This window comes from Streptomyces sp. NPDC004788, assembly GCF_053601115.1.
This window is the reverse complement of record NZ_JBSGBF010000014.1, coordinates 1-103,379: the sequence shown is the minus strand read 5'-3', so window position 1 is coordinate 103,379 and position 103,379 is coordinate 1. Positions and strand designations below refer to the sequence as shown.

Below are 103,379 nucleotides of genomic sequence, written 5' to 3'. Positions count from 1 at the left end.
GTCAGGGGCCTTCCGGCTGGTGTCCGAGGGGGGACTTGAACCCCCACGCCCGATAAAGGGCACTAGCACCTCAAGCTAGCGCGTCTGCCATTCCGCCACCCGGACCGGGTGTTTGTCGTCCCGGGTGTTCCCCGCGGCGACATGGATAACTCTACCAGGGGTTCGAGGCGGCTTTCACCAGCGTTTTCCGTGGTCAGTGGGGTGAGGTCGCCTTGTTGTCCTTGATCCAGTCCTGATCGTCCTGCCAGGCGTACGGGGTGTGGCCGACGGCGTACGCGGAGTGGAGGCCGCAGCGGCGCTAGGTCAGCACCGAGGTCAGCCGGGCCGAGACGACCACGTTGCCCGTGTAGCCGCCGTCCTCCGCGTACGGGCCGCCGCAGGTGATCAGGCGCAGTTCAGGGCTGCCCGTGGAGCCGTAGACGCGCTTGGCCGGGAAGCCCTCCTTGGGGACGACCTCGATGCCGTACACCGTGAAGACCGCCGTCCGCCCGTCGGCGCGCGCGATCTCGACGCGCTGTCCGCGGGCGAGCGCGCCGAGGTCGTAGAAGACGGCACGGCCGCCGGGGGTGTCGACGTGGCCGACGACGACCGCGGTGCCGCGTTCGCCGGGGGTGACGGCGCCGGTGAACCAGCCGGCGAGAGCGCGGTCGTACGGGGACGGGGCCTCGATCCAGCCGTCGGCGTCCAGGCCCACCCGGACCACGGGCGCGTCGACGCGGAGGGCCGGCACCCGGACCCGTACGGGCGGGGACGCGGGCAGCGGGCCGGGGGCGGCCGTGGCGCCGGCCGGGGCCTGGCCCGGGGCGGCGGCGGGCGGCGGCTGCGGGGGCCCTTCGGCGTGCCACTCCCCCGCGCCGCCGCGGACGAGGTGCACGCCCACCAGGAGGACGACGGCGACGACGCCCCACGCGCCGCGCCGACCCGGCCCGTTCGACCCCTGCACGTGTGTCCCGCCCTCTCCTCGTGAACGGCGCTCCTCCGCCCCGGTCCTCGTCACACCAGGGGCGGAGGAGCTGTCTGATCGGCGCGTCGCCTAGGCCCCGCTGTTCTCTCGGCGGCGCATCAGGACCACCGCGGCGCCGAGCGCGCCGACGATGAGCACGCCGCCCGTGACCATCTCGGCGGTGCCGACGCCGGCGGCGCCGAAGCCGGCCTTCACGCCCTTGCGGGCGCCGGTCTCGTGGGCGCCGGTCTCGTGGGCGCCGTCCTGGTGGCCGTCGGCGGCGATGGTGAGGGTGGTGGTGCCGCGCTCGCCCTTGCAGTCGAAGGTGATCTCGTACTGGGTGCCGGCCTTGGCGTCGAGGTCGACGGTGGCGGTGCCCTCGTGACCCTCGTTGAGGGTGACGGTGTCGAAGACGCCGGAGGTGACGGTGACCGTCGGCACCTCGCAGCCGTCGGACTTGAGCGTGACGGTGCCGCCGGGAGCGACCGTCCGGGGGGCCACGGAGAAGCCGAAGGACGTGATGTTGTGCCCCGAGCCGCCGCCGTCGTTCCGCGGAAGGCCGCCGTCGTTCTGGGGAAGGCCGCCCCCGTTCTCCGGGAAACCGCCGTCGTTCTCCGGGAATCCGCCGCCGGGACCGCCGACCGGGCCGAGACCCGGACCTCCGTCCTCCGCCAGGGCGAGGGGCGCCGCCAGGGCGACGAGGGCCACGGGGGCGAGCAGGGCTGCGGAGACGGCGGCACGTATCGCGCGCATGGCGGTCCTCCAGATCACGCGAGGGCGGGCGCGGAGCGTTTCCGCTGAGGGGCCGGGACACGACCCTCGCCGCGATCGAAGCTAGGCGCGCCCGGGTCGCCCCGCCACCGCTCTCCGCCGAACGGGGCACGGCGCGCCGGAGGAGCCGCGGCGGCTACGGAACGCGGACGACCTGGCCCGCGTACGAGAGGTTGCCACCGAAGCCGAAGAGGAGGACCGGGCCGCCGGAGGGGAGTTCGCCGCGCTCGACCAGCTTGGCCAGGGCGAGCGGTACGGAGGCGGCGGAGGTGTTGCCGGACTCGACGACGTCGCGGGCGACGACGGCGTTGACCGCGCCGATCTTCGCGGCGAGCGGCTCGACGATCCGCAGGTTGGCCTGGTGGAGGACGACGCCGGTCAGCTCCTCGGGGGCGATGCCGGAGCGCTCGCAGACCTGGCGGGCGAGGGCCGGGAGCCTGTGGGTGGCCCAGCGGTAGACGGCCTGGCCCTCCTGGGCGAAGCGCGGCGGAGTGCCCTCGATGCGGACGGCGTGGCCCATCTCGGGGACCGAGCCCCACAGGACGGGGCCGATCGCGCCCGTGTCGGTCTCCGTGGCCTCGACGACCGCCGCACCGGCGCCGTCGCCGGTGAGGACGCACGTGGTGCGGTCGGTCCAGTCGGTGACGTCGGTCATCTTGTCGGCGCCGATGACGAGGGCGCGGCGGGCGGCGCCGGCGCGGATCGCGTGGTCGGCGGTGGCGAGGGCATGGGTGAAGCCGGCGCAGACCACGTTGAGGTCCATGGTCGCGGGCGAGGCCATGCCGAGGCGGGCGGCGACGCGGGCGGCGGTGTTCGGCGAGCGGTCGATCGCGGTGGAGGTGGCGACGAGCACCAGGTCGATGTCGGAGGCGCCGAGCCCGGCGGTGGCGAGGGCCTTGCCGGCGGCGTGCGCGGCGAGTTCGTCGACGGGCTCCTCGGGCCCGGCGACGTGCCGGGTGCGGATGCCGACCCGGCTGGTGATCCACTCGTCGCTGGTGTCGACGAGGGCGGCCAGGTCGTCGTTGGTGAGTACCTTCGCGGGCTGATAGTGCCCGAGCGCGGCGATTCGTGTGCCCGTCATGCCCGGGGCCCCCTTGCTGGTTCGTTTCTTCGTTCCCCGCCGGGTCACGCCTGGCAGGACCACCCAGTCTTGCCAGCGACTGATGGGTAACAGGTGACGTAAACCACCAAGATTCGCCCGGACTGCCTGTCCGACCGTGACAAGAGGAGAATGGGCCGGTCAGACCACCGGCGAGAGAAACGAGTGCGGTCACATGGGACGGGTCACCGAGCGACGGCGTGTCGTGCGCATCCGCGGCGGGGCGGTGAGCTCCCGGCCGGACACGCTGGTGGCGGAGGAGCCGCTGGAGATCCGGCTGAACGGCAGGCCGATCGCCATCACCATGCGCACGCCCGGCGACGACTTCGCGCTCGCGGCCGGGTTCCTGGTGAGCGAGGGCGTGCTCGCGGCCGCCTCGGACGTGCGGAACATCGTGTACTGCGCGGGCGCCAAGGACGACGGCACCAACACGTACAACGTGGTGGACGTCAAACTCGCTCCGGAGGTCGTCGTCCCCGACATCACGCTGGAGCGGAACGTCTACACGACGTCCTCCTGCGGCCTGTGCGGCAAGGCGAGCCTGGACGCGGTGCGCACGACGGCCCGCTTCCCGATCGCCGACACTCCCCCGCTGCGGCTGACGCCCGGGCTGCTCGCCGGGCTGCCGGACCGGCTGCGGGCGGCGCAGCGGGTGTTCGACCGGACCGGCGGCCTGCACGCGGCGGCGCTGTTCTCGGAGGACGGCGAACTGCTCGACGTACGCGAGGACGTGGGCCGGCACAACGCCGTCGACAAGCTGGTCGGACGGGCGCTGCGGGAGGGGCTGCTGCCGCTGGAGCGGGCGGTGCTGCTCGTGTCGGGGCGGGCCTCGTTCGAGCTGGCCCAGAAGGCGGTGATGGCGGGCGTTCCGGTGCTCGCGGCGGTGTCGGCGCCGTCGTCGCTGGCGGTGGACCTGGCGGCGGAGACGGGTCTGACGCTGGTCGGTTTCCTGCGCGGGCACGACATGAACGTGTACGCGGGCGAGCACCGGATCGATCTGGAGGCGGAAGGGATCCGCTAGTTCTTCGGCGGGTCGATCATCTGGAGTTCGAGGGTGGCCGGGGGCGGGGCGATGCCGGGGCCGCCGGCCTCGGTCCAGGCGAGGACCTCGTCGAGGCAGTCCGCGTCGGCGCTCCAGCCTATCCAGGCGGCCCGGCCGCCCCTGCGCCGTCCCTCGGTGGACGGCTGCACGACCAGGACGTTCGCCTGGGCGCAGGGTCCGAGGCAGTCGCTGGTACGGACGATCAGCCGGCCGCCGGAGGCCGCGGCGGCCGCGCGGAGCCTGGCCAGCTGGCCGTCGTGGTCCTGGCCGGGGTTCTTGCGGGCGTCGCCGCAGCAGCAGCCGCGGCAGACGACGAGGGAGCAGGGGCGGGCCCCGTACCGTATCGGCACTCGGGTCACGCGGCGCCGTCCCTGGCGTCGTCCGGGGTGCCGTCCAGGGTGATCGCGTCAGCGGCGGTGACGGTGCCGAGGCGCGGGAAGTCGAGCTGGACGGACGCCTGGTGCTCGTCGGCGGTGAGGGCGGTCATGGCGTCCTCGGCGAAGACGAGGTCGTAGCCGTGGTCGGCGGCGGCGCGGGCGGTGGACTCGACGCCGAGGTTGGTGGCGATGCCGCCGAACACGACCGTCGTGGCCCCGTGCTTCTGGAGCAGCTCGTGGAGACCGGTGCCCCGGAAGCCTCCGATGGTGCGCTTGACGACGACGTCGTCGCCGTCGTGGACGAGCTCGGCGACGAGGTCGCTGCCGGGCGGCTGGGTGTCGACGCCCGGCCGTTCGACCCGGATGTGGACGACGGGCGCGCCGGCGGCGCGGAAGGTGCCGGCGAGCCGGCCGGCGGCGGCGAGGACGTCGGTGCCGGGGCGGGGGGCGAGGGGCAGCGCGACGATGCGTTCCATCAGGTCGACGAGGACGAGCGCGGTGCGGCCGGGATCGAGTGAGGGCATGGGAGCACCGTATCGGCCCGGATGATCATCACGGGCCGGGCGGGGATGTGATCCCGCCAACGGGGTCAGGCGCCGGGGTGGGGGCCGGGGTCGGCGGCGAGGCTGGTGCCGGGGCCCTTGTCCGCTTCCTGCGGTTCTTCCGGCTCGAAGGCGATACGGCGGAGCAGCGCGAGGAACCGGGTGCGCTCGTCCTCCGCGAGCGGGGCGAGGAGTTCCTCGTTGGCGCGGGCGGCGAGGCTTCGGCAGCGGTCGAGGAGGACGAGTCCGTCGGGTGTGACAGTGATGGCGTTCTTGCGCCGGTCCTTGGGATCGGGGGCGCGGCTGACCAGCTCGTCGGCCTGGAGGTCGTTGAGGATGCCGACCATGTCCTTGGGGTCGATGGCGAGGCTGCGGCCGAGGGCGGCCTGGGCGACGGGGCCGCGTTCGGCGACGGCGGCGAGCACGGCGTGGTGCCACATGCGCAGGCCCTCGTCGGCGAGTGCGGCGGCGACCAGGCCGCGGCCGCGGGCGGCGGCGCGGCCGAGGAGCCAGCTGGGGAGGTCGGCGATGGCGCGGGGGGCGGGAGGGGTGTCGGCGGCCATGGCCGGAAGTCTACGCCGGATCGAAGAGAAACATTGGACATCCCAACGATCCATGCCTAGAGTGACGATCGTTGGGAACCCCAATGAATCACTTTCCCATGAATCACATCTGATGAATTCCCTGCGTGGAGGTGTCGCCCGTGCGGCGAGTCGTTCATTCCGTCAACGGTGGTCCCGAGGTCCTGTTCGTCGAGGAGGCGCCCGCCCCCCGGCCCGGCAGCGGTGAGCTCCTCGTCCGGGTCGAGGCGATCGGCGTGAGCCTGCCCGGGGTGCGCCGGGTCCGCGCCGGTGGCGAGCCCCAGCCGCTCGGCGGCGAGGTGGCCGGCACGATCGAGGCGCTCGGCCCGGACACCGCCGGGTCCGGGTTCGCCGTCGGCGACCGGATCACCGGCATCTGCTTCGGCCACGGCTACGCCGACCTCGCTCTCGTCCACACCGCGATGGCCTCCCGCGTCCCGGCCGGAGCGACCGCCGTCGACGCCGTCTCCCTGGTGCGCAGCGGCCTCGTCGCCCGAGGCGCCCTGGACGCGGCCCGCATCCGGCCCGGCGAGTCCGTCCTGGTCACCGCCGCGGCCAGCGGCGTCGGCCAGCTCGCCGTCCCGCTCGCCCGGCTGCTCGGCGCGGGCCGGGTCGTCGCGGCGGCCGGCTCGCCCGGGAAGGCCGCGTTCCTGCGCGGACTCGGCGCCGACGAGGTCGTCGCCTACGACCAGGAGTCCTGGGGCGAGCCGGTGGACGTCGTACTCGACGCCGTCGGCGGCGACCTCCTCTCCCGCGCCGTCGCCGCGCTCGCGCCGGGCGGCCGGCTCGTCGCGTACAGCTCGGGCGGCGGCACGGTCCAGGCGTACGACCTGCTCGCCGGCGCCAAGTCGGTCATCGGCTTCCAGATGGCCCACCTGGTCCGCAGCCGCCCGACCGACTACGCCGCCTGGCGCGACGAACTGTGGGCGCTGCACGCCGCCGGACGCCTGAAGCCCGCCGTCCACGCGACCGTGCCGCTGGAACGGGCGGGCGACGCGCACGCGATCATCGAGCGCCGCGAGAACCTGGGCAAGGTCGTCCTGGTGCCGTGAACGGCGCGGCTCCGGCAACCCCGGGCGCGCTCAGGCCCCGTACACCCGCACATGCACATGCCCGTCGCGCGGATACGCGGGCGGGGACGCGGGCAGGACCGCGCTCAGCTCGTATCCGCCCTTCCGCGCGACGCGGCAGGACGCCGCGTTGTCCACCTGGTGCAGGAGCTCCAGGCGCGTCAGCCCGTCGTCGGCGAAGGTCGCGAAGGCCCAGTCGGTCAGGGCCCGCAGGGCCCGGGGCGCCACGCCCCGGCCGCGGGCGTGGGCGGCGGTCCAGTAGCCGACCGTGGCGGACGAGGCGCCGGGGGCGACGCCGCCGAGGACCACGTGTCCCACCACCCGCGCCGTCCCGCCCGGCTCCCCGGGCTCCAGGACGGCGAACGCGAAGCGATCACCCGCCTCCCAGCCCCGCTGCTGCCTGCGGACCCAGTCGGCGGCCCCGGCCTCGTCGTCCACGGCCATGCTCGTCCAGCGGCGCAGGTCCGCGTCCCGGGCCAGCTCGACCAGGCCGGGGGCGTCCGCCTGTTCCCAGGGACGCAGCGAGAGGGCGGGGGACGAGGGCAGGGCGTCCGTCGTCAGCGGTGTGGTGATCTTGTCCATCGGGCGAGCCTACGCAGTCGAGGCCGCCCCCGCCGACGGTTCGGCCACGACCGGCTCGGCGACCACGGTCGCCGCCTCCTCCGTCGCCTCGGGATCGCACGCCCGGCGCCGTGCGATCACCGCGCAGACCATGAGCTGCATCTGGTGGAAGAGCATCAGCGGGAGCACGGCCAGCGAGGCCTGGGGGCCGAAGAGGATGCTGGCCATGGGGAGGCCGGCGCCCAGGCTCTTCTTGGAGCCGGCGAACTGGATGGCGATCCGGTCCTCGCGGCCGAAGCCGAGGCGGCGAGCGCCGTACCAGGTCAGGGCCAGCATCACGGCGAGCAGCACCGCCTCGGCGACGAGCAGCAGCCCGAGCCGGGCCGGGGTCACCAGGTGCCAGACGCCGCGGGTCATGCCCTCGCTGAAGGCGGTGTAGACGACGAGCAGGATGGACCCCCGGTCGACGCGACCGAGAACCTTCTTGTGCCGCGTGACGAACCCCCCGATCCAGCGGCGCGTGAGCTGCCCGGCGAGGAACGGCGCGAGGAGCTGGAGCACGATCTTCAGCATCGAGTCGGCCGAGAAGCCGCCCGCGCCGTGCCCGAGGAGCAGGCCGGCGAGCAGCGGCGTGAGGACGATGCCGGCGAGCGAGGAGAACGAGCCGGCGCAGATCGCGGCGGGCACGTTGCCGCGGGCGATCGAGGTGAAGGCGATCGAGGACTGGATGGTCGACGGCACCAGGCAGAGGAAGAGGAAGCCGTGGTAGAGGTCCGGCGTCAGGACCGTCGGCACCAGCCCGCGCGCCGCGAGCCCGAGCACCGGGAAGAGCAGGAAGGTGCAGGCCAGGACGGTGACGTGGAGCCGCCAGTGCCGCAGGCCGTCGAGCGCCTCGCGGGTCGAGAGCCGTACCCCGTAGAGGAAGAAGAGCAGCGCGACCGCACCCGTCGAGGCGCCGCTCGCGACCGTCGCCGCCGCCCCGGAGGCCGGCAGGAGCGCGGCGACACCGACCGTGGCGAGCAGCGCCAGGATGTACGGGTCGATCGGCAGCCAGGACGGCAGCGGGGACCGGCGCGGGCGGGCGGACGTACGGGAGCTCATGCGTCCATCGTGGTGGACGGCCCGGCGATCGGGAATCCCGTACAGCGCACTGACTGTCATCACGAATCGCGATAACGGCTCGGTGCGGCGCTATCGTCGGGGTGTGTACGAGCCGACCCAGCTGCGCACCTTCCTGGCCGTCGCGCAGACGCTGAGCTTCACGCAGGCCGCCCGGCGGCTCGGCCTGCGCCAGTCGACCGTCAGCCAGCATGTGCGGCGCCTGGAGGAGGCGACCGGTCGGCCCCTGTTCGTCCGCGACACGCACGGCGTGGAGCTGACCGAGGACGGCGAGGCGATGCTCGGCTTCGCCCGCTCGATCCTGGAGGCGCACGAGCGGGCGGCGGCCTTCTTCACGGGGACGCGGCTGCGCGGCCGGCTGCGGTTCGGGGCGTCGGAGGACTTCGTGGCGACCCGGCTGCCGGAGATCCTGGAAGGCTTCCGGCGCGAGCACCCCGAGGTCGACCTGGAGCTGACGGTCGAGCTGTCGGGCACGCTGCAGGCCCGGCTCGAAGCGGGCCGGCTCGACCTCATCCTGGCCAAGCGGCGCGGCGACCAGCCGGAGCTGGGCGGCGAGGAGCTGGTCTGGCAGGACACGCTGGTGTGGATCGGCGCGCCCCGGCTGCGGCTCGACCCGGACCGCCCGGTACCGCTGATCGTCTTCCCGCCGCCCGGCATCAGCCGCGCCCGCGCCTTCGAGGCGCTGGAGGCGCAGGGCCGGCCGTGGCGGATCGCGTGCACGAGCACGAGCCTGAGCGCCAACGTGGCGGCGGCCCGCGCCGGGCTCGGCGTGATGGCCCACACCCGGGGCCTGATGCCGCCCGGCCTCGTCGAACTGCCGGCCCGGGCGGGGCTCCCGGAGCTGGGCGCGGTCGACTTCGTGCTGCGCAAGGGACGGCGGCGCGGGCCGACCCAGGACGCGGCGGACGCGCTGGCCGCGGCGATCCTGGCGGGCGGCGACCGCCTCCAGCGCCCGCGCGGCGGACCACGGCACGACACGTAGCCGCCGTGCGGCGGGCTCGACCCCGCGTCGTCCCGTGATCAGCCCGTACAGATTCCGTGGAGATTCCCTCCCACCAGGGCTTACCGGCGGTCACACAACGGGCCCCGGGAGGCCCCTCCTGCCCGGCCTTCGGGCCCTGACCTGCCGCGACGCGCAATGTCGCGGGCTTGGTGAAGCCCCTCCCGTCCGGCTGCGGCGTGGGGTAGGTTCACCCGCGCCGTACGGAGCGCGAGATCGAGCGGGGCGAGGAGCAGGCCAGTGCGCGAGTTCACCGTGCCGCCCGTCGAGGCGGCGCCACAGGTCGGCGGTCTTGCGGACGTGGTGTTCGACCGCGCAGAGCTCCAGCCGGATCGGGCCGTACTCGGGCGCAAGGACGCCGAGGGGCAGTGGCGGGACGTGACGGCGGCCGGGTTCCGCGACGAGGTCCTGGCACTGGCGAAGGGGCTGATCGCGCAGGGAGTGCGGTTCGGCGACCGGGTCGCGATCATGTCGCGCACCCGCTACGAGTGGACGCTGTTCGACTTCGCGCTGTGGACGCTCGGGGCCCAGCCGGTGCCGGTCTATCCGACGTCGTCCGCCGAGCAGGTGCTGTGGATGCTGCACGACGCCGAGGTGACGGCGTGCGTGGTGGAGCACGAGGACCACGCGATGACGATCGGTTCGGTGATCGACCGGCTGCCCCGGCTGCAGCGGCTCTGGCAGCTGGACTCGGGCGACGGCGCGGTCGCCGAGCTGACCGCGGCGGGCGCGGAGATCGACGAGGACGTGGTGCACCGGCACCGGCGGGCGGTGACGCCCGAGTCGGTGGCGACGATCATCTACACCTCGGGGACCACGGGCCGCCCCAAGGGCTGTGTGATCACGCACGCGAACCTGATGTTCGAGTCGGACATGGTGATCGGCCGCTGGGAGCCGGTCTTCCGCTCCAGGCCCGGTGACGAGGCGTCCACCCTGCTCTTCCTGCCGCTCGCCCACGTCTTCGGGCGGATGGTGGAGGTGGCGGCGATCCGGGGCGGGGTGAAGCTGGCGCATCAGCCGGTGCTCGCCGCGGCCGAGCTGCTGCCGGACCTGCAGGCGTTCCGCCCGAGCTTCGTGCTCGCCGTGCCGTACATCTTCGAGAAGGTCTTCCACGCCGCCCGCCGCAAGGCCGAGGGCGACGGCAAGCGGGGCGCGTTCGACAAGGCCGTGGACGTGGCGGTGCGCTACGCGGAGGCGATGGAGCACAAGGCGTTCGGGATCGGCCCGGGGCCGTCGGCCGGGCTCCGGATGCAGCACCAGTTCTTCGAGAAGACGGTGTACGTGAAGGTCCGCGAGGCGCTCGGCGGCCGCGTGCGGCACGCGATGTCGGGCGGCTCGGGGATGGACCGGCGGCTCGGTCTGTTCTTCGAGGGCGCGGGCGTCACGATCTACGAGGGGTACGGCCTGACGGAGTCGTCCGCGGCGGCGACGGCGAACCCGCCCGAGCGCACCAAGTACGGGACGGTCGGCCAGCCCGTGCCGGGCACGACCGTGCACATCGCGGAGGACGGCGAGGTGTGGCTGCACGGCGGTCACATCTTCTCCAACTACCTGAACAACGCGCAGGCCACCCAGGCCGTCCTGAACGACGGCTGGCTGGCGACCGGCGACCTGGGCGTGCTCGACGAGGACGGCTATCTGACGATCACCGGGCGGAAGAAGGAGATCCTGGTGACCTCGGGCGGCAAGAGCGTCTCGCCGGCCGGCCTGGAGGAGCGGGTGCGGGCGCATCCGCTGGTGGCGCAGTGCATCGTGGTCGGCAACGACCGGCCTTATGTCGCCGCCCTGGTGACACTCGATCAGGAGGCCGTGGAGCACTGGCTGTCGATGCAGAACCGGCCGCCGCTGCCACCGGCGGACCTGGTGCACGACGCGGCCCTGGAGACGGAGATCCGGCGGGCGGTGGTGGCGGCGAACACCCGGGTGTCGCAGGCGGAGTCGATCCGCACGTTCCGGATCCTGGCGCATCCGTTCAGCGAGGAGCACGGGCTGCTCACGCCCTCCCTCAAGCTGAAGCGGAAGGCGATCGAGCAGGCGTACGCGGCGGAGGTCGAGGCGCTGTACCGCTGATCCGCGTACCGCTGATCCGTCCGCATCGTCGCCGCCGCGGAATGCGATCACCGCGGTGATCGTTGACGCTGGCAGGAGTACCCCTGACCCCTGACGACCCCGACGACGTAAGGATCCGCCTCTCGTGAGCACGGACAACAAGGTGCCCTTCCTCAAGCTCAACAACGGCGTGCAGATGCCGCAGCTCGGCTTCGGTGTCTGGCAGGTCGCGGACGACGAGGCCGAGCGGGCCGTCGCCACGGCCCTGGAGGCCGGCTACCGCTCCATCGACACGGCAGCGGCGTACGAGAACGAGACGGGCACCGGCAAGGCGCTGGCCGCCTCGGGCCTGCCCCGCGAGGAACTGTTCGTCACCACCAAGCTGTGGAACAGCCAGCAGGGCTACGACTCGACGCTGCGCTCCTTCGACGCCTCCCTCGCCCGGCTCGGCCTCGAGTACGTGGACCTGTACCTGATCCACTGGCCGGTGCCGGCGAAGGACGCGTACGTGGACACGTACAAGGCGTTCGAGAAGATCCTGGCCGACGGCCGGGCGAAGGCCATCGGCGTGTCCAACTTCCTGCCCGAGCACCTGGAGCGGCTGATCGGCGAGACCGAGGTCGTGCCCGCCGTCAACCAGATCGAGCTGCACCCGCAGCTCCAGCAGGCCGACGCCCGCGCGGTGCACGCCCGGCTCGGCATCGCGACCGAGGCGTGGTCGCCGCTCGGCTCGGGCCGGGGCCTCCTGGAGGTGCCGGCGATCGTGGCGATCGCGCAGAAGCACGACCGCACCCCGGCCCAGGTGGTGCTGCGCTGGCACCTCCAGACCGGGAACGTGGTGATCCCGAAGTCGGTGACGCCGTCCCGGATCCGGGAGAACATCGACGTCTTCGACTTCGAGCTCGACGCCGAGGACCTGGCCGGGATCGCCGCGCTCGACGAGGGCCGCCGCCTCGGCCCGAACCCGGCCGAGTTCAACATGGGTGCCTGACCGTCGCGCCCGAGTGCCGGACCGGACCTGGCCGGGATCGCCGCGCCCGAGTGCCGGACCGGACCTGGCCGGGATCGCCGCGCCCGAGTGCCGGACCGGACCTAGCCGGCCCGCCGCGCCGTGTGGACCGTCCGGGCCGTCAGCAGGAAGACGTCCGGGCGGCGGTGCAGGGAGAGCGGGTCGGCCGGGTCGAGCAGCCGGTCGAGGGCGGCGCGGTCGTCGTCCGCCACGCGCTCGGCCAGGCCCTCCCGCAGGCGCGTGTAGTGGGCGACGACCTGGGCGCGCACGGCGTCGGGCAGCGGCGCGGGCACGTCGGCGAGGAAGCTGCGCGTGCCGCTGGGCGTCAGCCCGGCGGCGGTCAGCAGGGCGGCCCAGTCGTCGATCTCCTCCTTGCTGTCGGGCAGCGCGGCCCGCATCTCGCCGAACCAGTCGGCGTGCGCGGCGTCGATCCGGGCCTCCAGGCCAGGGCGGCCGACGCCCACGTTCCACGGCAGGTGACGGGCGGGCAGGCCGCCCTCGGCGAGGGCGATGACACCGCCGGGGTTCAGCACCTCGGCGAAGGAGACGAGGGCCGCCCGCTGGTCGCCGATGTGGTGCAGCGAGTGGCTGGCCCAGATCAGGTCGGCGGTGCCGAGCGTGCCGAAGTCCTCGGGGAGTTCCGCGCGCAGGGTGACGACCCGGTCGCCGAGACCGCGGGCGTCGGCGCGCTCGCGGGCGAGGGCGAGGAGTTCCGGGGTGGCGTCGACGGCGACGACCTCGGCCTCGGGGAACGCCTCGGCGAGCAGCGCGGTGACGACGCCGGGGCCACTGCCGACGTCGAGGACCCGGCGGACCCCGCCGGCCGGGGTGAGGGAGGCGAGCCAGGCGGCGGCCTCCGTGTAGAGGGGGCTCTGGGTCTCGGCCTGCTGGGTGAGCAGCGGGGCCAGCTCGGCCCAGTCGAGGTCGGTGTGGTCGTGGCCCCGGCCGGAGCCGTGTCCGTGCCCGTGCCCGTGGCCCTGCTGGTGGCCCTGTCCGTGCTTGTGCCCGTCGTGGGCCCCGTGGTGTGCGCTCATGGGGAAAGCGTGCGCCGCCCGTGCCGGGAACGCGAGGAAACTTGCCGTTCCGGCAAACGCACCGGCCGACTGTCCCCTCTCCTCAGCGGCACCCGCGGTGCTCCCGCGGGCTGATCCCGTGCACCCGCTTGAAGGCGGCGCCTACGCGGCCCGCGCGGTCGCTCAGGAGTAGCGGGCGGCCAGGGTCCGCACGGTGGCGGCGATCCGTTCGCGGAGGTCCTCGGGCGCGAGGACGTCCACCTCCGTGCCGAGCGCGAGCAGGCTGTCGTGGGCGTGCTCGGGGCCCTCGACGGGCAGCGTGCACCGGGTCCAGCCGTCGGGCTCGGGCGTGCCGTTCTCGGCGAGCGCGCGGGCGGCGGCGCCGGTGAGGCGTGCCGCGCCGCGCGGCGAGATCCGGACGACGACCTCGCCCCGGTGGAGCCGGGCGTGGAAATCGGCCTGGCTGTCGCGCCAGTGGGCGGCCAGGTCGAAGTCCTCGGGAACGACGGCCTCTTCGTCGGTGACGGTGAGGTCGAGGATCTGGTCGACGCGATAGGTGCGCGGCCCGGACGCACTCCCGGGCACACCCCCGGACCCGCTCCCGCGCTCGGGTCCCGGCGCGCTCCCGGCGACCAGGTACCAGCGGCCGGCCTTGAGCACCAGGCCGTACGGGGCGAGCCGCCGGTCGACGTCGGTGGGCTCCTTCCAGCGCCGGTAGCGCACGGCGAGCACCCTCCCCGTGCGGACGGCGTCGGCGAGTTGCGGCAGGAACGGCATCTCGCTCTCCTCCTCGTACCAGCCGGGGGCGTCGATGTGGAAGCGGGTGCGCAGCCGGTCCACGTGCTCGCGCAACGGCGCCGGCAGGGCGGCCCGCAGCTTGAGCTGGGCGTCGGCGAAGTGCCCGCCGAGACCGAGCGCCTGGGCGGCGACAGGCAGCCCGGCGAGCACGAGCGCCTCGGCCTCGCCCGTGCACAGATCGGTGAGCAGCGAGCGGCGGCCGGCGAGCAGCTGATAGCCGCCGCGGTGCCCGGCGTCCCCGTACAGCGGCACTCCCGCGGCGTGCAGCGCCTCCACGTCCCGGTAGACGGTGCGGACGGAGACCTCCAGCTCCGCGGCGAGCTGGGCGGCGGTCATCCGGCCGCGGGTCTGGAGCAGCAGCAGGATCGTCAGAAGACGGCTGGACTTCACTGACACAAGATGTCAGTGAAGCGTTCCTACAGTCCAGGCATGGCTTTCCACGAGAAGAACCTGCTCGTCCTGCCGCCGGTCGAGATCGCGGGCCGGCACGTCAAGCGCTACCACGTCCCCGCCCTCGGCTCGGCGGGCATCGAACCCGAGGTGGAGAAGGCGGCGTACGCCGTGCTGCCCGAGCTGTTCCCGGAGCCGGACGACACCCCGCCGGCGAGCTTCGTGGTGCTGCACCGGGGCGGCGACACCGGAGCGTACCTCAACGTCTACAGCTGGACGTGGGACAACGTACTGCACTTCGCGGGCGCGGCCGCGGGCCAACCGGCCCTGGACTGCCCGGACCTGGATCCGACCCACTTCGTCCGCAGCGACCCGTCCGTCCGCAACTGGATCGGGTGCGTCTGGGAGTTGGGGCCGCTCGGCCACGAACGGGACGCCTGGGTACGGCACATGCTCGCTCCCGAGATCCCCGACCTGGCGGGCTACCTCGGCGACGCCCTGACCACCGGCACGACGGGCGCCGGCGCGGGGGCGAGCGCGTGAGCGGCGGCGGCTTCGACTTCCTCGACGGCGGGTGGACCGTCCGCAACCGCCGGCTCGCCGACTTCCTCGATCCGACAAGCGGCTGGGAGGAGTTCGACGGACACACGACCGGCCGGCTCTTCTGGGACGGGCGGGCGCACGTCGACGAGATCGTGTTCCCCACGAAGGGCTTCAGCGGGCTGACCCTGCGGCTGTACGAGCCGGAGAGCGACGAGTGGACGCTCAACTGGTCGAACAGCCGCACCGGGCGGCTTGAGCCGCCCGTGCGCGGGCGGTTCGGCGCCGACGGCGCCGGCGAGTTCTTCGGCGACGACCACTACGCGGGGCGGCCGGTGCGGGTGCGCTTCCGCTGGTCGGGGATCAGTGCGGAGACGGCCCGCTGGGAGCAGGCGTTCGCGTCGGCCGGGAGCGAGGCGTGGGTGGTGAACTGGGTGATGGAGTTCAGCCGCGCCTGACGTAGCAGGCCAGCCGGTATGCGGGGTCGGCGCGGGGGCGGTCCTGGTCCGGGAGGCCGGCGAGGGCGGCGCACAGGGCGTCGACGTCGTCCGGGGTGCCGCGGAACCAGGAGGCGTAGTAGCCGCTGCGCAGCTTCTCGGCGGTGCGGCGCGGCGTCGTGCCCTGGCCGTGGCCGGTGAAGGTGGTGCCGGACGCCGGTCCCGGCGCGGGGGCCAGGCCGTGGGCGGCGGCGTACGCGGTGATGCGGTCGGCGCGGTCCGAGCCCGCGTCGGGCGCGCGGTGCGGGCGGAGCACGGCGTCGATGTCGCTGCCGACGTCGTGGGCGGCGTCCTTGTCGACGGTGGTCACGAACACTCCGCGGGGGCGCAGCACCCGGGCCGCCTCGGCGACGATCTCCGCCGCGAAGGGCACGAGGTGGAGCAGCCAGACGGCGCTGACGGCGTCGAGCGTCCCGTCCGGCAGCGGCAGCCTGCGGGCGTCGGCGCGCACCGCCCGGCCGGGCAGGCGCCCCGTGGCGGTGCGCACCATCGCGTGGGCGGCGTCGGCGCCGTACACGGCGAGTCCGGGCCGGGCGAGACGCTCGGTGACGAGGCCGGTGCCGCAGGCGAGGTCGAGCAGGGTGCGGGTGCCGGGCGGCAGCAGCCGCAGCACGGCGTCGGCCGCGGCGGCGGCCCGCGGCACCCCGCCGCGGGTCTCGTCGTAGTGCGCGGCCTCGGCCTCGTAGTCGAGAATCGTCGTCTCCCCCATGCGGGGATCGTACGTCGGGCCGGTCAGCTCGCGCCGTGGCCGGGCGCCACCGCCTCGATGCGCTCGGCGAGTTCGAAGTCCTTCTCGGTGACCCCGCCGGCCGTGTGGGTGTTCACGGACACGGCGACCGTGTTGTAACCGAGCGTCAGATCGCTGTGGTGATTGAGCTCCTGCTGGATCTGGGCGACGTGGACGACGAGCGCGGTCGCGGCGAAGTGGTCGGCGAGCTCGTAGCCGCGGGTGATGCGGTCGCCGTCGAGGGACCAGCCGGGGAGCTCCCGCAGGCGGTCCTCGATCTCCTTCTGCGACAGGGGCTGAGTGGGCACGTGTGCTCCCTCCGTGAGGTGCGCCGACAGGCGCGCTGGGCGTTGCGGGGCGGGCTGGATGGTGTCGGAGCGGTCCCCGGGGAGAACGTACCCGGGTCCCCCTCTGGGATACCGTCTGCCCATGACGACTGTCGCGACCGACACGGGTGTGGGCCCCCTGCTGCGCGGCTGGCGGGAGCAGCGGCGGCTCAGCCAGCTGGAGCTGGCACTGCGCGCGGACTCCTCCGCACGGCACATCTCCTTCATCGAGACCGGCCGCTCGCGGCCGAGCGAGGAGATGATCCTCAGGCTGGCGGAGCACCTGGACGTGCCGGTGCGGGAGCGCAACGCCCTTCTCCTCGCGGCCGGTTACGCCCCGCGCTACACCGAGTCGGCGCTCGACGCCCCGCAGCTGGAGACGCTGCGCGAGGGCATCGAGCAGCTGCTGCAGGGCTACGAGCCGTATCCGGCGCTCGTCGTGGACGGCTCGTACACGGTGGTGGCGGCCAACCGGGGCATCCAGCTGCTGCTCGCGGGCCTGCCGGAGCATCTGCTGACGCCGCCGCTGAACGCCATGCGGATCACCCTGCATCCGGAGGGTCTCGCGCCGCGGATCCGGAACCTGCGCGAGTGGCGCGGGCATCTGCTCGCCCAGATGGAGCGTCAGATCGGGCTGGCCCGTTCGGAGGCGCTGCGCGCGCTGTACGAGGAGGTGGCGGCGTATCCGCTGCCGGAGGGGACCACGGACCCGGGCGACCGGGAGGATCCGGAGCCGTACCCGTACTTCGCGCTGCCGCTGCGGATCGAGCACGACGGGCACGTGCTGTCGTTCGTGTCGTCGATCTCGACGTTCAACACGCCGATGGACGTGACGGTCGCCGAGCTGGCCATCGAGACCATGCTCCCGGCCGACCCGGCGACGGTCGCGTACCTGCAGTCGCTCGCTCAGGTCACCGAGTAGCCGCCGCCCGCAGCGCGGACCACTGGAGCCCGGCGAAGCCGGCGACGGTGACCGCCTGGAGGAGCGTCCACACGGTGCCGGCCGTGGTGGGCGCCAGCCAGTCGACGAGCGCGACGACGCTGAGCACCGCCCACAGCAGGTTGGCGTCGACGACGATCTTCACGCCGAGGGCCGGCGGCTGCGGACGGCTCGCGAGCCACGCCACGCCGGCCGCGAACACGGTGAGGAAGACGCCCAGTTCGAGCAGGAGTCCGCGGTCGACGCCGAGGAGCTCGCCGAGCGGGCCGGAGACGGCGAGGTAGGCGAGGCCGTTGCCGCCGGTGACGACGGCGTCGAGGGCGAGGAAGCGGCGCACCATGGACCGCGGCTGGGTGGTGCGGGAGAGACCGGCGAGCAGGGCCTGGGACATGGCGGATCACCCTCCTGGGAGGCGCTGTGGTGACGGGTTCGGGGCCGGGGCCCGGACGGAGTGCGCCGCCCGGGACCCGGTGCTGATGAGCATGCCGGGGGCCGCCGCACCGGTCGATTACGTTGGAGGTAATGGCTGGGCCTGGCGGCCCGGGGCGGCGGTAGGGTTCGCGCCTGACCGGCCGGATCACCCCGGCCTCGGCACACAGGCGCATGCAGGGGGAATCACCGTGGCGGGCAAGGGAAGATCGCATCGGTCGCACATGGTCGCGACGGAGGAGGAACACAAGGTCACCCCGGCCGAGCTGTTCTTCGACCTCGTCTTCGTGTACGCGATCACGCAGGTCACGGCGCTGATGGCGAGCGCGCCGTCGCCCGTGCGGGTGGTCGGCGGCATGACGGTGCTCGCGCTGCTGTGGTGGTGCTGGTGCTGCTTCTCCTGGCTGGGCAACGTGGTGCGGGCCGACTCGGGCGGGCTGCTGGCGGTGCTCGTCACGGTGATGGCCGTGGTGTTCGTGGTGTCGCTCGCGGTGCCCGAGGTCTTCGCGGACGCGACGGGCGGCCTGCCCGCGCCGCTGGTGTTCGTGCTCAGCTACGGCGCCGTGCGGGTGCTGCACCTCGTCTCGTACTGGATCGCCAGTCCCGGCGACACGGCCCTGCACCGCACCCTGCGGCGGACGGCGCTGCTGTCCGTGGCCCCGCCGTTCGCGCTGCTGCTCCTGGGCTGCACGTACCACGGGACGCCCCGGCTGCTGCTGTGGCTGGGGGCGGTCGTCATCGACTACGGCGGGATCTACGTGACGGGCTCGTCCGGCTGGCGGATCAACTCCCCAGGTCACTTCTCCGAGCGCTACGGCCTGATCGTGATCATCGCGCTCGGCGAGTCGATCGTGGCGATGGGCGTCGGCATGGCCGGTTTCCCGCTGACCGTGGCGGTGCTCGGCGCGTGCGCGGCGGGTCTGCTGCTGTCGGCCGGGCTGTGGGCGCTGTACTTCCGGCGCTTCGGGGAGCCGGCCGAGCACCGGCTCGCCGCTCTGGACGGCGACGCGCGGACCCGGTTCGGCCGGGACGTGTACACCTTCCTCCATCTGCCGCTGGTCGCCGGCGTGGTGCTGGTCGCGCTCGGCATGAAGAAGGTGCTCACGCAGGTCGCGGACACCGCCGACTACGGGCTCGCCGAGCCGCTGCACGGCACGGTGGCCTGGTCGCTGACGGGCGGGGTCGGGGTGTTCCTGCTGGGCGCGGCGGCGATCGTGCTGCGCTCGTCGGGGCCGCGGCCGACCGCGCTGCTCGTGGCCGGGGTGTGCTGTCTGTTCGCCGGGCCGCTGGTCGCCCGCGTCCCGGCGCTCCTCGCGCTCGCGCTGCTCGCGCTGGCGGTGCTCGGTCTCGTCGCGGTGCAGGGCCGCCGGATGCGTACGGCTGACGTGGCCTGAGCCTGACGGGCTGACGGGCTGACGGGCTGACGCGAGGCCGGCGCCTGACCGGCTGACCGGCATGTCGCGAGGAGCCGGACGCGGGGCGGGCCGCAGGCCGCCGGGCATCGCCGGGGCGAGGTGACCCGGGCCCCAGGCCGAGGCCAGGCCAGGTCCGGGTTCCGGTCCGGGCCGCATCCGGGCCCGGACCCCGGGCCGAGGCCAGGCCAGGTCCGGTCCCGGTCCGGGCCGCATCCGGGCCCGGGCCCCGGGCTGAGGCCACGCCACGTCCGGGTCCGGGCCCGCCCGGGCCGGGCGCGGGCGCGACGACACCCCGGGTGCAGGCCCGGGCCCCGGCCGGTCCGGGCCGGGGCCGTCGGATCAGTGCGTGCGGCCCTCCGGCTCGGTGCGGGTGGGCCGTGCCGAGGCGGCGGTTCCGGTCGCGCGCTCCGGTTCCGGTTCCGTACGGGCTTCGGTACGGGGTTCCGTACGGCGGTCGTGGCGCGCGGCCTCCGCGCGCAGCAGGGCGTTGAGCACGGCGAAGGGGTCGGCGGGCATGGCGAAGCTCCTTGCGGTGGAGGGGTGAAGGGGGTGCTGGGGAGGCCGGGGCCTCTCAGCACCGCATCACCGTCGACCGGGGAGCTTCGGCTCGCGGACTGGGCGCGGACGGTACGGGAAGGGGCGCGGGGGACGTGCCGGGCGCCGCGCTCCCGGTCCGCTGGGGCGGCGCGGGACGCCGTACCGCTCGTACGGGAGCGGTCGCCTCGTGCTGTTCGGCGGCGCCGTGGGTCTCCGCGCCCGGGTCGGCGGCCGCGCTGACGCCGCGCGTCTCGGCCTCGGCGGCCGTGGTCGCCGCTCCGGCGCCGGCGCCCGCGCCGAGCAGCGCGGCGAGCACGAGCAGCACCGCGAGCGCGCACCGGACGAGGGGCCTCACGGTGATCCGTACTGCCCCGCGCGACGGCCGGGCCTACCTCGCCGGCCCGGATTTCACCCCATCCGGGGTCATCCCTCCGGGATCTCCGGGGTTCCGGGCGCCTCCCCGGTCTCCGCCGGCCGCGAGGTCGCGCCGCCCGCGCGGGCCTTGCGGGCGGCCATCACCGCGTACACGAGGACGCCGACGAAGAGGAAGAGCACGCCCTGGTAGACGGCCGCGTAGCCGGATCCCGCGACCAGCCACAGCGAGAAGCCGAAGGCGGCGAGGGCGAGGACGCCGTCGCGGGCGAGACGGGCGCGGGAGACCTTCTCGCGCTGCCCGGAGAGCAGGAAGTGGATCTGCGCGGCGGTGGAGAGCAGGTAGGGCACGGTGGCCGTGAAGGTGGTGACGAGGACAAGGATCTCGAAGACGCCCTTGGTGCCGGCCGTGTAGTTGTAGACCGTCAGGAGCGAGGCGAGGACGACGGTGACGACGACGCCGACCGTGGGGACGCCGCGCCGCTTGACGGTGAAGACGTTCGGGAACAGGCCGTCGCGGGCGGCCGCGTAGGGCGCCTGGGCACTGAGCAGGGTCCAGCCGTTGAGCGCGCCGAGGATGCTGACCATGGCCATGCAGGCGACGGCGGCGCCGCCCCAGGACCCGCCGAACATGATGTTCGTGGCGTCGGAGAACGGCGCGGCGGAGTGGACCAGCTTGTCGTGGGCGACGGTGCCGAAGACGGAGAGCGTGCCGAGCAGGTAGACGGCGGCGGCGCCGAGGGTGCCGAGGACGGTGGCGCGGCCGACGTTGCGGCGCGGGTCGCGGACCTCGCCGGCGCTGACGGCGGCGGACTCGACGCCCAGGTAGCTGAAGAGCAGGATCGCGGCGGAGGCGGAGACCGCGCCGAGCGGGCTGCCCCCGCTCGCCTGGAACGGGCCGAGATTGGCCGGATCGAAGAAGAAGAGCCCGCCGACGGCCACGACGAGCAGCGGCACGAACTTCAGCACGGTCGCGACGACCTGCACCGCGCCCACGTACCGGGTGCCGGCCAGGTTGGCGAGGCCGGGCAGCCACTGGAAGGCGAGCGCGGCGGCGATGGTGGCGAGCTTGGACTCGTGGACGGGCACGAGCACGTCGAGGTAGCCCACGGCGGCGACGGCGAGGGCCGCGTTGGAGACCCAGGCCGTGATCCAGTACGACCAGGCCGCCAGGAAACCGGCGAAGTCACCGAAGGCGGCGCGGGCGTACACGTACGGGCCGCCGGTCTGCGGGAGTCGGCGGGCGAGCCGGCCGAAGACGAGCGCGAGGGCGATGGCGCCCAGGGTGAGCACGCCGAAGGCGACCAGGCTGATGGTGCCGAAGGGCGCGACGGAGGCGGGGAGCAGGAAGATGCCGCCACCGATGATGTTGCCCATGACCAGGGCGGTCGCGACGGGGAGTCCGAAGCGGCGGGCGTGGTTGCGGGGCTGCGGGTCCCGTTCCAGGTGGGGAGTGGGGGGTGCGGTCGTGGCCGTGCTCATGGGGGGTGGTGCGCCTCTCGTCGTACAAACGCCACCATGGTCCGGATGGCGGGACGACGCTCCAAATCACCCGTTTTTGTCCCGTACGGCGGGCCCCTCGACCGGAAGAAATGCTTCCGCGTCCGCGCTCGACGGGGAAATCTCCAGCGGCACCTGAGGGCCCTGGCTCTCCCGCAGCCAGCCCCGCAGCACCTGGTGCACCCGCTCCGCACCCACCAGATCCGCCGGCGGCGGTGTCAGCTCGCGCGGCCAGAGCAGGAAGGGCTGCGTCTGCTCGCCGCCCAGGCCGCCGTGCGAGCCGATCTGCTCCTCGAAGGCGTGCACGGTGCCGGCCTCGGGGTCGTACGTCGAGTTGACCATGATGTCCGCGACGTGCGGGAAGCCGTCGGTGCGCCGCACCGCGTCAGCGGCGCCCGGGCCGAGGCCGGCGAGCGGTCCCTCGTCGTCGGCGAGGTGCGAGAGCGGCACCTCGACGAGTTCGCCGCCGTCGCGGCCCAGCACCACCGAGCCGTGCGCCTCGCTCGCCACCAGCAGGAAGCCGATCCCCGGATGCTCGGCGAGGGCGCGCAGCAGCGCCGGGTGGAGCCGGTCGATCTCCTCGCGGGTCATCCGGTGCGGCACGCCGGGGAAGGAGACCAGGCCGAGGTTGCCGGAGGCGAGGACGACCGGTGCGGGCGCCCGGGCCGCGGCCACCGCCGCCGCCTCCTGCCCTTCCGCGCCGGCCTCGTCCGCCTCGTCCACCGGCCGGTGCAGGGCGCTGCGCAGCGCGTCACGGGCCGCGTCCCGGGCCTCCGAACCGCCCCCCGACTCCGTCCCCGGGCGCCCCCGACGCGGACGGCGCGGCCGGCGGCGCGGCCGGCGCGGCACGGGCAGCCCGCAGCCGGCCCGGACGAGCTCCTTCAGCGTCAGCCCGTAGGCGGCCTCGAAGGTCTCCCCCGGGCTCTGCCCGTGGTCGGAGAGGAGCACGATCCGGTACGGGCGGGGCGCGTGCTCGGCGACCTTGGCGATCAGCGCGAGCGCCCGGTCGAGCCGGCCGAGGACCTGGTCGGTGTCGCGGCCGCGTGGCCCGGAGTGGTGGGCGACCTCGTCGTAGGCGACCAGGTCGGCGTAGACGGCGGTGCGCCCGGCGAGCATGTCGCCCATCACGGCCGCGACCACGACGTCCCGCTCGACGACGGTGGCGAAGGCCCGTACGAAGGGGTAGAGCCCGCCGCGCGAGACCCGCGGCGACTCGCGGCGCAGCCGCGCGCGGACCGCCTGGCCCATCTCCCGGGCGGCCTCGGCGACGAAGGAGCCGGCGGTGCGGACGGCGTTGGCGGCGTCGGAGAAGTACGCGAAGTAGCCGGCGCGCGAGCGGTTGCGGCGGCCCCGGCGGGCGGCCATCGACAGGACGAGCGCGAGCTGGTCGGCGCCGCCGCTGAAGAGGTTGCCGCGGGAGGCCCCGTCGAAGGTGAGCAGCCCGCCGTCGCCGGTGCGCGCGACGGCGCGGCGCTGGAGCTCGACGGCGCTCGCCGGCCGGTTGGAGACCATGAGCCGGCCGGTGTCCTTCTCGTACCAGCGGAAGGCGGGCACGTCCTCGTTGGAGCCGTGCAGGATGCCGAGCTGGCTGGCGCCGGTCTGGCTGGACCAGTCGGTGCGCCACGGGGTGAGGGTGTGGCTGCGGGCGAGCCAGTCGGCGACCGTGGGCATCCGGCCGGCGGCGACGGCGTCGGTGAGCACCCGGTGGCCGACGCCGTCGAGTTGGAGGAAGACGGTGCCGGGCACGGTCTCGGCGCCCTCGCCGGCGATCCGGGGGCGTTTGCGGTCGGTGAGCCGGTAGAGCCGGCGCCGGTAGGCCTCGTCGTCGCGGACGGCCAGCCCGGTGGAGGTCGCCGAGGCGACGGCGGACATCACGGCGGCCACCACGACGGCGGTCTCGGGGGTGGCGGCGCCGCCCCCGTCGGGGATCAGCCGGAGCGCGAGGAGCAGCAGCGAACCGTTGAGGAAGAACGCCAACAGGCCGAGCACCAGGGCCGGTACGAGCAGCAGGGCGCGCACGATCAGCGGCCAGACGAGCGCGGAGAGCAGACCGAAGGCGCCCGCGCCCAAGGCGGCGGTGAGCGCGATCCGGGTGACGCTGTCGCCGTCGGCGGACTGCAGCTGGAAGTCGGGCAGCAGTCCGGCCAGGACGAGCATGGTGAGGGTGGACACCGCCCACACCGTGACGACCCGCAGCAGCGCGCTCCCCGCGCTCCGCCAGCGGCCGGGACCCCCGCGCCTGTCACCCACGCCGCTCACCCACGCCGTTCACCCATGCCGCTCGCCCACGCCCGTTCGCCTTTCACCCGTTTCCTGCTTCAAGCGTGGCACAACGGGCCCGTACTTCCGCCGCGATGGGGACGTTGTGACGAGGGGGATGAGGGGGATGAGGGGGATGAGGGGGATGAGGGGGATGAGGGGGATGAGGGGGATGAGGGGGATGAGGGGCATGAGAGGGACGACGGGGACAACGGGCAGGGAGGCGAGCGCCGCCTCAGGAGCCGTCGTACCCGGCGGTGGGCATCGACAGCCTGCGGTGCACCCCCGCCTTCATCGGTGCGTCGTACGCGGGTTCGTCGAAGCCCGCGGTCTCCAGGCGCACCCCACGCCGCGCGCACTCGTCGAAGAAGCGCGGCACGTCCGTCAACGCGCGGGCGAGCACCCGCTCGTTCGGCGCGACGAAAAGGTTCACGGCACCCTCGTCGACGTCCGACCAGAGTGCCTCGTGGTCGGGCCTGATGCCGTAGCAGAACAGCTTTCGCGTCACCGTGTAGCCCTTGTCACCGGCCCAGCGGTCGCACATGGCGTGCTGGGTGCGGGTGTCGACCAGAAAGGGGTCGTCGTCGAGCTCTTCGAGCGGGGTGAGGCTGGCGATCGCCGCCACCCGAACGTCGTCCATGGAGCGACCCTACTGCGTTACCGGGTCCCCGAGGAGGGGTCCGGTATACCAACTGGGGTCGGTCCGGTGAAGACCGGCCACACCGGCGGCTCCGGACATTTACCCTCGTTACGGAAGGGTCCTGACCGGGAAGCCCCGGCCGGGGCCGGCGGGCGGCGACGGAAGAGGGCGGCGTGCCGGTGGAGGTCACCTGGTGGGGTCATGCCACGTGCACGGTCGAGGACTCCGGGGTCCGCTTCCTCACCGACCCGCTCTTCGCGCGCCGCCTCGCCCATCTGCGGCGCAGGCGCGGCGCGCCACCGCCGCCCGAGGCCGCCCGCGCCGAGGCCGTCCTCGTCTCCCATCTGCACGCCGACCACCTGCATCTGCCCTCCCTGGCCCGGCTCGCCCCGGGCACCCGGCTGATCGTGCCGGGCGGCGCCCCGCGTGCCGTCCCGGCGCTGCGCCGGCTGCTCCGCGAGCGGGGCCTGCGGATGACCGAGATCGTGCCCGGCGAGGAGGTGACCGTCGAGGGCGTGACCGTACGGGCCGTGCCCGCGCGGCACGACGGGCGCCGGCTCCCGGTCGGCCCGCACCGCTCGCCCGCGCTCGGCTACGTGGTGGAGGGCGAGGCCCGCACCTACTTCGCCGGGGACACCGGGCTGTTCGACGACATGGCGGAGGCGGTCGGCCCGGTCGACGTGGCCCTGCTCCCGGTCGGCGGCTGGGGCCCGTACCTCGGACCGGGCCACCTCGACGCGGGCCGGGCCGCCGTGGCGCTCGCCGCGCTGTCCCCGGCGGCCGCGGTGCCCGTGCACTACGGCACGTACTGGCCGATCGGCATGGACGCGGTCCGGCCGCACGAGTTCCACTCCCCCGGCGACGAGTTCGCCCGCCACGCGGCCCGGCTCGCCCCGAAGGTCGCGGTGCACCTGCTCGGCCACGGGGAGCGGGTCCGGCCGGAGGTGGCGCGATGAGGCGGGACGGAAGCCGGCTCGGAGGACCGAGCGGGCCGGGGCGCGGCCGCGGGCGGACGGGGGCGGGCGACGGCGGGGCGGGGGCGGGCGACGACAGGCCGACGGGGTGGGCGCGGTGGGGTCGCGGGAGGCCGACGCCGTCGAGTGGGCGCGGGCCGACGAGCCCGGCGACGCGGCCGGGTCGCGGGAGGCCGACGCCGTCGAGTGGGCGCGGGCCGACGTGGCCCGGGGGCCACGGGCCGACACCCTGGAGCGGCATCAGGGCGGCGTGGCCCGGTGGCCGCGGGCCGACACCGCCGAGTTGCCACAGGCCGGCCCGGTCGGGTGGCGTCCTGTGATCGACCGTCTCGTGGCGGCGGTGCGGGAGCTGCCGCCCGAGTCGACGCAGCAGGCCGTCGGCTATCCGTCCCTCTTCCTCCTGGTCGCGCTCGGCGCGCTGCTGCCGGTCGTGCCGACCGGCGCGATCGTGAGCTCGGCCGCGGTGGTGGCCTTCCACCAGACGGAGCCGCTCTCGCTCCTCTTCGTGTTCCTGGTGGCGTCCTGCGCCGCGTTCCTGGGCGATCTCGCGCTGTACTGGCTGGGCCAGCGCGGGGTGCGGTCCCGGGGCGGCTCGCGGTGGCTGGCGTCGCTGCGCGGCCGGGTCACGCCGGAGCGCCTCGCGCACGCGCAGGAGCGGCTGGAGAGCCATCAGGTGTCGGTGCTCGTGCTCTCCCGGCTCGTGCCCGCCGGGCGGATCCCGGTGATGCTGGCGTGTCTCCTCGCCGGCATGCCGCTGCGGCGGTTCGCGCGGGGCGATCTGCCGGCGTGTCTGGCGTGGGCGGCGACGTACCAGCTCATCGGCATCCTGGGCGGTTCGCTCTTCCCCGAGCCCTGGGAGGGCGTGGTGGCGGCGGTGGGGCTGACGCTGCTGATCAGCGCGGTGCCGCCGCTGTGGCGGCGGCTGCGCCGGCAGCGCGCCGAGACGCCCGCAGCGTCACGCGACGAGCACCCGTGAGGCCCCGACGCCCAGGTCCCACAGGTCCTCGCGGGCCAGTCCGGCCTTCTCCCAGGCGGCTCGGACACGGGTGAGGGGTTCGAGGACGGGCTCGGCGGAGAGCACGAAGGTGGCCCAGTGCATGGGGGCCATCCGACGCGCACCGAGGTCCTGGAAGGCCCGGACGGCCTCCTCCGGGTCGGTGTGGACGTCGCCGAGCCACCAGCGCGGGTCGTAGGCGCCGATGGGCAGGAGCGCGAGGTCGATGCCGGGATGGCGGCGGCCGATCTCGCCGAACCAGTGGCCGTAGCCGGTGTCGCCCGCGAAGTAGACCCGGCGGCCGGCCCGCAGGTCGCGGAGCACCCAGCCGCCCCACAGCGAGCGGCAGGTGTCGCGCAGGGTGCGCTTGGACCAGTGGTGCGCCGGGACGAAGTCGAAGCGCACGCCGTCGAGTTCGGCCGCCTCCCACCAGTCGAGCTCGGTGACCCGGCTGAACCGGCGCCGGGTGAACCAGCGGCCGAGCCCGGCGGGGACGAAGACGGGGGTGCGGCGTGGCAGCCGCTTCAGGGTGGGCGCGTCGAGGTGGTCGAAGTGGTTGTGGCTGATGACGACCGCGTCGACCGGCGGCAGGTCCTCCCAGCGGACGCCGACAGGAGTGAGCCGGGCCGGCGTGCCGAGGATGCGGCGCGACCAGACGGGGTCGGTGAGCACGGTGAGACCGCCGATCCGGACGACCCAGCTGGCGTGTCCGGCCCAGGTGACGGCGAGCGTGTCCGGCCCGGCCTCGGGCAGCGGGCCGGGCTCGAAGGGCAGCCGCTGGATGTCCCGGAGCCCTTCGGGCGTGGGGCGGACGGCGCCCTCGCGGGCGAACCGGGCCATGGCGCGGACGCCGGGCAGCGGTGCGGTGAGCCGGTCGGCGAAGCTGCGCGGCCAGTCGAGGCGCAGCCGGCCGACGGGCTGGAGCACGGACGAGGGCGGCGGAGCGGGAGCGACGGGGTCCGGGGCGTGGGGAGCAGCGCGGTCCGGGACATGGGGACCGCCGCGGTCCGGGGCGTGGGGACCGCCGCGGTCCGGGGCGTGGGGAGCGGGGGCGGTGTGCGGGGTGCGGGCGGAGTGCGGGGCCCGGGGCGGCCGGGCCGTCTGTTCCGTCATCTCTGCTGCCTCCGTCTGAATGCTGCTGAATGCTGCGGTTCTTTCACGTGGCTTTGCTACCGGGAGAGTCGGGAGAGTTCGTCGAGGGTGGCTCCGAAGCGGCCCAATGCCGCCGCCACGTGCGGCAGTTCCTCGGGGGCCGGGGCGGTGAGGGCCTCCGTCCGTTCCTCTTCGGTGGTTCCCAGGAAGGCGGCGGTGTCGAACCTGACGCGCAGCGCGCCGAGTTCGTCGCCGAAGCGGTGGCCGCCGGGCACCGGGGTGTCCAGCCGGGCGGTGAGGTGGTTCTCGAGTTCGAGGGAGTCGGCGACGCCGTGGGTGGCGAGTCCGGCGCGCAGCGGACCGAGGTCGGCGTAGAGGTGGCGGCCGGCCTGCGGGGGCCGGGCGAGGGCGCCCGCGCCGAGCACGGCCCGGTGGGCGGCGGCGGCCACCCGTCCGTGCAGGCGGGCGGTGAGCCGGGCCCGTACGGTCACGTCCTCGGGTTCGTCGAGGGCGTGCGCGGCGGCGGGCGCGAAGGGGCCGGGCACGAGGGCGCCGAGCGCGGTGAGGATGTCGAGGGTACGGGCCCGGGGGTCGCCGTAGCCGTCGGCGCGGGCGACGGCGGTCGGCGGGAAGCGGGCGACGGCGCAGGGCCAGGCGGCGGGGGTGAGGGCACCGGCCAGGTCGGTGAGGACGGTGACGTCGTCGGGGCACATCTCGGCGGGGCTGAGCAGCACGGTGTCCTGGGGCCGGTGCAGGGTGTCGCGCCAGGTCTCGTCGCTGATGATGTGCAGCCCCTCGGCGACGGCCGCCTCGCACGCCTCGCGGAGGATCTCGGGCGGGGCGACGGTGGCGGTGGGGTCGTCGGCGACGGAGAGCAGCAGCAGGCGGGGGTGACCGCCCTCGGCGCGGATCCGGCGGACGGTCTCCAGGAGGGCGTACGGGTCGGGCACGCCGCCGCATTCGGCGGGGGTGGGCACGTGGTAGGCGGGGCGGCCGAGGAGCCGGGCCTGTGGGGTCCACCAGGCGGGGCAGGGCCGGGGCAGCAGCAGGTCGCCGCCGTGGGCGGCGATCAGGGCGAAGAGCAGGGGCGGGGCGCCGGGCGCGGCGACGACGTCCTCGGCGTGGGTGCGCAGGCCGCGCCGCCACCAGTAGCCGGCGGCGGCCTCGCGGAGGACGGGCCCGCCGCCGGGCGGTTCGGGCGCGGTGCGGTCCGCGGCGGCGGCGAGCACGGCGGTGAGGCGGGGCAGCACGGGGAGTCCCGGCTCCGGCGCGGGCGGCCCGTAACGCACCGGGCCGCGGCCCTCCGGGGCGGTCTGCCGCATGTCCCGAACCTCCCGAACCTCCGCACGTCCGTACCGGCACAGTTGCCCGCTACAGAGCCCTTTATACGGAGGTTTGGGACGGTTCGCTCCTCAGGCGAGGGTGAGGGGGTGCCGGACGATCGCGTTGAAGAGGTATCCCTGGGTGTTGTGCACGGCCCGCTCGGGCTGGGTGTTCCCGGCGGCGTCCGTCACCCGGGAGAGCAGGGTGGCGGGTCCGGTGCGGTGCGGGTGCCAGGGCGCGGTCCAGCGGACCCAGCCGCCCAGGCGCGGGGCGTCGAGCAGCCGGGCGGGTCGCCAGTGGGCGCCGCCGTCGACGGAGACGTCGACCTGGCGCACGGGCGCGAGGGCGGACCAGGCGCGGCCGGTGAGCCGGTGCGTGCGGCCGGTCTCCAGGGTGGCGCCGAAGGGCAGCTCGTACGCGCTCTTGAGGGTCTGCCGGGTGAGCGGGGCGCTGCCGCCGGGCGGATACGCCTTGCCGAACATCCGGTAGTACTCGGTGGTCCACGGCGAGGCGAGCGGGGCGCGGGACACCTCGATGTCGCCGAGCCACTTGATGGAGGCGATGCCGACCCAGGACGGGACGACGAGCCGGACCGGGTGCCCGTGGTCGTACGGGAGCGGCTCGCCGTTCATCTCGTACGCGAGGATCACGTCGTCGAGCGCCTTGGCGACGGGCAGCGGGCGGCGCACCCGGCCGAGGCTGACGCCGCCGGTGACGTACTCGTCGTCGAGGCCGCGCGGCATCACGTCGACGGCGTCGGCGGCGATCCCGGCGAGCCGCAGCACGTCCGAGAGCCGCGCGCCGCGCCAGCGGGCGGCGCCGATGGCGCCGAGCGTCCAGGGGGTGCCGGTGACCGTCTCGCCCTGCTGGGTGGCGTAGAGGCTGCGACCGTTCCCCGCGCACTCGATGACGGCCGTCCGGGTGACGGCGGGCAGGTCGCGCAGCTGTCCGTAGCCGAAGTGCACGGGACTGCGGCCGTGCAGTCCGTCGCCCCAGACGGTGAGGCGCCAGTCGGCGGCGTCGAGGACGGGGGTGGAGGTGTGGTTGCGGACGAAGAAGCGGGCGTTGGACGTGAGCGGGCCGGTGTCGGCGAAGGACTCGTAACGGGCCTCGGCGTTGGTGCCGCGGATCGTGAAGTACTCGGCCGGCAGCGGCTTGACGATGCCGGAGGCTGCGGCGGCCGGGACGGTTCCGAGCGCGGACAGGGCGGGCGCGGCGGCTAGCGCCTTGAGGAGGGTGCGGCGGGCGGGGGCGGTCATGGGGGCCAGGGTAGGGGCGGGGCGGGGGCGCGGGAGGTCCGTTCACGGGCCCGTCATGTGAGGCTCCGTCAAGTCGTGGGGTCTCGGCGGCATACGAGGCCATGGGGCAGCCTGTACGGATGACCGCACCCGACCTCACCCTGCTCACCGCCATCCCGCTGCACAGCGCCCGCCTCGACCTGGAGCCGCTCCGCCTCGACCACGCCCCGGAGATGGCCGAGGCCCTCGCCGATCCCGCCCTCCACACCTTCATCGGCGGCGCGCCGCTCCCCGAACCCGCCCTCCGCGCCCGCTACGTCCGCCTCCTGGCCGGCCCGCCGGACCCCCGCTCGGCAGCCTGGTGCAACTGGGTGCTGCGATCGCGCGAGAACGGCGCGGCGATCGGCACCGTCCAGGCCACGGTGACGCCCGACGCCGCCGAGATCGCCTGGGTCCTCGGCACCGCCTGGCAACACCACGGCCTGGCCCGCGAAGCCGCGACGACCCTGGCGGCCTGGCTCCGCGAGCAGGCCGTGCCGACCCTGGTCGCGCACATCCACCCGGATCACGAGGCCTCGGCGGCGGTGGCACGGGCGGCGGGCCTGGAGCCGACGGATGCGTTCGAGGACGGGGAGCGGAGATGGGAGTGGCACGGGCCGGGGCAGGCCGACGGTTGGTCAGCGCGCCATGGCCTATCGGCCTGAGAGCTCCCTTACCGTCCCCTCAGGGCCGGCGCCCGAGCCGCCCGGAAACCGATGGCCGACGCTCACGGACGCCGCCGACAATGCCCGCCATGCCGATCCGCATCGCCCATGCCTCCGACGCGGCCGCCATAGCGGCCGTCCATGTCCGCTCCTGGCAGGCTGCCTACCGCGGTCTGATCCCCGCCGCGTTTCTCGACGGCCTCGACATCACCGAACGCACGGCGGTCTGGCGCGACCGCCTGTCGGCGTCCGTTGCGCCGACGGTGCTCCTGGCCACGAGCGACACGGGGGCTGCGCAGGCCTTCTCCTGCTTCCGGGCCTGGCCCGGCGAGGAGTTGGACCGGGCGGTCACCGCGGAGCTGTCCGCCCTGTACGCCGTGCCGGAGGCGTGGGGGCGCGGGGTGGGGCGAGCGCTGCTCGGGGCGACGGTGGCGGCGATGGGTGCGGCCGGGTTCCGGGAGGCCGGGCTGTGGGTGCTGGAGGGGAACGTCCGGGCGCGCGCGTTCTACGAGGCGGCCGGCTGGCGCCCTGATGGCGCGGCCGTGGTCGAGGAGACCGGCGGTCTGGCGCTGCGCGAACTCCGCTATGTGTGCAGTCTGTTCAGCTAGCGCGTCCGCATCGTGAGAATGGGGTCTCATGATGTGAATGATCGGCGTACCGTGATCACCGCGCACCACACCGCACCGCACCACGCACCACACACCGCACCGCACCCACTCACCCCTGGGAGCCCAGCCATGCCTCACGCCGACGAAGCCGGAACCGGCAAGACCGCGTCGTCCGCCCCGCGCGAGACCGCCGTCTACACCCACGGCCACCACGAGTCCGTCCTGCGCTCGCACGCGTGGCGCACCGTCGAGAACTCCGCCGCCTATCTGATCCCCGAGCTGCGCGCCGGGCTGGACGTCCTGGACGTGGGTGCCGGGCCGGGGACCATCACGGCCGATCTGGCCGCGCGGGTCGCGCCGGGGCGGGTGACGGCGGTGGACACGGCTGAGGACGTGCTGGAGAAGGCGCGGGCGGCAGCGGCCGAACGGGGCGTGGAGAACGTCGAGTTCGCGGTCGCCGACGTCCACGCGCTGGACTTCCCCGACGACTCGTTCGACATCGTGCACGCCCATCAGGTGCTGCAGCACGTGGGCGACCCGGTGCAGGCGCTGCGGGAGATGCGGCGGGTGTGCCGGCCGGGCGGCGTGGTGGCCGCGCGGGACAGCGACTACGGCGCGTTCACCTGGTTCCCGCAGTCGCCGGGCCTGGACCGCTGGGCCGCCCTGTACCAGAGCGTGGCCCGCGCCAACGGCGGCGAGCCGGACGCCGGCCGACGGCTGCGCGCCTGGGCCCACGAGGCCGGATTCACCGACGTCACCTCGTCCGCCGCCGCGTGGTGCTTCGCCTCACCCGACGAGCGCGCCTGGTGGAGCGGCCTGTGGGCCGACCGCACCACCGAGTCGGCGTACGCCCGGCTGACCGTCGACGGCGGCCACGCGACCCGCGAGGAGCTGGCCTCGATCGCGGACGCGTGGCGCGCCTGGGGCCAGGAGCACGACGGCTGGTTCATGGTCCCGCACGGCGAGATCCTGTGCCGGGTCTGATCACCCGTCGGACGGGGCACGCATCCTGAACTCGTAGGCTGCGGGCAGCGGTTCGTCCGTGATACGGGACCACAGCTCGCCCAGTTCCTCCGCGCCCTCCCGCAGGTCGGCCACCTCGAAGCCCGCGTCGAAGACGGCGCGGGCCTCGTCCGGCCGCCCTTCGGCGAGCAGCACCCGGGCCTCCAGGAAGCGGAAGGCGCCGCGGGCGCGGACCTCGTCCGGGAGGCGGTTCAGGACGGCGCGGGCGTCGGCCGCGCGGGAGGCGTCGAGCAGGGCCGGGACGGCCTCGCGGGCGAGGGCGGCGGTGACGACCGGGTCGCCGCCGTCCCGGCCCCGGAGCTGCTCGTCGAACGCCTCCGCGTACCGCTCGGCGGCCCGTTCCGTGTGCCCGTCCTCGCGGTCGGCGACGGCCATGCAGTAGAGCAGGGGCCAGCGCTCGGCCGCGTTCTTCAGACCGCGCTCCCAGCTCCGTACCGCCTGGGCCAGATCGCCCGCGGCCCACTGCGCTACGCCGAGGTGGTACTCGGTGACGGGGTTGGCGGGCGCGGTCTCCAGCATGTCGCGCCACGCGTCGGCGACCGGGGTGGACCACAGGGCGGCGCCGGGCTCCGGGACGGGAAGCGCACCCGTACGCAGCAAGCCCACCCACGGCCGCTGTTCCTCACCGATCAGCGAGTCCGGGAACGGCGTGCCCGGCAACTCGTATCCTCCGCGCAGCACTTCGAGCGCACCCCAGCCCGATCCGGTCGCGAGCAGCGGCCCCGGTTCGGCGTCGGCGCCACTCGCCCGCCACTCCTCGTACGCCGCGTCGACCTCGGCGCGCGGCAGCGCCTCGGCGAGGGCGTCCTCGACGCTCGCGCGCGCGGCCGCCCAGTCGGGGCCGTGCACCGCGGCCGGGTCGGCGCTCAGCGGCCCGTACACCTCCAGCCAGGAGACCTCCTCCCCCGCCTCCAGCGGCGGGTGCTCCAACTGGGTGCGGGCGAGCCCGGCCTGGATCTCGGCGTAGCCGGGCGTGCCGGGCTCGGTGAGCCACTCCTGCCAGCGCCGGCCGCCGGGGCCGGTCCCCCACACGAAGAGCTTGCGGCCGAGCAGCCCGTCGGTGGAGGTCTGCACGAGCCCGGTGCCGTCCTCGTCGAGCGCGGCGATCCAGCGCCGCTGTCCGTCCGGCAGCGCGTAGAAGTAGTCGGCGGCGTGGGGTGAGTTCAGGGGGTACGTGCGGTCGGCGCCGTCGGTCGTACGGGGCACCGGGACGCGGCGCAGGGCGCGTTCGTAGCCGTGGTGCCAGGCCGTCTCGGCGGGGGCGAGGATCCGGCGGTCCTCGGGGACGGCGGTGTTGGACCACCAGTAGCAGGGCACCGTCCGCTCGTGCGGGTTGCGGACGCGGACGGCGACCCGCAGGTGCTCGGCGCCCTCCGGCAGCCACAGGTCGACCTGGAACGGCAGGTCGCGCAGCCGCTCCCACTCCCAGAGCCGGAGCATCTCGCCGCCGTCGGGGGCGGGGACGACGGCCGCGTGCAGCGGGGCGCAGGAGAGGGTGCCGTGGCCGCGGGCACCGATGTTCCACTCGATGCCGCCGGAGAACCAGGCTCCGTTGAGGGCGAACGCGGCGGGCTGCAACACCGGGTTGCGGTAGAGGAGTTCGCGGCCGGTCGGCTTGTGGAGGAGGGAGTGGACCCGGCCGCCGAGGCCGGGGAGCACGGTGACGCGGAGCCGGTCGTTCTCGATCACGATCGTGTCGAGCTCGGTGGGGGTGCGCTCGCGCCCGTATCCGTCACGCACCCGGGTCGGGAGCAGCGTGCGCAGCGGGCCGCGGCCGAGCTGCCGGGCCATGTCGCGGGGCAGCGCCGCCCGGTCGCGCGCGTCGACCGCGGGGATTCCGGCCTTCGTGAGCAGACGGAGCGCGGGCAGCGGGTTGTCCGGGCCCAACGGCGCCGCGGGCAGGGTGAGTACGGCACGTCGTACGGTCGTCATGTCGACCATGGAACACGCCGGAACCACCGCTGGCCAGGGGGTGGACAACCCCCTCGGGAGGGCTTGACCGAGAAATTCCGTTGCGGTGTGCACACGTCGACCTAGGCTTGGTCCGTTACCGAGAGAGGCGCGGAGAATGAGCGAGCAGCACACCTACCGGGTGATCGTCCGGGGCACGTTCGACGGACTGTCGGAGGAGAGCCGCACGCGGCTGCTCGCCGAGGTCGACGAGCACGGCCTGTCGGCGATGACGTTCACGGAGGAGGGCTCGCTCACCTACGACCGCGCGCTGAAGCACTTCTCGTACCGCCTGGTCGTCGTCTCGGACGCGGCGGACGGCGAGGAGATGGCGGGCGCGCTCGCGGAGGACCGGGTGGAGACGGCCCTCAAGGAACTGGGGCACGGTTACAAGGGCCTGCGGTCCTCGGTCACCGACCTCGACACGATGAAGATCAACTACAAGCGCTGAGGCTTGCCGCCGGGGGTGTCGGCGACGCCGGGCGGGTCGGCGGCGTCGTCAGCGGCGGGCGTGCCGGCGGCGTCGGGGGTGTTGGCAGAGTCGTGCGGGTTGGCGGCGTCGGGAGTGTCGGCGGGAGCGGCGGGCGTGCCGGCGGTGATCGCCCAGCGCTCGTGGTCCCGCCAGGCCCCGTCGATGAACAGCATCGCGGGCGAGAACCCTTCGAGCCGGAAGCCGGCCCGCCGCACGAGGGCGCGGGAGGCGGTGTTGCCGGGCTGGATGTTCGCCTCCAGGCGGTGCAGCCCGAGCGGCCCGAAGGCGTGTGCGAGGACGAGCCCGAGCCCCTCGGTGAGCAGCCCGCGCCCGGCGGCGTGCGCGAAGGCGCCGTAGCCGAGCGCGCCGGAGAGGAAGCCGCCGCGCACGATGTTGTTGATGTTGATGAATCCCGCGATCGACCGGTCGGCCGTGTCACAGACGAGGAAGCCGGCTCTGCACGGGTTGCCGGTCAACTGCCCGGCGTAGGCGGCGTACGCCTCTGCCGTCAGCGGCGGGAAGAGCCAGGGCGCGTGCAGCTCACGGCTCTCCCGCGCCCGCGCGGTGAACTCGTCCGCGTCGGCTGCCGTGAACGGCCGCAGCCCGACGCGGCTCCCGACAGCGACGTACTCTCCGAGATCACCAGGCATGGGTCCAGCCTACCGACGGAGATCACGGACCGACGGAAGCCACGGACCGACGGAGATCGCGGACCGACGGGATCACGGACCGACGGAGGCCCACGGACCGACGGAGGTCAGGACTGACGGAGGTCAGGACTGACGGCGGCGCGGGGACCACAGTCGCCCGGCCCGACCACGACCGGCCCACGACCCGCCCCGTTCGCAGGCGTCGGAGCGGGGTCCGGAGCGGGGGCCGGAGCCGCGCCGGCGCCCACGCCCGAGCCGGAGCCCGCTCAGCGCCGCGCCGCCGTCACCCGCGCCGGGCACGTCTCGCCCTTCTTCACCACGCCCACCACCACCCGGCCGCGTGCCTGCCGCGGCGTTCCCGGCGCCGGGTGCTGCGTGCAGACGCGCCAGTTGGGCGGCCAGAGCACGCGCCGGTCGGCGCCCGCCACGTCGTGGACGTCGAGGCGGGTGCGCGGGTCGAGGCCGGTGAAGACCCGCCAGAGGCCCTGGCCGAGGAGGTCCGGCGTGGCCTGCCCCTCGGGGGCGTCGGTGGCGGCGAGCGACTCCGCCGAGCTGACGGCGACGGCCGCGAGCGCGAGGAGCGCACCGGCGCCGAGGACGGTCGCGCGTCTCACTTGCGCCTCCGGGCGGCGAGGTAGAACCCGCAGAGCGCGCCGAGCAGCGTGGTGGCGAGCAGCGCGAGGTAGAGCGGCATGGACACCTCGGGGATCAGCAGCCTGACCCGCACCTGCCGGGTGTTCTCGAAGATCAGGACGAGCGTCAGGACCGCGACGGCCGCCATCGCGACCCGGCCGGGGGTCACGACTCCACCGGCCCGGGCCGCGCCCGCGCTCGATGTCTCCCTGGGGCTCATGGCCGGCCCTCTCCTCCGTCGTCCCGTCCGTCGTCGGTCCCACCAGGATGGGCCGCTTCCCGCCTCTCGGCGCCTGCGGAGAGGGCCGTACGAGTGACTTGTCAGACAACGCGGGCCGACTACGGTAGTCGGAGGAAGGTACGGAAAGTACGAGCAGGAGCCAGCCCGAGGAGGTCCCGTGGCAGCCGGCGGACAGCGCGGACAGCAGCGACGCCCGGTCGTCGCGCTCTACGAGCGGATCGCGGACGCCATCCACGACGGCACCTACCCGCCGGGCTCCGCCCTGCCCTCCGAGCCCAAGCTGGCGGGCGAACTGGGCGTGAGCCGGCCGGCGCTGCGCGAGGCGCTGCTGCTGCTCCAGGAGGACGGGCTGCTCACGGTGCGGCGCGGGGTGGGCCGGACGGTCAACGCGCACCCGCCGCGGCGTGGTTTCGAGCACGTGCAGGCCCTTGAGGAGCTGCTCGGGGCGGCCGCGCCGCTCCGTGTCCGCGGGCTGCTGCGCACGGTCGAGGAGCCCACCGACTTCACCACCCAGCACCTGCTCGCCCCGGCCGCGGCCGAGCTGCGGTTCTGGGAGTCCGTGCTGGTCGGAGAGGCGGGCCCGGCGGCGCTCAGCCATGAGTGGGCGGCGGCCGACGAGGTCCTGGAGCGGGCCCATCCGGCCTTCGCCGAGGCCCTGCGCGCGACGGCCGCGCCGGACCGCACCTCCATGCTGGCGGTGCTCGCGGGCGCCTCGCGGGGCGTGCCGCTCGCGGGGCACAGCGCCGTCACGGCGACGCTGCTCGGCCGCCGCAGGGGCGAGCAGCTGGGCCGCTCGGCCGACACCCCGGCGGTGCTCGTCACGCAGGTGGTACGGGTCGACGGCACCCCGGTCCTGGCCGCCAAGCACATGCTCCCGACGGGCGCGCCCGCGCTGCCGCTGCTCCAGTCGAACTGAGGCGGCGGGTCCAGCCGAACCGAGGGGCCGGCCGGGGCGCTCGCCGGGGTGGCGGACAGCGCGTCGAGCGCGTCGGCGGCGCTGCCAGCGGCGGGCGGCGGGGAGCACTGCGAGCACGTCGGCGGCGTCGCTAGCAGCGGGCGGCATGCAGCGCCCCGAGCGCGTCGGCGGAGCTGCCAGCGGCGGGCGCCGGAAAGCACCCCGAGCGGCGCCGGCGGCGCTGCCAGCGGCGGGCGGCATGCAGCGCCCCGAGCGCGTCGCTGACGTCACCGTCGCCGTCCCGGGCGGCCCACAACCCACCACACGGCGGCGGCGGGGCCAACGCCTGTCGCCACCGTCACATCACCACCCGCTCTGGGTGGCGTACACTTCCCGGCCATGCACTTGTCTGACAACCTCACCGCTGCCGCTTCCCCCGTCGCCTCCCCCGTCGTCGCCGACTGGATCCGGCAGGCCCCCAAGGCCGTCCTCCACGACCACCTCGACGGCGGACTCCGCCCCGCCACGATCGTCGAGCTGGCGCGCGCCTGCGGGTACACCGGGCTGCCCACCGAGGACCCGGCCGAGCTGGCGGTCTGGTTCCGCGACGCCGCCGACTCCGGCTCGCTGGAGCGGTACCTGGAGACCTTCGCCCACACCTGCGCGGTGATGCAGACCCGCGAGGCCCTTGAGCGCGTCGCGGCCGAGTGCGCCGAGGACCTGGCCGCCGACGGGGTCGTCTACGCCGAGATCCGCTACGCCCCCGAGCAGCACCTGGAGGCCGGGCTGACCCTCGACGAGGTCGTCGAGGCCGTGAACCGGGGCTTCCGCGAGGGCGAGCGCCGCACCGGTGGCCGGATCACCGTCCGCACCCTCCTCACCGGCATGCGCCACACCGACCGCTCGCTGGAGATCGCGCAGCTCACCGTCGCGCACCGGGACAACGGCGTGGCGGGCTTCGACATCGCCGGCGGCGAGATCGGCAACCCGCCGGCCCGCCACCTGCCCGCCTTCCAGCACCTGAAGCGCGAGAACTGCCACTTCACGATCCACGCGGGCGAGGCCGTCGGCGCCGAGTCCATCCACGAGGCCGTGCAGGTCTGCGGCACCGAGCGGATCGGCCACGGCGTGCGGATCACCGACGACATCGCCGAGGACGGCACGCTGGGCCGCCTCGCCTCGTACGTCCGCGACAACCGCATCGCCCTGGAGGTCTGCCCGACCTCCAACCTCCAGACGGGCGCCGCCAAGGACTACGCCTCGCACCCGATCGACGAGCTGCGCCGCCTGGGCTTCCGCATCACCCTCAACACGGACAACCGTCTGGTCTCCGGCACCACCATGAGCGAGGAGTTCCAGCACATGGCCGACACCTTCGGCTACGGCCCGGAGGTCTTCGAGGAGTTCACGATCGCCGCCCTGGAGTCCGCCTTCCTCCCGCTCCCGGAGCGCCGCCGCCTGATCGACGAGCTGATCCGTCCGGGCTACGCGGCCCTCGCGACCGCCTGACCGACCGGGTCGACCAACCCCGGCGGCGTACGCCTCCGGGACGTAGGTCTCCGGCTCGAACGTCTCCGTCTCGTACGCAGCCGGGACGTACGAGCCCGTGGTGTACGGGCCCCCCTCCCCCGTACGCCACCGCCCGGGCCGCCCATGCCCGGCCGCACGAGTGGAGCCGCCCCCCTCAGCCGGCGGCCGCTTGCGCCTTCGCCTCGGCCCGCGCGACCGCCGGGGCGATGGCCCGCTCCACCGCGAGCCGGCCCTCGCCCGCGTCGCCGAGGCGGCGGACCATGAGCCGCACGATCGCGTGGAAGAAGAGGGCCGGCCCGCACGGCGTCCACTGCTCGCGGTTGTCCGGGTCGAGCAGGAAGTCGAGGACGGCGTCCGGCTCGGCGGGGACGAAGCGGAACTCGGCGTGCTCCCACTTGTCGTCGACGCCCCGGCTCCAGCGGTCCCGCAGGTCCGCCTCGCTCAGGTCGGGAAGCACGGCCAGGAAGAAGGCGGCCCACTGGTGGTGGCCGAGATCCATGCCGAGCGACAGCAGCTCGACCTCGCAGGCGTCGCTCCGATGCACCGCCAGCTCCTCGCGCAGCGCGCGGCGGGCGGCCCCGAAGAGGTCGGGCACGCCGTCCTTGAGGTCGTGCTTGCCGGAGAGCCCCTCGTTGGCCGAGGAGTTCCAGAACCCGGCGTTGCCGCCGACGGTGGCGCTGCGCCGGGAGAACAGCATGCGGTTGTCCTGGCCGGTCACCACGGCGACGTTGGCACCGAAGCTGCTGGACAGGAACCCGTTCACGGTCACCGGGTCCCGGCCGGCCAGATAGTGCTCGCGCAGGGTGAACCCGGCCCCGTCGCCCTCCTCCAGGCGCCGGGAGTCGAGCTGCTGGGCGGCGAGGAAGGTGAAGTAGTCCGTGGGCGAGAAGCGGATCTCGACGATCGGGTCCTCGACGTCGTCGCTGCGGGTCACGGCGATCGTCTCGACGGCGAACCGGGGGTGGTTCCAGCGCCGGTCGGCCCCGGCGACGGCCCGGGTGCGCTGCTCCTCCTCGATCTCCTGGCGCCAGCGCCGGACGTCCTCGGGGAGGTAGACCGGCTCGTCGGCGTCGAAGTAGATCTTGAGGTTCTCCTCGACGATCGGACGGGTACCGTCCCCCTCGAAGACGTAGCAGTCGGTCTGCAGCGGTCCGATTCGAATGGGATCGCGATCTGTCACGGCAGCCTTTCCCGAGCTGTGAACTGCGAGGTTTCGCACGACAGTTGCACAGCGTCCGAGATGGTTGCAACATCCTCACCAGGGGCACGGGAGGCGGGTGCGGTGAGCGGTGCGGGGGTGCACGGCGAGGCGTTCGTCGTGTGCGTCGACGAGTACGACGGCGCCCCGCATGCCCGGCTGGAGTCGGCCCGCCGCTGCGCCGAGGACTTCCGCGCGCTGGCCCGCCGGCTCGGCTTCGACGCCGACGCGCCGGTGATCTCGGGAACCAAGCGGGAGATCGACGAGGCGCTCGACGTGATCCGGCGGTCCACGGCGCGGCGCAAGATCGTCTACTGGGTGGGGCACGGCTTCGCCTACGGCCGGCACCGCGTCGGCCTGCCGTCCCGGGACTTCGACCTCCGGGCGAAGGACCCGATGTTCTATCCGAACGAGCTCGGCCGCTTCCTGATCCGGCTGAGCGGGGACGTGCTGTTCATCGTCGACACCTGCCACGCCGCCGACTTCGCCTACGAGGTCTACCAGGAGTACGTCGAGCTGGAGGTCGCGGCCGGGATCCTGCGGCCGGGGCCGCCGGGCGCCGGCCTGCCCGGCCGGAGCATCGGCTGCCTGGGCACGGTCGCGGGCGACGACCTCGCACAGGTCGGGCTCTGGCTGGGCGCGTGGCGGCGGCTGGTCGACACGCGCGACCAGGAGTTCCGCGAGGAGCCGCTGTGGAACGCGTACGCGCGGGCCGTCCACGGGGCGGTGGTCCTCGAAGCGGTCCACCACGTGCTGGCGGACACCGCGGGCGGCGACCGCGTCACGCCCCAACTCCACGGCGGCGGGCGGCTCCTGGGCTTCTTCGTCAATCCGCACTACGACCCCTCCGCGCGCCCCGTCTCCGCCGCCGCGCCCACCCGGCGGGAGGAGCTCCTCGGCGAACAGGTGCAGCGTCTGCTGCGTGGCCGGTTCGCCGGACTGCTCCTGGAGGAGGACGACGCGCCGTTCGTCGGACGACGGCACTCGCTGGCCCGGATCACGGAGTGGCTGACCTCCTCCGGGCGCAACGGCGTCATGGTCGTCACGGGGGCGCCCGGCAGCGGCAAGTCGGCGCTCCTCGGGCAGATCGCGCTGATGACGATCAAGGACACGCCGCAGTTCCGCGCCCTGCCGCCGGGGCGGCGCAGCAGCCTCGCGGGGGCGATCTCCGCCGGCATCCAGTGCCGTGGCCGCAGCGCCCTGGAATGCGCCCGCGAGCTGGCCCAGGGCATGCAGATCCCGGAGCCCGAGGCCGGCTGGAAGGACGTCGGCGAAGCGGTCCTCGCGCTGATCGCGGCCTGCCGGGCCGAGGGCGAGGCCGCCTTCCTCGTCGACGGGCTCGACGAGACGGACCCGGCCCAACTCGACGCGGTGGTCACCGAGGTGCTCGGTCCGCTGGGCCAGCAGCCGAACGTACGGATCCTGGTCGGCACCCGCCCCACGGCCGGACAGGCCCTCGCGCTGCTCGACGCCACCACGCACGACCTGGACACGGTGCACGACCGCTCGGACGACATCGCCGAGTACGTGACGCACCGGCTGTCCGTACCGGACTCGCCGTACCGCGCGGACGCCGGACTGCGCGAGGCGGTGGCACGGGTCCTGGTGGAGCAGAGCCAGGGCGTGTTCCTCGTCGCGCGGCTGCACTGCGCCGCGCTGGTGCGCGCCGGGCGGGCGCTCGCCCCGGACGGCGAGGAGTTCCGCGGGCTGCTCGCCGCCGGACTGGAGGAGGCCCTCGAACAGGAGGTCCGGGACCTCGACCGGATCGCCTCGGCCGGTCCCGGCGGGCCCGTGCCCGCCGGCTGGGCGCGCGGACTGCTGCTGCCGCTCGCCCTGTCGTACGGCGCGGGGCTGCCGCACGCCGACGACATCTGGCTCGACGCGGCGCGGCGCCTGGCCGACGCGGACGGGCGGACCGTCGCGTACGGTGCGGACGACATCCGGCGGATCAGACGGGTGGCCGGCGCCCATGTCGTCGAGTACGGAGAGGCCGGCCAGCCCGTCTACCGGCTCGGCCATGAGGCCCTCGCCCACCACCTCCTGGAGGGCACCGGCCGGGGCCGGGCCGAGCTGCACGCGGTCATGACGGACGTGCTGCTGCACACGCACCGGGCCGTCTACCGGGGGCGCGGCGCCACCAACCCGTACATCGCCCGCTACGCCACCGCCCACGCCGCCGCCTGCGGCCGGCTCACCGAGCTGGCGGAGGACGCGGAGCTGCTGGTCAACGCGGAGCCGGAGCGGCTGATCCTGCTGCTCGACCGGCCGGGCGCGGCGGCCACGGCGCGGACGGAGCTCTACCGGCGGGTCGCGGAGGAGCTCACCGGCCGGAGCCCGGCCGGGCGTTCGGCGCTGCTGCAGGCCACGGCGCTCTACCAGCAACCGGAGTTACGGGCCTGGGCCCGCTCCCCCGGGCTGCTGTTCTGGACGGACGAGTGGACGACGACCCGGCCGGTGCCGCCGTTCCGGACGCTGAAGGTGCCGCAGGGCGATGTGCGGGCGGTGGCCGCCGACGGCGACGGCCGGGGTCTGCTGGCGGCGGGCGAACGGCTCTGGCACTGGCCGCGGCCCGGCGGCCGGCCCGTCTTCCTGCACCGCTGGCTGGGCAGCGGCGCGTTCCACGCGCTGACGGTGGCGCCGCTCGGGGCGGCGGTGACGGCGGTCGCGGACGCCGAGCGGGTCGTCGTGTGGACCTCGGAGTCCGGACCGGTGCAGGTGTACGGGTGGGGGGCGCGGATCGGCGACGTGGCGGCCGGATCCGCCGGCGGCACCGCGCTGGTCGTCGCGGCGAGCGGCACGACCGTCTCCGTGTGGGAGTGGCGGGACGGGCGCCCCCGGCACCGTGGCTTCTGGCCGTGGCCCGGTGCCGGTCCGGTGCAGAGCGTGGCCGTCGGCGCCCTGGACGGGGTGCCGAGCGTGCTTGCCGCCGGGGACGGCGGGGTGGTGGTGTGGGACGCGCGGAGCGGCGAACGGCTGCTCGCCTTCGGCGCGGACGGCGGCCGGGCCGACGCCCTCGCCGCCACCGCCTCGGACGCCGTGCTGCATGTCGCCGTCCTCGGCACGGCCCGGCCGCAGGTGCGGGTGTGGCAAGTCCGGGGAGGCGCCGACGGGGCGCCGCCGGGCGCCGAGCTGGTGCACGCGGCGGCCCTGCGGCACGCGTCCGGTTCGGCGGTGGCGCTGCGGGACGACGGCCCCGAGGGGCTCCTGGTGGCGGCGGTCGACGGAGGGACCGTACGGCTGTGGCGGGTGCGGGACGGGGGCCGGGACGGAAGCCGGGACGGAAGCCGGGACGGAAGCCGGGACGAGGCCCCGGGCAGAGACCAGGACGGGATCCGGGACGGGTGTCTGGAGAACGAGGAGTTGCCCGCTCTGCCCGGGCATCGCACGCAGCCGCGCTCGGTGGCGTTCCTGCGCGATGACGAGGGGTCCGTGTGCGTGGCGGACGGCTCCCGGATCCGGGTGTGGCGGCCGGCCGCCGGCCCACCCGGCTCCGGCGCGGACGGGGGCGGCCCGCGGACCGGGATGCCCGTTTCGGGAAGCGGTCATGTGGGGGCGATGACCGGGGCGGCCGGGGGCGCGGGCGGCGCGGTGGCGCTCGCCGCGGAGAACACCGTCCGCGTCTGGGACCTGGGCGGGCGGCACCTGGCCGACGACCGGGTTCTCGACCGGGTCTCCTCGCTGGCGCTGCGCGGCACTCCCGGCGGTGGACCGGTCTGGCTCGCGGTGGGCGGGCACCACCCGGTGCACGGCCCCTGTCTGCGGGTCAGGACCCTGGACGACGACGCCGGTACGGTCTTCCCGCTCGACGTGCACCGCGACAGCAGCGTGACCGCCGTGGCCCTGGCCGAACGGGGCGAGGGCGAGGGCGAGGGCGGCGGTGACGGCGGCGGCGGCGCGGTCCAGGTGCTCGCGGCGACCGACCGGTACATCCGCCGCTGGGACGTCTCCAGCGGCGAACAGCGGCCGAGCCTGCACGTCGGCGTCGGACGGATCGAACATCTGACGGCCGTCGGCACACCCGGCGCCGAGCCCTTCCTCGCGGCGACGGCGGGCGACTCCGTCTGGGTCTGGCCGCGGGCGGAGCCCGGCACGGGACCCCTGCGCTTCCGGCTGCCGCGGCTCGCCCACCCCGTGCCGGCCCGCGCACTGGCCGCCACCCACGACGCCGGGGGCCGGCCGCTCGTGGCGGTCGCCACCTCCGCCGGGGTCTTCACCGGTTCCCTGGACGACCCGTTGGAGGACGGCACCGGCCGGCGGCGGCTCCGGTTGCGCACCGATGCCGCCGACGTCCGCTCGCTGGCCTTCTGCACGACCGCGGCGGGCCGGCTGGTGCTCCTCGGCGCGAGCCGTACCCGGATCGTCCACGAGTGGGCCGTCGACGGTCCGGGCGAGGACCGGATGGTCCCGGACCGCGGCTTCGACGTGCACCAGGTGTTCGCCGCCCCGGCCGCGTCGGGGCTGCTGGTCGCGGTGGTCGGCCGGGAGCGCATGGACGTCCTGCGGCTCGACGAGCGTCGTGGCTGACGCCGGTCACCGACCTGACAGGAAAGACCGAAAGGAGAGAGATGGCGAACGACCTGGTCGTCTTCGTGCCCGGAATCATGGGCAGCGTGCTGCGCGACGCGGAGGGCAAGGACGTCTGGAACCTCACCCCCGGCGTGGTCGGCAGCGTGCTGTTCGGCCTGGAACGCTACTTCGAGCGGCTCACGCTGCCGCCCGGCATCGGCGACGGGGCGCCGGAGGCGCCTGCGCCGCACGCGCTGTCCCCGGACGGGCTGCTGAAGGAGCCGCGCATCTGGCCCGGACTGATGCCGCACGTGGCCTACAAGAAGCTGGCCCGGCACCTGGGCGGCCTCGCCGAGGGGCGGATGGTCGTCTTCCCGTACGACTGGCGCCTGTCGAACCGGCACTCCGCCGCGCTCCTCAAGGTCTTCGTCGAACGGGAGCTGACGCGCTGGACGGAGGAGTGCCGCGGCCGGGGCGAGACCGGCGAGCGCGCGCCGAAGGTCGTCCTCGTCTGCCACTCCATGGGCGGACTGGTGGCGCGCTACTACCTGGAGGTGCTGGGCGGCCGGGAGACCGCGCGGTCCCTGGTGACCATCGGCACGCCGTACGCGGGCGCCGTGAAGGCCGTCCAGGCGCTGACCGGTACCTTCCCCGGCCGGAAGCTCCGGGCCGTGCCGGCGCGGCTGCGCGAGCGGCTGATCACGGCGGCGCGCAGCATGCCGGCGGTGCACCAGCTGCTGCCCACGTACCAGTGCGTGGACGGTCATCCGGGCGGCACCCGGCTCGAGGACGTGTCCGTGCCGGACCTGGACACCGCGATGGTGCGCGACGCGTTCGAGTTCCGCCGGGAGCTCGCCCGGCACATCCGGGACAACGCCGAGGCGGACCGGGCCGCCGGCCGTCCCGACGCCTACCGGCTGTTCGCGTCCGGCGGCCGCGGCGAGCCGACGGACGTGCTGCTGCGGCTGTCCGCCGGGGAGGTCACGTACGCCGACCGCTTCCCCGACGACAACCGCTGGCAGGGTGACGGCACGGTGCCGTGTCTCTCCGCGACACCGCCGGACTGGGCCGACGGCGCGCGCGTCGACTGGTTCCGGCTCGGCCACACGGCCCTGCCGAACGACCTCCATCTGCACCGGCAGTTGCTGGACCGGTACGAGGCCCTGGAGCACCGTCCGTACCAGACGCTGAGCATGGGCTTCGGCGTCGACGTCCCGGAGGCCGTGGCCAAGGGCGAGCCGCTGGAGGTGGCGGCGGTCTCGGAGGAGGAGGGGCTGTTCCTCGACGGGCGTCTGGTCTCGCCGGCGACGGGCGAGGTGCTGGAGCGGCGCCGGCTGCTCCCGGTGGACGACGGCCGGTACCGGGCCGTGTTCGACCCGCCGCCGGGTCTGTGGCTGGTCGAGGTGGAGGCCCCGCGGGTGCCCACCGCGCCGGTGCAGCAGGAGACGGTCGTCGTCCTGGACTGACCCGGTCGGGCCGGCGCCCTTCACCCGGCCTGCCCGCCCGGCTGCCCGGCCCGACCTTCCCGGGCCGTCCTCCCCGGCCCGACCCAGCTGCCTGGTCCGGCCTCCTCAGCTTGGCCTCCCCGCCCGGCCTCCCCGGCCCGCCCTCCCCGGGCTCAGTCCACCCGGCCGGCCACCAGCGGTAGTTCCAGCGTCCCCGTGTCCTCGGGGGCGCTGGTGACGGTCACCGGCTTGACGCCCCGGTTGCCCGAGTAGGCCGTGTCGCTGGCGGCGATCACGAACTCCAGGCGGTGGCCGGTCTCGTAGCGGTGCACGATGCCGGGCAGTTCGACGGTGAAGGGGCGGGTGACGTCGGGTACGCGGACCGGCGCGACGAGGCGGTTGACGAGGGTCTTCGTGCCGTCCGGGGCGATGTCGTAGAGCTTGGCGAAGAGGACCAGCTTGTCGGCGGCGTCGCCGGAGTCCTGGACGCGTTCGGTGCGCGGCGAGACGACCTTCAGGGCGGCGCGCGGCGAGCCGACGAGGTCGGCGGGTGCGGTGAGCGGGGCGCTGCGCCAGCCGAGGTAGGTGCCGGCGATGTCGTACGGCTGGGGGTCGGGCAGTCCGACGAGGCCGGCGAGCGAGGACTCGGAGTGACTGGTGGGCACGAGCCAGTTGGCGTACTCGCGCGAGCCGCGCACGACCTTGGCGCGGTTGTCGACGAGCTTGCCGTCGCCGGAGAGGTAGAGCTGCTGGCTGAGCGCGGGGACGCGGGACGCGGTGCCGTAGCCGGTCTGCCAGTCGCGGTAGTAGGCGAAGGCCGGTCCGGTGTCGGTGGCGCGGTCGTCGCGCAGATAGCGGTCGAACCAGGCGAGCACGCGTCGCCCCACGTAGCTCGACTCCAGGTTTCCCTGGCCGAGGTCGAGTTCACCGGGCCGCTGTCCGCCGCTGTGTCCCCAGGACTGCCAGATCATCTTGGTCTCGACGCCCTGCCGGCGGAGCCGGTCGTAGCTGTCCCGGGCCTCGTTGAGGTTGAAGAGGCTGTCGGACTGGCCCTGGACGATCAGGGTGGGGGCCTTGACCTTGTCGAGGTACGAGACGGGGGACACGCTGCGCGCGAAGGCGAGCATCCCGTCGGTGGCGGCCTGCGGGTAGCTGCCGGAGTTGAGCAGCCGGACGGTGTCGCAGGCGTCGGTGACGAAGTGCAGACAGCCGAGGGAGTTGATCCGGCTGGGGTCGAGGGAGGGCACGAGCAGCGGCTGGCCCTCGCCCATGAGGTAGAAGCCGTTCGCCCACTGCCATTTGAAGACTCCGGGGGTGGCCCGGTCGGCGTTGTTGGGGGCGAGGGAGTAGGCGAGGTCGTTCCAGGTGATGAGGGGGACCAGCGCGTCGAGGCGGGGGTCGGCCGCGGCGGTGGCGAGCTGGACGGCGCCGCCGTAGGAGCCGCCGATCATGCCGACGCGCGGGTCGCCCGTCCCGTCCTGGGTGACGAAGTCGGCGCGGGTGCCGTCGTCGGCGGCGCGGGTGCCGGCGAGGAAGTCGACGAGCCGGGCGGCGGCCTGGCCGTCGATGCGCGGGTCGTCGAGGGAGATCAGGCAACCGCTCTTGCCGAAGCCGAGTCCGGAGTAGACGAGTCCGACGTACCCGCGGGTGGCGACGGCCTTGCCGATGGCGTCGGTGGTGCCGTCGCTCTTGCTGCCGCCGAAGCCGTTGGTGGCGAGGACGGCGGGCGCGGGGTGGGCCGCGTCGACACCCTCGGGCCGGTAGAGGTCGGCGTCGAGCGCGCAACTGGGGCCGCCCGCCTGGACGGTGAAGCGAAGCGGGGTGACGGTGTAGGTGTACGTGCCGGGCTCGGCGCCCTGTGCGGGGGCGGCGAGGGCGAGCGGCGCCGCCAGCGCCGCCCCGGCCGTGAGCGCGAGGACCTTGCGGGATCTTGGCAGGACACGAGCACGGGGACGGGACACGGGGACCTCCACACCGAGAACGCGCGAACGACCTACCTACCGGTAGGTACGGGGCGCGCCCATGGTGTGACACGTGTCAGAGGGCCGTCAACGAGCCTGACAAAGGTTATTGACGGAGATTCAGTGAAGGGTCGCCGCCCGGCCGCGGTCGTCCCCTGTGCGACGTTGTGCGGCACGCCGTCAGCTCAGGGCCGGTACGTCCAGGGTCAGCGTGCCCGCCTCCGCGTCCAGGACCCCGGGTATCCCGAAGGGCACGGTCGGCGCGCTCTCGTGGTGCCCGAAGCCCATCCGCTCCACGACGGGCACACCGAGACCGCCGAGCCGGTCCGCGAGCACGGCGCGCACCTCCTCGTACGGCCCGCACTCCTCCCAGGAACCGAGCCCGATCCCGGCGACGCCGTCCAGCCAGCCGGAACGCAGGAGTTGGGTGAGGATCCGGTCCAGGCGGTACGGCTCCTCCCCCACGTCCTCCAGGAGCAGCAGCCCGCCGCGGGCGGAGCTCCGGGCGTGCGGGGTGCCGAGGTCGGCGGCGAGGAGACTGACGCAGCCGCCGAGGGTGACGCCGTGGGCGCGGCCCGGCACGAGGGCGCCGGCGCTCTCCAGGCCGAGTGTGCGCACCGACTCGGGCTCGAAGAGGGTGGCGCGCAGCGACTCCTGCGTGCGGGCGTCCTTGAGGAAGGCCGCGGCGGCGACCATGGGACCGTGCAGGGTGGCGAGGCCCAGGCGGACGGCGAACGCCTCGTGCAGGGCGGTGACGTCGCTGTAGCCGACCAGGATCTTGGGGCCCGCGGCCCGTATCGCGGTCCAGTCGAGCAGGTCCACCATGCGCTGGGCGCCGTAGCCGCCGCGGGCGCACAGCACGGCGGAGACGTCGGGGTCGCACCACGCCTCGGTGAGGTCGCGGGCGCGGTCCTCGTCGGTCGCGGCGAGGTAGCCGAGGGTGGGGTGGCCGGCCATGACGTGCGGGGCGACGACCGGGTCGAGGTCCCAGCCGCGCAGGATGTCGAGGCCGGCCTGGAGCCGATCCTCGGGGATGGGGCCGCTGGGCGCGACGACGGCCACCCGGGCGCCGGGGCGCAGCCGCGGCGGCCGGAGACACGGCTCGGGGGTCCCACGGGTCTCGGGGGTCTGGGGGGTCTCGGGGGTCATTTCCGCAGCTCCAGGCGGGGGACGTCGGACCGCTCGATGCCGAAGGTCTGGGCGTACAGGGAGAGTTCGGCCTCCAGCGCCCGGATCAGCGTCTCGGCCTTCCGGAAGCCGTGCGACTCGCCCTCGAAGGCGATGTAGGCGTGCGGGACGCCCCGGCCGGCCATCCGGGCGAGGAACCGGTCGGCCTGTGCGGGCGGGCAGATCACGTCGTCGAGGCCCTGGAGCAGCAGGAAGGGCGCGGTGATCCTGTCGATGTGCTCCAGCGGGGAGCGCTCGTGGTAGCGCTCGGGGACCTCGGCGACCGGGCCGATCAGCCCGTCCATGTAGCGGGACTCGAAGTCGTGGGTCTCGTCGGCGGCCCAGCCGGCCGGGTCGAGGATGGGGTAGAGGATGGTGCCGCAGGCGTAGACGTCGCTGTGGACGAGGGAGGCGGCGGTGGTCCAGCCGCCGGCGCTGCCGCCGCGGACGGCGATCCGGGCCGGGTCGGCGGTGCCCTCGTCGGCGAGGGCGCGGGCCACGGCGGCGCAGTCCTCGACGTCGACCACGCCCCACTGCTCACGGAGCCGCTCGCGGTACTCCCGGCCGTAGCCGGTGGAGCCGCCGTAGTTGACCTCCGCGACGCCGATGCCCCGGGAGGTGAAGTAGGCGACCTCCAGGTCGAGGACGAGCGGGACGTGCCCGGTGGGGCCGCCGTGGGCCCAGATCACATAGGGCGGGCGCTCGCCTTCGGGGCCGGTCATCTCGGGGTGGTGCGGCGGGTAGACATGGGCGTGGACCTCCCGGCCTCCGGGGCCGGTGAAGGTGCGCTCCTGGGGCTCGGGGTAGTACGCGGGGTCGACCGGGTCCTGGTGAGGGGCGCCGATCACCCGGGCGCGACCGGTGCACGTGTCCAGCTCGACGACCTCGTAGGCGCTGCGCGGGCTCGCGGCGACGCCGACGACCCGGGTGCCGTGGACGGCCAGGGTGGCGGCCCATTCGGTCCAGGGTCCGGCGGCGTCGACGAGTTCGCCGCTCTCCGGGTCGAGTATGCCGAGGGCGCCGGTGCCCCTGCCGTGCACGACGGCGATCAGGCCGCTCTCCAGGGGCTTGAACCAGCTGAGGCCGAGCCGCCACAGGGCTCCGGCGAACTCCTCGGGGCGCGGGCAGAGCGCGACGGGCCGGGCGCCGTCCGCGGCGATGCGGTAGAGGTTCCACCAGCCGGTGCGGTCGCTGAGGTGGAGGAGCTGCCCGTCGGGCGTCCACTCGATCTGGGGGACGGACTCGTCGGGGCCGCCGGCGACGGTGCGGGGCCGGTCGAAGGCGCCGTCCTCGGTGATGCCGGCGAGCAGGACCTCGGTGCCGTCCCAGGGCATCCGGGGGTGGTCCCAGCCGATCCAGGCGACCTGCCGGCCGTCGGGCGAGATCCGCGGTCCGGTGACGAAGTGGTGCTGCCCGTCGGTGAGTTCACGCACCCGCGAGCGGTCATCGGCGGCGGAGCCGTCCAGCGGCACGGCGGCGATCACCCGGCGCACGTCGGTGGGCCCGGGGCCGGTGAGCTCCTCCAGGACGCACCAGACCTCGCCGTGCTCGGGCCTGAGCACCGGGTCCGCCCAGCGCAGCCCGTCGCCGACCGGCGAGACGGGGGTGAGCGGCCGGGGCGGGGCGCCGTCCGCCGCGTCCGGCTCGTAGGCGTACAACCGCTGGTCGGGGTGGTGGCAGAAGACGACGAGCGGCGAACCGTCGGCCCGCACCGTGCCGGCCCAGGGCTGTCCGCCGTACTCGATGACGCGGCTGCGCACGTTCCACGGAGCGGGCAGCACCGACTCCTCGGTGCCGTCGGGGCGGCGGCGCACCAGGGCGCGCCGACCGCCCTCGGTCGGGCGCGGTGCGGACCACCACACCTCGTCGCCGACGAAGCCGACGAACTCGGGCCGTCCGTCGTGCGCGGCGGCGAGCGCGGCGCCGATGGGCGACGGCCAGCTGCCGTAGGTGGCCGTGGTTGCCATCAGGAATCCCCCCTGGTGCAGATCGCGTGGTTGCGGGTCGTGGTGCGGGTCGGCACGCCGGGTCCGGGTGTCAGGCGGTCCGGGTGTGCCGGGTGTGTCAGGCGGTCCGGGTGTGCCGGGTCGGGTGTCAGGCGGTCCGGAGGTAGTGGTCGAGGACGCGGACGCCGAAGTGCAGGGCGTCGACGGGGACGCGTTCGTCGACGCCGTGGAAGAGCGCCCCGTAGTTCAGCTCGGGGGGCAGCTTCAGCGGCGAGAAGCCGTAGCCGGTGATGCCGAGCCGGGAGAACTGCTTGGCGTCGGTGCCGCCGGACATGGTGAAGGGGACGACGTGCCCGGCCGGGTCGAAGCGCTCGACGGCGGCGCGCAGCTTGGCGAAGGTCGGCGAGTCGACCGGCGCCTCCAGGGCCACCTCACGGTGGTGGAACTCCCACGTCACGTCCGGTCCGACGAGCCGGTCCATCGTCTCGACGAACTCGTCCTCGTGACCGGGCAGCATCCGTCCGTCGATGTAGGCGACGGCCTGGCCCGGGATCACGTTCACCTTGTAACCGGCGTCGAGCATGGTCGGGTTGGTGCTGTTGCGGACGACGGGCCGGAGCAGGGCGGCGGCCGGTCCCAGCTTCTTCAGGAGCAGCTCGGTGTCGAAGTCCGGGGCGTGCACGTCGATGTCGATGCCGTACACGGCGGCGAGTCCGGCGAGCCCTGCCCGCACGGTCGGGGTGAGCCGGACGGGCCACTCGTGGGAGCCGATGCGGGCGACGGCCTCGGCCAGCCGGGTGACGGCGTTGGCGGTGTTGATCTTGGAGCCGTGGCCGGCCTGGCCGTGGGCGGTGAGCTTGAGCCAGGCGGTGCCGCGCTCGCCGGCGCCGATCGGGTAGAGCGTGGTCCGGGGGTCCGGGTGGAAGCTGAAGGCGCCGGATTCACTGATGCCCTCGGTGCACCCCTCGAAGAGGCCGGCGTGCCGGTCGGCGAGGAAGCCGGAGCCGTCCTCGGCGCTGGCCTCCTCGTCGGCGGTGTAGGCGACGACGATGTCCCGGCGCGGCCGGATGCCCTGGCGGGCCCAGGAGCGGACGACGGCGAGCACCATCGCGTCCATGTTCTTCATGTCGACGGCGCCGCGTCCCCACACGACCCCGTCGCGCACCTCGCCGGAGAACGGGTGCACGGCCCAGTCGGCGGCCTCTGCGGGGACGACGTCCAGATGGCCGTGGACGAGCAGCGCGTCGGCCGTGGGGTCGGTGCCGGGGATGCGGGCGACGACGTTGGTGCGGCCGGGCGTGCGCTCCAGGAGCACCGGTTCCAGGCCGGCGCCGGCCAGTCGTTCGGCGGCGTACTCGGCGGCGGGGCGCTCGCGGCAGTCGCCGCCGCCGCGGTTGGTGGTGTCGATCCGGATCAGTTCCGAGGTGAAGGTGACGACCTCGTCGAGTGCCGTCGCGTCCGGGCCCTGGTCCGTGCCGTCCCTCTCGTCAGCCATACTGCTCCTCCACGGCGGCGGACACGATCGTGGTGACCGCCTTGAACGTGCGAATTGCCTCGTACATCGTCTCGCTGGTGTAGGCGGCCCGCCGCTCGCCACTCCGCTCGGTGCCCGGGACCACCGTCGCGACGGCGGCCAGGTGCTCCGCGTCGAACTCCATCTCCACGGTGAACGGCCCGCCGTGGACCGGTTCGTGCCGCACCGCGAGCGAGGCCGCCTGCTTGGCCGCCGAGCGGATGTCGGCGGCGGTGCGGGCGGGGGTGCGGCAGACCGCCGCGTACCGCGAGACGTGGTCCTTGACGGCGACCTTGAGCGCTTCCGGCGCGTAGCCGAGGGCGTCGTCGCAGGTCAGGTCGTCGCCGGTGACGAGCACGACGGGGACGCCGTACTCGGCGACGACATGCGCGTTGAGCAGGCCCTCGCTCGCCCGCACTCCGTTGAGCCAGACGCCGGTGATCGAGTTGGCGAGGTAGGTGTGCGCGAGGACGCCCTCGGCGCCTGCCCCGGTGTGGTAGCCGACGAAGGCGATGCCGTCCACGTCGCCGTGCTGGACGCCCTCGACCATCGAGAGCGACTTGTGGCGGCCGGTCAGCATCTCGGCCCGCTCGTCGAGCCGTTCCAGCAGCAGATTGCGCATGGTCCAGTGCGCCTCGTTGATCAGGACCTCGTCGGCGCCGCCGTCGAAGAAGCCGAGCACCGCCGCGTTCACGTCCGAGGTGAACATCGCACGGCACCGCTCCCACTGCGGGGTCCCGGGCAGCACGTCGGCGGGCCAGGTCACACCGGTGGCGCCTTCCATGTCGGCGCTGATCAGGATCTTCATGCCTGGCACCGTACGCGTCGGGCGGCGGGCCCCACCACCCCTGTGGAAAAGTGTCGGAGGCGTGGACCAGTGGCGGTGGATTCCGGCGAATCCTTTCATCTCGTGCGTATAGGCTGACGGGCGCAGATTTCCCCTCGCTTATCCACAGGAGAACCTCGGTGACCACTTCCCTCGCCCCGTCCGAGACCGCCGCCGAGACCACCGCCGAGGCCGTTGCCGAGATCGCGGCCGATGCCGAGGCCGAGGCCGCTGCCGAGCCCGCCGCCGAGGCGGCCGCCGCGACCGTGCTCGACGCCGGCGAATGGGTCGAGCCCGCCGCGCAGGACGTCGTCGAGGCCGTGGTCCGCGACGCCCGCGAGTTCGGGGCGTACGCGCGGACCGGCGGCTGGACCTTCGCGCTGAAGGTGGCGCGAAGCGTGCGGCCCGGCGGGCAGCCGGCCGAGGGCTCGGACAAGGTGTCGGCGAAGGCGTTCGCGGAGCTCGCCGGCTGCTCGCCCGAGCGGGTCATGCGCTACTACAAGGCGTGGGACATGGCCGCGGACGACGGCCTGGTGCCGCAGTTCGAGGCCCTGCTCCCCGGCGAGGACGTCGAGCTGCCCGAGGCCGACGTCTGGCTCTCCTACTACTCCTCGCGTTCCAGCGCCACGTCGGTGCGCGGGCACGCGATCACGGCGGCGGCCGAGGCGGAAGGCATCAAGGCGACGAAGGCCCTGGAGGTGGCGGAGAACCCGACCGCGCTGCGCGCCGCCATCCTCGCCGACCCGGGCACGGCCGCTGCCGCCCGTAACGCGCTGCTCGACCGGATGAAGGAGGACCCGGCGCTGCAGACCGAGATGGCCCGGGCCATCGCCCGCACCGGCGACCTGAAGAAGGCGGTGGCGCAGGAGGCGAAGGCGGCCGACCGGATCGACTTCGTGCGGCAGATCGCCGAGGGCGGCCAGATCCGGACGCCCGCGGGCCAGACCGTCGCGGCGCCGCCGGAGCTGCGCGCGGAGGCCGAGCGCCATCTGTCGCTGATCGACGAGCTGGACGACTCGGAGGAGGCCGGCGAGTGGGCCGGCGAGGCGTACGACACGGTCAAGTCGCTGGTCGTGAAGGCCGTCGAGGAGGATCCGGCGCTGCGGGTCCAGGAGCGCCGGGCCAAGTTCTACAACAGCCTGCAGAAGGCGACGAAGGTGTTCGAGGAGCTGACCCTCGACGAGGTCCTCGAGGAGGACGTCGTCGAGGACGACATGCTCCAGCGACTGGAGGCCCTCCAGGAGGCGATCGGCGCGTGCATCAGCGCCCTGCGCAAGGCCACGACCGCCTCCTGACGCGCTGCGGGGACCTCAGTCCTCGTGGCCGAGCTGGAGGTCCCGCTCGGTGCGACCGCCGCCCGCGACCTGGAGGACGGTGGCCACCGGCGGGTACCCGGCGGCGATGACCGTGTACTCGCCGGAGGACAGGTCCACGAAGCGGAAGGTGCCGTCGGGGCCGGTGGTGAGCGTGTCGACGACGTTGCCGGCCGCGTCGAGCAGGGTGACCCGGGCGTCCTCGACGGGCCTCCCGCCACCCGCCCGTACCGTGCCGCGCAGCACCGCGCCGCCCGCCAGCTCGATGTCCTGGCGGGTCTCGCGGGAGGCCTGGACGCTGACCGGCAGGGCGGCGGGGCGGAAGGCGGGGGCGCTGGCCGCGAGGGTGTACTCGCCGGCGACCAGCTCGTTGATGACGTAGCCGCCCTCCCGGCCGCTGCGGGTGGAGGCGACGACCTCTCCCCGTACGTCGGTGAGGGTGACGGCCGCGTCCCGGACCGGGGTGCCGTCGGCCGTGACGACGGCCCCGGCGAGCCGGCCCGCGCCGCCGAGGACGACGTCGAGCTCGACCGGGCGTTCGCCGACGGTGACGGAGACGGCCTGCGGCTGGTGGCCGCCGGCCGCGGCGATCAGGACGTACGAGCCGGAGCCGGGCACGCTCAGCGCGTAGCGGCCGTCGTCGCCGCTCGCGCCGCGCCCGATCTGGCGGCCCTGGACGTCGATGAGGGTGAGCGCGGCGCGCGGGACACAGCTGCCGTCGTGGTGCTGGACGGTGCCGCAGACGGGGACGCCGGCGGGCATCGGGGCGGTGGCGGTCCTGCCGGTGCCCGCTGTGTCGTACCGGGCGTGCGGGACGGCGGTGGCGGTGGCCTCGGCGGCGGGGGCCTCGGTGGCGGGGGTGTGGTGGGACACCAGCGGTTTCTCCTTGAGGAAGAAGGCGAGGACGAGGCCGAGCGCGAGGACCGGCACGAGGTAGAGGAAGATCCGGGGCATCGCGGCGGCGTATGCCTGGACGAAGGCGTCGCGCAGCGCGGGCGGCAGCGCGTGGACGACCTGCGGGGTGATCGAGTCGGCGGCCGGCAGGGCGGCCGGGGAGCCGTCGCGCGGCAGCCGGTCGGCGAGGGCGTCGGCGAGGCGGGCGGCGAAGAGGGTGCCGAAGACGGCGGCGCCGACGCTGCCGCCGATCTGCCGGAAGTAGTTGTGGGCGCTGGTGGCGGTTCCGAGGTCGCCGGGGCGCACCGAGTTCTGCACGGCGAGCACCAGGACCGGCATGACGAGCCCGATGCCGAGGCCGAGGACGGCCTGCCAGAGGCTCTGGGTCAGGCGCGGGGTGTCGGCGTCCAGGCGGGAGAGCAGCCACATGCCGACGGTCGAGACGGCGCCGCCGACGACCGGGTAGATCTTGTAGCGGCCCGTCCGGCTGATGAGCTGTCCGGAGACGACGGACGCGACGACGATGCCGCCCATCAGCGGGAGCATCATCAGGCCGGACTCGGTGGCGGTGGCGCCCTCGACCATCTGCAGGAAGGTGGGCAGATAGCTGGCGGCGCCGAAGAGCGCGATGCCGACGACGGCACCGACGAGGCCGGTGACGGCGAAGACGGGGTCGCGGAACAGGCGCAGCGGGATGAGCGGTTCGGGCGCGAGGCGTTCGACGACGAGGAAGAGTACGGCCGCCACGGCGGCGCCGCAGCCGAGCCCGACGACGACCCGGGAGCCCCACGCGTACTCGGTGCCGCCCCAGCTGGTCAGCAGGACGAGGCAGGTGGAGGCGGCGGCGAGGAGCAGGGCTCCGAGGACGTCGAAGCGGGCCCGGGCGGCCGGCTTGGGCAGCTTGAGGACGGTGGCGACGACGGCGAGGGTGACGAGGCCGAAGGGCACGTTGAAGTAGAAGCACCAGCGCCAGGAGACGTGGTCGGTGAAGAAGCCGCCGAGCAGGGGTCCGGCGACGGAGGCCAGGCCGAAGGCGGCGCCGATGAGGCCCATGTAGCGGCCGCGTTCCCGGGCGGGCACGATGTCGGCGATGATCGCCTGGACACCGATCATCAGTCCGCCGGCGCCGGCGCCCTGGAGGGCGCGGAAGGCGATGAGCTGGTCCATGCTGTGCGACCAGCCGGCCAGGCCGGAGCCGATGACGAAGACGACGATGGCGAAGAGGAAGACGCCCTTGCGGCCGAGGAGGTCGCCGAGCTTTCCGTAGACCGGCAGGCCGATGGTGGCGGTGAGCAGGTAGGCGGTGATCGCCCAGGACATCCGGTCCAGGCCCTGGAGTTCGCCGACGATCTTCGGCAGGGCGGTGGCGACGATCATCTGCTCGAGCGCGGCGAGGAGCAGCGCCAGCATGAGCCCGCAGAAGACGAGCCGGACGCGGCGCGGTTCGAGGGCGGGGGGCGGCTCGGGGCGTGGCGCCTCAGCGGCGGGCGGTCCGTCCGCGAGGACGGGTGTCCCGCTGTCGGCTTCCTTCACCAGAGTGATCGCACCCACGACCTGCTCCCCTCGTCACGGCGTCTGCGCGCGCCATTCTTCGCATTGCGCACGAAGCGGGAGCAAGTCGGGCGGTATGCGGGGAGGGTGGGCCGTCGAAGGATTAACGTCCCTGCGGGGAGGCGCACTTGGGGCGCCCATCAGGGCGTTTGCCTGACGGCGCGCGACCCCCGGAGGCGCCGGGCGCTCTTGCGGGGGTCGCGGGGAAACCACTCGAATCGGTGACTGAACCGGGCGTTACTTCCCGGTTCCGGTTTCCCGAGGCTACTTCTCGACCTCGGCGGCGAGCTTGGCGAGCACGGCGTCGTAGATGCGGCCGAGCCCCTTGGGGGCGAAGGTCTTCTCGAAGAAGCCGCCGATGCCGCCGGCGCCGTTCCAGACGGTGGTGACGACGGCCTTCGACTTCCCCTCGCCGGCCGGGGTGACGGTCCAGGTGGTGACCATGGAGGAGTTGCGGTCCTTCTCGACGAGCTGGCCGTCGGTGGGCTCGGTGACCTCCAGGAGGCAGTCGCGGACGCGCTTGCTGGTGGCCTGGAGCTTCCAGTGGACGAGGGTGCCCTGACCGTCGCCGCCCTCGCGCACCTCGTACTCGCTGAAGTGCTCGGGCAGCAGCTTCGCGCGCGTGCCGCTGTAGTCGGCGAGTGCGTCGAACACGGTGTCCGCGTCGGCGGCGATGATCCGCTCCGTCGTGGCCTCGACCTGCGCCATGGCACTTCCTCCAGCTTGTTCTCGTGGTGCTCTCGGGGGATACGGACCAAGCCAACCACCTGCGCGCCGGGGCCCAAAATCCGGGTTGCGACGATCAAGGGAACAGATGTTCTATTCTGTCTCCGTTCCCGCTCCCGCTCCCGATCCCCAGGAGGCGTCCATGCGCTGGGACCGTCTGGTCGACAACTCCGAGGCCGCGCTCTTCGGCGCCGACGAGGTCGTCACGCGTACGTTCGACACGCCCGAGTTCCGCGGCATCACCTTCCACGAGGTGCGGGCCCGGTCGATCGTCAACCGGGTGCCCGGCGCCTCCCGCATGCCGTTCGAGTGGACGGTCAACCCGTACCGCGGCTGCACCCACGCGTGCGTCTACTGCTTCGCGCGCAAGACCCACAGCTATCTGGACCTGGACACCGGGATCGGCTTCGACTCCCAGATCGTGGTCAAGGTGAACGCCCCGGAGCTGCTGCGCGGGCAGCTCGGCTCACGTCGCTGGCAGGGCGCGCACATCGCGATGGGCACCAACGTCGACTGCTACCAGCGGGCGGAAGGCCGCTACCGGCTGATGCCGGGCATCCTGGAGGCCCTGCGGGATCACGCCAACCCCTTCTCGATCCTCACCAAGGGCACGCTGATCCTGCGCGACCAGGAGCTGATCCGGCAGGCCGCCGAGGTCACGGAGGTGGGCATCTCGGTCTCCGTCGGCTTCACCGACGCGGAGCTGTGGCGCACGGTGGAACCGGGCACCCCCTCCCCCGAGCGGCGCCTGGACGTCGTACGGACCTTCGCCGGGCACGGCATCGACGTCGGGGTCCTGATGGCCCCGGTCATCCCGTTCCTCGGCGACCGGCCCGAACAGCTGCGCGCCACGGTCCGCGCCATCGCGGAGGCCGGCGCGACCTCCGTCACCCCGCTGGTGCTGCACCTGCGACCCGGCGCCCGCGAGTGGTTCCTCACCTGGCTGCACCGCCACCACCCGGGGCTCGTCGGCCGTTACGAGCGGATGTACGCGGCCGGGGCCTACGCGCCGACCTGGTACCAGCGCCGGATCACCCGTCAGGTGCACGAACTGGCCGCCGAGTTCGGCATGGGGCCGAGCGGCCGGAAGGCATCGCATCGCCGGATCCCCGTACCGGACCACCACGCGCGCGTGCCCGAGGCCGAGCAGCTCACGCTGCTGTGAGGGCTCCCACCATCCGCCGCTTCAGGCCCGTTCGGCTCTTTTGACGGATCATCACATCGGAGCGTCCGCCGATCGGGTCAACTCTCCGTGGAACCGGTCCTGCCGAGCCGCGTTCTGGGCACGGACGCCGTATGAACCCACGCGCAGGAATGCTGATCGCCGCTGGGGCCCTGGTCGCCGGGACGGTCACCGTCCTGCCCGGCTCCCCCTCCGCCGCCGCGGCCACCGAACCCGAGCCGGCCACCCGGCCCATCGCGCCGCTCACCTGGACCGACTGCGGAACCAAGGCGTACCCGAAGCTCCAGTGCGGCACGCTGCGGGTGCCGCTCAACCACGACGCCCCGGCCGGGCGGACCATCTCGCTCGCCCTGACCCGGGTCGCGCACACGGCCAAGACCTACCAGGGCCCGCTCCTGGTCAACCCCGGCGGCCCCGGCGGCAGCGGCCGCGGGATGGCCGGGTACGTGGCGGCCGCGCTGCCCGCGAAGGTGGCCGCGGAGTACGACGTGATCGGCTTCGACCCGCGGGGCGTCGGCAAGAGCGAACCCGCCCTGGACTGCCGCCCCGGCTACTTCGACCCGGTGCGCCCCGACTCGGTGCCGCGCGGCGCCGACGACGAGCGGGTGGGTGTCGAGCGCGCCCAGGAGTTCGCGAAGGCGTGCGGCGACAAGTACGCCGACGTTCTGCCGTACATCGACACCGTCTCCACGGCGCGGGACATGGACTCCATCCGCGCCGCGCTCGGCGCGCCGAGGCTCAACTACCTCGGTTACTCGTACGGCACCTATCTCGGCGCCGTGTACGCGCGGCTCTACCCCGAGCGGGTGCGCCGCATGGCCCTGGACTCCGTCGTCAACCCGCACGGCGTCTGGTACGAGGACAACATCGCGCAGGACTACGCCTTCGACACCCGCCAGAAGGACTTCATGGCCTGGGTGGCCCGCAACGACGCCACGTACCGGCTCGGCACCGCCCCGGAGGCGGTCGAGGCCGCCTGGTACCGGATGCGGGACGGCCTGCGCGCCGAACCGGCCGGCGGCAAGGTCGGCCCCGGCGAACTGGAGGACACCTTCCTGCCGGGCGGCTACTACGACGGCTACTGGCCGCGGCTCGCCGCGGCGTTCTCGTCGTACGTCGTCGACAAGGACAGCGCGCCGCTGGTGCAGGCGTACGAGGACTACGGCCAGGCGGACGCCGCCACCGACAACGGCTACTCGGTCTACACGAGCGTGCAGTGCCGGGACGCGGCCTGGCCGCGGGACTGGAGCGTGTGGCGCAAGGACAGCTGGGAGACGTACGCCAAGGCGCCCTTCTCCACCTGGAACAACGCCTGGTACAACGCGCCGTGCGCGTTCTGGCCGGTCGAACCGCTGACCCCGCCGGACGTCACCAACGACCAGCTGTCGCCGATGCTGATCCTGCAGGCGACGGACGACGCGGCCACGCCGTACGAGGGCGGGGTCGCCCTGCACGAGATGGTGCGCGGCTCCAGCCTGGTCGTCGAGCAGGGCGGCGGCAACCACGGCGTGACGCTGGCCGGCAACGAGTGCATGGACGGCCACCTCGCCGCGTACCTCGCCACCGGCGCGGTGCCGCGCGGCGCGGAGGGGGCGGAGGCGGACGCGGTCTGCGCGACGCTGCCGGAGCCGAAGGCCGAGAAGGCGGGGAAGACCGCGAAGACCGAGGCGACGGCCAAGAGCGAGGAGAAGGGGAAGGAGAAGGGCGAGGAGAAGGGGAAGGCCGAGTCGAAGACGACCGGGACGGGGACGAGGACGCGCGAGGCCCAGCCGGTGGCCGAGGCGGGGACCGCGCTGCACGGGCTGCTCGGCCACGTCCGCTGACCGCCTCGCGCAGGGCCCGCTCGGAGTTGTCCACAGATTGGCCGGGGGCGGGCCCGAGTGTCAGTGGCGTGGGTCAGGATGTGAGCCATGAGTACGCATCTGACCCATGTGTCCGCCCCCGAGGGGCTCGCGCCCAGTCCGCAGTACAGCCATGTCGTCTGGGGCACCGGCCGGTTCGTGGCCGTGTCCGGCCAGCTCGCCCTCGACGCCGGGGGCGCGGTCGTCGGCGCCGGCGATCCCGCCGCGCAGGCCAGGCAGGTCTTCGCCAACGTCGACCGCTGTCTGGCCGCGGCCGGGACGGTTTTCGAGGACGTGGTGAAGCTGACCTACTTCGTCACGGACATGGCCCACATGCCCGCGATCCGGGCCGCCCGCGACGCCGCGTTCGACGGGATCCCGCTGCCGGCCAGCTCGGCGGTCCAGGTGGCGGCGCTCGTGCGGCCCGAATTCCTACTGGAGGTAGAGGCGTTCGCGCTGATACCGGAGGACCGGTCCATACCGGAGGACCGGTCCATACCGGAGGGCGGGCACACCGCCTAATGACTGAGGGCTAGGGAGTACCGGGGGTGCCGGTCGGAGCCGCGGGCCTGGGGCAGGCGACGGTGCCGGGCTTCACCGACACGCGCAGCTTGGGGGTGGTGAGCAGTCCGGGGATCTGCATGTCCTGGGCGGTGCCGGTGATCGAGTCGAACTTGGCGTAGCGCGCCTGGATGCCGAAGCGGTGCTGGGGGCTGTCGAGCGGGTTGTCGACGTAGTCGCCCGTGTCGTCCTTGACGGTCTTCACGTCGGCACCGTTGACGTTGAGGTCGACGATCCCGTCCATGTCGAGCTCACCGGTGGCGTTCCGCAGGTCGAGCACGGTGTTCTTCGTGCGGATCTCCCAGGTGCCTGGGTCGGTGTCGCCGAGCGTGAGCAGCAGCGTGTAGGTGGCGCCGGCGATCTGCTGCTGCTGGCTCAGGCACAGGCCGTTGAGGACGCCGTCGGCGAAGCCCATGCGGAGCACGCGCAGCGAGCCGGTGGTGCCGTCGGGGTGGACGACGGTCTGGTCGACGACGGCGGCGCCGTACTGGGTGCCGTAGAGGCTGCTGGTGGTGAAGTCGACCGGGCGGTCCTGGATGCGCAGGTCGAGGGCGAGTGCGCCGCTCGTCATGGCACCCGCGAGGGAGCCGGCCGTGAGCAGCGCGGGCAGGGCGACGGCCAGCGACCGGCGCCAGCGGGTGCGCCCCTCCTCGGGTGCCGGTGCGGCGGTCATGGGCTGGTCACCGTGATCGTGCCGGGGAGATGGACGGGGTTGTCGGTGGAGCCGAGCGCGGCGTGGTCGTCCGTCGTGCGGATCGCGTAGATGGTGCCTCGGAAATTGGTGGCGCCCGAGGTGAGGGGGATGATCTGGCCGAAGAAGTTGAGCAGGTCCTGCACATGACAGGCGATGAGGAGCACGCAGATGTTGTCGATCGTGCCCCACATGACGGTGGTCTCCGCCTTGCCCGCGCTGTCGTAGCCGCCGAGCGAGCCCTCGTTCGGCACGTCGATGGTGACCGTGTGGCCGTCGGCGCGCTGGGTCACGCTCATGTGCTTGCTGATCTTGAGCTTGGTGAAGGCGTACTTGTTCGTCGTCACCTCGGTGCCGTTGGAGAGCCGGACGGTGACGCCCACCTGCACGGTCAGGGAGACGGCGACCAGGCTGTCGATCCGGACGTCCAGGGGATACGGAGAGGGGAGGAAGGGCACGCCGAGCGGCATGACCGTCACGAGGTGCGGAGCGGCCCGGCCGGGCCGCCCGGGTACGACCGCGGTGGCGACGGCGACCAGGAGGACGGCGGCGACGGCGAGGACGCGGTGGCGGGCCCGCACGGTCCTCGCGGCCTTCGCGGCCCCGGGCATCGCGGCCTCGGGCTTCGCGGCCTCGGGCATCGCGGCCTCGGGCATCGCGGACTTCACCGGCCTCGCGGGCCTCGCCGGCCTCGCGGGCCTCGCCGGCCTCGCGGGCCTCATGGCGTCTCCTGGGCGGGGTGGGGTGGCCGACGGGGAGCGCGGCGGGGGCGTTTGGGGCCCCAGCCGACCATCATCGAACCGCCGAGCACGCCGAGCGCCATGCCGGCCAGGAAGCCGCCGAGGTTGGACACGACGAGCGAGACAACGGCGAGGAGGGTGCCGATGAGACCGAAGGTGTAGCGCTGCCGGGGCGCGGCGAGCGGGACGAGCCCGGAGAGGATCATGCCGCCGCCGGTGAGATACCCGGCCACTCCCCCGAAGCCGGTGCTGACGATCAACTGCACTGGACTGAGGGAGAACTTGAGGACGGTCCAGCCGCCGAGGACCAGCCACACCGCGCCCCAGAACGGCCGCGTGCGCCGGAACGCCCTGAACCACCGGTGGGCCGCGACCGCACGGGTGCGCAGAGCGGTCAGCACGACGTGGCCGTTCCGCCGACGATGCGGATGTCCAGCTGCGGCAGGACGAGGGCGCCCGCGATCTCGGCGTCGTAGGCGGTCGCGTTCAGGCCGTGGAGGGTGACGGAGCTGCCGCCGGGGCCGCTGGCGGAGCCGAGTCCGAAGCCGCCGGGCTGGGCGCCGGTGAGCGTCTTGCCGTCGACGAGGACCTGGTCGGCGGACTGGCCGATGACCGCGTTCTGCAGGGTGGCCGGGCCGTAGGACTGCAGTTCGGTGGCCTGGATGTAGAGGTTGGAGGCGTCGATGTCGGTGGTGAAGGTGGCGGGCGGGGTCGCGGTGACCTGCTGGCCCGCCGTCAGGAGGAGGGAGTAGGGGAGGCCGGCGATCGACTGGTGGACGATGCCGCACAGTCCGGCGAGCCCGGCCTGGGCGAAGCCGACCCGGGCCATGCCGGTGGTGGCGGTGCTGGTGCCGTCGGGCCGGCCGACGGGCGGGGTGTTCACGATGGCGCCGAAGCCGGTGCCGGATACGCCGTTGGAGGTGAGGGAGAAGGGCTGACCGGTGACGCTGAAGTTGGCGGCGAGGGCGCCCTGTGCCATGGCCGCGCCGAGCGCGCCGACGACGAGCACGGACGGCACGAAGGCGAGAGCGCCGCGGCCCCATCGGGTACCGCGCCGGGTGCCGTCGGCGGCCTCGGCGAGCATCGCCGAGTTCCACTGGCCGGCGGACCGGGCGGCGGACCGGGCGAGGGCCCGGGCGGCCTTGCGGGGGCTGGGGATCGCGCTCATGCGACGGCGCTCCCTTCCCGCGGACCGGCGGTGCGCCGGCTTCGGCCCGGGCGCCGGGCGCGCTTCGCGGGCTTCTCCGGCAGCCAGGAGAAGGCCATCGAGCCGCCGAGCACGGCGAGGAACATGCCGATGAACAGGCCGCCGAGGTTGGACAGCGGGAAGGAGGCGACGCCGGCGATCACGGCGAGGACGCCGGCGGTGTGCCGCTGACTCGGCAGCACGAGGATCAGCAGCGCCATGGCCATGAGGACGACCCCGCCCGCCATCCCGGCGATGCCGCCGACGCCGACCGAGAGGATCTTGCCGAGCGGGGCCATCGGCAGGAAGAAGATGACGAAGCCGCCGAGACCGGTCCACACCGAGGCCCAGAAGGGGCGGGTGCGCCGCCAGCGCCGGAAGGCGAGCCGGGCCCGCCGTACGGCCCCTGGCGCGGGGGTGGATTCGGTGGGGGCGGCGGGCTCGGATGCCGGTGCACGGGTCATGAGGGCCTCGCAGCGGTCGGTGGTGGGGAGCGGGCGGGGTGGGCGCGGGGCGCCGCGTCCCGTGCGGCGCCCCGGCCCGTCGTGCCGGTCGTGCGGTCGAGCCGGTCGTGCGGTCGTGCCGTTCATGCCGTTCGTGCGGTCGAACCGTTCGTGCGGTCGAGCCGGTCGGGCGTGCGGTGGTTCAGGCGGTGCTGCGGTGGTTCCGGCGGTGCGAGTGGTGCGGTCGAGCCGGTCGGGCGTGCGGTGGTTCCGGCGGTGCGAGTGGTGCGGTCGAGCCGGTCGGGCGTGCGGTGGTTCCGGCGGTGCGGGTGGTGCCGGTGGGGGGCGGTGGGAACTGCTCAGCAGCTCGTGTTGCCGGAGGCGATGTCGATGGCGAGGTCCGGCAGGGTGATCGCGCCGGCGATGGTCGCGCCGTTGGCATCGGCCTTCAGGCTCTCGAGGGTGGTCCGGCCGCCGGTGGCGTCGAGACCGAACTGGCCCGCCGAACCGTCGGTGATACCGGTGCCCTTGATGCCGTTGCCGTCGGCGGCGGCGCCGATCACGTTGGGCGTGGTGGCCGTGGCGTTGAGCGTGGCCTTGGCGGCCTTCACGGACTGGGCGTCCAGGATCAGCTTCTGCGCCTGAAGCCCCTGGCCGGCGGCGAGCTGGTCCGGGGTGAGCGGCGTGGCCGCGGCCGGCGAGGAGATGTTCAGCGACCAGGTGCCGAGCGTGCCGACCACCGGCAGGTTGACCGACTGGGTGGCGTGGACGCAGAGCCCGTCCAGGCCGGCCTGGGCGATACCAACCTCGGCGGCGCCCTTCGCACCGCCCGCGTCGACGGTGTGCATGACGGTTCCGATGCCGCTCGGCGCGGCGACCGTCTTCGAGCTGAGCGTGAAGGGGACGCTGGTCAGCGACAGGTTCGCGGCCAGGGCACCCTGGACCATCGCCGTGGCCATCCCGGCGACGGCCGCGGTGGCCGGCAGCGCCAGGAACACGGATCTGCGCCAGCGGGTGACCCCTCTGGTCTCCCCCGTCCTTCTGATCTCTCTGGTCTCTCTGGTCTCTTCGGACATGTGCCTTCTCCAGCCGTCGTCCCGCGCCGAGCGCGGAGAGGGGTACGGGGATGCGTCACGGCCGTGACACCGCGTGGCCACTTGTTCGAGAATTGGACACTATTAGAGGAAGTGTCAACAGTTTGGACACAGAGGCTGCGAAAATTGGTCTCCACTAGGGTGGGCCGATGGCCAGGTTCAGGGAGACGGTGCGGACGCTGCTGCGCGAGCGCCTGTTGGACGCCGCGTACGAACTCGTCGCCGACCGCGGGTTCGACAAGCTCCGCATGGCACACATCGCGGGCGCCGTCGGCGTGAGCCGGCAGACGCTGTACTCGGAGTTCCCGTCCAAGGAAGCCGTCGGCGAGGCGCTGTTCCAGCGCGAGCTGGAGCGCTGCCTGGTCGGCATCCAGGCCGCGCTCGACGGACACCGCGACGACCTGCGTGGAGCGGTCACCGCGGCCGTGGACTTCACCCTCACCCTCGCCGCCCGCAACCCGCTGGTGAAGGCGATGCTCACCAGCAGCCGGGACGACGGACTGCTCCCCTATCTGACGACCCGTTCCCAGGCGGCCTTCACCACCGCGACGGCGATGGCCGACGCGTACGTGGCCGAGGCGTGGCCCGCCGTCGACCCGGTCGCGCGCGACCTCGCCATCGACACCGCCGTACGCCTGACGGCCAGCCACATCGTCCAGGCGGCCGGTTCCCCGCGGGAGTCGGCCGACCGGATCGCGGAGGTCTTCCTGCGGATCGCGCTCAGCACGGGCAAGGAATCGCCCACCCTCTGAGCGGGTCGCAGGGCCCCGGCCCCACCCCCGGCGCGCGCCTCGCACCCTGCCCCGGCGCGGGCACCAGCCCGGGCACCGCCCCTCGGGCCTCCTCCAGGGCCGGGCGCGGGCCCAACTCCGCCGAGGTCGGTACGAGGGAGCCGCGCAGGCCCACCCGTCCCTCGACCCGGTCGATCTCGCCCCAGCCGTAGGCGCGGGAGTCGTCGGAGAGGTCGGGGTTGTCGCCCAGATAGAAGAAGGCCCCGGCCGGCACGGTCCGCAGCGCGGGGCGGGCCGAGCGGGTGCCGTCGTCGGCACAGCAGTTCCCGGTGCGCCGGGCCTGCGCGACCCACTGGCCGGCCGTCACGCGGTAGACCGGCCCGGTGCCCCGCTCCTGAACGAGGACCTGGAAGGGGTCCCGGGCGGTGGACACGATGGCGATCCGGTCGCCGGGCAGTCCGATCACCCGTTTCACCAGGAGGGCGTCCTGGTGGCGCGAGCGCAGCAGCACCACGTCGAACCGGTGCACCTCGCCCGCCGAACCGGGAACGGCGAGCAGCCTGTCGCCGTCATGCAGGGTGGGTGCCATGCTCGACCCCTCCACCTTGACGCTCAGGGCCGTCACCGCGACGGCCGCGAGCAGACAGAGGAGGACGAGCCCGCCGAGGGCGGCGAGGGCCGCCCCGCGCGCGTTCATCTTCGGGAGCCCGGCGGCCGGACGGCACGGGCGCCGACGCCGACGCCGGACGGGCAGATCGCTTCCATGGCGGGGACGGTAGGCCGGGCGGCGGGGGTGCGCTGTGACCGTACCGCTCAGCCTGCGGCATGCAGGGATGATGGCCGCGACCACGGAAAGAAAGAGTGAAGGGGGAACGCACATGATCGTGTTCGTCTTGGCCGGGCTCGTAGTGCTCGCCGCCGCGGGCTGCGCCTGCGTCGTCTGGGCGGCACGTGGCGGCCCACGCTGGGTACGCGGCGTGTCCGCCGCGACGCTGGCGGCGGGCGAGCTGGTGCGGAGCGCACAGCGGTCGAGCCGCAAGCACGGACGCGACGGAGGCGCGGACGACGGCGACGGCTAGGGTCTGTTGTGAAAGTGGATCTTGGTCGTGGATGATCACCTTCTGTGGGACGTGGGGATCTGACGAATGGCCAGTGGGCCCGGCTTGAGCCGTTGCTGCCGCAGGGCATCAAGCCGGGCCGCCCGCCGGTGTGGACTCGGCGACAGCTGATAGACGGCATACGGTGGCGGACTCGGACCGGCGCCCCGTGGCGGGACGTGCCCGAGAGGTACGGCCCGTGGGGTCGCGTCTACGACCTCTTCCGGCGTTGGCAGCGGGACGGCACCTGGGCTCGGATCGTCACCCGGCTCCAGGCTGAGGCGGACGCGAAGGGCCTGATCACCTGGGACGTGAACGTCGACTCCACGATCTGCCGGGCCCACCAGCACGCCGCCGGGGCGGCGAAAAGGGGGATCTCCAGAAGGAGCCGCCCGGCGGAATCGCCGTCGAGCCGGCCGACCACGGACTCGGACGATCGCGCGGCGGCCTGACCAGCGAGATCCACCTCGCTGTCGAGCAGGGACAGAAGCCTCTGTCCGTCGTGATCACGGCCGGCCAGCGAGGCGATTCCCCGCAGTTCGAGCCGGTCCTGGAAGCGATCAGAGTTCCCCGGATCGGTTCGGGATGGCCGCGCAAGCGACCGGACCGAGTCCGGGCCGACAAGGCATACGACTCCCGCAAAAACCGTTACTACCTGCGCAGACGCGGTATCAAGGCGACGATCCCGGTCCCTGCGGACCGCGTCCGCAACCGGCAGAAGCTCGGCTCCCGCGGCGGTCGGCCGCCGAGGTTCGACAAGGCCGACTACAAGCAGCGGCATGCGGTCGAGTGCGGCATCAATCGGCTCAAGCGCCACCGCGCGGTCGCCACCAGGTATGACAAACTCGCCGTCCGCTACGAAGCGACCGTGCTGGTCGCGGTCCTCAACGAGCGGCTGTGACGTATTTCGTCGGTCTGTTGCCCGTCAGCAGCGGCTCTCCGGCTACCTTCCGGTGCCGTCCCCGCGCAGCGCAGCGCGGACCAGAGCAACGTCCGCAGCAGGGATGGCGAGTTCCCAGTAGCGATCAGCAGCTTGCAGGGACAGCAGACGGAACATGTCCTTGTCGACTGCCACGCTTCCCGGCCCGGTGACCGGGCCGGCCCCATGGACGTGGAACGGAGCGACCAAGGCGATGTCTTCACCGGAACTGCCGAGCACTCGAAACGGCCGCCACACCACTGGCGACGCTGCAGCAGGATCCAGAATCAGCGATCCCTGCCGCAAGCGGTGGCCGTCGCGGACGAACGCGGAGACCTCGCGAGCCTCTCCCGCGCTCATCGCGACTACGTCCACCTCGGCGCGATGCCGAGCGTCTCCTGCGAGCTGCCCGATGAGACGACTCGGATGCCGGAGCAGATCTATGAAGGACTGCGTCCCCGCGGCCCGTCGTGCCTTTCGCCCCACCTTTGCCCCCCCTGCGTCACTGTCGCAACCAGCGTAGCGACGGGGGCATGCGGGATTGCCTCCTCAGCCACTTTCGCAACGGACCCTAAAGCGTGTTGCAGAAGGCTTCGGTTCGGGCATTTCTCCTGTATGGGTGGGGTGTTGAGAGCTGAGCCGTTGTGGGTGGAGACGTTCACAGGTCTGCGGATGCGGCAGTTCGAGCGGCTGCTGAAGGTGGTCCGCGAGCGGGGCGGGAACGGGCCAGGTGGCGGCCGTCCGTGGTGCCTTCCGCTGGCGGACCGGGTGCTGCTGGTGGCCGTCTACTACCGCACGAACCTCACGATGCGGCAGCTCGCGCCGCTGTTCGGCTGCTCGCCGGCGACGGTCTGCCGGGTAATCCAGCGGCTGCGGCCGCTGCTCGCGATCGAGCCGGCAACCCGCCCGGACGATGCGGTCGACCGGCTGTGGATCGTGGACGGCACCCTCATCCCGGTCCGCGACCGCAAGACCGGCGCGTCCTCACGCAACTACCGGTTCTCCGCGAACGTGCAGGTCATCATCGATGCCGACACGAAGCTGGTGATCGCTGGGGCCCGGCCAGTGCCCGGCAACACCGCGGACGCGAAGGCTTGGCGGGACTCGGGCCTGGCCGCCGTCTGCGAGGGCGTGACGGTGCTGGCCGACGGCGCCTACATCAACACCGGGCTCGTCGTCCCGCACCGCAAACGCCCCGGCCGGGCCCTGCTGCCCGGAGAGGAGGACGACAACGCCGAGCACCGCAGAGTCAGGGCCCGCGTCGAGCACGCCTTCGCCCGCATGAAGCACTACAAGATCCTCCGCGACTGCCGCCAGCGCGGCAGCGGCCTCCACCACGCCGTCCAGGCCGTCGCCCACATGCACAACCTCGCCCTCGCCGTGTGATCAGACCGGCCACAAACCGGGCCCTGACCTGCCCAGACACAACCTTCTGCAACACGCTTTAGAGCCGGGGCGGGCCCCGTCGACCGGAGCCGGGACCGAGACCGGCGCGACGCCAGGGGCCCGGCGGGCGGCCGGCCCCGAAAGCCAGGCCCGGCACCCGGCACAGCCGGAATCCCGCAGCCCGAGCCCGAGCCGGCGTTCAGTCCAGCATCGGCGCCGCCAGGCGCGCCACCGACTCCCGCTCGCCCGGCCGGCCCGGCTCGCCCAGCTCGCCCCACACGCTCGGCTGGCTCCGGGCGGCCGGCTCCCCCTGCCGCTGGTACGCACGCGGTGTCGACCCAGTCCAGCGGCGGAACGCCCGGTGGAAGGCGCTCGGTTCGGAGAAGCCGAGGCGCTGGGAGAGGTCCTCGATGGAGAGGGCGTCCCGGGTGAGTGCGGCGAGGGCGTGGTCACGGCGCACCTGGTCGCGGAGGCGCTGGTACGAGGTGCCCTCGGCGGCCAGGCGGCGGCGCAGGGTCTGCGGGCTGACGGCCAGGCGGTGTGCGATCTCCTCGGGCGGCGGCACGGGCCCGGCCGGCAGGGCGGCGAGGATCAGGTGCCGTACCCGGGTGGTGACCGTGCGGCTGCCGCGGTCGTCGCGGCAGACCAGGAGGTCGGTGGTGACCCGGCGGAGCAGCGCGCGCAGGGCCGCCGCGTCCCGGCAGACCGGCGCGTCGAGGTCGGCCCGGTCGAAGACGACGGCGGTGCGGGGCGCGCCGAAGACGCAGGGGGCGCGGAAGAGGAGCGCGTACTCGGGGGCGTGCCGGGGCTCGGGGTAGCCGAACTCGACCCGGCGCAGGCCGAGTCGGCGGCCGATGAGCCAGCCGGCGAAGCGCTGGGTGGCGACGACGGTGGTCTCGGCGCCGAAGCGCACTGGGTCGTCGTAGCCGGAAACGTCGAACTCGATCCACGCCTCGTCCGCGCATTCGCCCGTGAGCGCGCCCGAGAGCGCACCCGCGAACCCACCCCCGAAACCGCCCGAGAGCGCACCCGCGACCCCGCCCCCGAAACCGCCCGCCACATCGCTTGCGAGCCCGCCCGCCAGCCCGCCCGCGCGCGCCGCCGGTTCGACGAGCCGGAAACGGGGGCCCGCCGGGAAGAGTCCGTAGAAGTCCTGGCCGCGGTGGAGGGCCTCGCGCAGGTCGTGGGTGCCGCGCACGACGAGCTCGGCCATGGTGGCGAAGGTGCCGAAGCGGCTGGGCGCCTCGCCGAAGCCGATGAGTTCGTCGTCGAGGCGGCGCCACAGCGCGCCCACGAGCCGCCCGAAGCGCCGGGCCGGCACCCGCGCCGGCAGTTCGGCCGGGAGGCCGGCGCGGGCGAGCAACGGCGCGGGGTCGACGCCCTGGCGCCGGGCGCCGAGCAGCACGGCGCGTACGTGATGGGAACTGACCGAAAGCGCGGGCAGCGCGGACGGGGTGGCAGGCGGCATGTCACGCCTCCGCTGGGCGAGTTGGCGAGGACAAGGACGAGTGACCGGTGGCCGACACTGTAATAAAAAGTGTCAACAACGGGACCCGCCCCGTCACCCGACGGGACGCACATCACAACGACGCGGCCGTCAGAGCGACTTCGCCATGACCACCTCCTCCCCGCCCCGCTCCTCCCCGCCCTCCTCCGCCACGACGAATCCGTGCCGCCGATAGAGCGCGGCCGCCGGCCCGTTCCCCGGCAGGACGCCGAGCGTCAGCCGCGTCGCCCCCGCCTCCCGCGCCCATGCCTCGACCGCCGCGATCAGCCGGTCCCCCACACCCCGGCCCCGTACCCGCGGACTCACCCACACCGACCGCAGTTCGCGGGCGCCCGGCTCGCCCCCTGGCATCCCGGCCGCGACCCCCACCACCTCGCCCTCCAGCAGCGCGACGACGTTGTACGCCTCCGGCATCGCGAGCCGCTCGCGCCAGCGCGCCTCGCCATCCCTTTCCCAGTCGGCGAGCCGCGCCTTGAAGGCGTGCGGCGACTCGCCGAGCGCGGCCAGCCGCGCCTCCCGCCACAGCTCCCAGTCACCGGCTCCCACCGTCCGCAGCCGCACCGGATCCAGTCGCCCCAGCGCCTCCCGGGCCGCTCCCCCGAACCGCGGGTGCGGCAGGGCGGCCTCCAGGACCTCGCGGGCGGCCGGGTCGCCGAGCTCGCCCAGGCCCTCGACGCAGGCGAGCCCGACGCGCCAGTGCGGGTCTCCGGGGGCGAGGCGGCGGCGCAGGACGGTGACGAGGGCGGGGGCGCTCTCCGGGGCGCGCAGCCGGGCCAGCAGACGGACCGGCAGCAGGGCGTAGCCGACGCGGAGTTCGTTGGTGGCGAGCGCGGCTGCGGCGCGGGCGGTGCGCGGATCGCCGAGCCGGGTCAGGGCGTGCGCGGCGGAGACGCAGCGCTCGGGGTCGCGGTGGTTGAGGAAGAGCACGAGGGCCTCGAAGGCGCGCGCGTCGCCGGCCAGGCCGAGCCGGAACGCGGCGATCTCGCGGGCCCAGAGCGGCTGCCCGGGTGCGGCGAGGACCCGGTGGAGTTCCTCCGTATCGAGGGGGCCGGTGAGTTCTTCGAATGCCGCGGGGACCTCACCGCCCCCATTCCCGATCTCTTCACGCAAACGATCGATCATCGAGCAGAATTCGGGGTCCGCTGCGAAATTCATATTCCGAAGCCTATCCGCGACCCAGATCACACATTGCTCAACTCGTGAGGACTGGCGCGCTCGTTACCCGGCAGTTAATCTCAGGTGAGCGGGCCACCCCCCGCGGTTATCACTTCGGCCTGGTGACGCAGCCGTTGTGAGCGCAAGTCGGTTCGGCAGTTCTGACGTGACTTCGGGACAGAGTCCGTCGCTCTTTCCTCGCGCCTTCTCTCGTCGCGCGATACCGCTTCGTGCGACCCCTGTTCGCGTGAGCCGGCCCTCGCACGATCCAGCCTTCGCGCGATCCAGCCTTCGCGCGATCCACTCTCCGCACGATCCAGCCTTCGCGTGATCCAGCCCTTCGCGCGATCAGCCCTTCGCGCGATCCCTGTCCTCGTGAACCCTCCACGCGCGACCCGGGTTCGCGTGAACCCTCCACGCGCCGGTCTTCCGCGCCCCGCCTTCAGTCGTCACTCTTCCTCTCAGGAGTCCCCTGATGGACACCCCTCTCTCCACCATCGCCGTCGTCGGTCTCGGCACCATGGGCACCGGTATCGCCGATGTCCTGGCCCGCGCCGGCCGCGAGGTCATCGGCATCGACATCAGCGAGAACGCGGCCGCCCAGGCCGTCGCCGCCCTGGAGGCCTCGACGGCCCGCGCGGTGGCCCGCGAGCGGATCACCGAGGAGGAGCGACAGGACGTGCTCGCCCGGTTCCGCACCTACACGGACCTGCAGGCGGCCGCCGACGCCGACCTGGTGATCGAGGTCGTGCCCGAGTCGTACGAGACGAAGCAGGAGGTCTTCCGGGCCCTCGACGGCATCGTCCGGCCCGACGCGATCATCGCCACCGGCACCAACGCGCTCTCGGTGACCCGGCTCGCCGCCGACTCCGCGCACCCCGAGCGGGTGCTCGGCCTGCACTTCTTCACGCCCGTCCAGGCGATGAAGCTGGTCGAGGTCGTCTCCTCCGTGCTCACCGATCCGCGCGCCGTCGAGGCCGTGACCCGGCTCGCGCAGGAGCTCGGCAAGGAGCCCGTCGCGGTCGGCGACCGGCCCGGCTTCGTCGCCGACGGCCTGCTCTTCGGCTACCTCAACCAGGCCGCCGCGATGTACGAGGCCAAGTACGCCTCCCGCGAGGACATCGACGCGGCGATGAAGCTGGGCTGCGGGCTGCCGATGGGCCCGCTGGCGCTGCTCGACCTGATCGGCATCGACACCGCCCGTACCGTCCTCGACGCCATGTACGCGTCCTCGCACGACCGGCTGCACGCCCCGGCCCCGATCCTGGGGCAGCTCAGCGAGGCGGGCCTGACCGGCCGCAAGGCGGGCCGCGGCTTCTACACCTACGAGGCACCGGGCTCGGCCACCGTGGTTCCCGACGCCCTGACGCCGTCGGAGTCGGCGGCCGGCGGCGCGAGCCGCGAGGTCCGCAAGGTCGGCGTGGCGGGCTCCGGCACCATGGCCTCCGGCATCGTGGAGGTCTTCGCCAAGGCCGGTTACGAGGTCGTGCTCGCCGCCCGCTCGCAGGAGAAGGCCGACACCGCCAAGGCCCGGATCGCCAAGTCCCTGGCCCGTTCGGTGGACAAGGGCCGGATGACGGGCGAGGCGCGCGACGAGACGCTGGCCCGGATCGTCCCGGCCGGCTCGCTGGACGCCTTCGCCGACGTCGACCTGGCGGTCGAGGCGGTCGCCGAGGACCTGGAGATCAAGCAGGAGCTGTTCGCCCGCCTCGACAAGATCTGCAAGCCGGGCGCGGTGCTCGCCACCACGACCTCCTCGCTGCCGGTCGTCGCCTGCGCGAAGGCGACCAGCCGCCCGCAGGACGTCATCGGCATGCACTTCTTCAACCCGGCGCCCGCGATGAAGCTGGTGGAGATCGTCCGTACGGTGCTGACCGCCGACGACGTCCACGCCACCGTCCGCGAGGTCACCGCGAAGATCAGGAAGCACGGCGTCGACTGCGGCGACCGGGCCGGCTTCATCGTGAACGCGCTGCTCTTCCCGTACCTGAACAACGCGATCAAGATGGTCCAGGAGCACTACGCCACCCTGGACGACATCGACGCCGCGATGAAGCTGGGCGGCGGCTACCCGATGGGTCCGTTCGAGCTGCTCGACGTGGTCGGCCTGGACGTCTCGCTGGCCATCGAGAAGGTGCTGCACCGCGAGTTCCGCGACCCGGGTCTCGCCCCGGCGCCGCTCCTGGAGCACCTGGTGGCCGCGGGCTGCCTCGGCCGCAAGACCGGCCGCGGCTTCCGCGAATATGCCCGCCGCTGAGCCCCAGCCGGAGCCGTACAGGGGCTGGGGAGGGCTGCTCAGCCCGACGGGCACCACCGGTCCCGGGCCGGGCTCCCCTCCCCCACCTGGGCACACTCCCGCTCCGATGCAGTACGTTCGGGACATGTCCAAGGCCGCGAAGACACCCCGTGCCACGTCCACGCCCGACTCCCCGGAGAGCGCGGCGGGGACCCGCGCCGCCGCGCAGCGGCTGAAAATGCGCCGGGAACTGGCCACCGCGGCGATGGAGCTCTTCGCCACCAAGGGGTACGAGGCCACCACCGTCGACGAGATCGCGGCGGCGGCCGGGGTGGCCCGCCGGACCTTCTTCCGGCACTTCCGCTCCAAGGAAGAGGCGATCTTCCCGGACCACGACGACACCCTGGTGCGCGCGGAGGCGGTGCTCAACGCCGCACCGCCGCACGAGCACCCGCTGGACACGGTGTGCCGGGGCATCAAGGAGGTCATGAAGATGTACGCGGGCTCGCCCGCGGTCTCCGTGGCCCGCTACCGGCTCACCCGTGAGGTGCCGACCCTGCGCGAGCGCGAGATCGCCTCGGTGGCCCGCTACGAGCGCCTGTTCACGCGCTATCTGCTCGGACACTTCGACGAGCGCGACCACCACGACGGCAACGACGACCCGCTGCTCGCCGAGGTGGCCGCCTCCGCGGTGGTCACCGCGCACAACCACGTGCTGCGCCGCTGGCTGCGGGCCGGCGGGCAGGGCGACGTGGAGGCGCAGCTCGACCACGCCTTCGCGATCGTCCGGGAGACCTTCGGCTCGGGCATAGGCGCCCGGCCGGTGCCGGCCGGCAGCGCCGCCGCGGAGCCGGCGCCGCCGGCCGCCGCGACCGCCTCCACGACAGGCGACGTGGTGGTCGCCGTCGCCCGCACGGACGCACCCCTGGACGAGGTCATGCGGACCATCCAGCAGGCGCTCCAGAAGTCCTGAGCACCTCACCGACCCCGATCACGCCAAGGGCCGCTCCCGGTTTCCGGGAGCGGCCCTTGGCGTTTCCGCCGACATACGCCCAGTTCAGGGGTCCTTTCGATCGATCATCGCTCATCCGTGACCACCAGATTGCATCTGAGTGAAATTGTTGGCACGCAGTGCCTTGTCAGGTGACACGGCGTGCCATACGTTGATGTTGTCCGGGCGGCCGGCGCGCAGAGATCACCTCGTGCGCCGGCTGTCCCCGCAAGCGATCCTGCTTGTGCGCCCGGACGCCTGCGTCACAGGCACCCTCGCGCCCCACCACGGCGCCGCCACCGCACCACCGCGCCGAACCGACGGCACACCTCCACAGCAGCAACCCCGACGTAACCACCAGCGCGTCCCCCGAGGGCGCCGCACCGCCGGAGGCATCCGTGAAGGACATCCTGGACGCGATCCAGTCGCCCGACTCCACCTCGGCCGACTTCGCCAACATCAAGCTTCCCGAGTCGTACCGTGCCGTGACCGTCCACAAGGACGAGGCCGAGATGTTCGCCGGGGTCGCCAGCCGCGACAAGGACCCGCGCAAGTCGCTCCACCTGGACGACGTGGCACTCCCCGAGCTCGGCCCGGGCGAGGCCCTGGTCGCCGTCATGGCCAGCTCGGTCAACTACAACTCGGTCTGGACCTCGATCTTCGAGCCCGTGTCGACCTTCGGCTTCCTGGAGCGCTACGGCCGCCTCTCCGAGCTCACCAAGCGCCACGACCTGCCGTACCACGTCATCGGCTCCGACCTCGCGGGCGTCGTGCTGCGCACGGGCCCGGGCGTCAACTCCTGGAAGCCCGGCGACGAGGTCGTCGCGCACTGCCTGAGCGTCGAGCTGGAGTCCTCGGACGGCCACAACGACACGATGCTCGACCCCGAGCAGCGCATCTGGGGCTTCGAGACCAACTTCGGCGGCCTCGCCGAGATCGCGCTGGTCAAGTCCAACCAGCTGATGCCGAAGCCCGGCCACCTCAGCTGGGAGGAGGCCGCGGCCCCCGGCCTGGTCAACTCCACCGCGTACCGCCAGCTGGTCTCCCGCAACGGCGCCGGCATGAAGCAGGGCGACAACGTGCTCATCTGGGGTGCGAGCGGCGGCCTCGGCTCGTACGCCACCCAGTTCGCGCTGGCCGGCGGCGCCAACCCGATCTGTGTCGTCTCCTCCCCGGAGAAGGCCGACATCTGCCGCTCCATGGGCGCCGAGGCGGTCATCGACCGCAACGCCGAGGGCTACCGGTTCTGGAAGGACGAGAACACCCAGGACCCGCGCGAGTGGAAGCGGTTCGGTTCCAAGATCCGCGAGCTGACCGGCGGCGAGGACATCGACATCGTCTTCGAGCACCCGGGCCGCGAGACCTTCGGCGCCTCCGTGTACGTCACCCGCAAGGGCGGCACCATCACCACCTGCGCCTCGACCTCGGGGTACATGCACCAGTACGACAACCGCTACCTGTGGATGTCGCTGAAGCGCATCATCGGCTCGCACTTCGCCAACTACCGCGAGGCGTGGGAGGCCAACCGCCTGATCGCCAAGGGCAAGATCCACCCGACGCTCTCCAAGGTCTACTCCCTGGAGGAGACCGGCCAGGCCGCCTACGACGTGCACCGCAACCTGCACCAGGGCAAGGTCGGCGTCCTCGCCCTCGCGCCCGAGGAGGGCCTCGGCGTCCGCGACCACGAGCTGCGGGCCAAGCACATCGACGCCATCAACCGCTTCCGCAACATCTAACAACCGACCCCGGGACCACAGATGACAGAGCGTCAGAAGGACCGGCCGTGGCTCATGCGGACCTACGCCGGTCACTCCACCGCCGAGGCGTCGAACGAGCTCTACCGGCGGAACCTCGCCAAGGGCCAGACCGGCCTCTCGGTCGCGTTCGACCTGCCCACGCAGACCGGCTACGACCCCGACCACGTCCTCGCCCGCGGCGAGGTCGGCCGGGTCGGCGTGCCCGTCTCGCACCTCGGTGACATGCGGCGGCTGTTCCAGGACATCCCCCTGGAGCAGATGAACACCTCCATGACCATCAACGCCACCGCCATGTGGCTGCTCGCGCTCTACCAGGTGGTCGCCGAGGAGCAGGGCGCGGACGTCACCAAGCTCCAGGGCACCACGCAGAACGACATCGTGAAGGAGTACCTGTCGCGCGGGACGCACGTCTTCCCGCCCGGCCCGTCGCTGCGGCTGACGACGGACATGATCGCCTACACGGTGAACCACATGCCGAAGTGGAACCCGATCAACATCTGCAGCTACCACCTGCAGGAGGCGGGGGCCACGCCGGTCCAGGAGATCGCGTACGCGATGTCCACGGCCATCGCCGTCCTCGACGCCGTCCGGGACTCCGGGCAGGTCCCTCAGGAGCGGTTCGGCGAGGTCGTCGCCCGCATCTCCTTCTTCGTGAACGCGGGCGTCCGCTTCATCGAGGAGATGTGCAAGATGCGCGCCTTCGGCCGCATCTGGGACACCGTCACCCGCGAGCGGTACGGCATCGAGGACCCCAAGCAGCGCCGCTTCCGCTACGGCGTGCAGGTCAACTCGCTCGGCCTGACCGAGGCGCAGCCGGAGAACAACGTCCAGCGCATCGTCCTGGAGATGCTGGCCGTCACCCTCTCCAAGGACGCCCGCGCCCGCGCCGTGCAGCTCCCGGCGTGGAACGAGGCGCTCGGCCTGCCGCGCCCCTGGGACCAGCAGTGGTCGCTGCGCATCCAGCAGGTGCTCGCCCACGAGTCCGACCTGCTGGAGTACGAGGACATCTTCGCCGGCTCGCACGTCATCGAGGCCAAGGTCGACGCCCTGGTCACCGAGTGCCTGGCCGAGATCGAGCGGATCCAGGAGATGGGCGGCGCGATGGCCGCCGTCGAGTCCGGCTACCTCAAGGCGCAGCTGGTCTCCTCGCACGCCGAGCGGCGGGCCCGGATCGAGTCCGGCGAGGACAAGATCGTCGGCGTCAACATCTTCGAGACGACCGAGCCGAACCCGCTCACCGCCGACCTGGACACCGCGATCCAGACGGTCGACCCGGCCGTCGAGGCCCGCGTCGTGTCCGCCCTGAAGACCTGGCGCGACACCCGCTACCAGCCGCCGTTCAACCACCCGCGGCCGTGCAAGGCCCTGGAGCGGCTGAAGGAGGCCGCGAAGGGCACCGGCAACCTGATGGAGGCCACCCTGGAGTGCGCCCGCGCGGGCGTCACGACCGGCGAGTGGGCCGGGGCGCTGCGCGAGGTCTTCGGCGAGTTCCGCGCCCCGACCGGGGTGTCGTCCGCGCCGGTGGCCGTACCGGCCGAGGCGGGCTCCCCGCTCGCCGAGGTGCGCGCCAAGGTCGAGCGCACGGCGCAGGACCTGGGCGTCGGCAAGCTGCGCTTCCTGGTCGGCAAGCCGGGCCTGGACGGGCACTCCAACGGAGCCGAGCAGATCGCCGTACGGGCCCGTGACGCCGGGTTCGAGGTGGTCTACCAGGGCATCCGGCTGACGCCCGAGCAGATCGTGGACGCGGCCCTGGAGGAGGACGTGCACGCGGTCGGCCTGTCGATCCTGTCCGGCTCGCACGCCCAGCTCGTGCCGGACGTCCTGGACCGCCTCAAGGACGCCGGCGCCGCCGACATCCCGGTCGTCGTCGGCGGGATCATCCCGAACGCCGACGCCGAGGAGCTCCGGGCGGCCGGTGTGGCCGCCGTCTTCACCCCGAAGGACTTCGGTATCACCGGGATCATCGGACGTATCGTCGACGAGATCCGGAAAGCCAACCAGCTCAGCCCCCTCGAAAGTACGGAGGTCCCCGCATGACCATCACCCCCGTGAACCGGCTTCGTCCGCGCCGCTCCTGCCTGGCGGTCCCCGGCTCCAACCCGCGCTTCCTGGAGAAGGCCCAGGGTCTCGCGGCCGACCAGGTCTTCCTGGACCTGGAGGACGCGTGCGCGCCGCTGGCCAAGCCTGAGGCCCGGCACACCATCGTGAAGTTCCTCAACGAGGGCGACTGGACCGGTAAGACGCGGGTCGTGCGGGTCAACGACTGGACGACCCACTGGACGTACCGTGACGTCGTCACCGTCGTCGAGGGCGCCGGCCAGAACCTCGACTGCATCATGCTGCCGAAGGTGCAGAACGCCGAGCAGATCGTCGCGCTCGACCTGCTGCTCACCCAGATCGAGAAGACCATGGGCTTCGAGGTCGGCAAGATCGGCATCGAGGCGCAGATCGAGAACGCCCAGGGCCTCGTCAACGTGAACGCGATCGCCCAGGCCTCGCAGCGCGTCGAGACGATCATCTTCGGCCCGGCCGACTTCATGGCCTCCATCAACATGAAGTCGCTGGTCGTCGGCGAGCAGCCGCCCGGCTACCCGGCGGACGCCTACCACCACATCCTGATGAGCATCCTGATGGCCGCCCGCGCCAACAACCTGCAGGCGATCGACGGCCCGTACCTCCAGATCCGCAACCAGGAGGGCTACAAGGCCGTCGCGCAGCGCGCCGCCGCCCTCGGCTTCGACGGCAAGTGGGTGCTGCACCCGGACCAGGTCGCCGCGGCGAACGAGATCTTCTCGCCCTCGCAGGAGGACTTCGACCACGCCGAGCTGATCCTCGACGCGTACGACTACTACACGTCCGAGGCCGGCGGGAAGAAGGGCTCCGCGATGCTCGGCGACGAGATGATCGACGAGGCCAGCCGCAAGATGGCGCTGGTCATCTCCGGCAAGGGCCGGGCCGCCGGCATGCAGCGCACCACCAAGTTCGAGATCCCGGAGGCCTGAGTTCCATGCAGTTCGGCCGCACCTACGAAGAGTTCGAGATCGGCGCCGTCTACAAGCACTGGCCCGGAAAGACGGTCACCGAGTACGACGACCATCTCTTCTGTCTGCTGACGATGAACCACCACCCGCTTCACATGGACGTGAATTACGCGGAGAACACGACGGACTTCAAGAAGAACGTCGTCGTCGGCAACTACATCTACTCGCTGCTGCTCGGCATGTCCGTGCCGGACGTCTCCGGAAAGGCGATCGCCAACCTGGAGATCGAGTCGCTGCGGCACGTGGCGCCGACCTTCCACGGCGACACCATCTACGGCGAGACCACGGTCCTCGACAAGACGCCGTCGAAGTCGAAGAGCGACCGCGGCATCGTCTACGTCGAGACCAAGGGCTACAAGCAGGACGGCACCCTGGTGTGCGTCTTCCGCCGCAAGGTGATGGTCCCGACCGCCGAGTACATCGACGCGCGCGGCGGCGAGCAGCCCGGCCGCCCCGAACTCAAGCAGCAGGAGAAGTAGTCATGGCGCGACTCGCCCAGACCCACGGTCTGACCGACGTCCAGCAGGAGATCCTCTCCACCGTCCGCGACTTCGTGGACAAGGAGATCATCCCGGTCGCGACGGAGCTGGAGCACCGTGACGAGTACCCGCAGCAGATCGTGGACGGGCTCAAGGAGCTCGGCGTCTTCGGTCTGATGATCCCCGAGGAGTACGGCGGTCTCGGTGAGTCGCTGCTCACCTACGCGCTGTGCGTGGAGGAGATCGCGCGCGGCTGGATGTCGGTGTCCGGCATCATCAACACGCACTTCATCGTGGCGTACATGCTGAAGCAGCACGGCACCCAGGAGCAGAAGGAGTACTTCCTTCCGCGGATGGCGGCCGGCGAGGTGCGCGGCGCGTTCTCGATGTCGGAGCCGGGTCTCGGCTCGGACGTGTCGGCAATCACGTCGAAGGCGGTGAAGGACGGCGACGAGTACGTCCTGAACGGCCAGAAGATGTGGCTGACGAACGGTGGCACGTCAACGCTGGTCGCCGTTCTCGTCCGAAGTGACGAAGGCCACCCGGAGGGCACCGCCCCGCACAAGTCGATGACGACCTTCCTCGTCGAGAAGGAGCCCGGTTTCGGCGAGGTCCGTCCCGGCCTCACCATTCCCGGCAAGATCGAGAAGATGGGTTACAAGGGCGTCGACACGACCGAACTCATCATGGACGGACTGCGCATTCCGGCCAATCGCGTCCTGGGCGGGGTCACCGGCCGAGGGTTTTACCAAATGATGGACGGCGTCGAGGTCGGCCGAGTGAACGTGGCGGCCCGTGGTTGCGGCGTCGCGCAGCGTGCCTTCGAACTGGGTGTCCAGTATGCCCAGCAGCGTCACACTTTCGGTAAGCCGATCGCCCAGCACCAGGCGATTCAGTTCAAGCTCGCCGAGATGGCTACCAAGGTCGAGGCCGCTCATGCCATGATGGTGAACGCAGCACGCAAAAAGGACTCCGGGGAACGAAACGACCTCGAAGCAGGGATGGCGAAGTACCTCGCCTCCGAATACTGCAAGGAGGTCGTCGAGGACGCCTTCCGCATTCACGGCGGATACGGGTTCTCCAAGGAGTACGAGATCGAGCGCCTCTACCGCGAGGCGCCGATGCTGCTGATCGGCGAAGGTACCGCCGAGATCCAGAAAATGATCATCGGTCGTCGGCTGCTCGAGGAGTACCGATTCCAGGGTTGATTGTCGCATTTGGGTCGGTTTGGCCGCGAAGAAGATCACACCCCGTGTTCGTCTTCCGGCCGCCGACTCGGCTTCTGGCTTGCCCAGTTGCGGCCCGCAACCGATAGCATCGCCCGAAAGCCGCCGTCCCCCGTTGCCAGTGCGGCATCATCCGCTACGAAGGTCATCCATGCCCCACAGCCAAACCTCTGCACACCGCGACAGCCTCAAGGGCGTACGCATCGCACGCGGAGCATCGCCGTGGCTTCTGCCGACCGTCGCCACCGCGGCGCTCAGCCTCGCGCGCGCGGGCAAGTCGAAGCGCGCCCGGGCCGTCGCCGTGCCGGCCACCGCTCTCGCGGCCGGCATGCTGTGGTTCTTCCGCGACCCCGAGCGGGAGATCGCTCAGGGCCGGGTCATCTCGCCCGCCGACGGTGTGGTGCAGAGCATCATGCCGTGGAAGGACGGCCGCACCCGGGTCGCCATCTTCATGAGCCCGCTGAACGTCCACGTCAACCGCGCGCCCCTGGCGGGCACGGTGACGTCCGTGGAACACGTCCCCGGCGGCTTCGTGCCGGCGTTCAACAAGGAGAGCGAGAACAACGAGCGCGTTGTCTGGCACTTCGACACCGAGCTCGGCGACGTCGAGATGGTGCAGATCGCGGGCGCCGTGGCGCGGCGGATCGTGCCGTACATCCCGCAGGGGACGAAGGTCGAGCAGGGTGACCGGATCGGCCTGATCCGCTTCGGTTCGCGGGTCGACATCTACCTCCCGGAGGGTGTCGAGGTCGCCGTCGAGGTCGGTCAGGCCACGACCGCGGGGGTGACTCGCATTGACCGTGATTGATCCCGACACACGGGCGGCCGACTGGGCCGCCGAGACGGCGGCGGAGGCCGCCGACGAGGCCGAGGAGATGCCGCTGTCGTTGAGGCTGTCCATAGCGGACGCCCTCACGCTCGGTAACGCCACCTGTGGCTTCATGGCGGTGTACTTCACCACCACCGGCATCCTCATCCCGCACCTCACCGGCAGCGGCGAGACCGGCATGGCGCGCAACAGCGCCGCCACCGCCGTGATCCTGATGCTGGCCGCGGCGATCTTCGACCTGTTCGACGGCATCGTGGCGCGCAAGCTCCGCAGCTCGCCGATGGGCGCCGAGCTCGACAACCTGTCGGACCTGATCAGCTTCGGTCTGGCCCCGGCGTACTTCGTGCTCGTCTACGGCATGGTCGCGGACGACGCACAGCAGAAGGTCTCGGCCGTGGCCGCGATCGTGGTGCTGCTCGCGGTGGTGCTGCGGCTCGCGAGGTTCTCGTGCGTGACGATGAAGGACGGCATGTTCCAGGGCATGCCGAGCCCCTTCGGCGCGCTGACGGTCGTCTCGATCATCCTGCTCGAGCTGCCGTTCATCCCGACCCTGCTCGCGATCATCGGCACGGCGTGGCTGATGGTGAGCCGGGTGGAGTACCCGAAGCCGCGGGGTGTGCTCGCCGCGGCCATGCTCAGCTGGATCGTCGGAGCGATGGCGATGCTGGCCGCGTGGGCGTTCGACGCCCCCGGCGGACAGTTCCTGCTCCAGGCCGGCTGCGCCCTCCAGGTGGTCCTGGGCGCCGTGATCCCCCTCTTCGCGACGGCCCGACGAGTGAACACCTTCCGCGACAACCGGCGCGAGAGCCGCGAGGCGCGCGAGGCGCAGGCGGCACAGCTGCGATAGGCGATACGAGAAAGGGCCCCGGACGCGACAGCGTCCGGGGCCCTTTCGTTTGCCGTGAGCAGGACACGGGCCCATCCCCCGACCCCAGCGAAGCCGCGGCCGCCCGACGGAACCGCCCCCGCCCCGCTGCCCCTGCGCGGCCGGAGCCGCGGCCGCCCGACGGACGGGAGCGGGGGCCGTGGAGGGGGCCGCGTTCGGGACGTAAAGCGTGATTTGTGGCGCGGAAACAAGGGCGCGCGCCGGTGAAAGCACGTCCTCCGCGCCGTAAATCATGCAGTCCCGAATGCGGTCACCGGAACGGCCCTCGCGCGCCCACCACCGGGCCTCCCCGCGCCCCCTGCCGCGCCCCGCGCCGCGCCCCGCGCCGCGCCCCCTGCGCGCCTACGACAGGAAGTCGCGCGCCACGTTCGACGCCACCTGCTCCAGGAGCGGCCCCGCGTTCGGGATCGACTTCGCCGGGTCGGGCTCCAGGTCGGTCAGCGGGTACGCCCGGCGGATGCCGGCGGCGCCCAGGGCCTCCGGCGCCAGCAGGAGCCGTCCGCAGACGGCGACGACGTCCTTGCCGGCCGCGCGGGCCGCCGCGGCGACGCCCGCCGGGGCCTTGCCGTGCAGGGTCTGCTCGTCGAGCGAGCCCTCGCCGGTGATGACGAGGGTGGCCCGCTCCAGGGCCGGGGCGAAGCCGAGGACCTCCAGCATCAGCTCGATGCCGGGCCGGAAGCTCGCGCCGATCAGCAGCGCGCCGTAGCCGATGCCGCCCGCGCCGCCCGCGCCGGGCGAAGCGGCCAGCTCGGCGGCCTTGGCTCCGATGGCCTGCTCCAGGACCTCCGCGTAGTGCGCGAGGGCGGCGTCGAGGGTCTCGACGTCCTCCGGGCTGGCGCCCTTCTGCGGGCCGTAGACGGCCGCGCAGCCCTTGGGGCCGGTCAGCGGGTTGTCCACGTCGCTGGCGAGGACGAGGTCGACGTCGGCCAGGCGCGGGTCGACGCCGGACAGGTCGGCGGTGGCCAGCTGCGCGAGTGCGCCGCCGCCCGGGCCGACGGGCTCGCCCGCGGCGTCCAGGAACACGGCGCCGAGCGCGGCGAGCATGCCCGCGCCGCCGTCGGTGGTGGCGCTGCCGCCCACGCCGAAGACGATCGTGGTGGCCCCGGCGTCGAGCGCCGCGCGCAGCAGCTCGCCGGAGCCGTACGTGGTGGCGGTGAGCGGGGCGAACACCCCGGCCGGCAGCAGCTGGAGGCCGGACGCCTCCGCCATCTCCACCACGGCCGTGGTCCCGCGCAGCGCGAACGCCGCCGTGACGGGCTCGCCGAGCGGCCCGGTCACGGTCACCTCGCGCCGTTCGAACCCGGCCGCCACGGCCGCGGCCACGGTGCCGTCGCCGCCGTCCGCGACGGGCAGCGTCTCCACTTCGAGCTCCGGGACGACCCGTCGCAGACCTGCTGTGACCCGCTCCGCGACCTGTACGGCCGTGAGCGAGCCCTTGAACTTGTCGGCCGCGACGAGCACGCGTGCGACCTCAGTTACTGCTCCGTCCGTCACCTTGCATCCCTTGCTTTCGAACAGGCAGTCGCGCCGAGGCCGACCTTATCCGTACCGGAAGACGGCGTGCCACCCCCTGATAACGCGATATTCCGCACCATAGTGGGGCCATATGAGCACGGAACTGATCGATCAAATCCCGGGACGAAGTTCCCGCCCGGACGAAAACCGCCCGGACGGGAAGGTCATCGGGATCGGGATGGCCGCCGTCGTCGCCGTCGTGTGCTGGGCGGCGCTCGGAAAGGACTCCTTCGACACCGCCTCCTCCTCGGCGCTGCGCTGGGTCCTGGACAACTTCGCCTGGCTTTTCGTGACGGCCGCGGACGTCTTCCTGGCACTGTGCGTGGTGATCGCGCTGAGCCGCTTCGGCCGGATCCGGCTCGGCGCCGACGACTCGGAGCCGGAGTTCACGAACCTCGCGTGGATCGCGATGATGTTCAGCGCGGGGATGGGCATCGGCCTGATGTTCTACGGGGTCGGGGAGCCGCTCCAGCACTATCTGAGCCCGCCCCCGGCGAGCGGCGTCGAGCCGCGGTCGGGCGCCGCGGCCCGCACCGCGCTCGAGTACTCGTTCTTCCACTGGACGCTGACCCCGTGGGCGATCTACGGCATCGCCGGCCTCGCGCTCGCCTACGCGGGCTTCCGCAAGGGCCGCGGCAACACGCTCAGCGCCGCCTTCGTCCCGCTGATGGGCGAGCGCCGGGCGCGCTCCTGGCCGGGGAAGGCGATCGATCTGCTGGCCGTCTTCGCGACCGTCTTCGGCACCGCGACCAGCCTGGGGCTGGGCGCGCTGCAGGTGGCGGAGGGCCTGAACATCACCATGGACGTCGAGAACTCCACGGCCACCCAGCTGATCATCATCGTGTCGCTGTCGGCGGCCTTCGTGCTCTCCGCCTTCTCCGGCCTGCACAAGGGCGTGAAGTGGCTGTCCACGCTGAACATCGTGCTCGCCGCCGCGATGATGGTCTTCGTCTTCCTGCTCGGGCCGACCGTCTACGTCCTCGACACGATCCCGGCGTCCCTCGGCGGCTATCTGCACCAGCTGCTGCCGATGGCGAGCCGCACCGGCGCCTTCACGGACCGGAGCTGGCTGGGCGCCTGGACCATCTTCTACTGGGCGTGGTGGCTGTCCTGGGCGCCGTTCGTGGGCACCTTCATCGCCCGGATCTCGCGCGGCCGGACCGTCCGCGAGTTCCTGGTCGGGGTGCTGCTCGTGCCCTCGGGCGCGACGGTGCTCTGGTTCTGCGTGATGGGCGGCACCGCGATCCGGCTCGACTCGACGGGCGCGGCGGACATGGCGGGCGCGGTGAAGAACGGGGTGGAGGCGTCACTGTTCGCGATGCTGGACGCGCTGCCGCTGGGCACGCTCACCTCGTACCTGGCGATGCTCCTCGTGATGACGTACTTCGTGACCAGCGCCGACTCGGCCTCGCTGGTGATGGGCTCGCTGACCAGCCGCGGCGCGCTGCACCCGCCGACCTGGCTGGTGGTCACCTGGGGCGTCCTGATGGCCGCGGTGGCCGCCGTCCTGCTCGTCGCGGGCGGTCTGAAGTCGCTGCAGACGGCGACGATCCTGGTGGCGCTGCCGTTCGTGCTCGTGATGCTGGGCCTGTGCTGGGCGCTGTGGAAGGAGCTGCGCACGGACCCGGGGGCGGGTCCGACCCGGCAGCACGCGTTGCACGGGGTACGGGACGCGGTACGGGCGATGGTGGGCGAGGCGATCGCGGAACGGGAGCGGGGCGGGGAGCGGCCCGCACGCGACGCCGACGCCCGACCGCCCGCCCAGCCGGCCGGCCGCGCGACCACCGGGGCCGCGGACACCGATGGCGACGAGGGCTGACCCGGACGGGCCCGGCGGCCGCGGCTGGCCGCGGTGCGTCACACGCCGCCCGGTCGGGGCGACCCGGACGGGCCCGGCGGCGGTGCGTCGGCGCGCGGCCCGGCGTCGCATTCGGTACACCGGAGGCATGGGCCTGCTCAAGCACAGCGAACTCGCCGACCGGATCCTCGGCGGCTGGACCGGGCGGATCGCCGGGAACATGCTCGGCAAGCCGGTGGAGAGCGGCGAGCACTGGACGCGGGAGCGGATCGACGCCTATCTGCGGCTGACCGGCGCGCTGCCGCTCACCGACTATCTGCCCGCGCCGCCGGCCGCCGGCGCGGACGGCTTCGAGCTGCGGCCGGAGTGGCCGCAGTGCGTGCGCGGCCGGATCCACGGCAGCTGCCGGGACGACGACATCGACTACACGATCCTGGGCCTGCACCTCCTGGAGACCCGCGGCTTCTCGTTCACCACCGAGCAGGTGGGCGAGCAGTGGCTGCTCCGGCTGCCGTACCTCCAGACGTTCACCGCCGAGCGGGTGGCCTACCGCAATCTGGCCAACGGGCTGAAGCCGCCGCTCACCGCCACCTTCGACAACCCGTACCAGGAGTGGATCGGCGCGCTGATCAGGGCGGACGTGTACGGCTGGACCTCGCCCGGCGATCCGCGCCGCGCCGCGTCGCTGGCCCGCCGGGACGCGGTGCTCTCGCACACCGGGAACGGGGTGTACGGGGCGATGTGGGCGGCCGCGCTCGTGGCCGCGGCCTTCACCGCGCCCGACGCGCGCACGGCGGTGGCGGCCGCCCTGGAGCGGATCCCGGCGAGCTGCCGGCTCGCCCGGACCGTGCGGCACACGATGGCGCTGCACGAGGCGGGCGTCGACTGGTCGGAGGCGCTCGCCGAGCTGGCGAAGGAGACGGGCGGGCTGGGCTGGATCCACACGATCCCGAACGCGGCCGTGCTGACGGCCGGACTGCTGTACGGGGAGGGCGACTTCACCCGCACGATCGCGCTCACCGTGCGCGGCGGCCTGGACACCGACTCCAACGGGGCGACGGCCGGTTCGGTCGCGGGCGTGCTGTGCGGGGCGGCGGCCATCCCGGCGCAGTGGTCGGAGCCGCTGGCGGACCGGGTGCGCAGCGCGGTCGCCGGTTTCGACCGGGCGAGGATCAGCGAGCTGGCCGAGCGGACGGTGCGGCTGGCTACCCTGACGGGATGACGACCTCTGACTACGCCACGTACATCGCGAGCCTGCCCCGGGTCCTGGCCGGTGCCGCCGCCCTCTTCCGGGACCGGGCCGGCCGGGTCCTCGTCGTCGAGCCGAACTACCGGGAGGGCTGGGCGCTTCCGGGCGGCACGATCGAGTCCGACACGGGCGAGACCCCGCGCCAGGCCGCCCGCCGCGAGACGGCCGAGGAGATTGGCCTGGACCTGGAGCTCGGCGCGCTGCTCGCGGTCGACTGGTCGCACGGCCCGGACCGCCCGCCGCTCGTGGCGTACCTCTTCGACGGCGGTGTCCTCACCGACGAGCAGTTCGCCGCGATCCGCCTCCAGGAGGCGGAGCTGATCTCCTGGAAGCTGGTGGAGCCGGCGGAGCTGCCGCGCTACCTCCTGGCGGGTCTGGGCCTGCGGGTGACGGCTGCCCTGGACGCCCTGGCGGCCGGCCGCGGCCCGGCGGAGCTGGAGAACGGCCGACCGGTACGGTGACCGGCCGGTGCGGTGAGCGGGCCGCACGGTGAGCAAGCCGCACACCGACCGGGCCGCGCGGTGGGCAGCCGTGCCGACCGCCGGGTAAATCGGCTCGCGGGAGGTCCGTGGGCCGACCTAGGCTCGCGGTATGACCATGGTCGCGATCCTCAGTGGTGCCGGTATCTCCACCGACTCGGGCATTCCCGACTACCGGGGGCCCAACGGCTTGTGGCGGAAGGACCCTGAGGCCGAGCGGCTCGTCACCTACGGGCCGTACATGGCCGACCCCGAGATCCGCCGCCGGTCGTGGCGGATGCGCCTGGACGGGCCGGTCCTCAGGGCGCGGCCGAACGCGGCGCACGAGGCGATCGCCGCGTACGAGAAGAGCGGGAACGCGCTGCGGGTCATCACGCAGAACGTGGACGGGCTGCATCAGCTGGCCGGGGTGCCGGAGCGGAAGGTGCTCGAACTGCACGGCTCCGCGCGGACGGTGGTGTGCACGGCGTGCCATGCCCGCTCGCCGATGGAGGAGGCGCTGGACCGGGTGCGGGCCGGTGAGGCGGATCCGGCGTGCCTGGCGTGCGGCGGGATCCTGAAGTCGGCGACGGTGATGTTCGGGCAGCGGCTCGATCCGCGGGTGCTCGGCGAGGCGATGTCGATCGCGAAGGCCACAGAGGTCTTCATCGCGGTCGGTACGAGCCTCCAGGTGCAGCCCGCGGCCTCGCTCGCCGGAATCGCGGCGGAGCACGGGGCGCGGCTGATCATCGTGAACGCCGAGCCGACGCCGTACGACCCGGTCGCGGACGAGATCGTCCGCGAGCCGATCGGCACGGCGCTGCCCGCCCTCCTCGACAGTCTGCGCTAGGCCCTATAGGTCCTATAAGTCCTAGAAGAGGGCGTCGTCGCGGGCGCCCGCTTCGAAGGCGAGCAGGCGCTTCTTGCGGTCAAGGCCGCCGCCGTAGCCGGTGAGGTTGCCGCCGGCCCCGATCACCCGGTGGCAGGGGACGATGATGGTGAGCGGGTTCTTGCCGTTGGCGAGGCCGACGGCGCGCGAGGCGCCGGGGTTGCCGAGGGCCTCGGCGAGTTCGCCGTACGTGCGGGTCTCCCCGTACGGGATGAGCCGGAGCTGTTCCCAGACGCGGAGCTGGAACGGGGTGCCGACGAGCTTCAACGGCAGGTCGAACTCGGTGAGTTCGCCCGCGAAGTAGGCGTCGAGCTGGCGCACCGCCTCGGTGAAGGGGCGCGGGTCGGGGGTGCCGAAGGTCTCCTCCGGCGGGCGGTGCCGCTGGTCGGTCATGTACATGCGGCTCAGGACGCCGTCGACGGCGACCAGGGTCAGCAGGTCGTAGGGGCTGTCCACGACCGTGTGCTGCACGGTGGGCATGAGCGGAGGTCCTTACGCGGGGAGGTGGTTGATCGGGTGGGTGTCGGTGGCCCAGAGGTACTGGACGGCGTAGGCCCGCCAGGGCCGCCACCGGGCGGCCCGGGAGGTGAGCGCGGCGGGCCCGGCGGGCAGGCCGAGGCCCTGGGCGGCGCGGCGCACGCCGAGGTCGCCGGGGAGGAAGGCGTCGGGGTCGCCGAGCGCCCGCATCGCGATGACCTCGGTGGTCCAGGGGCCGAAGCCGGGCAGCGCGCGCAGCCGCTCGCGGGCCTCGTCCCAGTCGCTCTCGGGGCCGAGGGCGAGGCTGCCGTCGGCGAGCGCGGTGACGAGGGTGAGCAGGGTGGTGCGGCGGCTGCGCGGCAGGGCGAGGCTCTCCGGGTCGAGGCCGGCGAGCGCCTCGGGGGTCGGGAAGAGGTGGGTGAGGCCGCCTTCCGGATCCTCGACGGGCACGCCGTGCGCGGCGACCAGCCGGGCCGCGTGGGTGCGCGCGGCGGCCGTGGACACCTGCTGGCCGAGCACCGCCCGGACGGCGAACTCGGCGGCGTCCACGGTCCGCGGCACCCGCCGCCCGGGACCCGCGTCGACGAGCGGCGCGAGCAGCGGGTCGGCCCGCAGCTGTTCGTCGACGGCGACGGGGTCGGCGTCGAGGTCGAGCAGCCGGCGGCAGCGGTTGATGGCGAGCGTGAGGTCGCGCGGGTCGGTGAGCGAGAGCCGGCACAGGACGTGGTCGGCGCGCGGGGCGAGGGCGACGATGCCGTGCCCGTACGGGAGGCTCAGCGTCCTGCGGTAGGCGCCGTCGCGCCACTCCTCCACGCCGGGGACGGCGGTGGCGGCGAGGTGGCCGAAGAGGTTGGAGGGGTTGAGGGGCGTGCGGAACGGCAGCCGCAGGGTGATCGCCCCGGAGGGGGCGGCCGGTACGGAACCGGTGCGGGCGGCGCGGGCACGCAGGTCGCCCGGGGTGAGCGCGAAGACCTCGCGGACGGTGTCGTTGAAGGTGCGGATCGAGGCGAAGCCGGCGGCGAAGGCGATCTGGGCCATGGGCAGCGGGGTGGTCTCGATGAGCAGCCGCGCGGTCTGGGCCCGCTGGGCGCGGGCGAGGGCCAGCGGCCCGGCGCCGAGCTCGGCGAGCAGCTGGCGCTCGATCTGCCGGGTCGAGTAGCCGAGCCGCGTGGCGAGCCCGGGGACGCCCTCCCGGTCGACGATGCCGTCCCTGATGAGCCGCATGGCGCGGGCGACGGAGTCGGCGCGGGCGTCCCAGGCGGGCGAGCCGGGGCTGGTGTCGGGCCGACAGCGCTTGCAGGCCCGGAACCCGGCCCGCTGGCAGGAGGCGGCGGTGGGGTGGAACTCCATGTTCTCGGGCTTGGGCGGCACCGCCGGGCAGCTGGGCCGGCAGTAGATCCGAGTGGTGCGGACGGCGGTGAAGAAGACGCCGTCGAAGCGGGCGTCCTTCGACTGGACGGCCCGGACGCAGCGCTCGGTGTCGGTGTGCATGGCTCCAGGATGGGTGATCCCGGAGGGGGACGGCTGGCGAGAAAACGACATCGACGTGCGGGGAGGGGGAGCGAGAGGCGCGGAAACGGACGCGGTGAGCGCGGCGGGACCGGACGCCGCCGGGCGGAGCGGGTAGGCGACAGGGCCCGGGCATGTGCCCGCCGGGCGGAGCGAAAGGTGGTGGGCGTGCGGCGGGACCAGGGCGAAGAGGACGCCGGCCGCCCGGTGGCGTCGAGGCCGGGGCACAGCGCGCCGCGCCGTGCAGGGCGGTGGCGGGCCGGGCCGGCCCGGGCACGGCGACGACCCGCGGACCGACCGGGGTACGGCCGCCTCGCCCGCTAGCCGAGCTAGCCGAGCGCGGCCTCGAAGGCGGCGTACGCGGCCGCGTCGTACAGGACGAAACGCACCTGCCGCACCGAGGTCGTCCGCGCCGCACGGACCGTCTCCACGGCGATCCGGGCGCCGTCGTCCATCGGCCAGCCGTAGACACCCGTCGAGACGGCCGGGAAGGCGACGGTCTCCGCGCCCAACTCGTCGGCGACGCGCAGGGATTCGTGGTAGCAGGAGGCGAGGAGCGCCGAGCGGTCCTCCTCGCGGCTGTGCACCGGGCCGACGGTGTGGACGACCCAGCGGGCGGCGAGCGCGCCGGCGGTGGTGGCGACGGCCTGTCCGGTCGGCAGGCCGCGCCCGTAGTGGCCGGCGCGGAGCCTGCGGCAGTCCTCCAGGATCGCCGGCCCGCCGCGCCGGTGGATGGCGCCGTCCACTCCCCCGCCGCCGAGGAGGGAGGAGTTGGCGGCGTTCACGATGACGTCCGTGTCCTGGTGGGTGATGTCGCCGCGGACGAGGACGATGGCGGGCTGCGCGGTGCTCATGCCGCCATCCTCGCGCCGCCGCCACGGCACCGCACGGGAATTACGCCCCGGGCGTGCGCAGCCGCCGCCAGACCGCCTTGGCCGCGTTGTGCCCGGACATTCCGTGCACGCCGGGACCGGGCGGGGTGGCGGAGGAGCAGAGGAAGACCGCCGGGTGCGGGGTGCTGTAGGGGAAGAGGGAGAGCCGGGGGCGCAGCAGCAGTTGGAGGCCGCGGGCGGCGCCGCAGGCGATGTCGCCGCCGATGTAGTTGGCGTTGCGCTCGGCGAGTTCGGGCGGGCCGGCGGTGGCGCGGGCGAGGATCAGGTCGCGGAAGCCGGGCGCGAAGCGCTCGATCTGCCGCTCGATGGCGTCGGTGAGGTCGCCGCGCCAGCCGTTGGGGACGTGACCGTAGGCCCAGAAGACGTGCTTGCCCTCGGGGGCGCGGCCGGGATCGACCAGGCTGGGCTGGGCGGTGATGAGGAACGGGGTGTCGGGGGCGGTGCCGGAGGACGCCTGGTTCAGTGCGGTGCCGATCTCGCCCATGGTGGGCCCGACCTGCACGGTGCCGGCCCGGCGGGCGGCCTCTGCGGTCCACGGCACGGGCCCGGAGAGCGCATAGTCGATCTTGAACGCGCTGGCGCCGTAGCGGTAGCCGTCGTAGAAGGAGCCGAGCCCGGCGATCCGGGCGAGCGCGGTGGGCGAGGTGTCGAAGACGTACGCGCGGGCCGGCGGGAGGTCGTCGAGCCGCTTGACCTCGAAGTCGGTGTGCACGGCGCCGCCGAGGTCCTTCAGGTACGCGGCGAGGGCGTCGGAGATCGACTGCGAGCCGCCACGCGGCATCGGCCAGCCCACCGCGTGCGCGGCGAGCGCGAAGACCAGGCCGACGGCACCGGTGGCGATGCCGTCGAGCGGGGCGATGACATGGCCGACGAGCCCGGCGAACAGGGCCCGCGCCTTCTCGCCGCGGAAACGCCTCAACATCCAGGTGGCGGGCGGCAGTCCGGCGAATCCGAAGCGGGCGAGGGTGACCGGGTCGCGGGGCAGCGCGGTGAGCGGCAGCTGCATGAAGTCGCGGACGAGGCTGTCCCAGCGGGGTACGAACGGGGTGACGAGCCGCCGGTAGGTGCCGGCGTCGCGCGGGCCGAAGGAGGCGGCGGTCTCGGCGACGGAACGGGCGAGAACGGCCGCGGTGCCGTCGTCCCAGGGGTGGGCCATCGGCAGCGCGGGGTGCAGCCATTCCAGGCCGTAGCGGTCCAGCGGCATCGAGTTGAAGACCGGTGAGCCGATGCCGAGCGGGTGCACGGCGGAGCAGGGGTCGTGCCGGAAGCCCGGGAGGGTCAGCTCCTCGGTGCGGGCGCCGCCGCCCACGGTGGGTTTCGCTTCGAAGACGGCCACGGAGAAGCCACGGCGGGCGAGTTCGGCGGCGGCGGTCAGCCCGTTGGGTCCCGCCCCCACGACCACGGCATCGAGCATCGACGTCACCTGAGGACTCCTCATGTCGTCCGGCGATCACTGGTTTCCAGGATAGGCCGGGCCCCCGGCGCCCCCTCGTCCACCCTCGGGGACCGGCCAGGGCGCGGAGTACCCTTTGGACGGCTTCACCCCTTACTGGGGACCCCTGACAGGCTGGGAGGGCGGATCCGGTGCACGGCGAGTACAAGGTCCCGGGCGGCAAGCTGGTCGTGGTCGACCTGGACGTGGCGGACGGCGTGCTGCGCCGGGTGCGGGTCGCGGGCGACTTCTTCCTGGAACCGGACGAGGCGATCCTGGCGATCGACGGGGCCCTGGAGGGCGCGCCCGCCGACACGGACGCGGCCGGTCTCGCGGCCCGGATCGACCAGGCGCTGCCGCCGGGCACGGAGATGTTCGGCCTGACCACGGAGGGCATCGGGGTCGCGGTGCGCCGGGCGCTCGCGCACGCCACCGACTGGACCGACTACGACTGGCAGCTGATCCACGAGCCGCCGCAGTCCCCCGCCCTGCACATGGCCCTGGACGAGGTCCTGACCGCAGAGGTCGCGGCCGGCCGCCGGCCGCCGACCCTGCGGGTCTGGGAGTGGGGCTCCCCGGCCGTCGTCATCGGCAGTTTCCAGTCGCTGCGCAACGAGGTGGACCCGGAGGCCGCCGAGCGGCACGGCATCGAGGTGGTGCGCCGGATCAGCGGGGGCGGCGCGATGTTCATCGAGCCGGGCAACACCATCACGTACTCCCTGTCGGTCCCGGACGCCCTGGTCCAGGGCCTGTCGTTCACCGACAGCTACGCCTATCTCGACGACTGGGTGCTCGGCGCCCTCGGCGACATGGGGGTCAAGGCGTGGTACCAGCCGCTGAACGACATCGCCACGGACGCCGGCAAGATCGCCGGCGCGGCCCAGAAGCGCATGGTCGCGGGCGCGGGCGCCGTGCTGCACCACGTGACGATGGCGTACGACATCGACGCCGACAAGATGACCGAGGTGCTGCGCATCGGCCGCGAGAAGCTCTCCGACAAGGGCACCAAGAGCGCCAAGAAGCGCGTCGACCCCCTCCGCCGCCAGACCGGCCTGCCGCGCGAGGCCGTCATCGACCGCATGATCGCCTCCTTCCGTGACCGCTACGGCCTGACGGAGGGCCGCGTCACGGAGGAGGAGCTGGCCCTCGCCAAGGAGCTGGCCGAGACGAAGTTCTCGTCGCCCGAGTGGACCGCCCGGGTGCCCTGACCGGGGCTTCGCGGCGTCTCGTAGGCTCCGCCCATGCGGATCGAACAGCCCGTGCGGCCCGGCCTGCGCATGGAGTGCGCGGACGGCGGCCGGCTCGTCCTGACGCAGGGCGACCGGCCCGTGCTCTTCGCCCGCCAGCGCGCGAGCCACCGCGGGGTCCACTACGCCCGGACCGGGCGCTACGCCTCCCCGCTCGCGCCCCTGCGGGCCGGCACGGCGCGCGCCGTCGCCGCGTGCGCCGCGCCCGGCTCGGACGCCTGGACGGAGCGCTGGGCCGCGTACGCGGAGGCGCAGCTGCGCGTCGCGGCCGAAGGGCCGCTGCACGAGGGCGACTGGAACCTGGGCCCGATGACTCCGGGCTGGTTCGTGGACGGCAACTGGGCCAAGCTCCTCGCGCACGATCCCGACCGGGGCCATCTCACCTGGTTCGGTTACGGCGACCCGGCGGAGGACGCCCGCGATCTGCTGCCGCTGCGGGCGCTGTCCGATCCGGGGGCGGCGCGGGTCAGGGCGTACCGGCGCCAGTACCGCGAGGGCGTGCTGCCGCCCGTACTGCTGTGGTGGATCAGCGGGCTGAACTCGCCGGTCGTGCTCGACGGGCACGACCGGCTCGTCGCGGCCCTCGCCGAGGGCGGCCGGCCCGAGGTGCTCCTGCTGTCACGGGCCGTCGACGCCGCCTACGTGGCGCTGTGCGCCGCCCGGCCGGTCGAGGAGTACGCGTACCGCATGGCCGCGCTCGGCGACGGTCCGCTCGACGGGGTGCGCCGGGCGGTGGCGGGGCAGGCGCTCGCGAAGGCGCTGCGGGCGATCGAGCGGACGCCGGAGATCACCCGGGCGTGGCCCGTGGCCGGGGGCGTGGCCGGCTGGGAGCGGGCCGTGGCCGCGCAGGTGCCCGGGTGGGGCCCGGCGCCGCTGCCGTGAGCGCGGCGGGTCAGGCCGCCGGGGTGCGGGCGACGAGGATGAACTCGTTGTAGGGGAACGCCTTGCCGACGGAGCGGGCGAAGGGGAAGGAGTAGGTGCGGTCGACGGTGAGGCCGAGCTTTTCGGCGTGGGCGCGCAGGCCGTCGAAGTCGACGAAGCGGACGTGGGTGGCGTCGGTCTTGTAGCCGGCTTCCTGGGGACAGATCAGCACGACGTGGCCGCCGGGCTTCACCAGCGGCAGGTACTGCTCCAGGACGGAGTTGCCGAGCGTCTCGTCCATGTGCTCCAGGACGTGGGCGCAGAGCAGGCTGTCGAAGGAGCCGGGGCCGCAGTCGGGGGCGGCGGCGAGCTCGTCCGGGGTGTAGGCGGTGAGGCCGCGCTCGCGGCAGACGGCGACGGAGCTGGCGTTGTGGTCGACGCCCACGCTGTCGGGGCCGCAGTTGAGCAGGTTGCGGCCGAGGCCGCAGCCGATGTCGAGCACGCGTCCGAGGCCGAGCCGCTTCAGGTTCCAGCGGTAGGGGGCCTGGGTGGGCAGCAGTCGCTTGATCCCCGAGTTCTCCAGCCGGGCCAGGCGCTGGGTGTAGTCGGAGGATTCCGTGCCGGACATCATCGACCGCCTTCTGCTCTTGCTCGTGCCGCGCGCTTGTGCCGCGCGTCCGCCGAGGCTATGCCATGGAGAGTGCCCGGTAAAGATCAGCGCATTGATTCCCGGCCGCCGCCGCGCGCGGTCCGCCGCCCCGCCATCAGGGCCGTGTAGAGCAGCAGCGAGGCGGCGAGGCCCACGGCCCAGCCGTAGTCGGCGAGCGGCTTCAGGACGGGGATCAGCCCGTCCGCGGGGAAGGGCCCGGTGCCGGGCGCCGAGTGGGAGCCGCCGACCGCCAGGAGGCCGCCGACCGCGAAGGCCAGCACGGCCGCCGGGTTCCAGCCGCCCCGGTACCAGTAGGGCCCGTCGGCCCGGTAGAGACCACCGAGGTCGAGGACGGTGCGCCGCACCAGCCAGTAGTCGGCGATGAGGATGCCCGCGACCGTACCGAGCAGTCCGCCGACCAGGCCGAGCCAGGTGAAGATGTACAGCTCGGGCGTGGAGGTCAGCTTCCACGGCATGATCAGGACCCCGACGACGCCGGTGACCAGGGCGCCCCGGCGGAAGTCGACGAGTCGCGGGGCGAGGTTGGCGAGGTCGTACGCGGGTGAGACGACGTTCGCCGCGATGTTCACCGACAGGGTCGCGACCAGTACGGTGACCAGGGCGAAGAGCAGCCCGAAGACGTTGTCGGTCCTGGCGGCGAGCGCGACCGGGTCCCAGACGGGTGCCCCGTACACGGCCTGCGAGCCGGACGTGACCAGGACCGAGAGCAGCGCGAAGAGCGTCATGGTGGTGGGCAGACCGAGGGCCTGACCCCACACCTGGGCGCGCTGTCCGGCGCCGAAGCGGGTGAAGTCGGGGATGTTGAGGCTGAGCGTGGCCCAGAAGGCGATCATGCCCATGAGGGCGGGGAAGAAGACTGGCCAGAAATCGTCCCCCCAGCCCAGTCTGGACGGCTGATCGAGGAGTGGGCCGAAGCCGCCGGCCTTGACCGCGACCCACCCGAGGAGTACCAGCGCGCCGACGATGACGAAGGGCGCGGCCCAGTTCTCGAAGCGGCGCAGGGCATCCATGCCCCGGTGGATGATGGCGAGCTCCAGGGCCCAGAAGAGGCCGAAACAGAGCCAGAGCGTCCACGGCTGACCGCCGACCTCCCGGGCCCCGGCCCAGTGGCCGCCGAAGGCCTTGTCGAGCAGGACGAAGATGCCCTGGCCGCCGATCCAGGTCTGGATGCCGAACCAGGCGCAGGCCACCCCGGCCCGTACGAGCGCCGGCAGGTTGGCGCCGCGCAGTCCGAAGGAGGCGCGGGCGAGGACCGGGAAGGGGATGCCGTACTTGGGTCCGGCGTGCCCGGTGAGCAGCATCGGCACGAGCACGACGAGATTGGCGAGGGCGATGGTCAGGACGGCCTGGAGCCAGTCCATGCCGAGGGCGACGAGCCCGGAGGCGAGCAGCCAGGACGGGATGTTGTGGGCCATGCCGACCCAGAGGGCCGCGAAGTTGTACGTGGTCCAGCGGCGCCGCGCGAGGGGGACGGGGAGCAGGTCGTCGTTGACGAAGCGGGGGTCGGCGCCGGCCGCGCCGGGCTGGAGCTCGACGCGGCCGTCGGGTATCCGGGGTCTTTCCGCGGGTGTGGTGGCGGTCATGGCGACGGGACCCTTCAGGCGTGGAGCGCGGGGATGATCTCGGAGCCGTAGGCGTCGATGGTGCCTTCGCGGTTGTCGTGCATGTTGTAGACGGCGAACTGGTCGACGCCCAGGTCGCGGAGGTGCCGGAGCTTCTCGATGTGGGCCTCGGCGGGGCCGAGCAGGCAGAAGCGGTCGACGATCTCGTCGGGGACGAAGTCGGTGGACGGGTTGTCGGCGCGGCCGTGGTGGCTGTAGTCGTAGCCGTGCCGGTCCTTGATGTACGCGGTGAGCTCGTCCGGGACCATCCCCGAGTGCTCGCCGTACTTGGCCACCAGGTCGGCGACGTGGTTGCCGACCATGCCGCCGAACCAGCGGCACTGGTCCCGCGCGTGCGCCAGGTCGTCCCCGACGTACGCGGGGGCGGCGACGCAGATGGTGAGGGCGTCGGGGTCGCGGCCGGCGTCGGCCGCGGCCTGGCGGACCGCCTTGACCATCCACTCGGTGAGGAACGGGTCGGCGAGCTGGAGGATGAAGCCGTCGGCCTTCTGTCCGGCGAGGGCGAGCGCCCTGGGCCCGTAGGCGGCCATCCAGACCGGCAGCCTGCCGTCCTTCACCCAGGGGATGCGGATCGGGTTGCCGTCGACGACGGCCTCGCGGCCCTCCGCCAGATCGCGGATGACGTCGATCGCCTCGCCGAGCCGGGCCAGGGTGTTGGGCCTGCGGCCGGCGACGCGCATGGCGGAGTCGCCGCGGCCGATGCCGCAGACGGTCCGGTTGCCGAACATGTCGTTGAGGGTGGCGAAGGTGGAGGCGGTCACCTCCCAGGTGCGCGTGCCCGGGTTGGTGACCATGGGGCCGACGTGGAGCTTGGTGGTGTGTTCGAGGATCTGGCTGTAGATGACGAAGGGCTCCTGCCAGAGCACGGCGGAGTCGAAGGTCCAGCCGTAGCGGAAGCCGTTGCGCTCCGCGCGGCGCATCAGGCCGACGACCTGCGAGGCGGGCGGGTCGGTCTGCAGGACGAGTCCGAAGTCCACTTCGGTGGCCTCCTAGTTCAGGTACTGGCAGGTGGAGCGGGGGACGAAGCTGCCGTGGCCGGCGCGGCCGGTGAACTTGCGCTGCTCGATGACGGGTTCGCCGCGGGAGAGGACGGTCTCGACCTGGCCGGTGACCGTCTTCCCCTCGTACGCCGAGTAGTCGACGTTCATGTGGTGGGTGGCCGCGGACAGGGTCTGGGTGGCGTGCGGGTCGTAGACGACGACGTCCGCGTCGGCGCCGGGCGCGATGGTGCCCTTCTGCGGGTAGAGGCCGAACATCCGGGCCGGGGTGGCGCAGGCGATCTCGATCCAGCGGCGGCGGGAGATGTGCCCGTCGACGACGGCCTGGTGGAGCAGGTCCATGCGGTTCTCGACGCCCGGCAGGCCGTTCGGGATCTTGGAGAAGTCGCCGCGGCCGAGCTCCTTCTGGCCGACGAAGCAGAAGGGGCAGTGGTCGGTGGAGACGACCTGGAGGTCGTTGGTGCGCAGGCCCCGCCACAGGGCCGCCTGGTGCTCCTTGGGCCGCAGCGGCGTGGAGCAGACGTACTTGGCGCCCTCGAAGTCCGGCTCGGCGAGGTTGTCGGTGGACAGGAACAGGTACTGCGGGCAGGTCTCGCCGAAGACCGGCAGGCCCTTGTCGCGGGCGGCGGCGAGCTCGGCGACGGCCTCCTCGGCCGACACGTGCACGACGTACAGCGGAGCGCCCGCCACCCGGGACAGCTGGATCGCCCGGTGGGTGGCCTCGGCCTCCAGGAGCGCCTTGCGGACCTCGCCGTGGTAGCGGGGGTCGGTCTCGCCGCGGGCCAGGGCCTGCTCCACGAGGACGTCGATGGCGATGCCGTTCTCGGCGTGCATCATGATCAGCCCGCCGTTGGCGGCGCCCTGCTGCATGGCCCGCAGGATCTGTCCGTCGTCGCTGTAAAAGACCCCGGGATAGGCCATGAACAGCTTGAACGAGGAGATGCCCTCCTGGACGAGCCGGTCCATCTCCTTGAGCGTCTGCTCGTTGACGTCGGAGAGGATCATGTGGAAGCCGTAGTCGACGGCGCAGTTGCCGTCGGCCTTGGCGTACCAGGCGTCGAGCCCTTCCCGGAGGGTGTGGCCGACGCTCTGCACGGCGAAGTCGACGATGGTGGTGGTGCCGCCCCAGGCGGCGGCCCGGGTGCCGGTCTCGAAGGTGTCGGAGGCGAAGGTGCCGCCGAAGGGGAGTTCCATGTGGGTGTGGGCGTCGACGCCGCCCGGGATGACGTAGCGGTCGGTGGCGTCGATCGTGCGGTCGGCGGTCCAGCCGGCGGCGATGTCGGAGCCGTGGGCGGCGAGGGCGACGATCCGCCCGTCCTCGATCAGCACGTCGGCGTGGGTCTCGTCGGCGGCGGTGATGACGAGGCCGCCGCGGATGAGGGTTCGGGTGCTCACGGGACTACTCCCCGAAAGGTAGAGGGATCGTGAACTAGAGGTTCCTGAGGGCCTGTTCGAGGATCGCGGCGCCTTCCTCGGCCTCGGCGACGGTGAGCGAGAGCGGCGGCGCGATGCGCAGGGCGCTGGTGTTGTGGCCGCCGCCCTTGCCGATGAGCAGCCCGTTCGCGCGGGTGGCCTCCAGGACGGCGGCAGCGGCGTCCGGGTTCGCCCGGTCCGTGCCGGGCTCGGTCAGCTCGATGCCGATCATCAGTCCGCGGCCGCGCACCTCGCGTACGGCGTCGACGCCGGCGGTCGCGGCCCTGAGCCGTTCGATGAGCAGGCCGCCGACCCGGCGGGCGTTGCCCTGGAGGTCGTGGTCGAGGAGGTACGTGAGGTTGGCGAGCCCGGCGGCCATGGTGACCGGCGAGCCGCCGAAGGTGGAGATGGAGTTGGCGTCGAGGCTGTTCATGATCTCGGCGCGGGCGACGACGCCGCCGATGGACATGCCGTTGCCGATGCCCTTGGCGAAGGTGAGGATGTCGGGCGGTCCGGCCTGGCCGTGCGCCTGCCAGCCCCAGAAGTGCTCGCCGGTGCGGCCCCAGCCGGTCTGCACCTCGTCGGCGATCCACAGGATGCCGTGCCGGTCGAGGACCCGGCGGAAGGCGGCGTAGAGGCCGTCGGGCGGGGAGGTGAAGCCGCCGACGCCCTGGATGGGTTCGGCGATGAGCGCGGCGACGCCGGCGCGGGTCTGGCCGAGCACGTCCTCCAGGTCGGCGACGCACGCCTCGATGAACCGCTCGTCGGTGAGCCCGGCGTACGGGCCGCGGCTGCGGACGCCGCCGTGCACGTAGAGCGTCTGGAGCGGGGAGAGGCTGGTCGGGGACCAGCCGCGGTTGCCGGTGACGCCGACGGTCGAGAACGAGCGCCCGTGGTAGCTGTTGCGCATCGCCAGGAGCTGGTTGGAGCCGGTGTAGGCGGTGGCGAGCAGCAGGGCGGTGTCGTTGGCCTCGGTGCCGGAGGTGGTGAAGAAGACGCGGGCGTCGGGGATGCCGGAGAGGGCGGCGATCCGTTCGGCGAGCTCCACCATGGGCCGGTTGAGGTAGAGGGTGGAGGAGTGGATGATCCGCCCGGCCTGTTCGGCGACCGCCTTGGTGACCTCGGGCAGCGCGTGGGCGGTCATGGTGGTGAGGATGCCGCCGAAGAAGTCGAGGTAGCGGTTGCCGTCGGCGTCCCAGACGTGGCGGCCCTCGCCGTGGGTGAGCTCGATGGGGTGCCGGTAGTAGAGGGCCACCCAGTCGGGGATGACGGCGCGGTGGCGGTCGTACAGGTTGCTCACGGCCGCACCAGCCCGTCGTACGCGTCGGGGCGGCGGTCCCGGTAGAACGCCCATTGCTGCCGGACCTGTTCGATGAGGCCGAAGTCGAGGTCGCGGACGACGAGTTCCTCCTCCTTGTCGGAGGCGACGTCGCCGACGAACTGGCCGCGCGGGTCGACGAAGTAGCTGGTGCCGTAGAAGTCGTTGTCGCCGTACTCCTCGATGCCGACGCGGTTGATGGCGGCGACGTAGTACTCGTTGGCGACGGCGGCGGCGGGCTGTTCCAGCTGCCAGAGGTAGGAGGAGAGACCGCGGTGGGTGGCCGACGGGTTGTAGACCAACTGTGCTCCGTTGAGGCCGAGTTGGCGCCAGCCCTCGGGGAAGTGGCGGTCGTAGCAGATGTAGACGCCGACCTTGCCGACGGCGGTGTCGAAGACGGGCCAGCCGAGGTTGCCGGGGCGGAAGTAGTACTTCTCCCAGAATCCCTTGACCTGGGGGATGTGGTGCTTGCGGTACTTGCCGAGGTAGGAGCCGTCGGCGTCGATGACGGCGGCGGTGTTGTAGTAGAAGCCGGCGCCCTCGACCTCGAAGACGGGCACCACGATCACCATCCCGGTCTCCCGGGCGAGCGCCCGCATCCGCTGCACGGTGGGTCCGTCGGGCACGGGCTCGGCCCAGCGGTAGTGCTCGGCCTCCTGCACCTGGCAGAAGTACGGGGCGTTGAACACCTCCTGGAACCCGATGACCTTCGCCCCCTGCCGGGCCGCCTCGCGGGCGTGTTCCTCATGCTTGGCGATCATGGATTCGGTGTCGCCGGTCCAGGTCGCCTGGACGAGCGCGGCGCGTACGACGTCGGTCATGAGCTGCTCCTTCGGCACGGCGTCAGAGAGCCTCTACGCACGTAGACGCGATGCGTAGGAGGAGAACGTAAGCCCCGTCACAGCCCGGAGCAAGACCACTGCCGTGAAGCAGCGGAGTCGATCATGTTTCATACCCGAGTGGTCGACGTCGGACACGTAACGACACGTCCGGGTACATGTCGATCTTGCCGTACCGGTCCGCGCTGCGGGGCGCCCCGCCGGGCGGGCGGACCGGGGGTGCACCGGCGGGCGGCGTCGGTCGTCTCCCAAGGCGCGCGCGGGGAGGCGGGCTTACCGGCCCGGTGATGACC

Annotated in this window: 95 protein-coding genes, 1 tRNA gene and 2 pseudogenes; 42 read left to right on the top strand and 56 right to left on the bottom strand. The window is 73.3% G+C overall.

Annotated elements, in window-relative coordinates; translation table 11 throughout:
• Positions 1 to 17 precede the first annotated feature (17 nt).
• From ACWEJX_RS09655 to ACWEJX_RS09640, 4 genes are all read right to left on the bottom strand, one after another.
• A tRNA-Leu gene (locus ACWEJX_RS09655) sits at positions 18 to 105 on the bottom strand.
• 193 nt (positions 106 to 298) lie between these two features.
• Positions 299 to 943 carry a class F sortase gene (locus tag ACWEJX_RS09650; RefSeq protein ID WP_451606965.1) on the bottom strand — a complete coding sequence of 215 codons (645 nt, stop codon included), beginning with the start codon at positions 941 to 943 and terminating at the stop codon, positions 299 to 301.
• Positions 944 to 1,033: 90 nt separating this feature from the next.
• On the bottom strand, positions 1,034 to 1,696 hold the full coding sequence (locus ACWEJX_RS09645; RefSeq protein ID WP_451606964.1) for a hypothetical protein: 663 nt from the start codon (positions 1,694 to 1,696) through the stop codon (positions 1,034 to 1,036).
• Between the two features lie 154 nt (positions 1,697 to 1,850).
• Positions 1,851 to 2,795, bottom strand: a complete 945-nt coding sequence (locus ACWEJX_RS09640) for a beta-ketoacyl-ACP synthase III (RefSeq protein ID WP_451606963.1) — start codon at positions 2,793 to 2,795, stop codon at positions 1,851 to 1,853.
• Between the two features lie 193 nt (positions 2,796 to 2,988).
• Between ACWEJX_RS09640 and fdhD the strand changes: the two genes are divergently transcribed.
• Positions 2,989 to 3,834, top strand: a complete 846-nt coding sequence (gene fdhD, locus ACWEJX_RS09635) for a formate dehydrogenase accessory sulfurtransferase FdhD (RefSeq protein WP_451606962.1) — start codon at positions 2,989 to 2,991, stop codon at positions 3,832 to 3,834.
• On the opposite strand, the gene ACWEJX_RS09630 is transcribed toward fdhD, so the two are convergent.
• The 3 genes from ACWEJX_RS09630 to ACWEJX_RS09620 form a co-directional block, all read right to left on the bottom strand.
• Positions 3,831 to 4,214, bottom strand: coding sequence for a (2Fe-2S) ferredoxin domain-containing protein (locus ACWEJX_RS09630; protein ID WP_451606961.1), 384 nt, complete (start codon positions 4,212 to 4,214; stop codon positions 3,831 to 3,833). The genes fdhD and ACWEJX_RS09630 overlap by 4 nt on opposite strands.
• Positions 4,211 to 4,756: an isochorismatase family protein gene (locus ACWEJX_RS09625; protein WP_451606960.1), complete on the bottom strand. Its 546-nt coding sequence runs from the start codon at positions 4,754 to 4,756 to the stop codon at positions 4,211 to 4,213. The genes ACWEJX_RS09630 and ACWEJX_RS09625 overlap by 4 nt, the downstream gene beginning before the upstream one ends.
• 65 nt (positions 4,757 to 4,821) lie before the next feature.
• Positions 4,822 to 5,337 (bottom strand): MarR family winged helix-turn-helix transcriptional regulator, encoded by a 516-nt coding sequence (locus ACWEJX_RS09620; RefSeq protein ID WP_451606959.1) that lies wholly within the window; start codon positions 5,335 to 5,337, stop codon positions 4,822 to 4,824.
• 140 nt (positions 5,338 to 5,477) lie between these two features.
• Between ACWEJX_RS09620 and ACWEJX_RS09615 the strand changes: the two genes are divergently transcribed.
• The gene (locus tag ACWEJX_RS09615) at positions 5,478 to 6,407 is read left to right on the top strand and encodes a quinone oxidoreductase family protein (RefSeq protein ID WP_451606958.1); all 930 of its coding nucleotides are present in this window, start codon (positions 5,478 to 5,480) and stop codon (positions 6,405 to 6,407) included.
• A 30-nt stretch (positions 6,408 to 6,437) separates the two neighbouring features.
• On the opposite strand, the gene ACWEJX_RS09610 is transcribed toward ACWEJX_RS09615, so the two are convergent.
• Both ACWEJX_RS09610 and ACWEJX_RS09605 read right to left on the bottom strand, forming a co-directional pair.
• Positions 6,438 to 7,007 carry a GNAT family N-acetyltransferase gene (locus ACWEJX_RS09610; RefSeq protein WP_451606957.1) on the bottom strand — a complete coding sequence of 190 codons (570 nt, stop codon included), beginning with the start codon at positions 7,005 to 7,007 and terminating at the stop codon, positions 6,438 to 6,440.
• Positions 7,008 to 7,016: 9 nt separating this feature from the next.
• Complete coding sequence (locus tag ACWEJX_RS09605; protein ID WP_451606956.1) at positions 7,017 to 8,087, bottom strand: bile acid:sodium symporter family protein; 1,071 nt, start codon at positions 8,085 to 8,087, stop codon at positions 7,017 to 7,019.
• A 103-nt stretch (positions 8,088 to 8,190) separates the two neighbouring features.
• Between ACWEJX_RS09605 and ACWEJX_RS09600 the strand changes: the two genes are divergently transcribed.
• The 3 genes from ACWEJX_RS09600 to ACWEJX_RS09590 all read left to right on the top strand — a co-directional run bounded on the left by ACWEJX_RS09600 (position 8,191) and on the right by ACWEJX_RS09590 (position 12,145).
• Positions 8,191 to 9,087 carry a LysR substrate-binding domain-containing protein gene (locus ACWEJX_RS09600; RefSeq protein WP_451606955.1) on the top strand — a complete coding sequence of 299 codons (897 nt, stop codon included), beginning with the start codon at positions 8,191 to 8,193 and terminating at the stop codon, positions 9,085 to 9,087.
• Positions 9,088 to 9,345: 258 nt separating this feature from the next.
• Positions 9,346 to 11,175, top strand: coding sequence for an AMP-dependent synthetase/ligase (locus ACWEJX_RS09595; RefSeq protein WP_451606954.1), 1,830 nt, complete (start codon positions 9,346 to 9,348; stop codon positions 11,173 to 11,175).
• A 175-nt stretch (positions 11,176 to 11,350) separates the two neighbouring features.
• The gene (locus ACWEJX_RS09590; protein ID WP_451606968.1) at positions 11,351 to 12,145 is read left to right on the top strand and encodes an aldo/keto reductase; all 795 of its coding nucleotides are present in this window, start codon (positions 11,351 to 11,353) and stop codon (positions 12,143 to 12,145) included.
• Positions 12,146 to 12,246: 101 nt separating this feature from the next.
• Here the strand turns inward: ACWEJX_RS09590 and ACWEJX_RS09585 are convergent, their stop codons facing one another.
• The gene (locus ACWEJX_RS09585; RefSeq protein WP_451606953.1) at positions 12,247 to 13,197 is read right to left on the bottom strand and encodes a class I SAM-dependent methyltransferase; all 951 of its coding nucleotides are present in this window, start codon (positions 13,195 to 13,197) and stop codon (positions 12,247 to 12,249) included.
• Between the two features lie 162 nt (positions 13,198 to 13,359).
• Complete coding sequence (locus tag ACWEJX_RS09580; RefSeq protein ID WP_451606952.1) at positions 13,360 to 14,364, bottom strand: helix-turn-helix transcriptional regulator; 1,005 nt, start codon at positions 14,362 to 14,364, stop codon at positions 13,360 to 13,362.
• A 39-nt stretch (positions 14,365 to 14,403) separates the two neighbouring features.
• On the opposite strand from ACWEJX_RS09580, the gene ACWEJX_RS09575 reads away from it, so the two are divergent.
• Positions 14,404 to 14,907 (top strand): hypothetical protein, encoded by a 504-nt coding sequence (locus ACWEJX_RS09575; RefSeq protein WP_451606951.1) that lies wholly within the window; start codon positions 14,404 to 14,406, stop codon positions 14,905 to 14,907.
• A complete protein-coding gene (locus tag ACWEJX_RS09570) occupies positions 14,904 to 15,362 on the top strand; it encodes a hypothetical protein (RefSeq protein WP_451606950.1) in 459 nt (152 codons plus the stop codon). The genes ACWEJX_RS09575 and ACWEJX_RS09570 overlap by 4 nt, the downstream gene beginning before the upstream one ends.
• On the opposite strand, the gene ACWEJX_RS09565 is transcribed toward ACWEJX_RS09570, so the two are convergent.
• On the bottom strand, positions 15,349 to 16,110 hold the full coding sequence (locus ACWEJX_RS09565; RefSeq protein WP_451606949.1) for a class I SAM-dependent methyltransferase: 762 nt from the start codon (positions 16,108 to 16,110) through the stop codon (positions 15,349 to 15,351). The two genes, ACWEJX_RS09570 and ACWEJX_RS09565, sit on opposite strands and share 14 nt — an antisense overlap.
• Before the next feature lie 23 nt (positions 16,111 to 16,133).
• Complete coding sequence (locus ACWEJX_RS09560; protein WP_403789652.1) at positions 16,134 to 16,436, bottom strand: 4a-hydroxytetrahydrobiopterin dehydratase; 303 nt, start codon at positions 16,434 to 16,436, stop codon at positions 16,134 to 16,136.
• Between the two features lie 121 nt (positions 16,437 to 16,557).
• Between ACWEJX_RS09560 and ACWEJX_RS09555 the strand changes: the two genes are divergently transcribed.
• A complete protein-coding gene (locus tag ACWEJX_RS09555; RefSeq protein ID WP_451606948.1) occupies positions 16,558 to 17,376 on the top strand; it encodes a helix-turn-helix domain-containing protein in 819 nt (272 codons plus the stop codon).
• Here the strand turns inward: ACWEJX_RS09555 and ACWEJX_RS09550 are convergent.
• The gene (locus tag ACWEJX_RS09550) at positions 17,366 to 17,785 is read right to left on the bottom strand and encodes a hypothetical protein (RefSeq protein WP_451606947.1); all 420 of its coding nucleotides are present in this window, start codon (positions 17,783 to 17,785) and stop codon (positions 17,366 to 17,368) included. The genes ACWEJX_RS09555 and ACWEJX_RS09550 overlap by 11 nt on opposite strands.
• Before the next feature lie 262 nt (positions 17,786 to 18,047).
• On the opposite strand from ACWEJX_RS09550, the gene ACWEJX_RS09545 reads away from it, so the two are divergent.
• A complete protein-coding gene (locus ACWEJX_RS09545; RefSeq protein WP_451606946.1) occupies positions 18,048 to 19,217 on the top strand; it encodes a low temperature requirement protein A in 1,170 nt (389 codons plus the stop codon).
• 360 nt (positions 19,218 to 19,577) lie between these two features.
• On the opposite strand, the gene ACWEJX_RS09540 is transcribed toward ACWEJX_RS09545, so the two are convergent.
• The 5 genes from ACWEJX_RS09540 to ACWEJX_RS09520 form a co-directional block, all read right to left on the bottom strand.
• A complete protein-coding gene (locus tag ACWEJX_RS09540) occupies positions 19,578 to 19,754 on the bottom strand; it encodes a hypothetical protein (RefSeq protein WP_451606945.1) in 177 nt (58 codons plus the stop codon).
• Between the two features lie 55 nt (positions 19,755 to 19,809).
• A complete protein-coding gene (locus ACWEJX_RS09535) occupies positions 19,810 to 20,130 on the bottom strand; it encodes a hypothetical protein (protein ID WP_451606944.1) in 321 nt (106 codons plus the stop codon).
• Between the two features lie 68 nt (positions 20,131 to 20,198).
• Positions 20,199 to 21,629: an amino acid permease gene (locus ACWEJX_RS09530; protein ID WP_451606943.1), complete on the bottom strand. Its 1,431-nt coding sequence runs from the start codon at positions 21,627 to 21,629 to the stop codon at positions 20,199 to 20,201.
• Positions 21,630 to 21,695: 66 nt separating this feature from the next.
• A complete protein-coding gene (locus ACWEJX_RS09525; protein ID WP_451606942.1) occupies positions 21,696 to 23,897 on the bottom strand; it encodes a phage holin family protein in 2,202 nt (733 codons plus the stop codon).
• Between the two features lie 244 nt (positions 23,898 to 24,141).
• Positions 24,142 to 24,546, bottom strand: a complete 405-nt coding sequence (locus tag ACWEJX_RS09520) for a serine integrase family protein (protein ID WP_403789644.1) — start codon at positions 24,544 to 24,546, stop codon at positions 24,142 to 24,144.
• 173 nt (positions 24,547 to 24,719) lie between these two features.
• Here ACWEJX_RS09520 and ACWEJX_RS09515 point away from each other — a divergent pair, with 173 nt between their 5' ends.
• Both ACWEJX_RS09515 and ACWEJX_RS09510 read left to right on the top strand, forming a co-directional pair.
• Positions 24,720 to 25,502 (top strand): MBL fold metallo-hydrolase, encoded by a 783-nt coding sequence (locus tag ACWEJX_RS09515; RefSeq protein WP_451606941.1) that lies wholly within the window; start codon positions 24,720 to 24,722, stop codon positions 25,500 to 25,502.
• A gap of 334 nt (positions 25,503 to 25,836) precedes the next feature.
• Positions 25,837 to 26,496 carry a DedA family protein gene (locus ACWEJX_RS09510; protein ID WP_451606967.1) on the top strand — a complete coding sequence of 220 codons (660 nt, stop codon included), beginning with the start codon at positions 25,837 to 25,839 and terminating at the stop codon, positions 26,494 to 26,496.
• Here the strand turns inward: ACWEJX_RS09510 and ACWEJX_RS09505 are convergent.
• From ACWEJX_RS09505 to ACWEJX_RS09495, 3 genes are all read right to left on the bottom strand, one after another.
• A complete protein-coding gene (locus ACWEJX_RS09505) occupies positions 26,476 to 27,627 on the bottom strand; it encodes an MBL fold metallo-hydrolase (RefSeq protein ID WP_451606940.1) in 1,152 nt (383 codons plus the stop codon). The genes ACWEJX_RS09510 and ACWEJX_RS09505 overlap by 21 nt on opposite strands.
• Positions 27,628 to 27,683: 56 nt before the next feature.
• Positions 27,684 to 28,928 carry an aminotransferase class I/II-fold pyridoxal phosphate-dependent enzyme gene (locus ACWEJX_RS09500; protein ID WP_451606939.1) on the bottom strand — a complete coding sequence of 415 codons (1,245 nt, stop codon included), beginning with the start codon at positions 28,926 to 28,928 and terminating at the stop codon, positions 27,684 to 27,686.
• A gap of 90 nt (positions 28,929 to 29,018) precedes the next feature.
• The gene (locus tag ACWEJX_RS09495) at positions 29,019 to 30,188 is read right to left on the bottom strand and encodes a sulfite oxidase (RefSeq protein ID WP_451606938.1); all 1,170 of its coding nucleotides are present in this window, start codon (positions 30,186 to 30,188) and stop codon (positions 29,019 to 29,021) included.
• 119 nt (positions 30,189 to 30,307) lie between these two features.
• Here ACWEJX_RS09495 and ACWEJX_RS09490 point away from each other — a divergent pair, with 119 nt between their 5' ends.
• From ACWEJX_RS09490 to ACWEJX_RS09480, 3 genes are all read left to right on the top strand, one after another.
• Complete coding sequence (locus tag ACWEJX_RS09490; protein WP_451606937.1) at positions 30,308 to 30,871, top strand: GNAT family N-acetyltransferase; 564 nt, start codon at positions 30,308 to 30,310, stop codon at positions 30,869 to 30,871.
• 89 nt (positions 30,872 to 30,960) lie between these two features.
• The gene (locus ACWEJX_RS09485; protein ID WP_451606936.1) at positions 30,961 to 31,479 is read left to right on the top strand and encodes an N-acetyltransferase family protein; all 519 of its coding nucleotides are present in this window, start codon (positions 30,961 to 30,963) and stop codon (positions 31,477 to 31,479) included.
• 129 nt (positions 31,480 to 31,608) lie between these two features.
• Positions 31,609 to 32,463, top strand: a complete 855-nt coding sequence (locus ACWEJX_RS09480) for a class I SAM-dependent methyltransferase (RefSeq protein ID WP_451606935.1) — start codon at positions 31,609 to 31,611, stop codon at positions 32,461 to 32,463.
• Here the strand turns inward: ACWEJX_RS09480 and ACWEJX_RS09475 are convergent, their stop codons facing one another.
• Positions 32,464 to 34,443: a DUF5107 domain-containing protein gene (locus tag ACWEJX_RS09475; protein ID WP_451606934.1), complete on the bottom strand. Its 1,980-nt coding sequence runs from the start codon at positions 34,441 to 34,443 to the stop codon at positions 32,464 to 32,466.
• A 127-nt stretch (positions 34,444 to 34,570) separates the two neighbouring features.
• Here ACWEJX_RS09475 and ACWEJX_RS09470 point away from each other — a divergent pair, with 127 nt between their 5' ends.
• Positions 34,571 to 34,903: a DUF6204 family protein gene (locus ACWEJX_RS09470; RefSeq protein WP_403789635.1), complete on the top strand. Its 333-nt coding sequence runs from the start codon at positions 34,571 to 34,573 to the stop codon at positions 34,901 to 34,903.
• A 140-nt stretch (positions 34,904 to 35,043) separates the two neighbouring features.
• Here the strand turns inward: ACWEJX_RS09470 and ACWEJX_RS09465 are convergent.
• From ACWEJX_RS09465 to ACWEJX_RS09455, 3 genes and pseudogenes are all read right to left on the bottom strand, one after another.
• Positions 35,044 to 35,574, bottom strand: a pseudogene (locus ACWEJX_RS09465) (GNAT family N-acetyltransferase); the annotation flags it as partial.
• A 266-nt stretch (positions 35,575 to 35,840) separates the two neighbouring features.
• Positions 35,841 to 36,188: a hypothetical protein gene (locus tag ACWEJX_RS09460; RefSeq protein WP_451606933.1), complete on the bottom strand. Its 348-nt coding sequence runs from the start codon at positions 36,186 to 36,188 to the stop codon at positions 35,841 to 35,843.
• Positions 36,185 to 36,427 carry a lipopolysaccharide assembly protein LapA domain-containing protein gene (locus tag ACWEJX_RS09455; protein WP_451606932.1) on the bottom strand — a complete coding sequence of 81 codons (243 nt, stop codon included), beginning with the start codon at positions 36,425 to 36,427 and terminating at the stop codon, positions 36,185 to 36,187. Before ACWEJX_RS09455 ends, ACWEJX_RS09460 begins: the two co-directional genes overlap by 4 nt.
• Before the next feature lie 178 nt (positions 36,428 to 36,605).
• On the opposite strand from ACWEJX_RS09455, the gene ACWEJX_RS09450 reads away from it, so the two are divergent.
• Together ACWEJX_RS09450 and ACWEJX_RS09445 are read left to right on the top strand one after the other, a co-directional pair.
• Positions 36,606 to 37,364 carry a GntR family transcriptional regulator gene (locus ACWEJX_RS09450; RefSeq protein WP_403789632.1) on the top strand — a complete coding sequence of 253 codons (759 nt, stop codon included), beginning with the start codon at positions 36,606 to 36,608 and terminating at the stop codon, positions 37,362 to 37,364.
• A 378-nt stretch (positions 37,365 to 37,742) separates the two neighbouring features.
• Complete coding sequence (locus ACWEJX_RS09445; RefSeq protein WP_451606931.1) at positions 37,743 to 38,852, top strand: adenosine deaminase; 1,110 nt, start codon at positions 37,743 to 37,745, stop codon at positions 38,850 to 38,852.
• 175 nt (positions 38,853 to 39,027) lie between these two features.
• On the opposite strand, the gene ACWEJX_RS09440 is transcribed toward ACWEJX_RS09445, so the two are convergent.
• Positions 39,028 to 40,053, bottom strand: coding sequence for a translation initiation factor 2 (locus ACWEJX_RS09440; protein WP_451606930.1), 1,026 nt, complete (start codon positions 40,051 to 40,053; stop codon positions 39,028 to 39,030).
• Positions 40,054 to 40,155: 102 nt separating this feature from the next.
• Between ACWEJX_RS09440 and ACWEJX_RS09435 the strand changes: the two genes are divergently transcribed.
• The gene (locus ACWEJX_RS09435; protein ID WP_451606929.1) at positions 40,156 to 44,595 is read left to right on the top strand and encodes an AAA family ATPase; all 4,440 of its coding nucleotides are present in this window, start codon (positions 40,156 to 40,158) and stop codon (positions 44,593 to 44,595) included.
• 41 nt (positions 44,596 to 44,636) lie between these two features.
• Positions 44,637 to 46,043, top strand: a complete 1,407-nt coding sequence (locus tag ACWEJX_RS09430) for an esterase/lipase family protein (protein ID WP_451606928.1) — start codon at positions 44,637 to 44,639, stop codon at positions 46,041 to 46,043.
• Between the two features lie 152 nt (positions 46,044 to 46,195).
• Here ACWEJX_RS09430 and ACWEJX_RS09425 read toward each other — a convergent pair whose 3' ends face one another.
• From ACWEJX_RS09425 to ACWEJX_RS09405, 5 genes are all read right to left on the bottom strand, one after another.
• Complete coding sequence (locus ACWEJX_RS09425; protein ID WP_451606927.1) at positions 46,196 to 47,983, bottom strand: CocE/NonD family hydrolase; 1,788 nt, start codon at positions 47,981 to 47,983, stop codon at positions 46,196 to 46,198.
• A gap of 180 nt (positions 47,984 to 48,163) precedes the next feature.
• Positions 48,164 to 49,132 carry a S66 peptidase family protein gene (locus ACWEJX_RS09420; protein WP_451606926.1) on the bottom strand — a complete coding sequence of 323 codons (969 nt, stop codon included), beginning with the start codon at positions 49,130 to 49,132 and terminating at the stop codon, positions 48,164 to 48,166.
• Entirely contained in the window at positions 49,129 to 51,117 is a 1,989-nt protein-coding gene (locus ACWEJX_RS09415) for a prolyl oligopeptidase family serine peptidase (protein WP_451606925.1), read from the bottom strand. Before ACWEJX_RS09415 ends, ACWEJX_RS09420 begins: the two co-directional genes overlap by 4 nt.
• A gap of 127 nt (positions 51,118 to 51,244) precedes the next feature.
• The gene (locus tag ACWEJX_RS09410; protein ID WP_451606924.1) at positions 51,245 to 52,591 is read right to left on the bottom strand and encodes a M20/M25/M40 family metallo-hydrolase; all 1,347 of its coding nucleotides are present in this window, start codon (positions 52,589 to 52,591) and stop codon (positions 51,245 to 51,247) included.
• A complete protein-coding gene (locus tag ACWEJX_RS09405; RefSeq protein ID WP_451606923.1) occupies positions 52,584 to 53,417 on the bottom strand; it encodes a M55 family metallopeptidase in 834 nt (277 codons plus the stop codon). The genes ACWEJX_RS09410 and ACWEJX_RS09405 overlap by 8 nt, the downstream gene beginning before the upstream one ends.
• Positions 53,418 to 53,575: 158 nt before the next feature.
• Between ACWEJX_RS09405 and ACWEJX_RS09400 the strand changes: the two genes are divergently transcribed.
• Positions 53,576 to 54,730 (top strand): hypothetical protein, encoded by a 1,155-nt coding sequence (locus ACWEJX_RS09400; protein WP_451606922.1) that lies wholly within the window; start codon positions 53,576 to 53,578, stop codon positions 54,728 to 54,730.
• A 15-nt stretch (positions 54,731 to 54,745) separates the two neighbouring features.
• Here ACWEJX_RS09400 and ACWEJX_RS09395 read toward each other — a convergent pair whose 3' ends face one another.
• Positions 54,746 to 57,193, bottom strand: coding sequence for an MFS transporter (locus tag ACWEJX_RS09395; RefSeq protein WP_451606921.1), 2,448 nt, complete (start codon positions 57,191 to 57,193; stop codon positions 54,746 to 54,748).
• A gap of 264 nt (positions 57,194 to 57,457) precedes the next feature.
• Positions 57,458 to 57,901 carry an SRPBCC family protein gene (locus ACWEJX_RS09390; protein ID WP_403789621.1) on the bottom strand — a complete coding sequence of 148 codons (444 nt, stop codon included), beginning with the start codon at positions 57,899 to 57,901 and terminating at the stop codon, positions 57,458 to 57,460.
• Between the two features lie 160 nt (positions 57,902 to 58,061).
• On the opposite strand from ACWEJX_RS09390, the gene ACWEJX_RS09385 reads away from it, so the two are divergent.
• The 3 genes from ACWEJX_RS09385 (at position 58,062) to ACWEJX_RS09375 (ending at position 61,465) form a co-directional block, all read left to right on the top strand.
• Positions 58,062 to 59,084 carry an Rv2578c family radical SAM protein gene (locus ACWEJX_RS09385; protein WP_451606920.1) on the top strand — a complete coding sequence of 341 codons (1,023 nt, stop codon included), beginning with the start codon at positions 58,062 to 58,064 and terminating at the stop codon, positions 59,082 to 59,084.
• 131 nt (positions 59,085 to 59,215) lie between these two features.
• Positions 59,216 to 60,925, top strand: coding sequence for an alpha/beta hydrolase (locus ACWEJX_RS09380; RefSeq protein WP_451606919.1), 1,710 nt, complete (start codon positions 59,216 to 59,218; stop codon positions 60,923 to 60,925).
• Between the two features lie 87 nt (positions 60,926 to 61,012).
• On the top strand, positions 61,013 to 61,465 hold the full coding sequence (locus tag ACWEJX_RS09375) for a RidA family protein (protein WP_451606918.1): 453 nt from the start codon (positions 61,013 to 61,015) through the stop codon (positions 61,463 to 61,465).
• Positions 61,466 to 61,475: 10 nt separating this feature from the next.
• Here ACWEJX_RS09375 and ACWEJX_RS09370 read toward each other — a convergent pair whose 3' ends face one another.
• The 6 genes from ACWEJX_RS09370 to ACWEJX_RS09345 form a co-directional block, all read right to left on the bottom strand.
• The gene (locus ACWEJX_RS09370; protein ID WP_451606917.1) at positions 61,476 to 62,177 is read right to left on the bottom strand and encodes a DUF6230 family protein; all 702 of its coding nucleotides are present in this window, start codon (positions 62,175 to 62,177) and stop codon (positions 61,476 to 61,478) included.
• Positions 62,174 to 62,851, bottom strand: a complete 678-nt coding sequence (locus ACWEJX_RS09365; protein WP_451606916.1) for a hypothetical protein — start codon at positions 62,849 to 62,851, stop codon at positions 62,174 to 62,176. The genes ACWEJX_RS09370 and ACWEJX_RS09365 overlap by 4 nt, the downstream gene beginning before the upstream one ends.
• A gap of 62 nt (positions 62,852 to 62,913) precedes the next feature.
• The gene (locus ACWEJX_RS09360; protein WP_451606915.1) at positions 62,914 to 63,336 is read right to left on the bottom strand and encodes a DUF6114 domain-containing protein; all 423 of its coding nucleotides are present in this window, start codon (positions 63,334 to 63,336) and stop codon (positions 62,914 to 62,916) included.
• Positions 63,330 to 64,103 carry a DUF6230 family protein gene (locus ACWEJX_RS09355; RefSeq protein WP_451606914.1) on the bottom strand — a complete coding sequence of 258 codons (774 nt, stop codon included), beginning with the start codon at positions 64,101 to 64,103 and terminating at the stop codon, positions 63,330 to 63,332. The genes ACWEJX_RS09360 and ACWEJX_RS09355 overlap by 7 nt, the downstream gene beginning before the upstream one ends.
• Positions 64,100 to 64,585: a DUF6114 domain-containing protein gene (locus tag ACWEJX_RS09350; protein ID WP_451606913.1), complete on the bottom strand. Its 486-nt coding sequence runs from the start codon at positions 64,583 to 64,585 to the stop codon at positions 64,100 to 64,102. Before ACWEJX_RS09350 ends, ACWEJX_RS09355 begins: the two co-directional genes overlap by 4 nt.
• A gap of 338 nt (positions 64,586 to 64,923) precedes the next feature.
• Positions 64,924 to 65,640 carry a DUF6230 family protein gene (locus ACWEJX_RS09345; protein WP_451606912.1) on the bottom strand — a complete coding sequence of 239 codons (717 nt, stop codon included), beginning with the start codon at positions 65,638 to 65,640 and terminating at the stop codon, positions 64,924 to 64,926.
• A gap of 167 nt (positions 65,641 to 65,807) precedes the next feature.
• On the opposite strand from ACWEJX_RS09345, the gene ACWEJX_RS09340 reads away from it, so the two are divergent.
• Positions 65,808 to 66,410, top strand: coding sequence for a TetR family transcriptional regulator (locus ACWEJX_RS09340; RefSeq protein WP_451606911.1), 603 nt, complete (start codon positions 65,808 to 65,810; stop codon positions 66,408 to 66,410).
• Here the strand turns inward: ACWEJX_RS09340 and lepB are convergent.
• Positions 66,379 to 67,086, bottom strand: a complete 708-nt coding sequence (lepB, locus tag ACWEJX_RS09335) for a signal peptidase I (RefSeq protein WP_451606910.1) — start codon at positions 67,084 to 67,086, stop codon at positions 66,379 to 66,381. The genes ACWEJX_RS09340 and lepB overlap by 32 nt on opposite strands.
• A 181-nt stretch (positions 67,087 to 67,267) precedes the next feature.
• Here lepB and ACWEJX_RS09330 point away from each other — a divergent pair, with 181 nt between their 5' ends.
• The gene (locus ACWEJX_RS09330) at positions 67,268 to 67,468 is read left to right on the top strand and encodes a hypothetical protein (protein ID WP_451606909.1); all 201 of its coding nucleotides are present in this window, start codon (positions 67,268 to 67,270) and stop codon (positions 67,466 to 67,468) included.
• Positions 67,469 to 67,512: 44 nt separating this feature from the next.
• A protein-coding gene (locus ACWEJX_RS09325) for an IS5 family transposase (protein WP_451606908.1) occupies positions 67,513 to 68,387 on the top strand; the annotation gives its coding sequence in 2 pieces (ribosomal slippage) (positions 67,513 to 67,888 and positions 67,888 to 68,387; 876 coding nt in all).
• A 42-nt stretch (positions 68,388 to 68,429) separates the two neighbouring features.
• On the opposite strand, the gene ACWEJX_RS09320 is transcribed toward ACWEJX_RS09325, so the two are convergent.
• Positions 68,430 to 68,765, bottom strand: coding sequence for a hypothetical protein (locus tag ACWEJX_RS09320; protein WP_451606907.1), 336 nt, complete (start codon positions 68,763 to 68,765; stop codon positions 68,430 to 68,432).
• Positions 68,766 to 69,020: 255 nt separating this feature from the next.
• Here ACWEJX_RS09320 and ACWEJX_RS09315 point away from each other — a divergent pair, with 255 nt between their 5' ends.
• Positions 69,021 to 69,791, top strand: coding sequence for a transposase family protein (locus ACWEJX_RS09315; RefSeq protein ID WP_451606906.1), 771 nt, complete (start codon positions 69,021 to 69,023; stop codon positions 69,789 to 69,791).
• Positions 69,792 to 69,990: 199 nt separating this feature from the next.
• Here ACWEJX_RS09315 and ACWEJX_RS09310 read toward each other — a convergent pair whose 3' ends face one another.
• The 3 genes and pseudogenes from ACWEJX_RS09310 to ACWEJX_RS09300 all read right to left on the bottom strand — a co-directional run.
• The gene (locus tag ACWEJX_RS09310; protein WP_451606905.1) at positions 69,991 to 71,259 is read right to left on the bottom strand and encodes an AraC family transcriptional regulator ligand-binding domain-containing protein; all 1,269 of its coding nucleotides are present in this window, start codon (positions 71,257 to 71,259) and stop codon (positions 69,991 to 69,993) included.
• A 129-nt stretch (positions 71,260 to 71,388) separates the two neighbouring features.
• Positions 71,389 to 71,844, bottom strand: a complete 456-nt coding sequence (locus tag ACWEJX_RS09305; protein WP_451606966.1) for a GNAT family N-acetyltransferase — start codon at positions 71,842 to 71,844, stop codon at positions 71,389 to 71,391.
• 21 nt (positions 71,845 to 71,865) lie between these two features.
• Positions 71,866 to 72,453: pseudogene (locus ACWEJX_RS09300) on the bottom strand (HEAT repeat domain-containing protein); the annotation flags it as partial.
• A gap of 475 nt (positions 72,454 to 72,928) precedes the next feature.
• Here ACWEJX_RS09300 and ACWEJX_RS09295 point away from each other — a divergent pair.
• The 9 genes from ACWEJX_RS09295 (at position 72,929) to pssA (ending at position 83,859) form a co-directional block, all read left to right on the top strand.
• Complete coding sequence (locus ACWEJX_RS09295) at positions 72,929 to 74,710, top strand: 3-hydroxyacyl-CoA dehydrogenase family protein (RefSeq protein ID WP_451606904.1); 1,782 nt, start codon at positions 72,929 to 72,931, stop codon at positions 74,708 to 74,710.
• Positions 74,711 to 74,834: 124 nt separating this feature from the next.
• Positions 74,835 to 75,662, top strand: coding sequence for a TetR family transcriptional regulator (locus ACWEJX_RS09290; protein ID WP_451606903.1), 828 nt, complete (start codon positions 74,835 to 74,837; stop codon positions 75,660 to 75,662).
• Positions 75,663 to 76,078: 416 nt separating this feature from the next.
• The gene (gene ccrA, locus ACWEJX_RS09285) at positions 76,079 to 77,416 is read left to right on the top strand and encodes a crotonyl-CoA carboxylase/reductase (RefSeq protein ID WP_403789603.1); all 1,338 of its coding nucleotides are present in this window, start codon (positions 76,079 to 76,081) and stop codon (positions 77,414 to 77,416) included.
• Positions 77,417 to 77,437: 21 nt separating this feature from the next.
• Positions 77,438 to 79,474, top strand: a complete 2,037-nt coding sequence (locus ACWEJX_RS09280; RefSeq protein ID WP_451606902.1) for a protein meaA — start codon at positions 77,438 to 77,440, stop codon at positions 79,472 to 79,474.
• Entirely contained in the window at positions 79,471 to 80,439 is a 969-nt protein-coding gene (locus ACWEJX_RS09275; protein ID WP_451606901.1) for an HpcH/HpaI aldolase/citrate lyase family protein, read from the top strand. The genes ACWEJX_RS09280 and ACWEJX_RS09275 overlap by 4 nt, the downstream gene beginning before the upstream one ends.
• Before the next feature lie 5 nt (positions 80,440 to 80,444).
• Positions 80,445 to 80,957 (top strand): MaoC family dehydratase, encoded by a 513-nt coding sequence (locus ACWEJX_RS09270; protein ID WP_451606900.1) that lies wholly within the window; start codon positions 80,445 to 80,447, stop codon positions 80,955 to 80,957.
• 2 nt (positions 80,958 to 80,959) lie between these two features.
• Positions 80,960 to 82,165 (top strand): acyl-CoA dehydrogenase family protein, encoded by a 1,206-nt coding sequence (locus ACWEJX_RS09265; RefSeq protein ID WP_384419701.1) that lies wholly within the window; start codon positions 80,960 to 80,962, stop codon positions 82,163 to 82,165.
• Between the two features lie 169 nt (positions 82,166 to 82,334).
• On the top strand, positions 82,335 to 82,991 hold the full coding sequence (locus tag ACWEJX_RS09260; RefSeq protein WP_451606899.1) for a phosphatidylserine decarboxylase: 657 nt from the start codon (positions 82,335 to 82,337) through the stop codon (positions 82,989 to 82,991).
• Entirely contained in the window at positions 82,984 to 83,859 is an 876-nt protein-coding gene (gene pssA / locus ACWEJX_RS09255; protein WP_403790197.1) for a CDP-diacylglycerol--serine O-phosphatidyltransferase, read from the top strand. The genes ACWEJX_RS09260 and pssA overlap by 8 nt, the downstream gene beginning before the upstream one ends.
• Before the next feature lie 381 nt (positions 83,860 to 84,240).
• On the opposite strand, the gene ACWEJX_RS09250 is transcribed toward pssA, so the two are convergent.
• On the bottom strand, positions 84,241 to 85,392 hold the full coding sequence (locus ACWEJX_RS09250) for a glycerate kinase (RefSeq protein WP_451606898.1): 1,152 nt from the start codon (positions 85,390 to 85,392) through the stop codon (positions 84,241 to 84,243).
• Positions 85,393 to 85,504: 112 nt separating this feature from the next.
• Here ACWEJX_RS09250 and ACWEJX_RS09245 point away from each other — a divergent pair, with 112 nt between their 5' ends.
• From ACWEJX_RS09245 to ACWEJX_RS09230, 4 genes are all read left to right on the top strand, one after another.
• A complete protein-coding gene (locus tag ACWEJX_RS09245; RefSeq protein ID WP_451606897.1) occupies positions 85,505 to 87,232 on the top strand; it encodes a BCCT family transporter in 1,728 nt (575 codons plus the stop codon).
• Positions 87,233 to 87,359: 127 nt separating this feature from the next.
• The gene (locus tag ACWEJX_RS09240; RefSeq protein ID WP_451606896.1) at positions 87,360 to 88,433 is read left to right on the top strand and encodes an ADP-ribosylglycohydrolase family protein; all 1,074 of its coding nucleotides are present in this window, start codon (positions 87,360 to 87,362) and stop codon (positions 88,431 to 88,433) included.
• Positions 88,430 to 88,921 (top strand): NUDIX domain-containing protein, encoded by a 492-nt coding sequence (locus ACWEJX_RS09235; protein ID WP_451606895.1) that lies wholly within the window; start codon positions 88,430 to 88,432, stop codon positions 88,919 to 88,921. Before ACWEJX_RS09240 ends, ACWEJX_RS09235 begins: the two co-directional genes overlap by 4 nt.
• A 130-nt stretch (positions 88,922 to 89,051) precedes the next feature.
• Positions 89,052 to 89,768: an SIR2 family NAD-dependent protein deacylase gene (locus ACWEJX_RS09230; protein ID WP_451606894.1), complete on the top strand. Its 717-nt coding sequence runs from the start codon at positions 89,052 to 89,054 to the stop codon at positions 89,766 to 89,768.
• Between the two features lie 21 nt (positions 89,769 to 89,789).
• Here ACWEJX_RS09230 and ACWEJX_RS09225 read toward each other — a convergent pair whose 3' ends face one another.
• From ACWEJX_RS09225 to ACWEJX_RS09210, 4 genes are all read right to left on the bottom strand, one after another.
• Positions 89,790 to 90,287, bottom strand: coding sequence for a methylated-DNA--[protein]-cysteine S-methyltransferase (locus tag ACWEJX_RS09225; protein ID WP_451606893.1), 498 nt, complete (start codon positions 90,285 to 90,287; stop codon positions 89,790 to 89,792).
• A 12-nt stretch (positions 90,288 to 90,299) separates the two neighbouring features.
• Positions 90,300 to 91,775, bottom strand: coding sequence for an AlkA N-terminal domain-containing protein (locus tag ACWEJX_RS09220; RefSeq protein WP_451606892.1), 1,476 nt, complete (start codon positions 91,773 to 91,775; stop codon positions 90,300 to 90,302).
• A gap of 347 nt (positions 91,776 to 92,122) precedes the next feature.
• The gene (locus ACWEJX_RS09215) at positions 92,123 to 92,647 is read right to left on the bottom strand and encodes an O-acetyl-ADP-ribose deacetylase (protein WP_451606891.1); all 525 of its coding nucleotides are present in this window, start codon (positions 92,645 to 92,647) and stop codon (positions 92,123 to 92,125) included.
• 40 nt (positions 92,648 to 92,687) lie between these two features.
• The gene (locus ACWEJX_RS09210) at positions 92,688 to 94,109 is read right to left on the bottom strand and encodes a phytoene desaturase family protein (protein ID WP_451606890.1); all 1,422 of its coding nucleotides are present in this window, start codon (positions 94,107 to 94,109) and stop codon (positions 92,688 to 92,690) included.
• Between the two features lie 161 nt (positions 94,110 to 94,270).
• On the opposite strand from ACWEJX_RS09210, the gene ACWEJX_RS09205 reads away from it, so the two are divergent.
• Together ACWEJX_RS09205 and ACWEJX_RS09200 are read left to right on the top strand one after the other, a co-directional pair.
• Positions 94,271 to 95,326, top strand: a complete 1,056-nt coding sequence (locus tag ACWEJX_RS09205; protein WP_451606889.1) for a lipoate--protein ligase family protein — start codon at positions 94,271 to 94,273, stop codon at positions 95,324 to 95,326.
• A 33-nt stretch (positions 95,327 to 95,359) separates the two neighbouring features.
• Complete coding sequence (locus tag ACWEJX_RS09200; RefSeq protein ID WP_451606888.1) at positions 95,360 to 96,247, top strand: hypothetical protein; 888 nt, start codon at positions 95,360 to 95,362, stop codon at positions 96,245 to 96,247.
• A 10-nt stretch (positions 96,248 to 96,257) separates the two neighbouring features.
• Here the strand turns inward: ACWEJX_RS09200 and ACWEJX_RS09195 are convergent, their stop codons facing one another.
• From ACWEJX_RS09195 to ACWEJX_RS09170, 6 genes are all read right to left on the bottom strand, one after another.
• On the bottom strand, positions 96,258 to 96,857 hold the full coding sequence (locus ACWEJX_RS09195) for a methyltransferase domain-containing protein (RefSeq protein WP_451606887.1): 600 nt from the start codon (positions 96,855 to 96,857) through the stop codon (positions 96,258 to 96,260).
• Positions 96,858 to 96,940: 83 nt separating this feature from the next.
• The gene (locus ACWEJX_RS09190; protein ID WP_451606886.1) at positions 96,941 to 98,479 is read right to left on the bottom strand and encodes an NCS1 family nucleobase:cation symporter-1; all 1,539 of its coding nucleotides are present in this window, start codon (positions 98,477 to 98,479) and stop codon (positions 96,941 to 96,943) included.
• A gap of 14 nt (positions 98,480 to 98,493) precedes the next feature.
• A complete protein-coding gene (locus ACWEJX_RS09185; protein ID WP_451606885.1) occupies positions 98,494 to 99,495 on the bottom strand; it encodes a TIGR03842 family LLM class F420-dependent oxidoreductase in 1,002 nt (333 codons plus the stop codon).
• A gap of 12 nt (positions 99,496 to 99,507) precedes the next feature.
• The gene (hydA, locus tag ACWEJX_RS09180) at positions 99,508 to 100,911 is read right to left on the bottom strand and encodes a dihydropyrimidinase (protein ID WP_451606884.1); all 1,404 of its coding nucleotides are present in this window, start codon (positions 100,909 to 100,911) and stop codon (positions 99,508 to 99,510) included.
• A 34-nt stretch (positions 100,912 to 100,945) separates the two neighbouring features.
• A complete protein-coding gene (locus tag ACWEJX_RS09175; RefSeq protein ID WP_451606883.1) occupies positions 100,946 to 102,229 on the bottom strand; it encodes an aspartate aminotransferase family protein in 1,284 nt (427 codons plus the stop codon).
• Positions 102,226 to 103,068: a nitrilase-related carbon-nitrogen hydrolase gene (locus tag ACWEJX_RS09170; RefSeq protein WP_451606882.1), complete on the bottom strand. Its 843-nt coding sequence runs from the start codon at positions 103,066 to 103,068 to the stop codon at positions 102,226 to 102,228. Before ACWEJX_RS09170 ends, ACWEJX_RS09175 begins: the two co-directional genes overlap by 4 nt.
• Between the last annotated feature and the right edge of the window lie 311 nt (positions 103,069 to 103,379).

Excerpts from the sequence above, each read along its gene's own strand:
- ACWEJX_RS09280 (WP_451606902.1), top strand. The coding sequence starts at position 77,438 with ATGACAGAGCGTCAGAAGGACCGGCCGTGGCTCATGCGGACCTACGCC.
- ACWEJX_RS09565 (WP_451606949.1), bottom strand. The coding sequence starts at position 16,110 with ATGGGGGAGACGACGATTCTCGACTACGAGGCCGAGGCCGCGCACTAC.
- ACWEJX_RS09355 (WP_451606914.1), bottom strand. The coding sequence starts at position 64,103 with ATGAGCGCGATCCCCAGCCCCCGCAAGGCCGCCCGGGCCCTCGCCCGG.
- ACWEJX_RS09290 (WP_451606903.1), top strand. The coding sequence starts at position 74,835 with ATGTCCAAGGCCGCGAAGACACCCCGTGCCACGTCCACGCCCGACTCC.
- ACWEJX_RS09430 (WP_451606928.1), top strand. The coding sequence starts at position 44,637 with ATGGCGAACGACCTGGTCGTCTTCGTGCCCGGAATCATGGGCAGCGTG.
- ACWEJX_RS09310 (WP_451606905.1), bottom strand. The coding sequence starts at position 71,259 with ATGCCGCCTGCCACCCCGTCCGCGCTGCCCGCGCTTTCGGTCAGTTCC.
- ACWEJX_RS09190 (WP_451606886.1), bottom strand. The coding sequence starts at position 98,479 with ATGACCGCCACCACACCCGCGGAAAGACCCCGGATACCCGACGGCCGC.
- ACWEJX_RS09170 (WP_451606882.1), bottom strand. The coding sequence starts at position 103,068 with ATGACCGACGTCGTACGCGCCGCGCTCGTCCAGGCGACCTGGACCGGC.
- ACWEJX_RS09625 (WP_451606960.1), bottom strand. The coding sequence starts at position 4,756 with ATGCCCTCACTCGATCCCGGCCGCACCGCGCTCGTCCTCGTCGACCTG.
- ACWEJX_RS09240 (WP_451606896.1), top strand. The coding sequence starts at position 87,360 with ATGGGCCTGCTCAAGCACAGCGAACTCGCCGACCGGATCCTCGGCGGC.
- lepB (WP_451606910.1), bottom strand. The coding sequence starts at position 67,086 with ATGAACGCGCGCGGGGCGGCCCTCGCCGCCCTCGGCGGGCTCGTCCTC.
- ACWEJX_RS09585 (WP_451606953.1), bottom strand. The coding sequence starts at position 13,197 with ATGAGCGCACACCACGGGGCCCACGACGGGCACAAGCACGGACAGGGC.
- ACWEJX_RS09605 (WP_451606956.1), bottom strand. The coding sequence starts at position 8,087 with ATGAGCTCCCGTACGTCCGCCCGCCCGCGCCGGTCCCCGCTGCCGTCC.
- ACWEJX_RS09480 (WP_451606935.1), top strand. The coding sequence starts at position 31,609 with ATGCCTCACGCCGACGAAGCCGGAACCGGCAAGACCGCGTCGTCCGCC.
- ACWEJX_RS09375 (WP_451606918.1), top strand. The coding sequence starts at position 61,013 with ATGAGTACGCATCTGACCCATGTGTCCGCCCCCGAGGGGCTCGCGCCC.
- ACWEJX_RS09275 (WP_451606901.1), top strand. The coding sequence starts at position 79,471 with ATGACCATCACCCCCGTGAACCGGCTTCGTCCGCGCCGCTCCTGCCTG.
- ACWEJX_RS09390 (WP_403789621.1), bottom strand. The coding sequence starts at position 57,901 with ATGGCGCAGGTCGAGGCCACGACGGAGCGGATCATCGCCGCCGACGCG.
- ACWEJX_RS09490 (WP_451606937.1), top strand. The coding sequence starts at position 30,308 with ATGACCGCACCCGACCTCACCCTGCTCACCGCCATCCCGCTGCACAGC.
- ACWEJX_RS09415 (WP_451606925.1), bottom strand. The coding sequence starts at position 51,117 with ATGGCAACCACGGCCACCTACGGCAGCTGGCCGTCGCCCATCGGCGCC.
- ACWEJX_RS09545 (WP_451606946.1), top strand. The coding sequence starts at position 18,048 with ATGGTCGCGACGGAGGAGGAACACAAGGTCACCCCGGCCGAGCTGTTC.
- ACWEJX_RS09420 (WP_451606926.1), bottom strand. The coding sequence starts at position 49,132 with ATGACCCCCGAGACCCCCCAGACCCCCGAGACCCGTGGGACCCCCGAG.
- ACWEJX_RS09270 (WP_451606900.1), top strand. The coding sequence starts at position 80,445 with ATGCAGTTCGGCCGCACCTACGAAGAGTTCGAGATCGGCGCCGTCTAC.
- ACWEJX_RS09530 (WP_451606943.1), bottom strand. The coding sequence starts at position 21,629 with ATGAGCACGGCCACGACCGCACCCCCCACTCCCCACCTGGAACGGGAC.
- ACWEJX_RS09555 (WP_451606948.1), top strand. The coding sequence starts at position 16,558 with ATGACGACTGTCGCGACCGACACGGGTGTGGGCCCCCTGCTGCGCGGC.
- ACWEJX_RS09230 (WP_451606894.1), top strand. The coding sequence starts at position 89,052 with ATGACCATGGTCGCGATCCTCAGTGGTGCCGGTATCTCCACCGACTCG.
- ACWEJX_RS09540 (WP_451606945.1), bottom strand. The coding sequence starts at position 19,754 with ATGCCCGCCGACCCCTTCGCCGTGCTCAACGCCCTGCTGCGCGCGGAG.
- ACWEJX_RS09350 (WP_451606913.1), bottom strand. The coding sequence starts at position 64,585 with ATGACCCGTGCACCGGCATCCGAGCCCGCCGCCCCCACCGAATCCACC.
- ACWEJX_RS09200 (WP_451606888.1), top strand. The coding sequence starts at position 95,360 with ATGCGGATCGAACAGCCCGTGCGGCCCGGCCTGCGCATGGAGTGCGCG.
- ACWEJX_RS09315 (WP_451606906.1), top strand. The coding sequence starts at position 69,021 with ATGGGTGGGGTGTTGAGAGCTGAGCCGTTGTGGGTGGAGACGTTCACA.
- ACWEJX_RS09295 (WP_451606904.1), top strand. The coding sequence starts at position 72,929 with ATGGACACCCCTCTCTCCACCATCGCCGTCGTCGGTCTCGGCACCATG.
- ACWEJX_RS09365 (WP_451606916.1), bottom strand. The coding sequence starts at position 62,851 with ATGCCCGAGGCCGCGATGCCCGAGGCCGCGAAGCCCGAGGCCGCGATG.
- ACWEJX_RS09520 (WP_403789644.1), bottom strand. The coding sequence starts at position 24,546 with ATGGACGACGTTCGGGTGGCGGCGATCGCCAGCCTCACCCCGCTCGAA.
- ACWEJX_RS09470 (WP_403789635.1), top strand. The coding sequence starts at position 34,571 with ATGAGCGAGCAGCACACCTACCGGGTGATCGTCCGGGGCACGTTCGAC.
- ACWEJX_RS09320 (WP_451606907.1), bottom strand. The coding sequence starts at position 68,765 with ATGAGCGCGGGAGAGGCTCGCGAGGTCTCCGCGTTCGTCCGCGACGGC.
- ACWEJX_RS09385 (WP_451606920.1), top strand. The coding sequence starts at position 58,062 with ATGCGCTGGGACCGTCTGGTCGACAACTCCGAGGCCGCGCTCTTCGGC.
- ACWEJX_RS09260 (WP_451606899.1), top strand. The coding sequence starts at position 82,335 with ATGCCCCACAGCCAAACCTCTGCACACCGCGACAGCCTCAAGGGCGTA.
- ACWEJX_RS09550 (WP_451606947.1), bottom strand. The coding sequence starts at position 17,785 with ATGTCCCAGGCCCTGCTCGCCGGTCTCTCCCGCACCACCCAGCCGCGG.
- ACWEJX_RS09445 (WP_451606931.1), top strand. The coding sequence starts at position 37,743 with ATGCACTTGTCTGACAACCTCACCGCTGCCGCTTCCCCCGTCGCCTCC.
- ACWEJX_RS09640 (WP_451606963.1), bottom strand. The coding sequence starts at position 2,795 with ATGACGGGCACACGAATCGCCGCGCTCGGGCACTATCAGCCCGCGAAG.
- ACWEJX_RS09590 (WP_451606968.1), top strand. The coding sequence starts at position 11,351 with ATGCCGCAGCTCGGCTTCGGTGTCTGGCAGGTCGCGGACGACGAGGCC.
- ACWEJX_RS09220 (WP_451606892.1), bottom strand. The coding sequence starts at position 91,775 with ATGCACACCGACACCGAGCGCTGCGTCCGGGCCGTCCAGTCGAAGGAC.
- ACWEJX_RS09245 (WP_451606897.1), top strand. The coding sequence starts at position 85,505 with ATGAGCACGGAACTGATCGATCAAATCCCGGGACGAAGTTCCCGCCCG.
- ACWEJX_RS09330 (WP_451606909.1), top strand. The coding sequence starts at position 67,268 with ATGATCGTGTTCGTCTTGGCCGGGCTCGTAGTGCTCGCCGCCGCGGGC.
- ACWEJX_RS09645 (WP_451606964.1), bottom strand. The coding sequence starts at position 1,696 with ATGCGCGCGATACGTGCCGCCGTCTCCGCAGCCCTGCTCGCCCCCGTG.
- ACWEJX_RS09340 (WP_451606911.1), top strand. The coding sequence starts at position 65,808 with ATGGCCAGGTTCAGGGAGACGGTGCGGACGCTGCTGCGCGAGCGCCTG.
- ACWEJX_RS09265 (WP_384419701.1), top strand. The coding sequence starts at position 80,960 with ATGGCGCGACTCGCCCAGACCCACGGTCTGACCGACGTCCAGCAGGAG.
- ACWEJX_RS09505 (WP_451606940.1), bottom strand. The coding sequence starts at position 27,627 with ATGACGGAACAGACGGCCCGGCCGCCCCGGGCCCCGCACTCCGCCCGC.
- ACWEJX_RS09405 (WP_451606923.1), bottom strand. The coding sequence starts at position 53,417 with ATGAAGATCCTGATCAGCGCCGACATGGAAGGCGCCACCGGTGTGACC.
- ACWEJX_RS09235 (WP_451606895.1), top strand. The coding sequence starts at position 88,430 with ATGACGACCTCTGACTACGCCACGTACATCGCGAGCCTGCCCCGGGTC.
- ACWEJX_RS09345 (WP_451606912.1), bottom strand. The coding sequence starts at position 65,640 with ATGTCCGAAGAGACCAGAGAGACCAGAGAGATCAGAAGGACGGGGGAG.
- ACWEJX_RS09500 (WP_451606939.1), bottom strand. The coding sequence starts at position 28,928 with ATGCGGCAGACCGCCCCGGAGGGCCGCGGCCCGGTGCGTTACGGGCCG.
- ACWEJX_RS09455 (WP_451606932.1), bottom strand. The coding sequence starts at position 36,427 with ATGAGCCCCAGGGAGACATCGAGCGCGGGCGCGGCCCGGGCCGGTGGA.
- ACWEJX_RS09225 (WP_451606893.1), bottom strand. The coding sequence starts at position 90,287 with ATGCCCACCGTGCAGCACACGGTCGTGGACAGCCCCTACGACCTGCTG.
- ACWEJX_RS09215 (WP_451606891.1), bottom strand. The coding sequence starts at position 92,647 with ATGAGCACCGCGCAGCCCGCCATCGTCCTCGTCCGCGGCGACATCACC.
- ACWEJX_RS09575 (WP_451606951.1), top strand. The coding sequence starts at position 14,404 with ATGGCTTTCCACGAGAAGAACCTGCTCGTCCTGCCGCCGGTCGAGATC.
- ACWEJX_RS09370 (WP_451606917.1), bottom strand. The coding sequence starts at position 62,177 with ATGACCGCCGCACCGGCACCCGAGGAGGGGCGCACCCGCTGGCGCCGG.
- ACWEJX_RS09610 (WP_451606957.1), bottom strand. The coding sequence starts at position 7,007 with ATGGACAAGATCACCACACCGCTGACGACGGACGCCCTGCCCTCGTCC.
- ACWEJX_RS09195 (WP_451606887.1), bottom strand. The coding sequence starts at position 96,857 with ATGATGTCCGGCACGGAATCCTCCGACTACACCCAGCGCCTGGCCCGG.
- ACWEJX_RS09485 (WP_451606936.1), top strand. The coding sequence starts at position 30,961 with ATGCCGATCCGCATCGCCCATGCCTCCGACGCGGCCGCCATAGCGGCC.
- ACWEJX_RS09380 (WP_451606919.1), top strand. The coding sequence starts at position 59,216 with ATGAACCCACGCGCAGGAATGCTGATCGCCGCTGGGGCCCTGGTCGCC.
- ACWEJX_RS09620 (WP_451606959.1), bottom strand. The coding sequence starts at position 5,337 with ATGGCCGCCGACACCCCTCCCGCCCCCCGCGCCATCGCCGACCTCCCC.
- ACWEJX_RS09495 (WP_451606938.1), bottom strand. The coding sequence starts at position 30,188 with ATGACCGCCCCCGCCCGCCGCACCCTCCTCAAGGCGCTAGCCGCCGCG.
- ACWEJX_RS09475 (WP_451606934.1), bottom strand. The coding sequence starts at position 34,443 with ATGGTCGACATGACGACCGTACGACGTGCCGTACTCACCCTGCCCGCG.
- ACWEJX_RS09410 (WP_451606924.1), bottom strand. The coding sequence starts at position 52,591 with ATGGCTGACGAGAGGGACGGCACGGACCAGGGCCCGGACGCGACGGCA.
- fdhD (WP_451606962.1), top strand. The coding sequence starts at position 2,989 with ATGGGACGGGTCACCGAGCGACGGCGTGTCGTGCGCATCCGCGGCGGG.